Below are 115,343 nucleotides of genomic sequence, written 5' to 3'. Positions count from 1 at the left end.
TTTGCTCCACGCTCAAAAACTGATAAACGGTGGGAACAGAAGCAACTCCTTCGGAAATAAATACTTCTGTCTCGACCTTTTTTAATAAGTTATTTTTTCTGATCATCTTCATCCATTTTCAGAACTGCCATAAAGGCTTCTTGAGGAACTTCCACGGACCCAATTTGTTTCATCCGTTTCTTCCCTTCTTTTTGTTTCTCTAACAATTTACGTTTACGAGAAACATCGCCACCATAGCATTTAGCCAGTACGTTTTTGCGTAAGGCTTTAATATCTGAACGAGCCACAATTTTTTGACCAATCGCCGCTTGAACTGGGACTTCAAACTGTTGACGTGGAATTAGTTTTTTCAATTTCTCAACAATCGCTTTCCCACGCTCAAATGCGAAATCTCGGTGAACAATAAAGCTTAACGCATCCACTTTTTCAGCATTTAATAGAATATCCATTTTCACTAGACGGCTGGTGCGATAGCCAGCCATTTCGTAATCTAAGGATGCATAGCCTTTTGTACTTGATTTCAATTTATCGAAAAAGTCAAACACGATTTCAGATAACGGAATTTCATAAACTACGTTTACACGATAATCGTCTAAGTAATCCATTGTAATGAATTCGCCACGTTTACGTTGTGATAATTCCATTACTGCTCCTACATAATCGTTTGGCACCATGATTTGCGCTTTAACATAAGGTTCTTCCACAGATTCAATCGTTACTGGTTCTGGAAATTCAGCTGGGTTATCAACAACAACGGTTGTTCCGTCAGTTTTATTAACGTGATAGATTACAGACGGTGCTGTTGTAATTAACTCTAAATTAAATTCTCGTTCCAAACGTTCCTGAACAACATCCATGTGCAGCAAACCTAAGAAACCACAACGGAAACCAAACCCTAAAGCTTGCGATGTTTCTGGTTCAAATTGTAACGCCGCATCATTTAATTGTAATTTTTCTAATGCTTCCCGTAAATCATTGTAGCGCGACGTATCAATTGGATATAAGCCACAATAAACCATTGGATTCATTTTGCGGTAGCCTGGTAGTGCTTCTGCTGCTGGATTGTCAGCCAAAGTCACTGTATCCCCAACCCGTGTATCTTGAACCGTTTTAATGCTAGCGGTGATATAGCCCACATCACCAACCATTAAATAATCACGAGCAATTGGTTTCGGTGAAAAAACGCCGACTTCTGTTACATCAAACGTTTTACCGTTACTCATCATTTGGATTTTATCTCCAGGACGAACGACACCGTCAATTACACGAATGTTTAAAACAACTCCTCGATAGCTATCGTAAATAGAGTCAAAAATCAAAGCCTTTAAAGGAGCCTCAATATCGCCTGATGGAGCTGGTACATACTCCACCACTTGTTCTAAAATATCTTCAATCCCAATTCCTGCTTTTGCACTTGCTAAAACAGCTTCCGATGCATCAATTCCAATTACGTCTTCAATCTCTGTCCGAACACGCTCTGGATCAGCGGCGGGTAAATCAATTTTATTAATAACAGGTAAAATTTCTAAGTCATTATCCAATGCCAAATAGACATTTGCTAGCGTTTGCGCTTCAATTCCTTGCGCCGCATCAACAACTAGAACAGCCCCTTCACAAGCTGCCAAGCTACGAGAAACTTCATAGGTGAAATCGACGTGTCCTGGTGTGTCAATCAAATGGAAAGTATAGGTTTCACCATCTTTGGCTGTATAGTTTAATTCAATTGCGTTTAATTTGATGGTAATGCCGCGTTCTCTCTCTAAATCCATTGAATCAAGTAATTGATCTTGCATTTCTCGACTGCTAACTGTATTTGTTTTTTCCAAAATCCGGTCGGCTAAAGTTGACTTCCCATGGTCAATGTGGGCAATAATCGAGAAATTACGAATTTTCTCTTGTCTTGCTTTCATTTCTTTATTGTTCATTTTTTGCCTCATTTCTTTTAAGAAAAGCTAGCTCCCTGCTAGCTTCATTAATCAATTGTTATATTTTAGTTGCCTTTTTTATCAAATTATCATGTTTAAAGGTCTAGGATAATCAGCACTTTTCATTATACCAATTTTTGAAGAAGATTTAAAGCACTTCCCTTTTATTCTTTTGGTTTCGAAAGGCTAACAGAGTTTCGAAAAATTTGGTATACTAAAAACAGTAAATTTATTGGAGATGGAAAAATGGATGAACAAGAATTTCGAAAGCAACTGACCTTAAAGCCTGTTGAGGAAGAACACATTGATCAATTTAATGAACTTCTTTCCTATGTTTTTCAAGTGACTGAAGCAGATATTGAAGAAAGTGGTTTTGAAAACAAACGCGCATTTATCAAATCAAAACAACCGATTTTAGAACTTTCAAAAGTATTTGGCTGGTTTCACGAAAATCAATTAATTTCACAAATTGCTATCTATCCATGCGAAGTCAATATCCATGGCGCTTTGTATAAAATGGGCGGCGTTACTGGTGTCGGTACCTATCCTGAATATGCCAACCACGGTTTAATGAAAGACTTGATTCAAACAGCATTAGAAGAAATGCGCCAAGATAAACAGTGGATTTCTTATCTTTTCCCTTACAACATCCCTTATTACCGACGTAAAGGTTGGGAAATTATGTCCGACAAGTTATCTTTTAAAATTCGGGATACGCAATTACCAAAAACCGTTCCTGTTCCAGGAATGATTGAACGGTTAGCTGTCGATCACCCAGATGTCTTTGATGTCTATGCGCGATTCGCTCGTCAAAATCACGGCGCGCTCATTCGTAGTGCCTTCAACTGGGAAGAATATTGGCGTTTCGAAAACGAGGAAGAACGGACTGCTGCTGTCTATTATGGTGCCAATCAAGAACCTTTAGGAGTACTTTTCTATTGGGTGGCCGATGAGGTATTTCATATTAAGGAAATGTTTTACTTGAACCAAGAAGCCCGAAATGGCTTGTGGAATTTTATTACTGCGCATTTTTCGATGGTTTATTGGGTCAAGGGCGATATCTATAAAAACGAACCACTAGCCTTTCTTTTAGAAGACAGCCAAATTAAAGAAAGCATTGAGCCCTATTATATGGCTCGAATTGTTGATGTCAAAGCCTTTTTAGAAAACTTTCCTTTTGAAAGTACGGCTAAGCCCTTCCATTTTGTCGTTAAAGATCCTGTTGCTGAGTGGAATAATGGTATTTTTGGCTTAATTTGGGATGAAAATGATCAAGTAACCATTACGGATGAACCTCTAGGCACCGCCGTTCACTTAGATATTCAAACACTAACTTGTTTAGTCATGAATTACCGACGCCCTTCGTACTTACATCGAATTGAGCGCATTGATACAGATAAAGAAACTTTAAATTCTTTGGAACGGATTTTTCCTGACCAAGAAGCTTATTTCAGTGATTATTTCTAAACCCTTGGATTGGAGACAGACAAATGACAAAAATTTATTTTGCAGGACCTTTATTTTCGCAAGCTGACTTACGTTATAATGCCTATTTAGTCGAACAAATTCGACAATTGGATAAAACAATCGATCTTTATTTACCACAAGAAAATGCGGCGATTAACGACAAATCTGCTTATGCCGATAGTAAAATGATTGCCTTAGCAGATACAGAAAACGTCCTTGCTAGCGACTTATTGGTTGCTTTATTAGACGGTCCAACCATTGATGCGGGCGTAGCTTCCGAAATTGGTGTTGCTTATGCCAAAGGAATTCCGGTGGTTGCCCTTTACACAGACAGCCGCCAACAAGGTGCTGATAATCACCAAAAGCTTGATGCTTTGAACGAAGTCGCTGAAAATCAATTCCATTATTTAAACCTTTACACAGTTGGTTTGATTAAATTGAATGGTCGGGTTGTTTCTTCAGAAGAGGATTTGTTGGAAGAAATTAAGCAACGATTGTCATAATAAAAAAGAACGAGCGAATTCGCTCGTTCTTTTTTTATACTTCTTCTATTGGTTCATTTTCAAAAACTAATTGATTGTCTAATAGACTAATCGTGACTTTTGTTTTTGGCATTACTCGACCAGAAACAATTTCTTTTGCTAATGGTGTTTCGACTTCACGAGTAATGAAACGTTTTAACGGACGAGCTCCATAAGCTGGCTCATACCCATTTTCAGCAATCCATGTTTTAGCTTCATCAGTGATTTCCAACACAATTTCTTGTTGCTCTAAACGATGAGCAAGTTGCGCGGTCATTTTACCAATGATTCCTTTCACATTATCCAAGCTTAATGGTGTAAATAAAATAGTATCATCAATTCTGTTTAAGAACTCTGGTTTAAAGTGTCCTTTTAGAATATTCATGACTTGATTTTCAACTTCTTCTGGAATTGTTCCTTCAGGTGTCACACCTTCCAATAAAAGCTGAGAGCCGATGTTGCTTGTCATAATTAAAACCGTATTTTTAAAATCAACGACCCGACCTTTAGAATCTGTCAAACGACCATCATCTAAAACTTGTAATAAGATATTAAAGACATCTGGGTGCGCTTTTTCAATTTCGTCTAATAAGACAATTGTATAAGGGTTTCGACGAACAGCTTCTGTTAACTGGCCACCTTCTTCATAACCAATATAGCCTGGAGGGGCACCAACCAAACGAGACACGGCATGTTTTTCCATGTATTCACTCATGTCAATCCGTACCATATGATCTTCAGAATCAAACAAATCTTCAGCTAAAGCTTTAGCAAGTTCTGTTTTACCAACACCAGTTGGTCCTAGGAAAAGGAACGAACCAAGTGGGCGATTTGGATCTTGTAAGCCTGCTCTTGAACGAATCACCGCATCACTAACAGCATCGACGGCTTCATCTTGACCAATCACACGTTTGTGTAATGTTTCATTCAGTTTCATTAATTTTTCTCGTTCGCCTTCAACTAATTTTGTCACAGGAATGCCGGTTAAACGACCGACCACTTGCGCAATTTCGTTTTCAGTAACCGATTCTTGTACCATTTTGACGTTATCTTTAGCGTTCTTTTCTTCCAATTCTTTCAATTCATGTTCTAATTGCGGAATTGTTCCATGACGCAAAACAGCAGCTCGTTCTAAATCATAATTATTTTCAGCATCTTCTAATTCGTGTTTTGCTTTATCAATCTCTGCACGTTTGTTGGAAACCGCATTAACTTCTTCTTTTTCCGTTTCCCATTGCATTTTCATTGAGTTGGCTTCTTCACGCAAATCTGCTAATTCTTCTTGCAAGTTGGCTAACCGTTTTTTACTTGCATCATCTGATTCTTTTTTCAAGGCCGCTTCTTCAATTTCTAGTTGCATTAACCGACGTGTTACTTGATCGAGCTCTGTTGGCATCGAATTCATTTCCACTCGAATCGTTGCGCTTGCTTCATCGACTAAGTCAATCGCTTTATCTGGTAAGAAACGATCAGTAATATAGCGATCGGATAAAGTAGCGGCAGCAACTAAAGCATTGTCATGAATATTCACGCCGTGGTGAATTTCAAATCGTTCTTTTAAGCCACGCAAAATAGAAATTGTATCTTCTACTGTTGGTTCTTTGACTAATACTTTTTGGAAACGACGTTCTAAGGCTTTATCTTTTTCCATATATTGGCGATATTCATCAAGCGTTGTGGCACCGATTAAATGCAATTCACCACGTGCTAGCATCGGTTTTAATAAATTCCCAGCGTCCATACTGCCTTCAGTTTTACCAGCTCCGACGATATTATGAATTTCATCAATGAATAAAATGATTTTGCCATCACTTTTTTTCACTTCTTTTAAAACAGCTTTTAACCGTTCTTCAAATTCGCCACGGAATTTTGCTCCCGCAATTAAGGCACCCATATCTAAAGAAAAAATGGTTTTATCTTTTAAGTTTTCGGGAACATCTTTACGAACGATTCGTTGTGCTAATCCTTCAACAATCGCTGTTTTACCAACACCTGGTTCACCAATTAAGACTGGATTATTTTTAGTTTTTCTTGATAAAATCCGAATAACGTCACGAATTTCTTCGTCACGACCAATGATTGGATCTTGTTTTCCTGCTTTTACTTGTTGTACTAAGTCAACACCGTATTTTTCTAGTGCTTTATATTGTTCTTCCTGGTTTTGAGAAGTCACACGATCTCCTCCTCTCATCTCTTCAATATTTTTTCTTAACTCTTTTTCCGTAATGCCTTGTTGCATTAAATATTTTGTTAAACGATAATTTTTCAATTTCATTAAAGCTAAAAGTACAATTTCGGTTGATAAAAATTCATCTTGGAATTCTTCTCGAAGTGAATCAGCTTCTTGCAATAAATGGAACAAATTTTGACTTAAATTTTGACCATATTGCACATTACCGCCCGCCACACTTGGATATTCATCTAACGCGTTATCTACTTCTCGTTCAAATGCGTCAACATCTAAACCAGCATCTGTGTAAAAATTACGTCCAAAATGGTTTGGTTGAAGAAAAATTTTCCATAAATGTGCGATATCAATTTCTTGATGTTGCCGTGTCACCGCAACTTTTTGAGCTTCAGCAATCGCCTCTTGAAGCGTGGTTGTCATTTTTTCAATATTCATAAACGATCCCTCCCGTTTATTATTTTGTCTTTTTTATTTTAACATTCTTTACAATTATTATTATCCGACTTTTGATGGATTTCTTCAAAAGTTAAGGTATTCGTAAACCTTATAAATTTATTATACCCCATTGGTCAGTAAAGGTCAATAAATAAATTGACCTTTTTTGACCTTTTTTGATAAAAAAAACCTAAAACAACTAAATATCACTGTTTTAGGGCTTTTTTCGCAATCACAACTAGTTTGACCAACTCTTTATTGCTTTGATTTATTAAAAATAAAGTTTTAACGTAAGATACTTTTTATCGGCATAGCTAACCAAAATAGCCAAACTGGTTATCGCTAAAAATAATTCGTACTCATAACCACTAAAACCACTTGCCAAACCAAAAGAAAAAATAGCTCCGACTAAAACTGCTATGAATCCTACTGATACCAAAGGAATTAAAAAGCCAATAATCATAAATAATCCACCAATTAATTCAATTGCTGCTACACCATAAACAAAAAGACTTGGCAAACCAATACTACCAAAAAACGCTAAAGTATCTTCCAATGACGTTACTTTCATCACTCCATGAATTAGCATCGTCACCCCTAGCCAAATTCTAATCACTTGAATGCCTCGCTGTTGTTTATCCATACTTCTCCTCCTTTGTTTGCATTAAATAGTTAATGTAACTATTTAAGTTACATCATAAAGGATAAATCGAAAAAAGTATAGAAAAAAACAAACGTATTTAACAATACGTTTGTTTTTTAATGTTACTGTAAAACTTATATTTTTTCTTCGGAAACATTTTTTCTTAATACAATTAACTTTCCTTTCAAGTGAAACATACTAAGATTAGACTACATCGTCCAATGACCAGGTTACTGTAGATTGATATACTTTTGATATTTCTCCTACATTTGCAGGCACAGTTAATTTTATCTCTTCAAAAGGAAAATATAGTTGCCAAGTTCCACTTCCTTGCGTTCCAGTTGCTGTTATTATTGATTGGGCTGTTGCACCCGATCGAAAAGCTTGAGAACCTAACGTCGGTCCATTGGTAAAACTATTAGTTACTGATTCCACAGCTGTATTAGCATATTGAACTTTTTGAAGTTGAGTGTTCGCAAAGTTCAAGGTAATCCCTTCTCCTTGTGGTAAAGATGTACCAGTACTATCTTTAAATTCAGATAAACTAACGTTTAATTTCCAACCTGTGCTGATTGGTCGATTATCTTCTAGACGTAACTTAAAACCAGCTTGTTGTAATTCGGGACTTCCTACATAGTTTGCTGAATTTAATCCGTAATTTTTTGCCATTGGCGAAATAGTTTGTTTGCCAAAATCAAACGTACTTGGTGTCCCCATCAATACGGGTCGTTGCCCACTCCATTTCGCATATAACGTTACAGTCCCATTGTTAGTAGCAGTTAATGTCGAAATTATTTGTTTATCCGTATATACAACTGCACTTGTCCGTGTCTTCGACCACCCAAGGAACGTATTACTCTCTTTTGTAAAGGTGTTGGCTGGTAATGGTTTGCCTGTTCCATAAATAAAGCTAGCGTTAGGCATGGTACCCGTTCCCCCATTCGCATCAAACTTTACGGTATACGCATTCCCCTTCCAAACAGCATAATAGGTCTTAGCTGAGGCATAATTAACAAGAGGGTTTGTTGTAATATTTGGGGTTGCGGCGTTGGCTGTTGCAGCCCAACCTTGGAAAGTGTAACCCGTCCTTGTTGGCTTCGCAACAGTACTTAAATTAATCACTGTACCAAAAGTATATGCTTTAGCTGCTGTACCACCCGAGCCCCCATTGGCATTAAAAGTCACATTCACTGAGATAGGTTTCCAAATAGCTTTCAGTGTTATTTTTGTAGTAGTTGAAGTAGACGTAAAGCTGATCGTTGCACCAGGTTGATATTTTTTGGTTGCCGTTGCAACATCTTGCCATTCTACAAAAGTATAACCACTAAGCGTTGGTTTTGTTGTTGGAATGACAATTTTTCCTGCATCATTCACATCTAACTGAATCGTTTGCGGAGAAGGTAGACCTTTCACACCACTTCCTGGCACGATAACGTTTGGTAAATTTTGTTCATATGCTACTTGAGCAAACTCCGTACTAAAGGTAATTTTGTTACTGACTGCCGTTAAAGTTGCTCCCGCTTTGGCTTCTTTGGCAGAATATTGAAATTGGTTAATCGCTTTTTGATTTTCCGCTTCCGGCACTAAAAAGTTCATAATCGCATCTAATGTCTCACCTGGTTTGATTGTAGTGGCTCCAAAATCGACATAGATTGCTGTGATTAAAGCAGAGTTAGCGGGTTTGGTTGTTGTGAAACCTAAACTAGTTAATTTAGTGGCATTCCATGCTTGTAAATCATTGTTAGTATAACTAGGTAATTGTGAGACAGGCTTAGTTGTATAGTAAATTTTGGCTGTTCCACTATTATTGGTCAAATTTGTAAAACCGATACTTCCTGTTGAACCACGACCATCACTAGCAGAAGGTAATATGTTATATAATCGAACGCTTGTGAAATTGGTATTTCCTGAATTTTTAATCACTGTTTGCATTTGCGGTGTTCCTTTACTTTCCACCGCAAAAATATTACTACTAGACCAAGATTGCGTTGCTGATCCACGAGCGTTTGTTGCGCTATCCAGTTTTGAAGCGTCAACAACGGAGAAGCCGGTGTTACTAGTAGCAGATGAATTCATTACGTAGCTATTTTCATTCGTGTTGTCTAAACCGATTTTCTTAGCCTCTGTAGCATCTAACTGAGTAGGTACACGATTAAAGAAATCCGTTGTCTTAGGGCTGCTATAAGCGACATAAGGAATCTGATAGCTTCCGGAAGCGGTTGAACTATCCACGACAAATTCTAAAGGAATCCTGAATATACTACTCTCTCTTGCTACTTTAGATTTATAAGCCGTGCTGGATGTCTTAAAACGATAATAATTGTAAGTTGTATCATTTATAGGTAACGTTTCAACAGTCACCGAAGCTGGATAGGTAACTTGATTACTCTCATCAATAAAATCTTTTTTCGTAGTAGCTTTTAATCGTAACTGTTTGGGCACTTTAATTGTAATAATTGGATTCTCCCAATCCCCTGAAGAAGTGTTTGTATAGTAGCTATTATTTTTCCCAATTATTTCATAGTTAATCGTGTCCCCAGGCAGTTTATTTTGACTATTGGCACTGGTCAAATTGGCAGAAACATTTAGCGACACGCCTTTATTATAATACGCTTTTTTATCGCTTAATTTAAACTCTGTGGGAGTACCAGTTGCATCTTGGTACTGCATGGTGGCTCCAAAGGTAATTGGATTCGACTTCTTAGAAAGCGCGGTTCCATCTGGCCACTTTCCATTAGGCCAACTTTTGATCTGATATCTGAATCCCATCCCATTACCTGGAGGTAGTGAATTGGCGGTTTTGCCATCGGTTCCCATGGGAATAATATTAATGGTGGCAATATACTCATTGGTTGCTAAAGTCGGCAAAGCGGGACTAAAGCTACTAGCCTTAGCTGGCGTACTACTCCAAACAGAACGACTCGTTCCAGTTACAGCATTTTTTATCTGAAACCAAGGTCGGTAATAGGCTGGTGCGTTCACTCCATCAGTAAAACAAAAAATATAGAAATTAGCAAAGTTTCCTTTAGCTGAACCTGCAGTTAATTCTTGTAATTTGTATGTTAGCCCTTCAATTGCTTTAGCTCCAGTATTCTTAATAGTACTAGATCGATTAAATGAAGAATAGCCAAAAGCGTAAAAATATCCAGCTGTCGCTAAATTGTCTAAGTTATTAACTGTGTCAGTCGAACCTACAATAGTTGAATGGATACCATCTCCTGACAATTGAAAATCTGGTCTAGAACGCTTTATATAACTTTTCGTAGTTGTGAGAGTATTTATTTTCCCATTCATAAATTTTACCTTCATTCCAAAATTTATGGAAAAAGCACTACCTTCTGCATAAGTTTTATTCAAAGTAACCCTTGTATCAAGATAGACTAAATCAACAAGCGTTGCTGGGTTTTCTAAAACATTTGGTGAGAGAGTTACTAATTTCTGATAGTACCGAGTAAAACCTACTGGCACACTAGGATCTTGTGCATTTGTGACCCCTGTTTTTAATAATCGATTGGCTAAAGTTCCCTTTAATGTAGCTCCTGTTGGAATTTCAACATACACTTGATGATCATAACTAGGATCTAAATTCGCTCTAGCTAAATAATAAAACCGATAAGAATGTGCCAAAACAATATCACCATCAAAATAATTGTTGTTACTAGGAACTGCGTAACTAGAACTGATATATGCAGCAAGAGAACCCACATCAGCTTTTACGGTTTTATTCGCCGCTGAGCTTGCGATTTGTGTACCTGTATTATCAAATACCTTCGCTTGGAGATTATTCCACACGATTTGTCCAGATGGAATTTTGGCATTATAGACGTTATTAAATTTAAAACGTAAATTAATCGTCTCTAATGTTGTCTTGGTTTGTTTCAAACGAATAATCAACTTTTTATTGGTCGTGTCATTTACATACGACGCCACAATTGAATTAGCGCTAGGCGTACTAGGTGTTACCAACGAAAAAATGGGTGCTGTATTATCAAAGTTTTTAAAAACGGGGTCGCTTTTACTTGGATAAAAGCCATAAGGAAGCTCAATCGAAGTACCAATGAGTCCCGCTTGACTGATGGAAACTGGCATAGAAATCGTTAAGTAATCTGGTGCTGTTCCTGTCGTAGAGTCGGTATACGTGCGATAAGTGGCAGGAGCAGTCAAACCGACCGTAATCCCATTCGCTTTGGCGTCAATGTTTTTAGACTTATCGTCGGGGTTGCTTTTTTTATTTTCCTTCGTTTGCTTCTGCTCACTATGCTCCTGTGGCTTTTGAGGCTCTGGTATTGGTTCTTTAGCAACCGTCACTTCTAAATTATTAGCCAATTCTTTTTGATTTTTGTCTTTGACTGACAAGCTGAAAGTTCCTGCTTTTGTTGTCGTTAACAGCAAGTAGCTCTCCCCCAACTGAGCTAAGTCTCTTAAAACCAAGCTGTGTTGTTCTTGATTATAGGAACTATGCTCCTTCAATTGTTGATTTTTTTGGGGATTATATTGAATTTCCTGAGGTAATTGTATTTCCGCCCAGGTTACATTGCTAGTTATTTTTAGATAAAAATCCGATCCGGCAGCTACTTGCCGTTCTGATTCTTGTTGTGACCAAGTAAAAGAAACAGTTTCTACTTTTTTCGTTGCTTCAGTAGCTTGTGTTTTTTCAGATGAAGAATCTGTTGTTTCTGTCGTTTTTTTTGGTGGCTCTGATAGCTTAGGTAATGACTCTTCAACAATTTGTTGCATTTCACTCGTTACTGTTGTCGACTTAGATCCCTCAGCTAAGCCATTAATTGGTAAAATCATCGTGCCTAACAATATAACTATGACACAAATAAGAGAAATCATTTTCTTATTCATAACCAACACCTTCTTTTCCTTTTTATTCCTTTATTTTGTTCTACCCTTTCTAAAATAAAAATAAACGCTAATTGTAACAAGACACAATGCGCTAAGACCTATTAACAAAAGCGGTTGCTTTTTTGCTGAAGCTGTACTAGCCGACCATTGTTTTATTTGCGTTTGTGTGAGCATAAAATCTTTTCGCCACTGCCATTCTTGATTACCAACACTTACTTGGCTGTGAACAGTATAAGTTCCCGCTGGCAGGACAACTTCATTCAAAGGTAGATCCATAGCTAATAATGAATTAGGTGCCACTGACACATCTGCTTGTACTTTTTTTAGTAACTCTTTTGGCTGATCTTTTTTGGTTAACCAGTTGGTAATTGTCGCTCCTTTCATAACTTTTGGTTGTCGATTTTGGAATGTTGCTTGAACAACAGGTAGGCCACCGCTGATCGTTGTATCAACTTTTTTTAGTTTCAATTCTGCTCCTTCATCAAATGGCTGTTTATCTTCTGTCAGCATGATTGAAATAGTATAAGCATAGGTTGATGTAAATTGATTAGTTGTTAATGATTCATCCTCTAGTTGTTTGACAAATCGTAATGCACCTAATTTAACTCCCGAAAATGGCTCTTTAGGCGTTCTAATTTCATAATTTACTATTTTTTCTTCAAAGTTTTTTACAGTGACCGTAGCTTCCTTATTTTGCAAATGAACAATTTGTGTGATGGAATTCGTCAAACTAGAATCTAGTTTGGGGCTCGTCTGCGTATAATCAATCTGTCCATCCGTTCCGTTCACTGCATCATGAATACTTAAAGCGACAGTTACGGACTCTTTTTGCAAACTTCTGATTTTCACTTGAACAATCTGCTGACTACTTGGCTGAACACCTAAATAAAAATAAGTTTGATTCTTATCTAGCTGATTATCTGGTATCACACTTTCAACCGTGAAACCCGCTAGCGGCTTTGACTCAGGTTGTTGAGCTAAAGCAACTTCGAAATGCAAAAAGATTAAATAATAGCTAATTATAAAACAGAGATAACTAAACACTTTTATTCCATTCCCTGTCGTTTTGTTTGGAACTTGTGACAAATTCATTTCAACCACCTTTTTCTCCTTGCCTTAATAATTATCGTTAATGAATTCAGTATAGCCGAAGATACAAAAAAAATAATTTTAAATTTTTAAACCAATTAATTGAAAAATAACTTTTTCTTCCCCTGTAAAGGTTTAATAGTGCTTTTTGCCTATGAAAATGCTTAAATTTCATTATTTTATGAAAATAACTCCTTTAAAATTCAAAGTACAACTAGTAAAATAGCAAACAAACATCAAAAGGTAAGTGAATGTCACTTACCTTTTGATGTTTGTTTGCTAAAATTTAATGATTTTTTTACTATTTTCTACTGAATAATTTTCAATTATTTTTCTGAAAATAACTAAGAGAAAAGCGAGAAGAAGCACTCTTCTTCTCGCTTTCTTTTTATCCTAAACCAACACGTTCAAAAATCGTGTCAACATTTTTTAAATGATAATGGTAATCAAAGGCATCATCTAGCTCTTCTTTTGATAAGACAGATGTAATTTTTTCATCCGCATCTAGCAACGGACGGAACGCCGTTTGATGATCCCATGCGTAAGCTGTTTTTGGTTGGACCAGATCATACGCTTCTTCACGTGTCATGCCATGGTCAATCAATTTTAACAAGACACGTTGGCTATAAATTAGTCCATAGGTCGCATCCATGTTACGCTTCATATTTTCTGGGAAGACCGTTAAGTTTTTGACAATATTACCAAAACGATTCAACATGTAATTTAGCAAAATCGTCGTATCGGGAATAATAATCCGTTCAGCAGACGAGTGAGAAATATCTCGTTCATGCCATAAACTCACATTTTCAAAGGCAGTAATGACATGACCACGAATCACACGTGCCAAACCAGTCATATTTTCAGAACCAATTGGATTCCGTTTATGCGGCATTGCCGAAGATCCTTTTTGTCCTTTTGCAAAAAATTCTTCTACTTCACGTGTTTCTGATTTTTGTAGACCACGAATTTCTGTCGCAAATTTTTCAATACTTGTCGCAATTAATGCCATGGCAGAAACATATTCTGCATGTAAATCACGTGGTAAAACTTGTGTCGAAATCTCTTGAGCACGGATCCCCAAATGTTCGCAAACATATTCTTCAACAAATGGTGAAATATTGGCAAAGGTACCTACGGCTCCACTGATTTTACCCGCTTCGACACCTTTGGCTGCATGTTCAAAACGTTCAATGTTGCGTTTCATTTCAGAATACCACAACGCTAATTTCAAACCAAATGTAGTCGGTTCTGCATGAACACCATGCGTTCTTCCCATCATGACCGTATGTTTATACTCTTTGGCTTTGGCTCCGACAATCTCCGTAAATGTTTGTAAATCTTTCCGTAAAATATCATTCGCCTGTTTCAATAGATAACCATAGGCAGTATCCACAACATCTGTGCTGGTTAACCCATAGTGTACCCATTTTCGCTCTTCACCAAGCGTTTCTGAAACGGCACGAGTAAAAGCGACAACATCATGACGTGTTTCTGCTTCAATTTCTAAAATACGTGCAACATCAAATGATGCATTTTCTCGGATTTTTTGTACATCTTCTTTAGGAATCTCGCCAAGTTCTGCCCAAGCTTCATCCGCCAAAATTTCAACTTCTAGCCATGCCTTGTAGCGGTTCTCATCTGTCCAAATTGCGCCCATTTCGGGTCTTGTATAACGATCAATCATTGTACCTTATCCCCTCTTTACTCCTCAATTTTTGAAAAATAATTACGACCAAATCTTTGTTTCTTTAATTTCTTCCAGTGTTTCATCGATTTCTTTGGTTAATATAGTAATATGCCCCATCGCTCGTTGCGCTTTTGCTTCACTGTGGCCATAATAGTGGAAATGCCAATCTGGATGTTCATTAATAATGTCCATCGTTTCATAGGCCTCATTTCCAAGCACATTGACCGTGACTGCTTCAGACAACAGTTGAATCGTTGGCATTGGCCAATTACATAAACCACGAATATGCGTATCATATTGGCTAAAAGAACAAGCATCTATAGAAAAATTCCCAGCATCTTCTGGACGAGGTAAAATTTTATTTACATAAATCCCGCCTGTTTCTGTATAAAACATTTCAATTGAAAGGGTGCCGACTAAACCAACTGCTTTAGCAATCACCTTAGCAATTCGTTGCAACTCACCACTGACTTCGTCATCAATTCGGGCTGGTGCAATCGTTTCATGTAGCTTACGCTCTTTTTTAATTGTTTCCACAACTGGAAATGTCGCAAATTCGCCACGACCATTACCAGAAATAAGAACAGATAATTCTTTTTCGTAAGGAATCCAAGCTTCCAAAACACAGGTTCCTTCTCTTAGAAGATTCATGGATGGCGCTAAGTCTGAAGTACTATGTAGTACATAACGACCTTCCCCTCGCGTATTCTTCAAGATACACGGATAACCAATGCCATCAATTGCTTCTTGAATATCAGTCGGACTAACAATCGTTGCATAAGGGGCAATCACAATATTATTATCTTCCAAGAAACTTTTTTCCATTAAGCGATCTTGCGTAATCGCTAAAATGTCTGTTCCTTGCGGTATATTCGCCAAATGTTGAATCGCTGTTAACGCATCAACATCTGCATGTTCAAATTCATACGTAATCACTTGGGCACGTTTTGCCAATTTCTCTAACGCTTCAGGATCATTATATGCTCCTAATAATTGCCAATCGGCAACTTGTGCAGCAGGACAATCAATTTGTGGATCTAGCACACCCACTCGAAACCCCATTTCTCTTGCACTAAGGGCCATCATTTTTGCTAAATGTCCGCCACCAATGATACCAATCACTTGACCAGGTAATAGTGGTTTATCCAAGTTCATCACAACTTTCCATCACAGTTTTATCCTTAAAATCCTTCTGCGGTTTCTCGTCGCAGTCTAGCCTTTAAGAGTGCTCTTTTTACATGATACAAGGAAAAAGGCTCAACTTCAAGTGCCAGCAGTGTTTCCATTAGGTTTTCTCATCAGAATTTATTAACATACTTTAGGATAAAACAGCGGTAACTTACTACTCGTCTCTTTGTAACCAAGCTTTTTTCTCTTTTTCTCTTCAGATTGATGAAAACATTAAATTTTTCTAAACGATGATTAGGTCAAAAAAGTATGAAAGAAAAGCCACCTGACCTTATCTATCATACTTTTTTGAAACTATTCGTTACTTTCTGAGGTTTCTTTTAAACCATTGAATAAAAGATTTAAAATAATTGCGGTAATGCTGCTCATGACAATTCCATTACCAGTAAACATGCTAACAGTTTCTGGTACTTTATTAAAGAGCGTCGGCATAATATTAAAGCCTAAACCAAAGCCAATCGAGATGGCAATAATTAATAAATTTTTGTCATTTGAGTAGTCAACTTTTGACAACATGCGCATTCCTTGGACAGCCACCATTCCAAACATAACCAGCATTCCGCCGCCTAAAACTGGCTCTGGGATAATTTGGGCCATCGCACCAATTTTTGGTAATAAGCCTAAAATAATTAAGAAAAAAGCAGAAAAATAAATTGGTCGACGTGTTTTGATCCCAGATAATTGAACTAACCCGACATTTTGAGAGAAACCTGTATAAGGAAACGTATTAAAAATCCCCCCTAAAATGACGGCTAAACCTTCTGCATGATACCCACGACGTAAATCATCTTCGCCAATTTTCTTCCCTGTAATATCTCCTAAGGCAAAATAAACACCTGTTGATTCAACCATACTAACAATTGAAATAATAATCATCAACACAATAGAAGAAAGATCAAACGTTGGTTTGCCAAAATAAAATGGCTGTGGAAAATGAAACCACGTAGCTTGACCAACAGGAGATAAGTCCACTAATCCCAGAAACGCAGCTAAAATTGTGCCGCCGACTAGGCCGATTAACACGGCAATTGACTTGATAAAGCCACGTCCCCAAACTTGCACAACAATGATTAAGGCAATTGTTACAAATGCGAGGAGCAAGTTTTTAGGATCACCAAAACTTTTGTCCGTTGCTAAGCCGCCACCCATTTTTTCAACAGCAACAGGAATTAAGGTCAAACCAATAACTGTAATGACTGTGCCGGTGACTAAAGGCGGAAATAGACGTTTAATTTTTGAGAAAAATCCTGCAATAAGAACGACAAAAATGCCCGAAGCAATAATTGAACCGTAAATTGCACCAACCCCTTTGTTCGTACCAATCATGATTAAAGGTGCAACTGCTTGAATGGCACAACCTAAAACGACTGGCAAGCCAATCCCAAAAAACTTATTCACCGTTAATTGTAAAAGTGTCGCAACGCCGCACATAAAAATATCGATTGAAATCAAATACGTCATTTGTTGCGAATCAAAATTCAAGCCGGTTCCGATTAATAAAGGTACGGCAACTGCTCCAGCATACATCGCTAATAAATGTTGCAATCCTAAAACGGCGGCTTTCCCATTTGGTGTTTCCGTCTGTTGTGGTGTATTCAATTGTTTTGTTTCCAAGATTATGCATCCTCCTCTAAAAACGTCACCGTTCCTTCACTTAATGAAGCAATACGTGCTAAAGAGACTACATTTAAGCCCATGTCTTCTAATAACTGACGACCATCTTGGAATGATTTTTCAATTACGATACCAATTCCTTCAACCTTTGCACCAGCCTGTTGGCATAATTCTACCAATCCTTTGGCAGCTTGTCCGTTAGCTAAAAAGTCATCAATAATCAACACTTTATCAGCATCAGATAAAAATTTTCTTGAAATGGAAATTTGACTTGTCACTTGTTTTGTAAATGAATAAACTGAAGCCGTTAAAAGCTCTTCATCCATGGTTAAACTTTTTGCCTTACGAGCGAAGATCATTGGCACGCCTAATTTTTGCGCTGCGTATAAGGCAGGAGCGATTCCTGATGCTTCAATTGTAATTACTTTGGTAATGCCTGCTTCTGCGAAAACCTCAGCAAAACGATTACCCATAGCCTCCATTAATTCTGGATCCACTTGGTGCGTAATAAAACTATCTACTTTTAAAACACCTTCACCTAATACACGGCCATCATTTTTAATACGTTCGACTAATTCCTTCACAATATGAACTCCTTTACTTATTTTTCGATAGATGCTTTGTTCTCATCCTGAGGAAAGGACGGTTCGTTAAAAACGAACGAAATAAAACAAAGTGCTATTTATATTCGTGTTCTAACAAAAGAAAAAAGCCCATTTTGCCAAAGCAAAAAAGGGCTATCCGCTCTTCTTCACTTATAGACCAGCATTTACGGTGCTGGGTAGAGACGGTCAACCGTATTTTGACCTTATACAAGCTTCTATGTTTCTCTAGGATAGTACAAAAATCTCTAACTTTCAATGGTTTAACAACTTTTTTTCATTAGAATTTTCAAATAATTGGTTCATTCTTCCATTGTTCCGTAAAAGCGAACATTAAATAGCCAAAAACGCTTTGGCAGGATAGACTGCCAAAGCGTTTTTTATTCTTCATCGGTTGCTTTTTCTTGTTCACGATATTTTTTCATTTTTTTGCTGAATAATTCACCGTTACTAGGGGGCGTATATGTAATAGCATTCGCTCCGGCGATAATGGTTTCATGAATACTCGATTCAGTTGGTCCTCCTGTTGCAATAATCGGTAATTCTGGATACTTGCCACGGAAATAGCGTACGGTGGCTGCAGTGTCTTTTCCTGCACTGATATTAATCATATCCACGCCAGCCGCAAGTTTTTCATCAATTGGCGTATGAATAGAAGTTACTGTACTGATAATAGGAATATCGATTGCTTCATCCACCATTTTAATTGTTTCAATTGGTGTAGGACCATTCAAAACGACACCCATTGAGCCTTGTGCTTCTGCAAATAAACTCATATAAGCAGAACGCATGCCTTGCGTTAAACCGCCGCCGACTCCTGAAAAGACAGGAATATCCGCTGCTTCAATAATGCCTTTTGTAATCGCTGGATGCGGTGTAAAAGGGTATACAGCAATCACTGCCTGTGCATCCGTATTGCGGATAATCGCAATATCTGTCGTAAAAATAATTGATTTTATTTTACGGCCAAAAATTTTAATGCCACTGGCTTGCCGAATAATCTCTGGCATTTTTACAATATCTTGTTTCAGCGGCGTCATAATTTCTGGAATCCACTTTTCGCTCATTGTCATCGTTCCTCCATGCTTAACGGTCGTATTTATTTAAATTGTATTCTTCAATTACATGAATGATCTTATCAGCGTATGTAGGATCCGTTGCGTATCCAGCATCTTGAAGCGCTTGTGCAGCCTCTTTATAATTTTTGGCTAACAAGACTTTTTCATATAAATTTGGATCCCAATCGACCCCATCAACAAATAACTTGGTATGATCTCGCATGGATTCTTCCCAATTGTCATAAACTCGAAAATCACCCTGAATCGTAATCCAGACCTCATTGACATACTCTTTTGTTTCTAAATTGACTTTTGGTTGATTGCCATATGCTTTAATCCCAAAAAGATTGTTATATTTCGATGCTAATTGACTTTGTCCAAAATTAGATTCTAAAACTGCTTGCCCCATAATAATACTTGGTAATACCCCGTAAGATTCTTGTAATTCACGTGCATACGGTGTGATTTCAGCAACAAATTCTTCTTTTGAGATGTTTTCATTTTGGCGATTGACTGACTCGCTTTGTCCCTTATCTGAATCAGAAAGGACAGATAACGAAAAGACAAAGGCCAAACCGACGACAACTACGCCTAAGAATAACTTTGGCAAATTCAGCTGCTTTTTTCTTTTTTTCTGATAGTTGCTCACTTCATTAATTCCCCACTTCATCTTTTATTTTCCGATAAAATGTTTCACTATCTTTCACTTTCGTGATTGATTTCATTTGTTACTATAACCGAATAATTGTATCATTTTCACAGAAAATTATCAACTTTCATCACTGCTTACGCTCGTGATTTCAGTACTTGATTCAGTGGTAGCAGTTGAAGAAACTGTACTACTTTCAGAAATTTTAGTGGATGATTTCACTGTTGTTTCAGTTGATGTGTGAACAGATTCTTCAACTGGCTTTTTGCCAAAAAAGACAAAAATTACCGCACCAAACATAATAATCACAGATAAAATCCCAGCAATTGTGTATTTCAAAAGACCATCCTTCCTATTCGTTATTCACCTACGTAAGTATCCATCAGATTTTCATTGACCCAATCTAATAATTCAACTTTTGAACCTTCCAATTGTCGTTGAATCGTAGCTGGTAACCGGAATGTAATAATATCATCAAAACCCCATTCGCCATAGGCCAGCGTCACTTTCAAATCAATATAACCAGCAGCAATTTCTTGTTCCTGTTTATTATTAGGAATCAATTCTACAACGCCCAAATCAGATTGTAACCATTTTTTGGCAATTGTTGTTTTTAACCGTTTATATTCCGAAACAGCTAGGTTACGTTTTTCCGGAAATAAGATGGTTTGGCGGAGTATTTTTTGAGTCAGCATCCACTCATAATCCGTAAATAAATTCTTAATTTTTTGCATGACTTCATTGTCCAAACCAAATTGGCCTTCTTTCCAAGCTTGCCAATCGGCTGCTTGAATTTGATAAGCGGAGTAAAAATTTTCTTCTGTTTGGTACTGTTCAATAATTGCGTCAACAATAATATCTACATAAACTTGATGCATAATCATTCGCCTCCATTTTCTATTTTACTGAAATTCTCTAAAAAAAGCATCTTTTTATCTCTGGATTTTATCATATTTACAAAATTGTCCTTGTTTTCTAATTTCTCTTGTTTACAGTATAATAAATAATGAAGAAGATTTGAAGAAATTGCATAGATTAGGAGGACTTCTTTTGACAAAAAAATTATATCAATGGGGCATCGTAGGATTAGGTGGGATTGCCCACGAATTTGCTTCAACGTTTAAACAAGAAACTAGCCAACTTGCAGCTGTTGCTTCACGGACATTGACTAAAGCAGAACAATTTGCCGCTGATTATTCAATCCCTAAAGCCTATGGTTCTTATGAAGAATTGCTAGCAGATGAAACGATCGATGTTGTCTATATAGCAGTGCCAAATAAACAACATGCTGAACACATTTTAAAAGCGCTCCAGGCCGGAAAACATGTGTTGTGTGAAAAAGCTATTACGATGAACGCGGCAGAATTAAAACAAGCCTTGGCAGTTGCAGAAAAAAATGACCTTATTTTAGCAGAGGCCATGACTATTTTTAACATGCCACTATACGACGAATTACGTCGCTTGATGGATGCTGGCAAATTTGGTCAGTTAAAAATGATTCAAGCACCATTTGGAAGTTACAAAGAACCCGATCCTAAAAATCGCTTTTTTAATCCTGACTTAGCAGGCGGCGCATTGTTAGATATTGGTACTTATGCGGTTTCGTTTGCTCGTTGGTTTCTCAGCTCACAGCCAGACGTTTTAGCTTCTAGCATGGTTCCCTTCTCTACTGGTGTTGATGAACAATCGGTGACATTGCTTCGGAATAAAGAAAATGAGTTGGCTACTATTTCATTAACATTCCAAGCAAAAATGCCAAAGCAAGGAATTGTTGCTTTTGAAGATGCCTATATTACCATTACAGATTATCCACGCGCAGATGAAGCGATTGTTCACTACAACGACGGTACGGTTGAGACCATCGTTTCTGGGTACTCAGCTGAAGCCATGAATTACGAAATCTACAATATGGTTGAAGCAATCAAAGGTACACAACCCAACCGCTCCTTATTTTTCACGACAGAAGTCATTGATATTTTGGACCAGATGCAAAAATTATGGCAGAATTAAAAAAAAGAACTTCGGCTTTTGCTGAAGTTCTTTTTTTATTTGTTCTCTATGGATAAATACGGTTTAACATACGTGGGAACGGAATCGCTTCACGAATGTGTTCATTACCAGTAATGAACGTAACAGCACGTTCTAAACCTAATCCGAAGCCAGAATGTGGCACTGAACCGTATTTACGTAAATCTAAATACCAGCTGTATTCTTCTTCAGATAAGCCAAACTCAGCTACTTTTTCTTTCAAATAATCATAATCAGTTGCACGCTCTGAACCACCGATAATTTCACCATAACCTTCTGGCGCAATTAAATCGGCACAAATTACAACATCTTCACGTGTTGGATGTGGTTTCATATAGAAGGCTTTAATTGCTTTTGGATAATTTAAAATGAATGTTGGAACGCCATAGTAATTTGAAATAAAGGTTTCATGTGGGCTACCAAAGTCTTCGCCCCATTCAATGTGATCATAATCATTGTTTGCTTCTTCTTTTTGTAATAACTCAATCGCATCATCGTAAGTAATACGTTTGAATGGTTCCGAAACATATTTTTCCAGTAACGCTGTATCACGTTCTAAAACATCCAATGGATATTGTTGATTTTTCAATACTGATTTAATTAAATGTTTTACGTAGGCTTCTTGAATATCTAGTGATTCTTCATGAGTTGTGTATGCCATTTCTGGTTCAATCATCCAGAATTCCGTTAAGTGACGACGAGTTTTGGATTTTTCCGCACGGAAGGTTGGTCCAAAAGTAAAGACTTTTCCAAATGCCATCGCACCAGCTTCTGCATATAATTGACCTGTTTGTGATAAGAATGCTGGTTGTCCGAAGTAATCTGTTTCAAATAATTCTGTTGTGCCTTCTGGTGCTGAGCCTGTTAAAATTGGGCTATCAATTTTAATGAATCCTTGTTCGTTAAAGAACTCGTAAGTAGCACGAATAATTTCGTTACGAACTAACATGATTGCATGTTGTTTGCTTGAACGTAACCATAAATGACGATGATCCATTAAGAAATCTGTGCCGTGTTCTTTCGGCGTGATTGGGTAATCTTCTGAAGCGCCAACGACTTCTAAATCAGTGATATCCATTTCATAGCCGAATTTAGAACGGCTATCTTCTTTGATAACACCAGTAACCATGACTGCTGTTTCTTGTGATAAATGTTTAATTTCTTGGAATTTTTCTGTACCAGCTTCTTCACCAAAAGCTTCAATGAAGTTTGGTTTGAACACGACACCTTGGAAAAAGGCTGTCCCGTCACGTAATTGTAAAAAGGCAATTTTTCCGCTTGAGCGTTTGTTAGCAATCCAAGCGCCAATTTTTACTGTTTCTCCAACATGTTTGTTTGAATCAATAATTTGAATTTGTTCCACGTTTGTCTCTCCGTTCATTTCTTAGTTTATTCTTTTAGGCGTTGTGCTGAATCCGTTTCTTTTCTATAAAGTCGTTCATTCGCTCAATCGCTTTTTCTAACGTCATTAAATCTGTCGCATAGCTCATCCGCACATGTTCTGGTGCACCAAAGCCCTCTCCCGTTACCAGAGCAACATGCGCTTCTTGTAATAAATCTTCCACCCAATTAGTCACGTTATCATACCCACAAATTTCTAATGTTTTTTTGACATTCGGGAATAGATAAAAGGCGCCTTCAGGTTTTATTAGCGAAACACCTGGCAAAGCTGCTACTTTTGGATAGATATGATTCAGGCGTTTTTCAAAGGCCTGACGCATGTCTTCAACTGTCGTCTGTTCACCTGTTAAAGCCTCAATTGCCGCATATTGGCTAACTGCGACTGGATTACTGGTGGATTGTGAAGCGAGTTGTGTCATTGCTTGAATAATTTTTTCATCACCGACTGCAAAACCAATGCGCCAGCCTGTCATTGCATATGTTTTGGAAACACCATTAATAATGATTGTCTGTTGACGAATTGCTTCTGAGATGGTTGCAATTGGTGTGAACCGATGTCCATTGTACACCAAACGACCATAAATATCATCTGCAATAATGAGGATATTATGAGCAACTGCCCATTCACCAATTTGGCGTAATTCTTCTTCCGTATAAATAACACCAGTTGGGTTAGATGGTGAATTTAAAATGATTGCTTTCGTTTTGTCTGTTCGTACAGCTTCTAATTGTGCGACTGATACTTTAAATGATTGCTCTTGCGTGCTTGATACAAACACTGGCTTGCCTTCTGCTAACTTGACTTGTTCACCATAACTTACCCAATAAGGGACAGGGATAATCACTTCGTCCCCAACGTTCAAAATGGCTTGAAATAATAGATATAGCGCATATTTGGCACCATCTGTCACAATAACTTGCTTGGGTTGATAACAAAGTTGATATTCTCGTTCCACATAAGAAACAATCGCTTGCTTTAATTCAGGAATACCGCCAGAAGGTGTGTAATAACTTGCTCTTCCATCCTCAATTGAAGCAATTGCTGCTTTTTGAATATTTTTCGGGGTTACAAAATCTGGTTCCCCGACCGTTAAGCTTAAAACATCTACACCTTTTGCTTTTAATGCTTTCGCTTTGGCGGCAGCTGCTAATGTAACAGAAGGAGTCAATTGCTGTGCTCGATTTGATACGTTCATACACCTTTCACTCCCACTTTCATCAAAACCTATCTAAATTAAATATCTTTGACAACGTTGATCTCTTCGCCTTTATCAAAGCTCATCAGATAATACGTTAGTACTCCTTGATCATTTTCGGTGACCACTTCCCATGCAGGGCGCTTATCATAAAGCCCTAACGTAGCTTTCATCACCGATTCATCGGGATGGGCTTTAGCAACCATGTCTGTTATTTGTTGTTCTGTTTGACCATCTTTTTGATTTAAGACCGTGACTTTTTCTCCCGATTTAGGGACAATCACGACAATCTCTGTGCCTTTATCGTTTTTGCCGGTTAAAGTAAAATACGTATTTTTGCGTGTAAACCAGTAAAATTTATCAACTGTTTCTAAATTAGCAGAAGTTTTGGCAATTGCGGTTGCTTCTTTTTTGGCTTGAGCCATTGGTTGATTGGTTCGTACAAAAAAGATAATTATTGTTACAAGAATTGCTAAAAGGATTGCCAATAGGGTTAAAAGGACAGTAATCCGTTTCTTCTCTTTCTTTTCTTCTAATTCCTCCAAAAATCCTTCCATCCTCTCTAAACTTACTGGGTCTTATTATAGCAGAAAAATAGTGGCCTTTCACAAATATGACCTAAAAATAATCGATTATTTGTTTAAAAATTCCTTTAATTCTTCTAAAATTTCAGGCATGGGCGCTTCTTTTACTGAGAGTCCCTTGGGAAACGCTTTGATTAATCGTTTGCCATATTTTGCAGTGACTAAACGACGATCCAGAATCAGCAATGCCCCTCTGTCTTCTTCAGAACGGATTAAACGGCCCAGTGCTTGTCGCAAACGTAAGGCTGCTTTCGGTACCGCTTCTTGAGCAAATGGTTGTATCCCTTCTGCTTCTAAATATGCATATTTTGCTTGCACAAGTGGTCGTTTCGGATTTTCAAAAGGTAAACGCGTGACTATCAATAACTGTAAAGCTGTTCCTGGTAAGTCCACACCTTCCCAAAAGCTATCGGCTCCTAGCAAGACATTCGGTTTTCCATTAGAGAACCGTTTAAGAATTTTTTCACGACTGCCGCTAATCCCTTGGGCGAGGACCTCTTGTCCTTTTTCCAATAATCTTGGCTGGACTTGATGATACACGGTGGACAATAATTCATGCGAAGTAAAAAGAACTAACATCGAACGTTCCTCTTGCGCCATCAATTTTTCAATGGTATCTGAAATGTATTGACCCATCTCATAGGAAGAGGCATTTTGAATGGCTACTGCTTCTTCCGGTACATAGACTCGCGCATTTTCTGCATAGTTATATGGCGTTGGCAGGGTTTTGAACGTCACCTCTGTTAAACCTAACCGTTGCGGTAAATACTTTTTATTGTTGCCAAACTTCAATGTGCCGCTTGTATAAATAATTCGTTCATACCGCGGATACCACTTTGTTTCAGGAAGCAAACTAGCTTCTAAGTCATGAATTTCAATCAAGCCATGGTCTTCATTTTGTGGTAAATATTCTTTTACCCAACGTGGACGCCAATCATCAAGATAAATGGTAAAACAGTGGTGAATACGTTCAATTTCATCAAAAAATTGAAACAAGCGAACAAAAACGATGCGATCAGCCAAACTAAAGGTTTCCAACTGACTCATAATTGTTTGCTGTAACTTACTTTGAATAGTTAACAACTCCTGCAGTAAAAGCTGGAGCGTTTGACTATGTTTTTCTCCCGCAGCAGATAAATAATCAATACGTTCTTTGGTTAAAAGCAACTCCTGATGGTCTATTCGCTTCTGCGTTTTACTAAATAAACGATGCAATTCAAAAAGAAAATCTTGCCATTCATCCACAAAATCCAGTAAACCTTGCTGATAAATTTTTACAAGCCGCTGCTCTTCAGAAAACTGTTGAAAAATTTGCTGTAAAGCAACAAAAAGTTGCTCTTTTTCAATAAAATGCGTGACTTGTTTTTTTAGTATCACACTGTTTACTCGTTCGCTCGCCATCCGACTAGCGATGTCTGGTAAATGATGTGCTTCATCAATAATTAGCCACGGACTTTCAGGTAATAACGGTTGTTTTCTTAGCGACTCTTGCGCCAAAAATGCATGATTAACAATCAACACGTTACTTTGAGCGACTTTTTTATACAGATGTCTTAAAAAGTCAACTTCATAAAGTTCATCTTTTTTTGAAAGAAAATCCAATCCGCGATGTGTAACTTCTTTCCAGAATAAATGATTTAAATTCGTCAATTGTAGTTCATCTAAATCGCCCGTTTCTGTTTCTAGCAACCAGACGAGAACGCCCATTTGATAAAGAGCGTATTGTTTTTGCGGAGTTGGCTGATTCAACGTTGCCTTAAAGCGTTGTAAATCAAGATAGTGTCGATGGCTTTTAATAACAATGCCTCGTAATTTCCCTTGGCAGATTTGATTGGCTAATGGTAAATCTTTTTCCACTAATTGATTTTGTAAAACAATCGAAACTGTTGAAATGATGACTGGTTTTTCTGGCGTTGCTAAATAGCTCATCGGCAACAGATAGCCTAATGTTTTTCCCGTTCCAGTCGCTGCTTCAATAAATAAATCTTTTGTCGTTCCTTCTGTAAAATGATCATAGACTAAATTCATCATCCGACTCTGTTCCGCACGATAAGCGAAACGTTCGCCAAACAGTTTTTCTTTGGCTTTTTTAGTTTTGGGATACGTGCTAGTCTGATAGAACGTTTCTTCAAAAAGAGGAACTTCTTTTTTGCGTAAAGCAATGCCACTGACCACTTGATAAGCTGGATTTAATGGTGTGACTTGTTTTTTCATTTGTTCATACGTTTGTTGAATAAAAGTACTGGTTTCCCGCGCTGTCTGTTGACTTAATTCCGCAATTTTTTCCATAGTGACTAATGGTAAAGATTTCATTTTTTCTTGAATTAATAACAAAAGTTCGGCTGTAACCTGCGCATCACTATCTGCTTGATGGGGATTCTCATGAGACAAACCTAAGCTTTCCGACAAATCACTTAAACGGAAACTTTTTTCTGTCGGTAAAAAAATCTGTGCCAATTCCACTGTATCAATGGCTGGAATGGTAAGTGGCGGCGTGCCACACCGTACCAGTTCACGAGCTAAAAAATTATAATCAAAGTGGACGTTATGCGCCACAAAAATAGTATCTTCCAGATAATGATAAATTGTATGTGCTACATCTTCAAAATAAGGCGCTTTTTGAACTTGCGTATTACTAATCCCCGTTAAACTTTGAATTTGTTTTGGTACTGCTTGATTGGGATTCACATCTGTCGCAAAGTTCGCAATAATCTTTCCATCTTGAACGAGAACGCATCCAAACTGAATGATCCGATCACTTGTAGGATCTGTTCCAGTCGTTTCAAGGTCAACTACTGCATACACTTGTTTGTCTTTCAATGACTTCACGCCTTTCATTCATCTTTGAAAATTATACTACAATTTATAGGATTTTCACTAGTATTTCAAAAATTCTCTTGAAATCTTTTCCAGAGATAATAAGAAAGAGCCTGAAACAAAAATCTAAAGTGATTTTTGTTTCAGGCTTAAAAGCTGATAAACTGAACGGTTTTGTCTTACCTTCTCCTAAATAAACGATTAATAACAGTCAAGGATTTTCTGCATATACTGGTTTAATTGCCCATAGCCTTCCAATTCTCTGATTACTGGGAGCGGACAACGAACCTTTTTATTAAATAGGGTCCGCTTTTCAACATATTCTGTAACTTCATCTAAAAATTTATCTAATCCTTTTTCTAATTTCATACAACTTAACTGATTGCAAATTCGCACGTCTCCTGCTTTTTTCTTTTGAACTTGTTTAAATGATTGTGAGAATGCTTTTGCTTCAAACATTTGTGCTTCTAACTGTCTTTTTTCAATCGTTATTTTTGGTACTGCTTGATTTCCATCAGTATCCTCTAACTGGCGACTCATAAAGCGACGATAAATTTCCTCTTCTAATTCGTCCAATTGTCGTTGAAAGTCTGCAGGAATTGTCCGACTTGATGAACTTTCTTCTTCACTTTCCATAGAGGCAGCTTCTTTTTCTGGCTTCTGCTCCTCTTCTTTTTCGGCAGACTTATCCACTGAATTTAGCGAGCTTTTTTCTGTTTCTTGTGGAAAAGTAAATAAAGGTTTTGCCGCGGTACTATGCTGGTTTTCTTGTTTTTTTTCTGGCAGCGCTTCTTTAATTGGCACTGCTTCACTTGTTGCTACAGTTGTTTTACCTTCTTGATTTTCCAGATTATCAGGCGAGAGATTGACGTCTGGTTGTTCCGGATTAGTATCCTCTGATATTTTCAGCGATGCCTGTTCTGCGGCTATCACAGGAGAAGCTCTTTTCAAATGGATCGTTTTTATTTGTCTAGAAATGACGGGATTTCTCGTTTGATTAACGGCTTCATTTAAGGAAACTAAATTTTCTTTTAAAAGTGTCAACATTTCACGTAAGACAGCAATTTCACCAGCTAATTCCGTTAATTGATTTTCTTGCGGCACTACTTGCACATTGGTTTCATTCATACGGACTGTTTTTTTATTTTTAGTTGTCGGTATTTCATACATCCATTGTTTCAATGCGAATCGTAAGTCACGAGTGGTCGGCTCAAAGCTTCCAAAATAAACAGTGTAGTACATTAACTCCGTTTCAACATAGACATAAATCTTTTTAACAATTAACTCTTCAAACTGTTCTGATTCATCCCAACTTTCACATAAAGCCTCAAAAAATTGTTCCCCTTCTGCTAAATTTTGGTACTCTTTCGCTAAATAAAGCTTGCGAATTAAGTAAAAATTATACGGTGTTTCAACATTATCCGCATAAATTTCTCGTCCTAAAAAATCTGGATTCGTTTCTTTACAAAGAAAGACCGTTTTCTCTTCTGGTTGTGTTTCAAGTGTTTTAGTCATGAGGTTCACTTCCTTTTCTCCGTTAATAACCATTTTTTAATGATAGATACCTTTAGTATACAGGAGAAATTCTTCTGATTTTCTCATATTTTTAAGAGACAATAGAAATTTTAGAGAAAAATCGACAGAAAAAAACGTGAGATAAACAGTCCTATTGACCATTTATCTCACGCAAAATACTTAAACTGACTATTTTATCCTTGAAACATGCAACCAATTATTCTGCTGAATCAATTGGCAAAATCGTGTCTTTTTTCTCGCGACGTGCAATTGCTGGTAAAATCATTCCTAATAGAATTAAGACGATTGGTGTCACAATGTTAGAAGCTAATTGGAACAACCAGCCTTGAGGGTCTGAGGCATACTCGAATTTAGGCACCATTCCTAGGATACAAGCAAAGGCTGTAAATAGGAAACACCAAAGACCAAACACAAAACCAATTTTAGGATTTTTAACAAATTTATATTCTGAATTAAATTGTTTGTATGCTTTGTTTAGAAGCATATAGGCAAAGAAGACCCACAAGTAACGCATTGGCATAACTACAGAATTTAAGTTAGTTAGCCATTTAACCACTTCGTTCATGTCCTTCAACCCAAACATCGGTAAAGCGATAATAATACTTACTAAAATACCTGTTAATAGGTAACCATTAATTAACGTACCTTTTTTCGTACGTTTACGTAACCAACTTGGAACAAATTCTGGATCTGCTTCAGCTAAAAGAATTTTCAGTGGAGCATCAATTGAAAAGGCTAACGCAGCCACTTGACCCACTGTATTCGTCAAAGCATAAACAATCATTAAGAGATTACCGACACCATAATATGCGCCTAATTTTTGGAAGGCACTGTAGGCACCATTTGCCATTAAATCTTTAGGAATATTGTCACTTGAGAATAACATGCCCATTGCAAATGAACCTAAAACAGCCGATAAACCAACCATTGCTGCTAGGAAAATCATTCCTTTAGGGAACTCTTTGGCTGGATTTTTAGTTGCATTTACGTAAGGAGAAATTTTTTCAGCGCCACCTACCGCAAAAACTAACATCGATACGGTTGTAAAATAACTAAAGTCAAATTTAGGAATATAGGTGCTGACTTGCGACATGTTTGGCGTCGCAAATTCAACCGTTGAATTAATAAATGGAGCGCCTACCGCTAATAAAATGAATAAAATAGACATCACAAACATGGCGGTTCCAGCTAAACCACCAATAACTTTTAAGGTGGTTAACCCTTTTGTTGATAATAACAAGAAAACCAAGAAAATTATTAATGAAATAAATGATACCGTTACAATTGGCATCGTATTGACTAAGTTTCCATTCCCTTGAACTGCCCAACCTAAGGCAATTAAAATTGCTTGTGGTTTTTGTGCCAAGTAAGGAATGTGCACTACCCAATAAGTCCATGCTGCATAATAGGCTAGACGTTTAGTACTGGTGTTTTGCACCCACGAACTAACTCCACCATTGCTGTCTTTAAATGTTGAACCTAACTGTCCTACGATTAACGCATAGGGAATAAAATATAAAACTAAAATCAAAAGCCATGAAGTGACCACTGAAATCCCTTGTTGTGCATAATTATTCACAACATTTCCAAGACCCCAGACCATGTTAAAGGCAATTAACCCGACGGTGAACCATCGTAATTGCTTTTTGTCCATATAACCAATTCCTTTCTTATTAAAAAAAATAAAGCTCTTCATTTATCATAAGCATTTTACTTTTTATGCACAAGCTCAACATAATTAAATAAAGATGGCTTTTTAATAAGTAATTAAAACGCTTCTAGCAATGATTTTCTAATTTATTTGATGACTAAAAAAGGCCGGTGAATAAGTTGCTTCACCAGCCTTTTTCTAAGAGATTTTTCTTTTATAACATATCAAATAATGATAATTGGTTTTCATCTGGCAAGTCTTTTAAGACACCATTTTCATTCATGTATTCAATTAACGTTTTAGAAACTTTGCCTCGTGTTGCCAAATCTTCTTTCGATAAGAACGGTTGCTCTTCTCGCGCAGCAACAATGGCTTTCGCTACGTTGAGTCCTAAACTTGGCACTGCTCGGAAAGGTGCAATCAAGGTATCCCCTTCAATCACAAAATTTTCAGCATCCGATTTGTACAAATCAATCATGCCAAATTTATAGCCCCGTTCCAGCATTTCATTACATAATTCTAAAACCGTTAATAAGTTTTTCTCTTTAGTGGAGGCATCCATCCCTTTGTCCGTAATTTCTTTCATTCGTGCTTTCACAGCTTCTTTTCCTTGTGACATTGCCACTAAGTCAAAGTCATCCGCCCGAACGGAGAAAAATGCACAGTAATATAAGATTGGGAAATAAACTTTAAAGTAAGCGACCCGCAATGCCATTAATACGTATGCTGCCGCATGGGCTTTCGGGAACATATATTTAATCTTAGAACAAGAATCAATATACCAGTCAGGGACGTTGTTTTCCTTCATCGCATTTAAATACGTATCCCGTAGTTCATCAGGAATCTTATTCCATTGTCCTTTACGTACCGTTTCCATAATCTTAAAGGCCATCCCACTGTCCAAACCAGCATGAATTAAATAAACCATGATATCATCCCGACAACCAATTACTTCAGCAAGATTGGCTTCGCCACGACGAATCAATTCTTCTGCATTCCCTAGCCACACATCGGTTCCGTGAGACAGTCCAGAAATTTGAAGTAATTCTGCAAAAGTTGATGGATGGGTCTGTTCTAACATACCTCGAACGAAACGTGTCCCAAATTCAGGAATTCCTAAAGTTCCTGTTTTAGAATAAATTTGCTCTGCATCCACACCTAGAACATCAGGTCCTTCAAAAATACGCATCACTTCTGGATCGTCTGTTGGGATTGTTTTTGGCTCAATCCCAGATAAATCTTGTAACATCCGAATCACGGTTGGATCATCATGTCCCAGAATATCAAGTTTTAAAATATTATCGTGAATAGAATGGAAATCAAAGTGCGTCGTTTTCCATTCTGCCTCTTGATCATCTGCAGGGTATTGGATTGGCGTAAAATCATAAACATCCATGTAATCAGGAATTACAATAATACCGCCGGGATGCTGCCCAGTCGTCCGTTTAACCCCTGTTGAACCTTTAGCTAAGCGATCAATTTCAGCGCCGCGCAAATGTAAATTATGATCTCTTTCATATCCTTTAACAAAGCCATACGCTGTTTTGTCGGCTACTGTACCAATGGTTCCTGCCCGGTAGACATATTCTTCACCAAAAAGAACTTTCGTGTAGTTATGGGCTTCGGCTTGATAATCGCCAGAAAAGTTCAAATCGATATCGGGAACTTTGTCGCCATGGAACCCTAAGAACGTTTCAAAAGGAATGTCGTGACCATCTTTAAACAATCGAGCACCACATTTTGGACAGGCTTTTTCAGGCATATCAAACCCTGAACCATAGGAACCATCTTCATAGAACTCAGAATATTGACACTCAGGACAATAATAATGTGGCGCTAAAGGATTTACTTCAGTAATCCCTGTCATTGTCGCAACAAAACTCGAACCGACAGAGCCCCGTGAACCGACTAAATAGCCGTCTTCATTACTTTTATGCACCAGTTTTTGAGAAATTAAATAAATGACCGAGAAACCATTCCCGTTAATCGAATTCAGTTCCTTTTCTAACCGTTTTTCGACAATTTCTGGTAAAGGATCGCCATACAATTCGCGCGCACGATTGTAGCTTAAATCAGTGATCTCTTGTTCAGACCCAGGAATTTTTGGCGTATACAAATCGTCTTTTACTGGAATAACTTCTTCACATAAATCAGCGACTTTGTTGGGATTTTCTACTACAATTCGCTTAGCGACGTCTTGTCCTAAAAATTGAAATTCCGTTAACATTTCATCGGTGGTTCTGAAATGAACCTTTGGTAAACTATGGCGATTTAACGGATTAGAGCCACCCATAGACCCGACTAAAATTTTCCGATAGATGGCATCTTCTTCATTTAAATAATGAACATTTCCAGTGGCGACAACCAGCTTGCCAAGTTCGTCACCGATTTTCACTAGATTACTAATAATTTCTTCCAAATCTGCTTCATTTTTCACCAATTCTTGTTCAATTAATGGCGCGTAAACTGGTTTGGGCATAACTTCAATATAATCGTAGAATTTGGCACGATTTTTTGCTTCTTCGACACCTTTTTGCATCATTGCTTCAAAAATTTCGCCGTTTGAACATGCGGAACCGATTAAAAGTCCTTCTCTTAACTTCGATAATTGCGAACGAGGAATCCGTGGTACTCGGAAAAAATAATCTACATTGGACATGGAAATTAATTTAAAAAGATTTTTTAATCCTGCTTGAGTTGTTGCTAAAATCGTTGCATGGAAAGGTCGAGCTCGTTTGTATGAGTCTCCTTCGCCAATATGACGATTCAAATCATCATGGAAATGCATATCATGATTCTCTTTCGCTTCTTTTAAGAAAATCCAGCACAAATGACCTGTTGATTCCGAGTCATAGATGGCGCGGTGATGTTGTTCTAAGTTGACGCCAAATTTTTTCGATAAGGTATTTAGACGATGGCTTTTGAAATGTGGATACAAGAATCTGGATAATTCTAATGTATCGATGACGGGATTAGCCGCTTCAGGTATTCCATGTTTGCCATAACTTGTATTTAAGAACCCCATATCAAAAGAAGCGTTGTGGGCCACTAAAATAGTTCCTTCTGAAAACTCTTTAAACATGCGTAAAACTTCTTCTTCGGATTTTGAACCGCGCACCATTTCATCTGTAATCCCAGTTAAATTGATTGTCGTTTGAGATAATGGATGGCCAGGATCAATAAACTGCTCAAAAGTCTCAATGACATTTCCTTTGTGCATTTTGACTGCGGCCAATTCAATAATTGTATCATAAACAGCGGAAAGCCCCGTTGTTTCCACGTCAAAGACCACATAGGTAGCATCTGTTAATTCAATATGTTCTTCGTTGTAAGCAATGGGTACACCATCATCAACAATATTGGCTTCCACGCCGTATAAAATTTTAACGCCTGCTTTTTTACCTGCAGCATGGGCATCAGGAAACGCTTGGGCGCCGCCATGATCCGTAATTGCGATGGCCTTATGACCCCATTTCCCCGCTTGCGCCACCAAGTCACCGACTTTATTGGTCGCATCCATTGTACTCATATTACTATGCATGTGTAATTCTACACGTTTTTCACCTTCTGGCGCGTAGTCTTTTCTTGGCGCATGGGCGACTTCCATCAAATCTTGAGCATTCATGACTAAATCACGCATGAAGGTATCTTCTTGTACACTACCACGAACACGAATCCAACTTTGCGGTTGAATCGCATCAAAAACTTGTTCATCTTTTTCCCCATTCGAAAATTTCTTCACCACGAAAGAGGAAGTATAATCAGTTATTTTCAAAATTAAAATTTTTCGTTTAGAACGCAATTCACGCACTTCTTTATCAAAAATAAAGCCTTCAATCGTTATCCGACGTTCTTCTTCCAGTATATTTCCCATTGGCATAACGGGTTCATCATTGGGAATATTCCGACCTAAACGAATTGGACCATCAAACGCAGGCGCTTGTTGTTGTTTTTCTTTTTTCATTTGTTCATGTTTAACAAGCGATTCAGCAGCTTGTTGTTGAAAGGCTGCGGCTTGTTCTAATTTTTGCTCTTCAAACTTTTTCAGCACTTCTGCAGCTTGCTGTTGATCCATTTTTGGTTCAATATGAAATTTAGGAAACCCGTAAGAGAAATAAAGTTCCTCAATAATTGGTAAATATTGTTGCTTCAAATAAGGAATAACTGCTTCATTATCAACAGGTAAGATAATTTTCCGATCTTCAAATTGTGGTGTCTGTGTTTTTAAGACTTTCTGAACTAACGGTGTATTGCATTGACTATTTAACAAGGCCAATTGCCAATAATCCGTTAATTGTTCCTCAGTAAATGTTGTCTGATTTGTGGTTATTTGAACGGAAACCTGCGCAATTTGTTGAAAAGCTAGTTCCAATTGTTGCATAAATGTTTGATATAGCATCACTGGCATCAATTCATCAAAACTTAAATGAAATTCCCATAAGCGACTTTGTTGGTGAACAATGACCTTGTCAATCCGGCCATTTTGAATTAAGGGATGTTCTTTCGCTGTGTCATCTAACTGAATTTGCGTCATCAGTTTATCAAATAAATCGCGTGCTTTTTCTGTCACAAAATGAACCTCCTTCTATCATTGAAAAAAGGCCCTCAGACAAATCTGTCAAGTGCCTTTTTTCGGTTTCTCTGCATTCGCTTCTCTATTAAGTATACTCGTTTTTTGTAAAAAAACAATCTTGTTTCTTTTCTAAAAAGAGCTAAGAAGAGCTTGAAGCAAAAATCACTTTAGATTTTTGCTTCAAGCTTAAACGCTGATAAGTGGCGGAAACAGTTTATCCTAATCATTCTGTCCGCCCTTTTCATTATTATTCCGCTTCTGATGTTGTGTTCATCAAAATAGAAAGTGTACTTTCTAATTCTTCTTTGCGTACTTCCAACATTTCACCAGTACGTTTGATTTTGACTTCTACCACACCATCGACTGCTTTTTTCCCGACTGTGATACGGATTGGACAACCAATTAAATCAGCATCAGCAAATTTTACGCCTGCGCGCTCGTTGCGGTCATCAACTAATACTTCGTAGCCCGCTTCGGTCATCATTGCTTCAACTTCTTGTGATAGTTTTGTTTGATACTCATCTTTCACATTCATTTGGACCACGTGTAAATCAAATGGCGCAATTCCTGTTGGCCAATTAATACCACGCTCGTCTGCATTTTGTTCAACGATTGCTGAAAGTAAACGACTAACGCCGATGCCATAGCAACCCATGATCACTGATTTTTCACGACCGTTTTCATCTAAAACTGTTGCGCCCATAGCATCACTGTAACGCGTTCCTAATTTAAAGATATGACCAATTTCGATTCCTTTAGTAAAGGCTAAGACACCATTGCCATCAGGAGAAGGATCGCCTTCTTGAACAAAGCGTAAATCTTCGTAACTAATTGGTTGGAAGTCACGATCTGGATTTACATTTGTCAAATGATAGCCATCTTCGTTAGCTCCAACAATGGCGTTGGCTAAATCTTGAACAGCTAAATCTGCATAAATTTTAACATCTTCGGAAACATTGACTGGACCAATTGAACCAAAGCCCGCTCCTAAGACACGGCGAGCATCTTCTTCTGTTGCTTCATCTAAGAAATCAGCGCCTAAGAAGTTTTTCAATTTGACATCATTGACATCATGATCGCCACGAACCAAGACCATTACTGGCTCTTCATCGGCAATAAATAGTACTGATTTAATAATTCGTTGTGGCTCAACTTCAAAGAAGTTTGCCACTTCGGCAATTGTACCCACTTCTGGTGTTGCAATTTTTTCTAAATCTAATTGTGTTTCATGTGATTTTTTCGGCGTATAAAGACTTGTTGCCATTTCTAAATTGGCAGCATAATCACTTTCTGTTGAATAACAAATAGTATCTTCCCCAATTTCAGAAATCGCCATAAATTCTTTAGAATCTTTACCACCCATGGCACCACCGTCCCCAATAATGGCACGGAATTCTAGTCCACAGCGTTCAAAAATGCGTGAGTAAGCTTTTTCGTAATCACGGTATGATTGATCTAAACTAGCTTCATCGGCATGGAAAGAATAGCCATCTTTCATGATAAATTCACGGCCTCTTAATAAGCCAGAACGTGGGCGTTTTTCATCACGATATTTTGTTTGAATTTGGTATAAATTCAAAGGTAATCGTTTGTAAGAATTGATTTCATCACGAATTAATTCTGTGAAGGTTTCTTCATGCGTTGGGCCTAAGATATAGTCACGGTCATTGCGATCTTTTAAGCGATACAAGTTAGGTCCATAAGTTTCATAACGGCCTGATTCTTTCCAAAGTTCTGCGGGTAATAACGCAGGCATTAACATTTCAACTGCATCAATTTTCTCAAATTCTTCTCGCATAATCGTTTTTAATTTTTCTAAAACACGATTGGCTAAAGGTAAATAAGAATAGATCCCTGCAGCGACTTGACGAATATAGCCTGCGCGCAACAGAATTTGATGACTTAAGACTTCTGCATCATTTGGTACTTCTCTTAACGTTGGAATTAACATTTTTGACTGTTTCATTAAAACTCTCCTCTATTTTAAAATCAACTATTTTTGATTTCTTTACACACTTTTTTACTTAAGCTTTCTCCTTAAAAGAAAAAGCGTTGAATATCGTTCCAAGTAACTAACACCATTAACACCATGACAAACCCAAAGCCAATTAACGTAATGATGCCTTCTTTTTCAGGACTAATTGGTTTTCCACGTACACCTTCAATAATGTTTAAGACAATTTTCCCGCCATCTAAAGCTGGGATTGGCAACAAATTAATAATCCCTAAGTTCATTGACAACATGGCCATTAAGAATACAACTGTACTTACTCCAGCATTGGATGCTTCTTCCGATAATTTAAACATCATGACTGGCCCACCTAGTTTGTTTAAACTAAAGCCTGTGAATAGTGAGCCGAGTGCTTTAAAAATCTGTGTCGTACTATTCAAAGTATCCTGAATACCACCCATCAATTTTGACGGTAAATCGGTTTTCATATAAGGATAAACGCCGACTTTACCAATCGTTTGTTTTTCCACTTTTTGTTTTTCTGGTGTCACTGTTAGTTGCTCTTCTTTGCCGTTACGCTCAACTATGAACGTCAACGGCTTTTCGGGGTTCTTCTGCACAATGGTTGTAAAATCTTCGTATTTTTTGATTTTTTGATTATTAATCGATAAGACTTTATCGTTTTCTTTCAACCCAGCTTCTGCCGCCGGGCCATTAGGAATCACTTGTCCAATTTGGTTCGTGTTTAAATCAGTGACGCCTCCTTGTAGAAAGACCGCTAACGTAAACAGAATAAACCCTAAGATAAAGTTATTCATGGGTCCCGCAAAGTTCGTTAAAATGCGTTGCGATAATTTCGCTGATTGAAATTGAACGTCAAGTGGCGCAATCCGCACCTCGGTTCCATCACTTTCAATAATCGTTGCATCATGGTCAACTTTATAAACGGTTTCTTCTTCCTCGTTTCCATTGACATAGCCCTTGATGAATAATTCTTTTTCAAGATCAAAATCAACGACTTCCATCGGAATACTATGAGGTAATTGTACTTTTTTACTTGTATTAATTTTAACCACATTACCCACGGCATTTAACTCAACAGATAGAGGCATACCTGGTGTGATTTCTGTCATGTCTTCGCCCATCCCAGCCATTCGCACATAGCCACCAATTGGCAATAAGCGAATCGTATAAGTGGTGCCATCTTTTCCACGATGCGCAAAAATCTTTGGTCCCATTCCGATTGCAAACTCACGAACTAAAATACCCGCTCGTTTTGCAAAATAAAAGTGGCCAAATTCATGTACGAGGACAAGAATACCGAAGACAATAATGAATGTGATAATTGTTTTCATAGATGTCCTTCTTCCTTCATTCACTGACGTTCAGTGCTTTTTATTATTACATGGGAAAGTCTCGTAAAACTTGCTCTGTTCCCTTCCCGATAAACCAGTGCAACTGTTTACTGAGAACAGTCGCCACTGTTAGTGAACAAATCTTTCCTTATGTAAGACAAGTTTTATTTTAGCATATTCACTCATAAATAACCATTGGACTTGACCACTTCGCCTAGATATTTTGTGTTTTTTTAGAAAACTCTATAAATGAGAGGAATTGATTACTACGACCAGTATTTTTTTAAAGACCTTCAACAATAGTAGCTAACTTTAGACCATAAACTTTTCCGACAGTTTGTCGTATTTTATCAACACGCTGATTGACATGTGCTACCATGAAAGTATTAATAGTAATTTTAGGGGGAATGAATCAATGTATGGAGAATTACATGGTAAAGTGGCCGTTGTCACTGGTGCAGCTACGGGTTTAGGATTATTTATTACTCTGCGTTATATCTTAGAAGGTATGAATGTTGTTGCTGACTATGTCGGTGAGCTGCCTAAAGAATTTGAAGATGTTCAAGCCAAGCACGCAGACCGCGTAAAATTCGTGAAGGCTGATGTCTCTAATGAAGAAGATATTAAAGCGTTAGCTGAAACCGCTTTAAAAGAGTTTGGTCATGTTGACATTTGGGTAAATAACGCCGGTGTGGAGGCTTCTTTTCCGACAATTGATATGCCATTAAAAGAATGGCAACGTGTCATTGATGTCAATTTAAGCGGTGTCTTTTTGGGTTCTAGAGAGGCACTCCGAATATTTAGAGATCAAAAAATCAAAGGGTCAATCATTAATATGTCCTCCGTTCACCAAAGAATTCCTTGGCCAACGTTCGCCCACTATGCGGCAAGTAAAGGCGCAACCGAAATGTTCACGAAAACAATCGCTTTGGAATATGCGGAATATGGTATTCGTGCCAACTGTATTGCACCTGGAGCGATTAACACACCTATTAATGCTGAAAAATTTTCCGATCCCGAACAGTTAAAACAAACAACGAGCATGGTTCCTATGGGCATTATTGGTAAACCAAATCAAGTAGCTGCTGCGGCCGCTTGGTTAGCTTCTGATGAATCCTCATACGTAACCGGAACAACACTCTTTGTAGATGGTGGGATGTCTCTATACCCTTCGTTCCAACACGGAGCTGGTTAAAAAGTAGTCTGCAACAAAAATTCTCTATGAATTTTTGTTGCAGACTTTGTACTATCACACACAAAATCTATTCAGGAGGCTTATCATGAAACTAGTCAAAAATGTTCTTTTAATTTTAATTGGTTTAGTTATTATCGGGATTGGCGCATCCACTTTAAGAGTGGCAGGTTTAGGAGTTGATCCTTTCACTGCTATGAATATCGGACTTTCTTCAATGTTTGGTATGCAATTAGGCATTTTTCAAATTATTGTCAATGCGTTTATTCTATTCTATGTCTATTTAAAAAACAAAAAAGCCATTGGTCTAGGAACTATTTTAAATATGCTTTTAGTAGGGATTTTGATTCAACAGATTTCTACTTGGCTTCAACCTTACGCCAATAGTTTAGGAGGCTCAACAATTGGCAAACTACTTTCTTTATTCGTCGGAGTCCTGATTTTTACATTTGGCTGCGCCTTATACATGGCTACAGATCAAGGTGAATCCCCCTATGATGCGATTGCGCCAACCATCTGTCAACAAACCAACAAACCTTACGCTTCTGTTCGAAAAGCACAAGATTTGTTGGTCCTATTAATTGGCTTTATTGCTGGTGGTCCAATTGGGATTGGGACAATCATTTGTGCATTTGGTGCTGGCCCACTCATTAGTTTCTGGAACAAGTTACTTCAACCTTTAGTAAAATGATTTTTTAACTAAAATATAAGAAAAAGCGATGACTCGAGAAGAAAATCTCTATGGAGTCATCGCTTTTTCTATTTGTGCTTTCTTTGAAGAAGCATGATTAGTATGTTTCTTGTCTGGCTTTCCGTTGTTATTTTGGTTGATTATTTGTTGGTAGAGTGAAAAACTATCCTACTGACCCTTCCATCTCATAACTAATCAAGCGATTCAACTCAACCGCATATTCCATCGGTAATTCTTTCGTAAATGGTTCAACAAAGCCCATAACAATCATTTCTGTCGCTTCGGCTTCAGATAAGCCGCGACTCATTAGATAATATAATTGTTCTTCAGAAATTTTTGAAACTTTGGCTTCATGTTCCAAGGACACTTGGCTGTTATGGATTTCGTTAAATGGAATTGTATCTGATTTTGATTTTTCGTCCATGATAATCGTGTCGCATTCGATGTGGGAAATCGAACCTGCGCTGTCTTTTCCAAAAGTCACTTGGCCACGGTAGTTAACTTCGCCGCCGTCTTTAGCAATTGATTTTGAAACAATTGAGCTAGAGGTATTCGGCGCATTGTGAATCATTTTGGCCCCAGTATCTTGGATTTGGTTAGCACCAGCAAAGGCAATCGATAACATCGTGCCACGGGCACCTTTGCCATCTAAGTAAACGCTTGGGTATTTCATGGTTGTTTTAGCTCCTAGGTTCCCATCAATCCATTCGACAGTGGCACCTTCGTAAGCTTTAGCACGTTTGGTTACTAGGTTGTAGACGTTATCTGACCAGTTTTGAATAGTGGTATAACGACAATAAGCATCTTTTCTAGTGAAAATTTCTACGATGGCCGCATGCAAGCTGTTACTTGAATACGTGGGTGCCGTACAACCTTCAACATAGTGAACGCTGGCCCCTTCATCGACAATAATCAAGGTCCGTTCAAATTGGCCGGTATTTTCAGCGTTGATTCGGAAATATGTTTGTAATGGTACATCAACTCGAACGCCTTTTGGTACATAAATAAAGGTTCCGCCTGACCAAACAGCTGAGTTTAAAGCGGCCAATTTATTATCTGTTGGCGGCACAAGTTTTGAAAAATACTCTTTGAATAGGTCAGGATATTCTTTTAAAGCAGAGTCAGTATCTGTAAAAATGATGCCTAATTTTTCAAATTCTTCTTTCATGTTGTGGTAAACAACTTCTGATTCATATTGAGCAGAAGCCCCAGCTAGATAAGCACGCTCAGCTTCGGGAATCCCAATTTTTTCAAAGGTTTCTTTGATTTTATCAGGTACATCATCCCAATCGCGTGCGGGTTTGTCACTCGGTTTTTGGTAATATTTAATTTTACTAAAGTCAATATCTGACAGGTCTGGACCCCATTCTTGCATGGGCATTTTATTGAATTGTTCTAACGATTTTAAACGGAAGTCAAGCATCCATTCTGGTTCGCCTTTCACGCGAGAAATTTCGCGAACGACGTCTTCTGTTAGACCGTCTCCGGTACTAAAGACTGGTTCCACATCGTCGTGAAAGCCAAATTTATATTCTTCTAATTCAGGTACTGTACTCAATTCGTCGTCACCCTTTCTTTATTTTTCACAATGTAAATGACCGGCTTCGCCTTGGCCGTTATTAGCAACAGCCTGCTCTAAGGCTTTCCAAGCCAAGGTTGCACATTTAATCCGAGCTGGAAATTTAGCTACGCCGCTTAACATTGCTGCATCGCCTAATTTTTCATCTTCGGCCACTTCATTTCCTTGAACAAGTTGAGAGAAATCCTCTGCTAAGGCCGTTGCTTCGGCGATTGTTTTTCCTAAGACTGCATCAGTCATCATACTAGCACTTGCTGTACTGATGGAACAGCCACTTCCTTGAAAGGCGATATCTTTAATCACACCGTCTTCAATGACCACATCCAGTTCAATCACGTCTCCACAAGTAGGATTATTCAGTTCAATTGTTTGGCTAGACGCATCTAGCGTTCCGTGGTGATGTGGGTGGCTAGAATGGTCCAAAATGACTTGGCGATATAAGTTATCTAATTTAGAAAGTGCCATGCTGGAAAAACTCCTTTGTCGCTTTAATCGCTTCAACTAAGCGATCTGCGTCTTCTTTGGTATTGTATAAATAAAAACTTGCCCGTGCGGTTGCTGGCACGCTCAAATAGTTTAATAACGGTTGCGCGCAATGGTGACCCGCTCTGACAGCGACCCCTTCCATATCTAACGCCGTAGCCACATCATGTGGATGTAAACCTTCAATATTAAAAGCAATCACACCTGTGTGGTCTTTTGGATTCTGTGGACCATAAATCGTCAAGCCCTCGATAGCTTGCAACTTCGGCAAAACATAGTGAACAAGGGCTGCTTCATGTTGATGAATGGCCTCCAAACCAATTTCTGTTAAATAATCAATGGCGGCACCTAAGGCAATTGCCCCAGCAATATTAGGTGTGCCAGCTTCAAATTTCCATGGAAGCTCTTTCCAAGTACTTTCTTGAAGATGAACAAAGTCAATCATTTCGCCACCAAATTCCACAGGTTCCATTTGTTCCAATAAATGACGTTTGCCATAAAGGACACCAATTCCAGTTGGTCCACACATTTTGTGACCACTAAATGCATAAAAATCAGCATCGATGGCTTGAACGTCCACAGGCATATGAGGAACTGCTTGCGCGCCGTCTACCACCATCACAGCGCCATTTTGATGAGCTAATTGTGTTAATTCTTCGATTGGATTAATGACCCCTAACACATTTGAAACATGAGCAATCGAAACAATTTTCGTTTTTTCTGTAATTTGTTGACGTGCACTTGCCATGTCTAAAAAGCCGTCTTCAGTGACGTCTATATACTTCAAAATGGCTCCTGTACGTTGGGCTAATTGTTGCCAGGGAATAATGTTTGAATGATGTTCCATGTAAGATATGACGATTTCATCCCCGGCTGTAACTGCCAAGTCACCATAACTTTTGGCAATCCAATTCAAACTGGTTGTTGTTCCTCGTGTAAATAAAACTTCCGCTGTTTCTTTGGCATGGATAAATTGGCGAACCTTTTCGCGGGAGGCCTCATGGTCCTTCGTTGCTCGTTCGGCTAACGTGTGCACCCCACGATGAACATTGGCATTATCGGTTTCATAATAATGTCGTAAAACATCTAACACTGCCGTTGGTTTTTGGGTTGTTGCAGCATTGTCTAAATAAACTAGCGGTTCATCATTAACTTCTTGAAATAAAATAGGAAACGATTGACGAATGGTTGCTGCATCCATCATGCGTTTAACTTCCCTTCGATTACTTCTACAAATTCATTTTGTACTTCTTTAACTGGAATTGCTGTAATGACAGAACCTAGGAAGCCACGAATCACCAAACGTTCCGCTTCTTCTTTACGCAAGCCGCGGCTCATTAAATAATACATTTCTTCTGGATCTACTCGACCAACGCTGGCTGCGTGTCCGGCAGTCACTTCATTTTCATCAATTAAAAGAATTGGATTGGCATCACCACGAGCTTTATCAGACAACATTAAAACACGACTTTCTTGCTGTGCGTCGGCTCCTTTTGCTCCTTTTAAAATGTGGCCAATTCCGTTAAACGTTAAAGTACCACGTTCACGAATAACTCCATGTTGTAAAATATGACCAATTGAATGTGGCGCTTTGTTTGTCACTCGTGTGTCGATGCCTTGTGTTTGTTTACCTGCACTAATTGCAACGACTTTAACTTCTGAATGAGCGCCTTCGCCAACTAAATCAGAATCAAAATCAGCCACAACATCGCCATCATTCATGACGCCTAGAGCCCAATCAACAGAGGCATCCCGCATAATATAGCCACGACGATTCATATAAGTCGTTACAGTTTGCCCTAATTGATCCACGGCTGAGTATTTAACTTTTGCGCCATCTTTCGCAATCACTTCCACAACGATATTTCCAGAAGCTTTCTCTGCGTGATGACCAGTTGATTGAAAACGTTCTAAATAACTGAATTCACTATGATTATCTGCAACGATTAAAACATGTTTAAAGAAAGGTTGGTTGCTATCTGAATCCTGAATAAACAAAGATTCAATGGGCTCTTCAATCACTACGTTTTTAGGAACGTATAAGAAAACGCCACTATTCATGAAAGCTGCATGAGCTGCTGTCAGCTTATCTTCTTCTGGTAATACAGCTTTAGTCATATAGTATTCTTTAACTAATTCTGGGTGCTCTTGTAAAGCAGTAAAAATGTCTGTAAAAATTACCCCTTGTTCCGCTAATGAGGCTGGCAATTGCTCAAAAGCATGGAAAGATCCTTGTTGAACAATTAAAGGATTGTCTTTCATTTGATCAAAACTTGCGACATTTCCTTCAGAAGGCACATAACTTTCCATGTGAACATTTAATAAAGGCCAACGATGAAATTTCACACGATCAATATGTGGTAACTCACTTTCGTCAGCGTTTTTTAAAGCCGTTGTTCGCAATTCAGTCATCCAAGCTGGTTCTTCATGTTCTAGTGAAAAAGCGGTGACTTCGTCAAGATAATCCATTAGATTTACTTTTTTCATTTATCTTGTCCTCCTTACGCTTCTTCTTTGTAATCAATACCTAATTCTTGGCTGATACCAGCATAGCCTTCTGTTTCTAAACGTTTTGCCAAGTCAGCCCCACCGGTTTTCACAACGCGGCCTTCCATCATGATATGAACAACATCTGGCGTGATATAGTTCAATAAGCGTTGATAATGGGTAATAATTAACGCACCAAAGTTCTCGCCGCGCATTTCATTAACCCCTTTAGAAACTACTTTTAACGCATCGATATCTAAGCCTGAATCAATTTCATCTAAAATGGCAAACGTAGGCTCTAACATCAATAATTGTAAAATTTCATTTCGTTTTTTCTCGCCGCCAGAAAACCCTTCGTTTAAGTAACGCTCAGCCATTTCTTCAGGCATATTTAATAATTCCATTTTGCTATCTAATTTTTTTAAGAACTGCATGACTGACATTTTGTTGTCTTCGTCACGTTTTGCATTGATTGCTGCACGCATGAATTCAGCATTGGTAATCCCTGGAATTTCACTTGGGTATTGCATTGCTAAGAATAAACCTAAGCGAGCACGTTCGTCTACCTCTAAATCTAAAACGTTGACGCCGTCAAATAGAATTTCTCCTTCTGTGACTTCATAGTTAGGATTTCCCATAATTGCTGCTGATAAAGTAGATTTACCAGTTCCATTAGGTCCCATAATTGCATGGATTTCTCCAGTATTAATTGTTAAATCGACCCCTTTTAGAATCTTTTTATCTTCAATTGATACGTGTAAATTTTTGATTTCTAACACAGACATGTACAATTCCCTCCAACTTGTTTTAATCGTTTTTCCGTTCTCACTCATTTTAGCCTAATTGAGAATGAATCGCAAATTACAATTGCTAAAAATAACAACTCTTATCATCAAATTTTAGGATTCAATTTGTGAAGGAAAATTTTAAAAGACTGATATTTCAAAGTTTCTCTATATTTTTAAGTGATCGTCCCTACACAAAGAAAAAAATTCTGGTAGAATAAAAAAATTTATTCAAGAAAGCGTTTTCTTAAATAATTACTTTAGAATGACTTTCGCAAAGAGAGCTTTGAGATACGCCTTCCTCATCTATACAAAAAAATCCAGAGCATTTGCTTCTCTGGATTCAATAATTTTTATTAGTGATTGATTTTATACTTCTAAAAGTTCTTGTTCTTTTTCAGCAGTAATCGCATCGATATTTTTGATGCTATCATCTGTTAATTTTTGAACATCTTTTTCAAATGAACGTAATTCATCTTCAGTGATATCGCCATTTTTTTGAGCTTTTTTTAATTCATCCATTGCATCACGACGAACGTTACGGACAGCAACTTTTGAGTTCTCCGCTTCTTTTTTCACGTCTTTGGCTAATTCTTTCCGACGTTCTTCCGTTAATTGTGGAATCACTAAACGGATGACATTTCCATCATTGGTTGGGCTAATGCCGATATCACTCATTTGAATAGCTTTTTCAATGTCAGCGATAGAATTTTTGTCAAACGGTGTAATCATTAATACACGAGCTTCTGGGATATTGATACTTGCTAATTGGTTAACTGGTGTTGGTGCACCATAATATTCTACTTGAATACGGTCTAATAGACTTGCGTTCGCACGACCAGCACGAATTTGACCTAATTCACGGCGTAAGCTTTCTTCCGCTTTTGTCATTTTTTCTTTGGCTGTTGCTAAAACTTCTTTAGACATTCTTTATTTCCCCCTTACAGTTGTTCCGATATTTTCACCAAGGATGGCACGACGGATATTTCCTGCTTCATTTAGGTTAAAGACAACTAAAGGAATATCGTTATCCATACTTAATGAGCTTGCTGTTGAATCCATTACTTGCAGCCCTTTAGAAATAACATCTAAATGTGTTAGTTCTTCAAATTTTGTCGCTGTTTCATCCACACGTGGATCCGCAGAATAAACACCATCAACATTGTTCTTCGCCATTAAGATGACGTCCGCATCTACTTCTGCAGCTCGTAACGCAGCCGTTGTATCTGTCGAGAAGTAAGGATTTCCTGTTCCTCCGGCAAAAATAACAACGCGGCCTTTTTCTAAATGACGTTCTGCACGACGACGAATGTATGGTTCTGCAATTTGACGCATTTCAATTGATGTTTGAACACGTGTAGGCACACCAAGATTTTCTAATGTATCTTGCAATGCTAAGGCATTCATCACAGTAGCTAACATGCCCATATAATCTGCTTGTGCACGTTCCATGCCCATTTGAGCACCAATTTGTCCACGCCAGATGTTTCCACCGCCGACTACGATGGCCATTTCGATACCTAATTCATGGACCTCTTTAATTTCTTGGACGATTTCTTTAATGACTGGTGGTTTAATGCCAAAACCGTCTTCTCCGGCTAGCGCTTCTCCACTTAACTTTAATACGACACGTTGATACTTAGGTTTAACCATCATAATTCCCTCCAAGATTCTCTAAAAATCATTCAATTCCTCATTTAGATGATTTTTCACCAAAATGATTTTTTAGACCAAGCAGTGCGATCCACTGGTTTTGCCTAAAAAAAGGGAGCGCATATCAAAGTTATGCGTTCCCAAATGGCTGAAAGACTGCCTTGAATCAAGCAGTAATCAATTTATGCAGCTTCCTTTGGGGATCGCTGTCTGTTTAGATACTTATGATTCACGGCTTTTCAACCGAGCGTTTGATGCTCTTAGTTTTTCATTTGGCTCATTACTTCATCCGCAAAGTTATCTTCACGTTTTTCGATACCTTCGCCAACTTCAAAACGTACGAATGATTTCACTTCGCCGCCTTTAGAAGCAACAAATTTTTCGACAGTCATATCTGGATCTTTAACAAATGGTTGGTCAACCAAAGCGATTTCTGCTTTGAATTTTTGTAGACGACCAACAACCATTTTTTCAACGATATTTGCTGGTTTACCTTCGTTTAATGCTTGTTCAGTTAACACAGCTTTTTCGTGTTCTAATTCTTCTTGAGGAATTTGAGATTCGTTGACATAGCGAGGGTTGATTGCCGCGATGTGCATAGCAACATCTTTCGCTACTTCTTCGTCAGTTGTGCCATCGATAACTGTTAATACAGCAATACGGCCACCCATGTGTAAGTAAGCGCCAAATGCAGCATTGTCAGCTTTTTCGACAACTTCAAAACGACGGAAGCTGATTTTTTCACCGATAACAGTTGTTGCTTCGATTAAATCAGATTCGATTGTGCCTTTTTCAGTTTTAATAGCCATTGCTTCTTCCATCGTAGCTGGTTTGTTTTCAGCAACTTTAGTCGCAATATCTTTTACTAAATCTTGGAACATTTCGTTTTTAGAAACGAAGTCAGTTTCTGAGTTTACTTCAACGATTGCTGCAACGTTACCTACAGTTGCTACGTTTGCTAAACCTTCAGCCGCAATGCGGTCATTTTTCTTCGCTGCTTTAGCCATACCATTTTCACGTAAAAAGTCTACGGCTTTTTCCATGTCGCCTTCTACTTTTACTAATGCTTTTTTAGCGTCCATCATTCCAACGCCAGTCATATCGCGTAATTCTTTTACCATTTTAGCTGTAACGTCTGCCATTATTTGTGTCCTCCTCGGATATTATCAATTCTTTTTAAAAAAGCTATCTCAAAGGAGAATCAGGCTTTTTGTCGCCTAGCCTTTGAGACAGCTCCGTAATCATTATTATTCAGCTGATTCGTTGTTTCCTTCAACAACATCAACGATTTCTTCGATTGAAGTTGCTTCTGGTGTTTCTTCAACGAATAACTCTTCAGTTGCTTGGTCTTCCCCTTGGTTACCTTCGATGAAAGCATCAGCCATTTTAGCAGTGATTAATTTCACGGCGCGGATTGCATCATCATTTGAAGGGATTACAACATCAATCTCATCAGGATCACAGTTTGTATCAACCATTGCAACGATTGGAATGTTTAATTTGTGTGCTTCTTGAACAGCAATGCGTTCTTTACGTGGGTCAACGATGTACATTACATCTGGAATTCTTGGCATATCAGCGATACCACCTAAGAATTTTTCTAAACGTTCACGTTCTTTGTTTAAGCCAGCAACTTCTTTCTTAGGTAAAACTTCGAAAGTGCCGTCTTCTTCCATTGCATTGATTTTTTTCAAGCGAGCAATACGTTTTTGGATTGTATCCCAGTTAGTTAACGTACCACCTAACCAACGATGGTTTACATAGTATTGACCAGCGCGGATTGCTTCATCTTTGATTGCTTCTTGTGCTTGTTTTTTAGTTCCTACGAATAAAGCAACGCCGCCTTCTTCTGCAACGTTTTTCATGTAATCGTAAGCTGCATCTACTAATTTCACTGTTTTTTGTAAGTCAATGATGTAGATACCGTTTCTTTCTGTGAAGATATATTTCTTCATTTTTGGGTTCCAGCGACGAGTTTGGTGACCAAAGTGTACGCCGGCTTCTAGTAATTGTTTCATAGAAATTACTGCCATGTTATGTTTCCTCCAGTTTGGTTTTTATTTTCCTCTTCTTTTCGTCAACTCCTTGAAGAACTACCGTAGTAGCACCACTTCGCAGATGGAAAAGAATGTGGATTTCGTGTGTAAAAATCACACCTTTAACAGTATAAGATATTTTCAGAAAAATAGCAAGCCTTAAAACTAGAAATGTCGCTCCTACTGCGCTTGCCAAACAAGATGACATTCTTCGTTTCCCGTTTCATCGATGGTTCGCTTTTGTTGGACAAAGCCTTGTTTTTGATAAAAGGCATAAGCTGCTTGATTTTCCCTGTAAACAGCCAAAGATAAGATGTCCTGTTCTTCTTTTGCTACTTGCAGTAATTTCTGACCGATGCCCTTCCCTTGAAACGCTTTTTTTATAAAAATTCCTGCGATATAGTTATCCATTAAGCCTAAAAACCCAATTATCTGACCCTCTTCTTCCGCTAAGATCAGTGTTGCTTTTGGTAACGCAGCACGGACAAATGCCTTATTTTCTTGCCAATAAGTTGGTGCGACAAATGGATGAGCTTCTAGATTCGTTTGCAGCCAAATAGCCATAATGGTTTCTAATTCTTTTTCTGTTAACTGGGTTGTCTTTTTGATAGTCAGCATTTTTTGACACTCGTTTCTGTTATTGATTATTTTCAAAATAAAACATTAACACGCCCGCTGCGATAGCGACATTCAATGATTCTGCTTGACCTTTCATTGGAATATAAAGATTTTTCGTGGTTTCTGCTAACAATTCTGGCGAAACCCCGCTACCTTCATTGCCTAAAATCAACGCATAATTTTCCACTGCCTCTTGTTCATAATAAGCAATCGCAGCTTCATTTAGTTCTGTACCGAAAACTGGTAGACCTTGCTTCTTGAATGCCTGAACCACTTCAGTCAACTCTCGTTGGAGAACTGGTAAATGATAGTGGCTTCCCTGCATTGAGCGCAACACTTTTGTATTGTAAATATCTGCTGTGCCCTTACCTAAAATCACGCCTGCTAAACCTGCTGCATCAGCTGTGCGAATCATCGTACCAACATTGCCAGGGTCTTGGATATTATCTAAAAGTAACCAACCACCTTTAAAAGAAAGCGACTGCTCTTGTTGCGTTTCCAAGGTGACAATTGCCAAAATTCCTTGTGAAGTTGGCAGCTCCGACAAGCTATTTAAAACCTCATCACTTACAAAAATTAATTTTTCTGTTTCTTGTTCAGCTAACCAAGTTCCCCATTCTTGTTGACCTCTTTGATTAAACAAAATCCACTGGACATCGGCATTGGCCTTCACCGCTTCTTCAACTAAATGAAATCCTTCTATTATATATTGGTTCAGTTCTTCTCGGTACTTCTTTTTGTGTAATTTTTTCCATTCTTTTAATTGGTTATTTTTCGTTGATGTAATTTCTTTCATAAGTCACCTCGCCTTTGTATTATAGCATGCTTCTAGCTTGCTTGGATACTTGCTAGAACCAAGAAAAATCGCTATCATAAAGAAAAAAGCAAAGGAAGTGTCTCTCATGGAAAAACTAAGAATGAATGTACAAGGACGTGTCCAAGGTGTTGGCTTCCGCTACATGACCAAAATGGTGGCAGATCAATTAGGTGTCACTGGTTCAGTGAGGAACGAAGACGACGGGTCCGTTTCAATTACAGCAATTGCACCTGAAGACATAATGGAAACATTTATCAAAAAAATCAAAGATTCCCCCAGTCCAGCGGGACGTGTAACGTATGTTGATATTCAAGAAGACCCTTTGTTAGAAGAAACGGAACAATTTAAAGTGATTCAATAAACTTACTTTCTAACGATTGATTTCTTTGGGAAGAAGCCTTGAACAGCAAGTAGTTCCTGCTTTTTATTGATTTTTGTAAGAGCTTCTTTTCGATTTTGATTGAAAAAGAGCGCTGTTTCAAGTATAGTTAACCATGTAAAAATTTTTTAGAAAAGGACCGAATTACATGCGTAAATTAAACCGATGGCTTTACGGCTCTGGCTTACTATTTTTAGTAATGTTTTTATCAGGCTGTGTGAAAACAGGAGCAGATGGACAACCAACTGGTGAAGGTTTTGTCTATAACTTCCTTGTTTTACCGATGAGTAATGCAATTACTTATCTTGTCGATAACTTTAATTGGAACTATGGTTGGGCGATTATTTTTATCACCATTATTGTACGGATCATTATTTTACCGTTAGGCTTACATCAATCGAAAAAAAGCTTTATCCAAACGGAAAAAATGCAAGCAATCAAACCCCAAGTGGATGTTGCACAAGCAAAAATGAAACAAGCAAGTACGCGTGAAGAGCAAATGGCCGCACAAGCAGAACTACAAAAGATTTATAAAGAAAACAATGTGAGTATGGTTGGCGGAATTGGTTGTTTGCCTTTATTAATTCAAATGCCTATTTTCTCTTCTCTGTTCTTTGCTGCTCGTTATACAAAAGGTATTGCCACGGCAAGCTTCTTAGGAATGAATTTAGGGCAACCAAATATGATTTTAGTGGCATTAGCTGGTTTAGCCTATTTAGCTCAAGGTTATATTTCAATGATTGGTATTCCTGAAGAACAAAAGAAAACAATGAAATCAATGCTGATTGTTTCACCATTAATGATTGTTTTCATGTCCTTTAGCTCACCTGCAGGCGTAGCGCTTTACTGGGTAGTTGGTGGTATTTTCACATGTATTCAATCTGCCATCACAAATATCCTCTTACGTCCAAGAATTAAAAAACAAGTACAAGAAGAATTGAAAAATAACCCACCAAAACAAGTGGTTACTCCTATTAAGGATGTGACACCAAAAGAAACAAACAAAGTAACGCAAAAAACGAACCAACCAAAAGCAAACGGCAATAAAGGTCGCAATGCTGGAAAACAAAAACGTAAATAAAAAAAGGATCGCCTCTAAACGGCGATCCTTTTTTTACTTCAATTCTTTCCCAGTCATCTCTTCAATAGTTCGAATAGACTTTGGACCAAAGCCATGCAACGAAAGTAACGCTTTTCGGCCTCGTGCGTAGAGTTCATCCACACTGTCGATTTTTTCATTCGTTAGCGCACGAACAGCTGGCTTTGATAATTGTGTTAAAATTTGTTCAAACGTTGTTTCTAGCATGCTGTCGGTTCCTCCTTAGCGGTCGAAAAGCAGCGCTTTTTATTTTACAATTAATAAGTCTAAGCTAGCAATTGATAACGCCATTTTAGCAATTTGCATTAATTGTTTTAATCGGTTTTGTTTGACTTTTTCATCCTCAACCATAACCATCGTTTCATTGAAGTACGCATCAATTAACGGACGTAGATTTACTAGTGCTTCATAGTTTTCTGCAATCGTGCGTGTCGCAAATGCTTCAGATAAATCGTTAACTGCTTGATACAGTTCTTTTTCTGCCTTATTTTCAAACAGACTTGGATCAATCCCTTCTTCAGTATCACCTAAAAGTTCTTGACCTTTTTTCGCTAAATTAATAACACGCGTTAAGGCTTCCATTGATGGTTTAAAATCTTGATCTTCAAAACGGCTTTTTAAAATATTCGCTGAAGCAAATAATTTCGATAAATCGGCTTGCTCAGCAGACACCACTGCATCGATAATGTCATGGCGAACATTTTTCGTCATTAATAATTGACGTAAGCGAGCTTTCACAAATTCAACGACTTCTGCTTGTCCTTCGTTTAGTAAAACGCCATATTTCTCAACATCTTGATTCACTGCTTCATCAACTTCTGTTTGTAATTGAACTAATGGGAAGGTCCAGCCTTTATCTTCAATAATTCGTATAACGCCATAGGTTTGACGACGAAGTGCATAAGGATCGTTAGAACCTGTTGGAATCATACCAACTGAGAAGAATGAAAAGACGCTGTCAAGCTTATCGGCTAAGGCTAAAACAGCCCCGATTGCTGTTTCTGGCAATTCACCTTCACTGGAAGTTGGTAGATAATGTTCTCGAATCGCCGTTGCTACGGCTGGTTTTTCGCCTTGCAATAAGGCATATTTTTCTCCCATAATTCCTTGTAATTCTGGGAATTCACCAACCATATTTGTTACTAAGTCAAATTTATAAATTTCAGAGGCACGTTTTAAATCTTCCAATTCCTCCTCAGATAAACCAACTTTTCTACCAATGATTTGTGCAATTAAAGCAACCCGTTGCATTTTTTCATAAATTGAACCAATCTTTTCATGGAAAGTCACATTTTTTAGTTTTTCAACACATGCTTCAATCGTTAATTTTTTATCTTCATTGTAAAAGAATTCTGCATCTTCTAAACGAGCAATTAACACTTTTTCATTTCCTTTAATCACGTTTTCAAGGTGAACATTATCCCCATTGCGAACAGCGATAAAATGCGGCATTAATAAGCCTTGGTCGTTACGAACGTCAAAATAACGTTGGTGTTCTTTCATAGAAGTCACTAATACTTCATCTGGAACAGATAAATATTTTTCATCAAAACTGCCTACAAATGCAGTTGGATATTCCACTAAATTCGTAACTTCTTCCAATAACTCTTCATCTAAAGCTAACTGCCAATTTTTTTCTGCAGCGAGTGCGTTCGCTTGATCAACAATCATTTGTTTCCGTTCATTCGGTTGAACCACTACAAATTGTTCTTTTAATTTTGTTTCATATTCATTAGCATGTTGGAACGTCACATCGTCTCCCAAGAAACGGTGGCCACGAGAAGTTTGCCCTGCCGTCACGTCTAACACTTTGAAAGGAATTACTTCATCATCAAGTAGTGCCACAATCCAATGAATTGGACGAATATATTCGAAATCATAGTTTGCCCAGTGCATTGTTACCGGGAAAGTTAGACTTGTAATCACGTCATTTAATTTTGTTAATACCTCTTTGGCACTTTGGCCTTTGGTAAACTTCGTCACATAGACATATTCGACACCATTTAATTCTTTGAAAACAATGTCCTCAGTTGTAACTCCTTGGCCGCGTACAAAACCTTGTGCAGCTTTTGACCAATTTCCTTCAGCATCTAAAGCAATTTTTTTCGCTGGACCTTTTACTTCTTCTTCAACATCCGCTTGTTTTTCAGGAATCGCAGTTACTTTCACGGCTAAACGACGAGGTGTGGCAAAGGATTGCACTGTTTCATAGTCTAAATGATGTTCATCTAAAAATTTGATTACTTTTTCTTCAAGTTGGATACGGCTTGGTGTGACAACATGTGCGGGCATTTCTTCTAAGCCAATTTCTAATAATAAATCTTTTGCCATGTTATTCTGCCTCCTTGGATACACTTTGATCTTTATTTAATAATGGGAACCCTAATTTTTCACGTTCAGCCACAAAAATTTTCGCTACGGAACGAGCCATATTCCGAATGCGGGCTAAATATCCTGCACGTTCTGTTACAGAGACAGCGCCGCGAGCATCTAATAAATTGAATGTATGGCTACATTTTAAAATATAATCATAGGCTGGATGAACTAAGCTTTCTTCAATACAGCGTTTAGCTTCTTTTTCAAATTTGTCAAAGTTTTCTAAAAGCATTTCTTGATTACTAATTTCAAAGGAATATTTTGAATGTTCATATTCAGGTTGCACAAAAATTTCACCATATTTAACGCCTTGTGTCCATTCTAAATCATAGACACTTTCGACTTCTTGGATATATGATGCTAAGCGTTCTAACCCGTAAGTAATTTCAGAAGTGACAGGATGACATTGTAAGCCGCCAACTTGTTGGAAATACGTAAATTGGGTAATTTCCATGCCATCTAACCAAACTTCCCAACCTAAACCAGCACAGCCCATTGAAGGATTTTCCCAGTTATCTTCTACAAAACGAATGTCATGTTCTAATGGATCAATTCCTAATAATTTCAAACTTTCTAGATAAAGTTCTTGGATATTTTCAGGAGAAGGCTTCATTACAACTTGGAATTGATGATGTTGGTATAGACGGTTCGGATTTTCGCCATAGCGTCCATCAGCTGGACGACGAGAAGGTTCTACGTAGGCAGCATTCCATGGTTCAGGTCCAATGGCACGTAAAAACGTGTAAGGACTCATGGTGCCGGCTCCCTTTTCTGTATCATAGGCTTGCATTAACATACAGCCATTAGATGACCAAAATTTTTGCAAGGTTAAAATCATTTCTTGTACGGTTAACTTGTTTTTCATTGTTTTCCTCCTTGGAATATTTTTTATAGACATAGGGATTGGCTTTGCTTCGGGAATGTAAATTTAAAAAGGGCTACAGAGAAACAATTTTGTAGAATGGGATAATTTTTATGCTGTTCATCATCTACTCTGTCGCCTTTGCGCCAATTGAGCTTTTTTGAATAAACGTTACTATTTTTTCTTTTGGTGTTAACTGTTTGCTTTTTTTATTCGGTTACAACGTTCCCTTTGGTCACCTTGTGCTGTTCCACATCTGCTCTGACACTTTGTGTCAGTCGCAGTGAGGAACATGCAAAAAGTCCCCATGCCTATTAATAGACATAGGGACGAATAATTATCGCGGTTCCACCCTACTTCCGATGTGTTCATCGGCAGCTTCGTTTGTCGTACTCCAAAGTGCCTTTCAAAAGTTCCGTGTTTCTGGCTCCCACTCTCCCAGATTCGCTTAACAGAGGGTTCTTTTTACTTCTCTTTTTCTTCGTACGTATTTAACTTCTCTATCATAATACGGTGTCTGAGGGAAGTTGTCAAATTTTTTTTAGAAAAACGTCTGCTTGTTTATGTTTCTTTTTCTTCCTTCTTTCGTGGCGGAATTTTTAACGTATTTTCCCACGTTTTCATTTGATCAATAAATTTTTTACTTTTTAAGTGCAAACCAACATATTCATCGTATAACATATCAATCGTTTCTCGAATACTCTTCTTAGTTTCTTCTTTTACTTGAATGTTTTGGACTTTTTCATAGGAGACTTGCGAAAATAAGCGAATAAAATGAATTGCTCTAGGATCTGCATGGTAGCGCTGTTCATCTAAATGCCAATGTTTTTCACAAAGCACACCGCTATACTTTGAAGAGTAATCAAATTTCCCTTGTGTTTCGCCACAAGCCACACAATGATGCCATTCTGGTCGTACACCAAACCGTTCTAACAATTGAATTTCAAAAATATTTGTAATGATTTCCGGATCTTTTTGCTCATTTAAAGCGGATAATGCCATGTGGGTAAATTGAAATAAATTTGGGTCATAGTGCTGATCTTCAATTGCTGCATCGACTAAGTTTAAAATATATGTTCCGTATGCGTTAATAAATATGTCTTGTTGAATGTTTCGAAAAGGTTGAACTTCTTTGCTGCTATTGAGAAAAGATAAGCCTTCTTCTCTAAAATTTCCGATGTAGACGGCTTCTGTAAATGGCAGAATCGCTGGCAAAAGAGGATTATTTTTTCGATGCGCGCCTTTCACAAAAAACATCAATTTCCCATAGGATTCTGTAAAAATTTTGACGAGTTTATCCTTCTCTTTAAAATCCTTCGTAAATAAAATAATGCCTTTGGTCTCCCCTAATGCCATTCAATTCACTTCCATTTCTTATGTAAATTAGTGTAGTGTTTGGAAAGTTCGTTTATACACTCGCTTCCCAAACACTACTTTCTTAATATTCTTCTTTGCGATAACCAAAATCTTGTAAATAGATTTTTTTGTCACGCCAGTCTTTTTGGACTTTTACCCACAGCTCCAAATACACTTTGTCATCTAATAAATATTCAATATCTTGACGCGCCTTGGTACCAATTTGTTTCAGCATTTTTCCGCCTTTGCCAATAATGATACCTTTTTGACTGTCCCGTTCCACAATAATGGTTGCTTGGACATGGACTTTATCGTTTTCATCCCGTTTCATTGAGTCCACAACGACAGCGACAGAATGAGGAATCTCATCTCTTGTTAAAAGTAACACTTTTTCACGAATTAATTCAGAAACGATAAAATATTCTGGATGATCCGTAATTTGGTCATCAGGGAAATATTGTGGTCCTTCTGGCATTTGCTCAACGAGAACATCCATTAAATGCTCAAAATTATTTCCTTCAGTGGCAGAAATGGGAATAATTTCTTTAAAGTTCATTTGTTTCGAATAGTCTTCAATAATACTCAATAAATCATCTGGATGGACTTTGTCAATTTTATTAATAATCAAGTAGACTGGACTATTATTATTTTTCAATCGTTCAATAATAAAGTCGTCACCTTTCCCGCGTTTTTGATCAGCACTTACCATAAATAAAGTAGCATCTACTTCACGCATCGCATTGTAGGCACTTTCCACCATGAAATCGCCTAAGCGGTGTTTAGGTTTGTGAATCCCTGGAGTATCGATAAAAACAATTTGTGCTTCAGGAATTGTATAAATTCCTTGAATCTTATTACGAGTTGTTTGTGCTTTGTCACTCATAATTGCAATTTTTTGGCCGACAATTCGATTTAACAATGTTGATTTTCCAACATTTGGTCTGCCGACAATGGCTACGAAACCAGATTTATGTTCAGTTGTCATTGTATTTCTCCTCTTATTTCCACATTTGAATGATTTGTAAAATTTTTGGTACAAATAGAATTAGTCCTACTAGCACTGCGAAACCGGCTGTTAATAAAACAGCTCCTGCGGCCATGTCTTTAACCTTTTTTCCGATTGGATGAAAGTGAAAATCCGTAAACATATCTACGACATTTTCAAAAATTGTGTTGATAATTTCTGCCAACCAGACAAGAAAAACAGCCAATAACAACCACAGCCATTCAGCAAGTGTTAAGGAAAACAAGAAACCAAACACAATGGCCGTGGCACCAAACGCCACATGTTTGCGCATATTACGTTCTTCTCGAAAAACTGTTTTGATTCCTTGCCAGGCAAATTCTAATGAATTAATAAAATGTTTATTCTTTCCTGTTTGCTCATCTTTTAAGGCCATACGCATCTAAAATCTCTTTCTGTAAACCAAACATTTCTTTTTCATCTTCAGGTTCCATATGATCGTACCCATTCAAATGTAAAAAGCCATGTACTGCCAAAAAGCCCATTTCTCGTTCCAATGTGTGCCCATATTCAACTGCTTGTTCTGCTGCTCGCTCTGTTGAAATAATTAAATCACCTAGATTACGTGGTAGCTCTGCCAACTCTTCATCATCAAAAATAATTGGCAATTCGTCTTCCCCTTCATCCTCTAAAGCAAAACTGATGACATCTGTAGGCATATCTTTGCCCCGATAGTCACGATTAATCACTTGGATACCTGCGTTATCTGTAAAAGTCACCGACATCTCCGTATCTTCGGCAATTTCTAGAAAACCCGCTGCAAATTGCAGCAAGTTTTCGATTTCTTTGATTTCTTCTGTTGGTACTTTCTCGGTTTCATCAATGAAAGTAATATCCATTAGTCATCTCTCTTTTCTTGTTCATCTTTCATTTCTTCTGCTTCAGCTTTCATTTTTGGATACTTAATCCGTGAATGGAAGGTACTGCATAATCCATTAATTAATGATTTTTCAATGATGCGAATCTCTTTCATCGTTAACCCACATTCATCTAATTGGCCATCTGAAATTCTGTCTTGAATCACATTATGCACAAAGGCTTGAATTTTTTCGTTGGTCGGATGATCCATCGCCCGCACAGCAGCCTCACAAGTATCAGCAATACTCACAATCCCTGCTTCTCGTGTTTGTGGACGTGGCCCAGGATAACGGAAGTCTGATTCTTTAATTTCAGGATTGCGTTCTTTTGCTTTCACATAGAAAAATTTCATCAATGTTGTGCCATGATGTTGACGACAAATGTCAATCACCATTTGCGGCATATTGTACTCTTCTAAAATTTTGGCGCCATCAATTACGTGGCCAAAAATAATTTGTTTACTATCTTCTGGCAATAAAAAGTTATGTGGATTTTCTGCGCCAGCAGGTAAGTTTTCCACAAAGAAATTGGCGTGTTTAATTTTGCCAATGTCATGGTAATAACAAGCAACTCGTGTTAATAGCGACCGTCCACCAATCTCAGCAACAGCGTTAGCGCTCAAACTAGCCACCATCATGCTATGATGATAGGTACCTGGCGCTTCTTCTAACAGTTGTTTTAACAACGGATGGTTCGGATTACTTAATTCATTCAAGACAATCATACTATCATCAGTCACTAATAATTCGATATATGGATGCAAGCCCATTGTTGCTAAAAATGAAAGTACCGTTCCTGCACCTGCACAAATTAAAGCTGTCCACGTTTTACCATCTGTTAAACTCATTCCTTGATAAATCATTAAGACAACCGCCATGAAAACAGGAAAGACCACTACCCACATTAAAGCTGGGAAAACTTGCTCACTCATCCGTTTCCGTTTAACAACTGTTGCTAGAAATCCTGAGAATAAGTACATAATCAGAATAACCGTCAACGAGTTTGTGCCAATAGAATTATAAAAGATAAATAACGCAAAAACGACTTGGAAAATGGCAGCGATTATCCCTGAACGACGATTTACAAAATGATTTAGAATCAGCGGCGCAAAGGCTGCCGGATAGAACAAGGGAATATACATCAACTGCTCTGTTTGGAAAATCTGGAAGAATTTCATTAAAATAACACTGATTAGCATAGCACCCGTGTAAAAGATAATAAACGAGCGTTGTCGCGAAGGCTCAGTCACTTGTTTTGTAAAGAAAATTAACACTTCAACTTGAAGTAAAATAGCTAATGCTAATGCCACCATCGGAAAAATAGAGGTATTTTGACTAGTCATTCCTAGTAACTCAAGTTTTTCGACCGCTTTTGCATCAATTTGAGTACCTTCACGAACAATAATTTCGCCTTGATAAATCATTGCGGGTTGAACAGCATTCATCGCTTTTTGGCGTAGCTCTTCTGTTCGTTTTTCATTGGCAATATCGTTTACCACAATCCCTTGGTTAACAATGTAACGAATGACTTGTTGCATGGTACTCGTAATGTCTAAGTATTGAATTTTACCGTTAGCTTCTTGGCGAATTTTATCCAAATCAGATTCTCGAACGTGATTTTGCATCGCATCATCCACCAACATCAAACTTTCTGAACGAACCTTATCTAATTGCTCAGAGGTTAATGTAAAGATTGTTTGATAAAAAACATTAGGAAAACTTTGATAAAACGTAACTTCATCTTGCGGTAAAGATTCAAACAATGATTTTAAGCTAGCTACTCGTTCTTCCACGGTCGGCGCAGGAATCGTTTCTTCCTTTTTGGCCTTCGCTTGCTTGTTGCTGTACTCTTTGTCTACTTTTTCATTCGCAGAATCAATCAATTTAAATAATTTATCAATACGATTATGTTGGACAGATGCCGTATCTTCTTGATAAATATATTCGGGTGTGACAGCTTCTGCTGCCAATTTTTTTCTTTGTTCTGTTTCGTAGGTATTCTCGATATTTTTATTTGCACGAATGGTTTTCTCGGCCAGTTGACCTTCTTTAATTTCTACTCTTTTCTGATGGACGCTGCCAAACATAATCATAAATAAAAGAAGAGAAAAAACGGCTAATAAAATAGGCAAATAGGCTTTACCTAAACGATCCCCTAACTTTGTAAGTACTTTTTTCAAAAGGTACTTTCACTCCTTCCCTAACTGCTTAGGAATGCTTTTGTTGTTCTTTTTCATAGGCTTGAATAATTTGTGCTACAACCGGATGACGCACAACGTCACTGGCTTCAAAATTTACAAAGGCAATTTTTTCAATGTCTTTTAACGTACGCTCGGCGTTAACTAAACCACTTGTTACACCACGTGGCAAGTCAATCTGACTAGTATCTCCATTAACAATCATTTTTGAACTAAACCCTAAACGAGTTAAAAACATTTTCATTTGGGCAACCGTGGTATTTTGTGCTTCATCTAGAATGACAAAAGCATCATCCAATGTACGACCACGCATATAAGCAAGCGGGGCAATTTCAATAACGCCGCGTTCCATTAAACGATTTGTATGATCCATACCAAAAATTTGATACAAGGCATCGTAAACTGGACGTAAATAAGGATCGACTTTTTCTTTTAAGTCACCTGGTAAAAAGCCCAAGCTTTCGCCAGCTTCCACCGCTGGACGAGTTAAAATAATTTTTTGTACTTCGCCTTTTTTTAAAGCTGCTACTGCCATCACCACGGCTAAAAAGGTTTTTCCTGTCCCCGCAGGTCCCACCCCGAAAATGACGTCATGAGTTTTAACTGCATCGATATATTTTTTTTGACCAACATTCTTAATTCGGATGGCCCGACCATGATGGTCCTTCATAATTTCTTCTTCATACATGGCAATAAACGCCTCTAAATTTCCAGCTTTGGCCATTTTTAAAGCAGAAACGACATCTGGCGTATGCACTTTGATGCCTCGTTGAATTAATGTTTGTAGCGCTCTTAACACGGAAGCGACTAACTCTACCTCTGATGATTCGCCAATTAACTGAATAACTTCGCCACGACTATTAATCGTTACGTGGGTATTCTCTTCTAAAAATTTGATATGTTTATCATGTGTTCCTAAAAGCATGTGTGCATCATCAGAATCAGTAAGTATTAATTCCAAAGATTTTGACTGATTATCTGTCAAAAAACGTCCATCTCCTTTATTATATAGTCCTTTACAATGATACCACATTCTTATCTGTTTAAAAAGAAGTCGTACCTGATTTGACTTTGAAAGTCAAAAAAGAGAAAACCGTAAAAAGCTACCGGTTTTCTCTTTGCATAAAAAAACTAGGACAGTATCCTGTCCTAGTTTCGATAACGCTCTTAGTTTTCTTGTAATAATTCTTTCACAATTGCGTTAACTTGGTTGCCATCGGCTTTGCCTTTGACTTTCGGCATCATAGCGCCCATCACTTTACCAAAATCTTTTGGTGAAGTGGCGCCAGTTTGCGTCATTACCTCTTGAACTAGTTGACGAATTTCTTCCTCCGTTAGTTGTTGAGGCATATATTTTTCAACAATTGCTATTTCAACTTTTACTTTTTCAACAAGATCGTCGCGTCCCGCCTTTTCAAACTCTGATAAAGAATCTTTTCTCTGTTTCATCTCACGAGACAATACAGTGAGTTCTTCTTCTCCGTTCAATTCACGGCCCGCTTTAATCTGATCATTTTGAATGGCAGTCTTTAACATACGAAGTACGGCTAAAGTTTCTTTGTCTTTAGCTTTCATCGCTGTTTTAATGTCGTCATTCAATGTGGTTAGCAATGACATACCACCAACTCCAATTCATTCAAAACTAGAATTTTTTACGTTTTCTAGCTGCTTCAGATTTTTTCTTACGCTTTACACTTGGTTTTTCGTAGAATTCACGTTTACGTGATTCTTGTAAAGTACCCGCTTTTGAAACGGAACGTTTGAAGCGACGAAGAGCATCATCAAGAGATTCGTTTTTACGAACGACTGTTTTTGACATGTTATTCCCTCCCTCCGAGCTTAAAAAGTAACCGTTTTTCTTATTTGTGGGAAAAACCCACAAATTAAAATACTGTCCTTGTTATATTATAGCTAAAGCATAAATAACCGTCAACCACTCTACTGATAAAATACGAAATTTTTGTTTGATTTTTCGTCTTATTCGCTATTTTTCGCAACAATCGGCACAACGACCAAGTATTTCAAAGCGATGTCCTTCAATTGAACAACCTTTTAACTGTTCTTCAAAAAAATTCATCGGACACATGTGAATTTCTTCCGTTTTGCCACAAACCGTACAAATAAAGTGATGATGATGTTCCACCTCTTGGCAACAACGGAAGCGAAACTTTTGCTCGCCATTTAATTCTGTTTTTTCTAGCAATTCTAAGCGCTCAAAGTCATGCAAGTTACGATAAACCGTATCATAACTGACTCCTTTAAAGGTTTCATTCATAAATTCATACACTTCACGTGCAGAAACATACCGATTTCGCTTAATCAAATAGCTCATCAGTAATTCTCGTTTTTTAGTATATTTTAATCCACTGGCTTTCATGGTTTCTAAGGCTTGTTCAATATTGGTTTTTACTGGTGCCATCGCCATTTCCTCCCTCACCAACCTAAATCAGAATCATTACGAAATAGATTCTGGACTTATGGTATAATAAAATTATTAAAAATGCAAGAAAGGACTTACCCTCTATGACTATTTCTGAAGAAAAAAAATGTGTGACGATTTTTGTCATCTCAGATTCTGCTGGCGAGACCGCTTCAAAATTGGCGGCTGCTTCAATGGCCCAGTACCCCACTGTTGATTTTACTTTGATTAGACGAACATTCGTTAAAGACGAAGATAAACTGGTGCAAGCGTTAGAAGATGCCAAAAAAGCAGAGGCCATGGTACTGCATACTATCATTAATGATCATCTCGTGGCGATTGCTAATCAATTTTTCAATGAGCATCAATTGTTCCATTTTGACATTTTGACACCACCAGTTGCGGAAATCGAACGATTAACAGGTGTCGCGCCCATGCGGGAACCAGGTGCCTTACATCATCTGAATGAAAATTATTTTAAACGAATTGAAGCAATGGAATTTGCTGTCAAATATGACGATGGCAAGGACCCACGAGGCTTTTTAGAAGCGGATGTGTTACTTCTTGGCGTTTCCCGAACTTCTAAAACACCGCTAAGTCTCTTTTTAGCCAACAAGAACTTAAAAGTTGCTAATTTGCCACTAATTCCTGAAGCACATTTACCGAAACAATTATTCGAAATGGACCCTAAAAAAATTGTTGGCTTAACCAATGATCCCAATGTTTTAAACGGGATTCGTAAAGAACGAATGCGCGCATATGGATTACCTGAAAATACTTCTTATTCAGATATTGAAAAAATTCGGCGAGAACTGGCTTTTGCTAATGATCTTTATCAAAAATTAGGTTGTATCGTTATTGATGTCGCTTCTCTTTCAATTGAAGAAACTGCCTCAATGATTCTTAATGCTTTGAACTTAGAAGATCATAGCTATTATTCCACAGAAACAGCCGAGGATTAAAAAAAAACGAGAAAAAATCACTAGTGATTTTTTCTCGTTTTTTTAAAAGACTTGAACGCCTTCTTGATCAATATTGAAAATTTGGATGCTCGCTTTGGTAGACAATTTTTCCAAACTTTGAACAATTTCGTTGGTTCGTTCTTCTGGCGACAAGATTAGCACAGTTGGACCAGCACCGCTTAAGAAAGAGCCATAAGCACCTCTTTGCTGAGTTAAACGACGAATTTCTTTTAAGTGAGGAACCAATGAACGACGATACATTTCGTGCCATTTATCTTGTTCCATCATTTTGCCTGCTAAAGGTAAATCCCCGTTTAAAATTGCGGCAATCATAACATTGGCAATTGAGCTGGCCGCAACTGCTTCTTTATAAGCCAATTTTTCGGGCAAAACAGCGCGACTTTTTTCGGTAAATAACGGTTCCTCTGGAATAAATGCAATGACATCACACATTGGAAAGTGATGTTTGACATGGTAGACTTGGTTTTCTACATGGCTAGCCACCACGAAATCTCCTAAAATAGCAGGGGCAACATTATCCGGATGTCCTTCCATCTCTGTGGCCAAACGAACTTTTTCTTTAGGGGACAAATTTAAATGTGCTAGTCGGTTAGCTAATTCAATGCCTGCTACAATCACACTTGAGCTACTTCCTAGTCCTCTTGCAAGGGGAATGTCAGAAACCATCCGAATAACTTTTGGTGTTAATTCTGGTGCAATTTTCAATGCCGTTTGAATTAATAAATTCTCTTCATTAGTAGGAATCTCTTCTCCCAAAGTATGTTGAATTTCCCAAAATTCACTTTCACCTAAAACGTTGATTGTTAAATAAGCGGATAATGCAATGCCACATGAATCAAAGCCAGGTCCTAAGTTGGCACTAGTGGCAGGTACTCTTATTTTCATAGTGTTGCGACTCCTTTTCGTAAGTGCAGACGCATTTCTTCCACGTCACTCATTTTTGAAATAGCTACTTCTGTCTCCATTGCTGTATCAGGATCTTTCAATCCGTTACCAGTAAAGACTGCCACGACGGTTTCACCTGCTTTGATTTTACCGCTTTTAACATGTTGAATAACTCCAGCTAATGAGGCAGCCGAACCAGGTTCAATGAAAACCCCATCTTGAGCAGCAATTTTTCGGTAAGCCGTTAAAATTTCTTGATCTGTCACGGCATCAATGAAACCACCCGATTCATCCCGTGCCTGTTCTGCTAGTTCCCAACTAGCAGGATTTCCAATCCGGATCGCTGTTGCCACGGTTTCAGGTTGCTCAATCACTTGGCCTTTCACGATTGCTGCGGCACCTTCTGCTTCAAAACCATGCATTCTTGGTAAAGTTGTTCCTTGTTTTTCATGCCATTCTTTAAAACCTTTCCAGTAAGCGGAAATATTGCCGGCATTTCCAACTGGAATCGCTAAGACATCGGGCGCTTGACCTAATTGTTCACAAACTTCAAAAGCTGCTGTCTTTTGCCCTTCTAAGCGATAAGGATTCACTGAATTAACTAGCGCAACTGCCTCAGTTTTCGCAATCTCTCGCACCGCTTTTAATGCTTCATCAAAGTTACCTGGAATCGAAATAATGTCCGCCCCATACATAATAGCTTGCGCCAATTTTCCCAGTGCGATTTTTCCTTCTGGAATCACTACATACGCTTTAATGCCTGCTCTTGTGGCATACGCAGCAGCTGCGGCACTAGTATTTCCTGTAGAAGCACAAACAATCGCTTTGGCACCTTCTTCTACCGCTTTTGCTACAGCCATCACCATCCCGCGATCTTTGAATGAGCCAGTGGGATTTAAGCCCTCGTATTTTCCATATAATTGAATACCTAATTCTTTGGATAAATTAGGTAAAGGAATCAGTGGCGTATTTCCTTCGGCTAAAGAAATCATTGGTGTTTTTTCTGTTACGGGCAAATACGCTTGATACTGTTTTAACAAACCTTCATACATGTTTACTCATCTCCTATAACCTTCATTACATTCAATAACTGAAAGGCTTCCGTATTTTGAATAGCTGTCACAACTTGTTGCATTTGTGCTTTTGATATCTGGTGTGTAATGGCAACAATTCTTGCTCGCTGTCCATCTGATTTCTGTTGAACTAATTGATCAAAGCTGACTTCTGCTTTAGTCATTAATTGCGTCAACTGCAAAAATTGTCCTGGTGTATCTGGAACATCTAAAGAAAAATAGTACTGCCCAAATACATTTTCGGAACGCGTCAATTGGGTTTTATGTTGATACGAATTGAACATATGGCCAGTCGTTGCCAAGCGAATGTTTTTAGCAATCGTAATTAAATCACTGACCACACTGGTTGCTGTCGGTTTAGCGCCAGCTCCTGGACCGTAATACATTGATTCGCCCACACCTGCACTTTTAATAAATACTGCATTGTACTCATTCCGAACAGATGCAATAGGATGCTTTTGATTGACTAGCATAGGCGCCACTTCTACCGAGATGCTATTCTCATTTTGTTCAGCAGAGCCAATCAATTTGATTTCATACCCCAGTTGTTTAGCCATGGCGACATCATCTAAAGACAATCCGCGAATTCCACGAATATCAACTTGTGGTAATGAAACATTCATCCCAAAAGCAAATTGACTTAAAATAACCATTTTATAGGCTGCGTCAATTCCATCGACATCATTTGTCGGATCCGCTTCAGCAAATCCCAACGCTTGCGCTTCTGCTAAAGCTTCTTCATAACTTTTATCAGCAGAAACCATTTGCGTAAGCATATAATTCGTCGTACCATTCACAATCCCTAAAACTTGTTGAATATTGTCTGCCGCTAAGCTATTAGCAATTGTTCTTAAAATAGGAATCCCGCCAGCAACACTTGCTTCATAATATAAATCACAATGATGTTTTTGGGCTAACGCTACTAATTCACTCCCATGTTGCGCCAGTAAATCTTTATTGGCAGTCACAATATGTTTGCCCTTTTCTAAAGCTTTCATGATATACGTTTTGGCTGGTTCAATGGTTCCCATTAATTCCACAACGATTTGAATCTCTTTATCTTCTAAAATATCATCAATTGAAGTTGTTAAAGACAGACCGTATTCTTCCGCTTGCGCTTGTTTCGTTTCAAGATTTCGAACAAATGCTTTTTCAATGACTACATTCATTCCTGTCACTTGTGAAATTTTCTCTTGATGTTCTTTCAAGAGAGTTAAAACGCCAGTGCCTACAGTCCCTAATCCTAGTAACCCGATCTTTAAGGTATCCTTCATTTTTACCTCCATCAACAGCGCTATTCTAGTTACGCTATTTTTTCCTACTTTTTATCGATGTTCAATATGCTCAAAGGTCTGATTTAAAATATCTATTACATGATGATCATCCAATGTATAAAAAATCGTTTTTCCTTCGCGACGTGCCTTGACAACCCGGCTATCTCTTAATAATTTTAGTTGATGAGAAACGGCGGACTGTTCCATTCCCAATTGTTCACTAATCGCCGTTACGTTATGCTCGCCTTCTTTTAAAAGTAGCAAAATTCTTAAACGTGTTGGATCACTTAATACTTTATATAATTGACTTACTTGTTTGATTTCTTCCATTTGTTTCATTATAGTCGCCTCACTTTGCACTCATTATAACACAGAGTTTTTTAAAATAAGAACTGCGATTGTTCTTTCCTACGAAAAATATGGCACAAAGAAAGTTGGAAAAATGACAAACTTGTCGATTTTCCAACTTTCTTCATCTATTCGTGGTTGGCTTGCTGAACTGCATCCATCACGGCATAACGGAAGCCATTTTTTTCTAAAGCTACGACACCGCGAATCGTACTTCCTCCTGGAGAAGTCACTTCATCTTTCAATGCTCCTGGGTGTTTTTTCGTGTCTAAGGCTAAGGTCGCCGTTCCTTTTATCATTTGGGCGACAATTTCATAAGATAAGTCTCTTGGTAACCCTTCTAAGACTGCTGCATCTCCCAATGCTTCCATAAAGATATCAACAAAAGCTGGACTGCAACCAGCCACAGTACCAAAAGTTTCCAGTTGTGCTTCACGAATTTCTTTGACTAACCCTAAAGTAGCAAGGAGTTCCATTACCAGGTCCTTCGTTTGGCCTTCAATTGTTGGTGCCAAGGCTACGCCAATCACGCCCTGATTCACGCTAACTGGTGTATTAGGAATGGCATGAACAACTTTGGCTTCTTTATTGTCAAGAGCCATTTGTGCTTCTTGTATGGTATGACCTGTTGCAACAGAAATCAATAGACTTTCGTTGGAAAAATGAGGAGCTAATTCCTGAAGGACAGGTAACACGACCTTTGCTCCTGTCGCAATAAAAATAACTTTACACTCTTGAAAAAGCGCATAATCTGTGACAAGTTGAAAGCCCCACTCTTTTTGAAGTGCTTCTGCTGTTCCACTTGAGCCGCCTTTCACATATAAATGTTCCTTCTTGACTGCCTCAGCTTTCAGTAACCCTTTAATCATGGCACCGCCCATACTGCCAGCACCGATAAAGCCAATTTTCATAGCATTCCCTCCTTAGTTAAATAAAGTGTTTGTGTCAAAAGTCAATTAGCTTTTGACACAAACACTAACATTCGTACTTTTTTCCGTACAGCCTGTTTTGTTTATTTTATTTTGTTAATTCATTAACGACTGCTTCAAACGCAGCAATTTTTTCAGAAGCTTCTGAACTACTTGTTGCTTTTGTCGCTAGATAGAATTTAATTTTTGGTTCTGTTCCTGATGGTCGGATAGCAATCCAACTGCCATCTTCTAAATGATATTTCAGCACATCAGAAGGAGGCGTTTGTAATTGTTCTGTTTGACCATCTGCAAAAGTGCGTGTTAATTCTTTAAAATCTTCCGTTTGAGCAACTTGAATCCCGGCAAACTCAGTTGGCGCTTGTTCACGACATTTTGCCATTAAAGCTTTGATTTTACCGCTGCCTTCAATTCCGCTCATTGTTACGGAAATAGTTTTTTCTTCAAAGTAACCAAATTCTTCAAAGATATCTTGTAAGCCATCGTATAATGTTTTTCCTTGTTTTTTATAGAAAGCCGCTACTTCTGCTAATAAAACTAACGCTTGAATTGCATCTTTATCACGAACAAAAGGTTTCACTAAGTAACCATAACTTTCTTCAAAACCAAACATAAACGTTTGACTGTGGTCTTCTTCGTATTGTTGAATTTTTTCAGCAATAAATTTGAAACCTGTTAAAACATTAAACATCTTCGTATTATATTTCTCAGCAATCGCTGTAGCAAGTTCACTAGAAACGATTGATTTTAGAACCGCAGCATTTTGAGGCAACGTGCCTGCTTGTTGATGGGCTTCTAAAATATAATGAATCATAATTGAACCTAATTGATTTCCTGTTAATACTTGGTAGTCTCCGTTTGGCATCCGCACAGCGGCACCTAAACGATCAGCATCTGGATCTGTTGCAATCAATAAATCAGCGCCTTCTTTTTCCCCTAAACGAATCGCGTATTCGAAAGCTGAATGTTCTTCAGGGTTTGGTGACTTAACTGTAGTAAAGTCAGGATCAGCAACAGCTTGCTCAGGTACTAAAACAAATTTTTCAAAACCGGCTTGTTTTAATGCTTTTTCTCCTAACATTTTCCCAGTTCCATGTAAGGGAGTGTAAACTAATTTTAATTCTTTACCCATTTCGTTAATTAATTCTTGATTAATCGTAACTGTTTTAATTTCTTTCAAATACGCGTTATCGACTTCTTCACCAACAATGTTAATTAAACCGCTGTGGGCAACTTCTTCATCTGATAAGACATCAATTTTCAAAGGATTTTCGATACTACGAACATATTTAGTTAATGCATCTGCATCAGCTGGCGGCATTTGACCACCGTCTTCACCATAGACTTTGTAGCCATTATAGGCAGCTGGATTGTGAGAAGCTGTAATCATGATTCCCGCAAAAGCTTTAAAGTAACGAACCGCAAAAGATAATTCTGGTGTTGGTCGTAAGCTTTCAAACACAAAAGAAGGAATATCATGTTTAGCTAATGTTTTAGCTGCTTCCATTGCAAATTCTGGAGACATATGACGTGAATCATAGGCAATGGCTACACCGCGACGTTTTGTTTCAGGATCTTGCGTATCCATAAAACGTGCAAGTCCTTCTGTTGCTTGACGAACCGTAAAGATATTCATCCGATTAATACCGGCGCCTAAAATTCCGCGCATCCCGGCAGTCCCAAATTCTAATGGTGCGTAAAATGCATCTTCACATTTTTCAGGGTCTGTATTTAAGTCCTTTAATTCATTTTTTAAATTTTCTGGAATATTTTCTTCATTTAACCATTGTTGGTAAACTTGTTCCCAAGACATGGAAAACACCTCATTTGTTTTTTTGTTTTTACTTTTTAAGTATAGCATTGGATATTCGTTTAGAAAAGGGAAGTTGTAGCGTTTTCTCTCAGCAAATGATTTTTATAAGAAAAATCTTACTTAGTGTTCTATTTTTGTTTGTCTATTTTCAGAAAGCTGTCGTGTAATCCGTACCATTCGCTCACAAAAAAGAGGCATTTCTTCTGGTGAAATTCGGGAACAGTTCAAGCGAATACTTCCACGTTTTTCACTAAAAGCGACACTTGGTGCTACCAAAACACCTTCTCGTAAAAACACTTGCCACTCTTCTAGCTTAAGTGCCCCTTGACGCCAATGTGCCCATAAATAAAAGCCGCCTTTTACTGGCGAAACTTCCCATTCTGGCAACGATTTAAATACTTGATATACAGCTGTTGCTCGTTGTTCCACTTGTTTATTTAATAACGTAATTTTTTCAAAAAAAGAAGGATCTTCAATCGCCATTTTAGCGAGCATCTGCGGAAAAATACTCAACGAAACATCCATCATTTTTCTGGCTTCTGCAATTTGTTTCGTCACAGAGGCGGGCGCACTTAACCAACCAATTTTCGTGGTTGAACCTAAAATTTTTGACAACGAACCGATATACAAGACATTATCTGGATCTAATTTTTTTAAAGGAGGAATTTCTGTTTTTGGGATAAAACTTAGCTGCCCAAAAACATCATCTTCTAAAATTGGAACTTGATACGTTTGACAGACTTTCACAAGCTGTTCTCTTTTTCTTAAAGGCATTACTGTCCCAGTCGGATTTTGAAAGGAAGGATTAACCATAACCATTTTGATGCGATGTTGTCGAATTGTTTGTTCTAGCGCTTCAAGATCAATCCCTTCCTCTGTCATGGGCACACCAAATAAGCGCACACCAGCAGCTTGGAAAATTGGTAAGGCATAGAAGAAAGATGGATCTTCTACGGCAACACTATCTCCTTGTCTCAATAAAACTTGCAAAACTAAAAAAAGTGCTTGTTGTGCACCTGAAGTGAGCAATAAACTTTCACTTGGTAAATGAAGCTGATATTCCGTTGCTGTAATGGCTTGGATTTCTTTTCTTAACGGCAAATAACCTAATTCATCTTGTGCTTCCTCTTTTAAAAATTGTTTCCAATTTAATGCTGGAAAATCGAAACTGGGAATTAAGTCTAACGGCAACTCGCCTGTATACATATCTAAGTCAGTCGGCAAATTTTGTTTAGCACGTAGCTCAATCTCTGTCACCAAGGGATGAACTTGTTTGAACACATTTTGTTCTAAATAACGATGCCAATCCGTTCGTGGCGTCATCATTACCCCCCATTTTCCTTCGTTGACAATCGTTCCGCTCCCTCTTTTTCGCACAATCCAGCCTAAGTCCACCAGTTCATCTAATGCATGAACAACGGTTGAACGATTGACAGACAAGTACTCTGCCAGTTTACGTTCCGAAGGGATTTTTTCGCCTGGTAATAATTCGCCTGTTTGAATCTTTTGAACAATCATTTCCATAATACTGCGATAAATGGGAACATTTTGTTCTTTTTTAAGTTGCCACATAGCAATCACCTCAACAATTGGATGAGTTAAAAGTAATCCAGTTTAATGCTTTTGTCAATCGAAAATACAAGAAAAGTGAGACAGCCGTTTTGACGAATGTCCCACTTTTCTGTTTTACTATTAACAGGTTTGTCTCAATGTTTGTGTAAAAATGCTTGGATGGTGTTATAAAAGATTCCTGCGAACATAAAGATTAACCAACTAAACCGCCAATCCCCTAAAACAAAACTAATAAATAGATAGAGTGCAACAACTAAGGGCCAATAAACGGATGCAATAATTGCACCGACAGGATTTCCCACAGGTCCTTCCTCTGTTTTTGTTTGTTGAGGGGCAAAATCAGGATGACCAACATGTTCTGAATAAAAATAAGTTTCATTCAACAATTTATTAAAACTTCCTTTAATTACTCCACCAAATATAAACAAGAAGACGCCAATCGATACTAAAAAGAAGAGCCAACTAATTCCCATCGTTCCATTATAATATTGTCCCCCCATCATTTGATGCATGGAACGGCGCATCATCAGATGAAGGCCACTACTAAAGACAACAACTGGGATTAAACCCAAAATACAAAAAACGACGCCCGCTGCCATACAAAAAATAAATGATCGTTGAAAACTTTGTTCTCTTTGTGCAACTTCTTTTTTTAACTTAATCGGAATCAATCGTTGCCCCAGTTGTTTGTCCATTGCAACAAACCGATTACCAGCAACAATAAATAATGGAACGCCGATTGCCACACCTATGAAAAGACCAACTAAACCAAGACCGTTAGAAAGAACACCACGCATACCAACCAGCAAGCCAACACCCACCATGATTGCAACAACACCAAGACCAATTTGAATCGCACCTTTACGTTGGACAGCTAAATAGTCAAGTCCTTCCTCCACTGAAATTTCTGGCAAACCGTTCATTGAATCGTTTGTTTCATCCACTTGTTTATTTTCTAAATTCAATTCTTCCATTAATTCATCAATAGTACCAAATTCAGAAATAATTGTACCAATTGCTTCATTTTCCGATTTTCCTTGGCTGAGCAAATCTTCATAACGATCCTCAGCATTTGCTAATAAGTCCGCCTTTAATTGTTTTGTTTCAGGTGTTTCAACAACGCCTGAAAATAAGCTATCAATAAATTCTTCTATAATTTTCATTTTCCCATCTCCTTTACAAATGCTTCGACGACGTCTTTTGTTACTTCCCATTCTAGTAACTTTTCCTCTAAATAACACTCTCCTGCATGGGTTATTTGATAATAGGTCCGCTTTTTGCCATGCGTTACTTCTCCTGGAAATGATTCAATGTAGCCATTTTTCTCTAAACGTGTAAAAGCAGAATAAAGTGTCGTTTCTTTAATCGAATATTGTTCTTTAGAAATTTCACGAATGCGTTTAGAAATCGCATAACCATATGAAGCGCCGGATTGTAAGATTGAGAGAATAAAGGTATCGTTGTATCCTCGAATTGCATCACTACCAATCACATAAATTCCTCCCTCAAGTACTTCAACTATCGTACTACGTCTGTCGTTGTAATTATCTTAACACGATTACTACGATAGGTAAAGTAAAAAAAAGCACGTAATGCAGAAATCATTTTAATTTCTGCACTACGTGCTGTCTTCTTTTCAGTCTATAGTTGAATGTTAAATGGTATCACCATTAAAAATAGAATTTTTTACAATCACATAATCAACTTTACGAATCGCTTCTAAATCGCGACCTCCCGCGTATGAAATGGAAGATTGTAAATCTTGTTGCATTTCGACTAAAGTATCTGCCAACTTCCCTTTATGGCGTAACCAGATTTTTTTGCCTTCAACGTTTTTCTTTTCGCCTTTTTGGAATTCAGAGGCGCTACCAAAGTATTCTTTGTAAACAACGCCATCTTCCACTTTTGTTTCACCTGGTGATTCTTCATGTCCCGCAAATAATGAACCAATCATGACCATAGTTGCCCCAAAACGCACAGATTTTGCAATGTCTCCATGGGTCCGAATCCCACCATCTGCAATAATTGGTTTCCGAGCAGCTTTGGCACACCAACGTAAAGCCGCTAGCTGCCAGCCACCTGTTCCAAAGCCAGTCTTAATTTTAGTAATACAAACTTTTCCTGGTCCAATCCCCACTTTGGTGGCATCGGCTCCAGCGTTTTCTAATTCGCGAACGGCTTCTGGTGTTCCAACATTGCCCGCAATAACGAACGTTTCTGGTAAAAATTTTTTTAAGTGTTGAATCATATTAATCACCGCATTTGAATGACCATGGGCGATATCAATTGTCACGTAGTCAGGAACTAAACCTTCTCGGGCTAGCGTTTCAACAAAAGCGTATTCCCCTTCTTTCACACCCACACTAATTGACGTGATCAAGCCCTTTTGTTGCATTTTTTTAATAAATGGCACTCGCGCCTCTTCATCAAACCGATGCATGATATAAAAATAACCATTTTCAGCAAGGGTTTCCGCAATCGTTTCATCAATAATTGTTTGCATGTTCGCTGGAACGACAGGCATTTTAAACGAATGTTTTCCTAAAGTTACTGTAGTATCACATTCAGAACGACTATTCACGATACATTTATTGGGAATTAATTGGACATCTTCATAATCAAAAACTTTCATACTTACTGCCTCCTAGTTATTTACAAAAATAACGTAAAAACCGAACATTCGGTCATTTAACGTTCGTGTTTACAAACACCATTGTTAATTTACACTATTTACCGCCACTTGTCAAAGGCGTTTTAACGAAAATTAATCTTTTTACCCTTCTTGAACGTTTGGTAAAATGGCCTGCAATAAAATAGCAACAATTGAGGCAGCTGCCACGGGTGAACTAAATAAATATTGTAAAAATTGTGGTAAAGTTTCCAAAAATTCTTTTGGTAACAATGTCAACGCTAATGTCATAATAATCGGAACGGCAATTACATACATCTCTTTTTCATGAATTGTTACATCACTCATGACTTTCATTCCACTTACAGAAATGATGCCACAAACAACCACAAAAACACCGCCGATAACTGGTGCCGGAATGGCCGAAATCAAGGTGGAAAGTTTTCCAGATAAGCCAAATAAGACAAACCACGCACCTGCAGCCACAAAAACCTTGCGACTAGCAACTCCAGTGATTGAAATAATCCCAGCATTTGTAGAGTAACTAGTTACTGGCGTGCCGCCAATGAATGAAGAAACTAAGCAACCTAAGCCTTCACCAATTACGCCGCGATTAATTTTTTCTTCGGTCAAAGGTTCAGCGACAACATGACTCACAGCAAACCAAGTGCCTGTTGTTTCCGCCATTAAAACCAGATAAATAACTAACATCGTGGCAATAGCTGACCAATCAAATTGGAAAGAAAAGTTAACTAATGGTAACTGAGGCAAACTAAACCAAGCCGCTTCATTAACGGCCGATAAATCAAGTACCCCTAACAATTGTGCCGCGATGCTCCCAAATAATAATGCCAAAATGACAGAAGAAACGCGGAAAATCCGCCCTTTTTTCAAAGCAGAACCTAAGAGTGCAAAGAAAATCAACGTACCCGCTGCTATAAATGCTAATAAAATATTTTGTCCTAATTCCCCTTTTGCGTGGTAAATATTATCCGATAAAGCGACTGGCATTAACGAAAGCCCCACCACAAAAATAATTGTTCCTCCCACAATTGGTGGAACAAATTTAGTGATTAAACGATTAAAAATACCAGTAAATCCTAATATAATAACAACAATTGCCCCCACTAAACTAGCACCTAAAACTGCGCCCCAGCCATTTCCTTGTTGGTTATTGGCAAAATAAATTCCTGCAATTGCCCCGATTGGAATAAATGAAGGGCCTTGCGCAACTGGTAATCTCATACAAAAATGAGATTGAATAATCGTGGCAAGTCCTGCTGCTATGAATGTTGCTTGGATTAAAGAAGACGTTTGTGCTGTGCTAATCCCAATAATTGAAGCAATGATCACAGGTACGACGTACACGTCCATTGCTAAGACATGCTGAATCCCTAACATAGTGGCCTGCCCAAAAGATACTGAATCTTCTGGCCCCACTGTTAAATGAAGATTATTTTGTTTCTTTTCACTCATTTTTTATACTCCTTTAGTTGCTGACATTAAATTTTTATCATGTACTTTTTCACCTTGTACCCAGACTTCTCGAATATTTTCTGGTCGTGCTAAATATAAGATTTTTTGGAAAATATCAAGCAATGATTCCCCTGGATTTTTAGGGATTCGTGCTTGTGACAAGCTTGTATTAATAATTTGAACATCCCAAGCATACCCTTTTTCTAATTTTCCAATTGGCAAACTTAGCGCTTGACCACCACCAGCAGTAGCTAAATAAAACGCTTCATTTACTGTAATCCGTGCTGTTTTAACACCTCGTACTTCTGGTTTTTTTGTAGCATCGACGCCATCTTCTAACATTCTAGAAGAAATAACCGCTTGCTTTAAATTGTCAAAAAGACTTGGTGAAAAACCACCTGAAATATCACTGCCTAAACCAACTTCTACTTGATGTTGATGTACTAATTTTGCAATCGGTGTTACTGCATTACCAAAATAAGCATTAGAGATTGGGCAGTGCGCCACAGCCGTCCCTGTTTCATGGAATAAATTCATATCTGCTTCTTCTAAAAAGCCTGCATGTGCCATCACTGCTTTTTCTGTCAATAAACCAAAATCATTCAATGCTTGCGCATCATTTTTTCCAAAACGTTCTTGAACAAATTGATGTTCCCAATCACTCTCACTACAATGACTTTGAACATGGACTTGATATTTCGCTGCTAATTCTCCTAATCCTTTAAGTGCTTCCTCTGTACAACTAGGAATGAAACGCGGAGTTACAACGGGATATACGCCTTGTTTTGTTTGCTGCGCTAATGTTTGAATTTCTTGAATAAACCGTTCCGTTTCTTCTAATGCTTGTTGCGTTGTTTGATCACGATAGTACTCTGGATTCTCATTAAGATCATCCATTACAACTTTACCAATTAAGCCACGCTGCCCTTTTTCCGCACAAATCTCTGCCAAACGACGGCTAGCTTCATAATGAATGGTTGCAAAATAAAGGGCTGTTGTTGTCCCATTAGCTAACAATTGGGTTACCAATTCATCATAGACTTGTTGGGCAAATGTTAAATCTGCAAATTTGGACTCCAAAGGAAACGTGTACGTATTCAGCCATTCATACAATGGAATATCCAAGGCGGTCCCAGATTGTGCCCACTGAGGTGCATGGACATGTAAATCAACAAAGCCGGGTAAAAGATAAGAATCTTGGGGCAATTCTTGAAAACGTTGTGCCTCTTTTTGTTCTGCTAGCACAGTTTCATACGCTTCAGCATCTGGTTCAATTATTTCCTGAATTACTCCGGCCTCATCTATACAAAAAAGTGTCTCTTCATAAACTTTAATCTCTTGCAAATTTTTACTAGAAAAACCTGTTCCTTTTATTACAAAATGAAACATTTAATACTCCTCCTTACTATCACATGAAGATTATACATAAACTTTCGCTTAATAACTATAAAAATGTGATTTTTTTTAAAAAAATACGTGTTTAAACAAGCAAAAACCGAACATTCTAAGAATGATTTATTTTTTCTTTGGATAAACAAGAAAACTTTCTATTCTTAAGATTCTTCGGTATACTTGAAGAGAATCGTTAGAACTTTAGGAGGTCCTGAGATGATACAGATCGAACAAATTAGAACAGGTGTTATTCAAGAAAACTGTTATCTTGTTTATAATGAAGAAGCATTATTAATTATTGATCCAGGTGCAGAAGGAGCAAAACTAATTCAAGAAATTACCCGTTTAGGGAAGAAACCAGCCGCTATTTTATTAACACATACTCACTATGATCATATTGGTGCGGTAGAAGAATTGCGCCATCATTATCAAATCCCTGTTTATGTTAGTCCATTAGAACAAGCGTGGCTTTCCAATCCTATTTTGAATCTTTCAGGATTAGGCAGACATGATGATATAGCAAATATTATTGTTCAACCCGCCGAACATGAATTTAAACTAACCGATTATGAAATTGGCGGCATGAAATTTTCCGTAGTCCCAACACCTGGTCATTCAATTGGTAGCGTCAGCTTTGTCTTTGATGATTTTGTTGTTGTTGGGGATGCATTGTTTAAAGGTAGTATTGGTCGTACTGATTTACACACTGGTGATATGCAACAATTATTACACAGCATTACGACCTATCTATTCACTTTACCAGAAGAATTTCCTGTTTATCCAGGCCATGGTGATGCCACGACCATTCAACATGAAAAAGCCACAAACCCATTTTTTAATTAGAGATTTATTCACTATTTAAAGAAACTTAGGAGGAGTAGCAATGACTGAAGCAACGACACTTTATATTATTCGTCACGGAAAAACGATGTTTAATACGATTGGCCGTACCCAAGGCTGGTCAGATACCCCCTTAACCAAACAAGGAGAAGAAGGCATTTATCATTTAGGCTTAGGTCTTAGGGACATAGACTTTAAGGAAGCCTATAGTAGTGATAGTGGTCGTGCCATGCAAACCGCTCAGATTATTTTACAAGAACATCAAAACCACCAAAAGATTCCTTACCTAACCGATAAACGAATTCGTGAGTGGTGTTTTGGTTCTTTAGATGGTGGCTATGATGGTGAACTTTGGGGTGTGGTGCCACGCATTTTAGCTTTTAAAAGTTATGAGGACATGATGACCACGAAGATTACCTATCGTGACCTAGCAAATGCTATTATTGAAGCCGATACCGCTGACTGGGCGGAGCCTTATGAAGTTATCCGTGATCGTGTTTGGTCTGGTTTCGAAGATATCGCTCATCATCGAGAAAAAAATGGTGGCGGCAAAGTCATGGTGGTTTCCCATGGACTAACAATTTCCTTTTTACTTTCCTTAATTGATGCAAGTTTGCCTATGCAGATGGCGCTGGAGAATGGTAGCGTGACGACCTTAACTTACGAAAAAGGAACATTTACCATTCAAGGAATTAATGATATTTCTTATATTGAAAAGGGAAAAAAGATCGCTGAAAAGCGCCGTTTATTGTAAAAAAAGAGAAGGCTATCTGTCAAAATGACAGATAGCCTTCTCTTTTTGTTTATTCTTTTAAACGTTCTACATTCTTTCTTGAGATTTGAATTTTTTCTAAGGTTTCCTTATAGTTTTTTGCTGCATAAGCAAAAAATAAAACATCGACTACATACAATTGTGCCACCAAGGAAACAGTAGCCGCACTTCTCAATGGCACGTCTTCCCCACTAGAGGTTTGAAGGACGATATCACTTTTTTCACCAATCACTGATTTTTCATCTTGTGTGATACTAACAATAGGAATCCCTTGCTGCTTCGCTAAATCAGCTAAAGTACTTGCTTCTTTATTCGTTCCAGAATTAGAAATAACAATAAAAACACTAGGCTTTTCTGTTGAGCCTAACATGGAAGCAAATAAATGATGATCCAATGTTGTAAATACCGTTCGGCCTAATCGCGTAAACTTTTGATAAATATCTTGAGCAACCAACGAAGAGGCGCCCAACCCATAGACAAAAATTACTTCTGTTTTTTCCAACAAATCAACGGCTTCATTCACTGCGACATCCTCTAATGTCTGACCGCTTCGCTCAACCACATGAACAAAGCGCGCCTGTAACTTTTGTTTAATATCAGCTGTTGATTCCCCTTTAGTAACTTCAGTGTACATTTGCTGCTTCATTTGGCCAAGATTTGCAGATAATAAAAGTTTCAACTCTGTGAAGCCATTCACATCCATAGAATGACAAAAGCGAATAATTGCCGCTGGACTTGATCCTGCTTGTTTCGCTAGCTCTTGCGCATTCATTGAAATAACTGTTTCTGTATTTTTTAAAATATATTCTGCGATTTTTCGTTCTGATTTTGGTAATTGTTGTAGACGATCTTGGATAGATAAAACAATATTTTGTTGCATAAACATCCCTCCTGATACACCATTTCCTACGCAATTAAATTTTAACAAAGAAAAAGGGAGAAGCCAAGTTCTCCTTTTTCTATTTATTATTTAGTTGTTTGCATATCTTTAGGAATCCCAAAGAATAACGTTGCTACAAACCCACCTGCGTAAGCGGCCAATAAACCTAATACATAAGCAAGCCATTGGTTGTTGGCAATTAATGGAATTAAAGCCACCCCACTTGGTCCAATAGCAATCGCACCAACATTACCGAAGGCACCGATTACTGCACCACCAATACCACCGCCGATACAAGCAGTAATGAATGGACGTCCTAATGGTAAAGTAACTCCGTAGATTAATGGTTCACCAATACCTAAAATTCCAACTGGCAAGGCACCTTTAATCATTTCAACTAATTTTTTATCTGATTTACAACGAATCCATAATGCTAAAGCTGCACCAACTTGTCCCGCACCAGCCATGGCCAGAATTGGTAATAACAAAGTCATCCCTGTTTGATTAATCATTTCAATGTGGATTGGCGTCAAAATTTGGTGTAAACCAAACATTACCATTGGCAAGAAGGTTAAACCAAGAGTAAAGCCAGCAACCATGCCACCTTTTTCTAAGACAACATTGATAATACCAACTAAGCCATTAGAAATAGCTCCGGCTACAGGCATGATTAAGAAAATAGTTGCTAAGCCAATCACTAAAAGTGAAATGGTTGGCGTTACGATAATATCAATTGATTCTGGGACAATTTTATGCAATTGTTTTTCTAACAATGATAATAACCATACGGCAAAAATAACACCGATAATTCCGCCTTGTCCTGCAGATAATGTTCCCCCAGTGAAAATATTACTGATTGGAGCATCCGGATTCATTCCTGTCAACATTGTGACTGCCCCAATAACACCACCCAACGCTGGCGTTGCACCAAAAACGCTGGCACTGTTAATCCCAGTGTAAAGAGCTAAATAAGCAAAAATCCCATTTTTAATGATATTTAAGACATCAATATATTGTTGCCATGAAGCTGAAATATCACCAGCAACAACTAAGTTAGACATAACAGCTGCAATCCCGCCAATAATACCAGCCCCAACAAAGGCAGGAATCATCGGAACAAAGATACTAGAAATGGCTTTTAACACTTTTTTAAATGGTGAAGTGTTATTTTGTTTCGCTTTTTGTTGTGCTTTCATTTGAGCGGCTTTTTCTTCTACTAAATCTTTTCCAGATTTGCCTACTGAAGCATCAGTTGCGGTGTCATGATTAAATGGTTCTCCCAATTTGACACCTGCTTGATCTACCATTTCTTGTGCAACCTTGTTAACAGTACCTGGACCAACAACTACTTGTAACGTATCATCTTCTACGACGCCCATAACGCCATCAATTTTTTTCAATCCTTCAATATCCACTTTGTCATAATCGCGGATATCCATACGAACACGAGTCATACAATGAATGACTTTGTCCACGTTTTCTTGACCACCAACTTCTTTATAAATCCCATCAGCAATGCGTTTAATTCTTTCTTCTGCCATGTTAAAACACCCTCCTAATTCCTTAATTTAATGTATTCTTGATAAATTGATTCCCGTCAATTAATTTTTGTGTTGCTTCTTCTTTAGTACTATCAGTTAAAATCATTACAATTGCTAACTTCACATTTTCTTCTGCCTCTACAAATTTTAGTTCGGCAACTTCATAACTACAACCCGTTGCTTCCATAATAATCCGTTTGGAACGCTCCACTAATTTTTCATTGGTTGGTTTTACATCAACCATTAAGTTATTGTAGACTTTCCCAATACCAATCATGGAAATAGTTGATAACATATTTAAAATCAATTTTTGAGCTGTCCCAGATTTCAAGCGAGTCGAACCTGTTAAAAATTCAGGTCCTGCATCTACTTCAATCGGCATTTGCGCATATTTACTAATTTCGGCATTTTTATTACATGCCACAGTTGCGGTAGCTGCTCCCACCGTTGTAGCATATTCTAAACCGCCAATTACATAAGGCGTCCGACCACTGGCTGCAATCCCAACAACAATGTCATTTGCTGATAATTTTAGATCAACTAAATCTTGACGACCTAGTTCTTTTGAATCTTCGGCACCTTCTACTGCGACAGTCATTGCTTTTTGACCACCAGCGATGAGGCCTTGAACCATCTCTGGCTCGACGCCAAAAGTTGGTACGCATTCGGCTGCATCTAAGACACCTAACCGACCACTCGTACCAGCGCCCATGTAGATCAAGCGGCCGCCTTGATTGAAGCTTTTGATGATGGCTTCTACCACTGGTTCAATGGCTGCTAATTCTTGACCCACTGCAATTGCAACTTTTTGGTCTTCTTGATTCATTTTTTGTAAAGCTTCTTTGACACTCATCTCATCTAAGCCCATTGTATTTTCATTTCTACGTTCAGTTGTTAAGTTTTCTAAATTCATTTTCTATCGTTCCTTCCGTGACTAGCGTAAATTGATTGCCTGCCTTGATTAACGGCAATATCGTTTGATCTTTTTCAATAATTCGTGTAATCGTATTGACTTTTTCATCTTTCGGCAAGTCCACAAGTGTGACTTGAATTTCTCCCATATAGCGACCATATTTTTCATTATCAATCGTTACGGTTCCCACTGGACGTGCTTCAGTCTGCTCTGACTCAATCGTTGCAATTTCATCTTTTCTGAACATTTCACTCGTTCTTGATAATTCACTCCGCAAAACATCTCTTGCAGCATCTAAACGATTGGTATGAGTCCCAAGTATTCGCTTCAAATAGCGGCTCTTGTTAGGTGCTACTTCTAACAGAAATTGATTGGTTTGGTAATAATAACCAAATTGAGCCATGGTTCGCTCACTAATTGTGGGATCACCAATATAAACAGCATCGACATAAGGATCAGCCATCAAACCAACGGCAGCGGCGAAAGGATTTTGCCCCCGATGTTTTTCTAATGTTGGTAAACCAGCAAAAATTGGGCCTCTTGTTTGCCCATCTCCTGGCACAAAAGTAAAAACTTGTAAGCCTAATTCTTTAAGCCAGCGGTTCTTTTCATTAAAAAATGTTGTTCCAATGCCTGTTTCAGGTCTTGGATAATAATTATGCCAAGCTTCTAAGCGAGAAAAGTCCGCTTGGTGAGCCTTTAACTCAGCCACTTCTTCCAGTGTAATGGTACTAGCATTCAATCCTATATCAATCTTATGTGAAGCATGAGCCATTTGTTCTATCGTAATGCCATAGTCCATCCGAAGGCCAGTTACGCCCAACTCGATTAAAGGCTCTAATTCATCGAAAGAAAAACCCGCTCTTTTTAACGCTTCACCTGAAATATCTACCATAATTTTCATTTTTTCTGCCTTAGCAATTGCCCCTAAATCAGTCAAGCGTTGGCGATAACGGGAAGTATCATCTTCTGGAATGTGTAAAGAAGTGAAAATACCATCAAATCCAAGCGCTTTCATCTTTTTGATATAAATAATTGTATCGTTTGTAATCTCTTCACCAAGAAAAACTGAAATACCATACATCTTTTTAGCTCCTCTCTAATACGCTTTCATTATAACTTGTTTGAAATAAAATTTCAACTATTTTTCTAAATATTTTTTAATTCCAAAATAAAATTTTATTCATGTTCAAAAAAAAACGAGCGTGGAACAAAAATCACTTTGGATTTTTGCTCCACGCTCAAAAACTGATAAACGGCGGGAACAGAACCAACTCCTTCGGAAATAAGCCGAAATTCTCCAAAAATCAAAGATCAATTTTCGGAAATTTCTTCTTATTTCTCGGAGCTAAACGGTTATGTCCCGACCTCGTCTAATGCATTAATTGGCTGTGGCAGAGCCAACTGGTGTACCAGCTGTAACCATGCCAGTTTTCTCTAACGAAAATTGTGCTACTTTATCCATGTTGGTAATAATGACAACCATTTCAGTTCCTTTACCAGCTGCTTTAATTGCTTCTAAATCAGCAATTGCGACCACCGTATCTGCAGTCACTTGGTCGCCTTCTTTCACTTTAATAGTGAACGGTGCCCCATTTAACTCCACCGTATCGATACCCATGTGTAATAAAATTTCAAGGCCGTTTGTCATTTTTAAACCAATGGCATGTTTTGTTTGGAAAACGCTTAAAACTTCTCCTTCAATAGGTGCATAAATTTCACCATTTTCTGGAACTACTGCATAGCCATCTCCCATCATTTTTTGTGAAAAAACAGGATCATTCACTTCACTAATTGGGATAACGGTTCCATTGGCAACGGCATACATTGTATTATTTTCGACAACTTCATTCTTTTTCTTCAAAAATCCAAACATTTCTCTTCCCCCATTTTTTAAAGTATCACTAGTATAGAAAAAAGTTTCATGAATTACAAGTGGCACCTTTGTATAATTCTAAAATTTATTTTAAAATAAGAATTTGCATTGGCATTTACTTTGTCAGCGGGTATACTTATACTTGATGTATTTTGCATTTATTTCAGAAAGGAATGGTGACATGCTTTTTGCTAACCTATGGAAAGCAATTATTCTTGGTATTATCGAAGGAATTACCGAGTGGCTTCCAATTAGTAGTACCGGACATTTAATTTTAGTGGATGAGTTTATTAAACTCGATCTAAGTAAAGATTTTATGGAAATGTTCAACGTCGTTATCCAATTGGGAGCGATTATGGCGGTTGTTATTTTATACTTCCACAAATTGAATCCTTTCTCACCAAAGAAAAATGGCGAAGAGAAAAAAGATACTTGGATTCTTTGGTCTAAAGTCTTAGTCGCTTGTTTACCAGCGGCAGTTATTGGTCTAAAATTTGATGATTATTTAGATGCACATTTTTATAACTTTTTAACAGTATCGATTATGTTAATTGTTTATGGGATTGCTTTTATTATCATTGAAAAACGAAATAAAAATGTTGCACCGAAGTGTACTAATCTAAAAGACTTCACTTATAAAGCCGCTTTAATCGTTGGTGCTTTCCAAGTACTGGCATTAATTCCAGGAACTTCACGTTCAGGAGCGACCATTTTAGGGGCAATCTTAATTGGGGCCTCACGTTTTGTTGCAACAGAGTTTTCATTTTTCTTAGGAATTCCAGTAATGTTTGGAGCAAGTTTTTTAAAAATCTTTAAATTCTTGGCCAAAGGAAATACGTTTGGGTCAGAAGAAATCATTATTTTATTAACTGGCTCTATTGTTGCCTTCGTTGTTTCCATCATTGCGATTAAATTCTTATTGAATTACTTGAAGAAAAACGATTTTACAGTTTTCGGTTGGTATCGTGTAATTTTAGGTGCGATTTTAATTGGCTACTGGTTATTCTCATAAAAATAAAACCGTTGCTTTCACTGTTGAAAGCAACGGTTTTATTTTTTTAAATCACCAAACGTTATTCGCTCAATCCCCTGTTCTTCAAACCACTGACGAACACGAGGATCACAAATCGTTGCTAATTCTTTGCAGCGTAAAGTGGTATAAGAAGAATTGTCTAACACAAATTGATCCAAATACCCAACATCAAAATGCATCTCAGCAATTGCCGATTCCGGCATCCGTAATAAACCAAAGTCGTCTTCTAAAAAATTCTCCACTGATACGCCTTCGTGAATATAAGATAACGCTCCAGACTCTAACAAATATGTCACCTGGAAATAACCTTGTTGCGGTGGATATTCTTTTTCCCCACTATATTTTAGGGTTGTATGAAGTCCGTACTCTTCTGCTAATTCTAAAAATACTTGATCAACCACTTCATCACCAATCGAATGGCAATCAAAATGTTCAGGATAATGTCCAGTTAGTTCCTTAAAGCGCGTCAATTGCGCAATCGTTTCAAGTCGTACTTCTTCATATACGAAGGTTACTTGCTTTTGTTGACGATAATAAGAAGAGCGATGAAAATTGCCTTGTTCATCTACCAGTGAAGGAATCACACATGGGTCCGCGCAAGGTTTCCCTAGTAAAAAATTCGTATGCTGGCCTACAAATAAACCCGGATAATTTTTTGCTAACGCAACGGCGTGTTCTGCTGTTGGTAAATTGGGCATTAAAAGTGTCGACGTCGTTAAACCATCGACATAACTTTTGATAATGCCATGATTAATCGCTTCTGACATCCCAAAATCATCAGCATCAACAATTACTTTAACCAACAGCTCCCCCTCTTTTCTTTACGTATTTTTGATGACAATTCCGACAATAATATTAACAGCTGATTCACAATCATTAATTGTGCGCTCAAGCTGATCGTAAACATCTTTCCACTTGATAACTTTTAATAAATCTTTTTCGTTAGTCATCAAATCTTTCATGGCGCTACTGTATAATTTATCGCCTTGAGATTCAATCGTATTCACTTCATCAATCAATGAAACTAACGTTTTAGAATTCTTAAATTTTGCAAATTCCTTCGTTGCTGATTTAACGCCTTCTGTCGCTTTAACAATATAAGCAGTTAATTCTAGCGCAGGCGCAATCATTTCTTCGACAACTAAATGATCAAGTAAATAAGACAAACTATTAATGCTATCGATAATGTTATCTAAGTGATCCGTAATATCGACAATATCTTCTCGATCAATCGGCGTAATAAAGGAAATATAGAGTTCATTTAAAATTTTGCGAACAATTTCATCATTCTCTTTTTCCAATTGATGAATCACTTCTGATTTTTTTACTAAGTTTTCTAATGAATAATTGTTTACAATTTCTTGCAAAACCTTTGCCGCTTCATAAGCATTTGTTGCTAACTGGTTTAATTCTCCAAAATAATCAAATTGTTTTTTACGTGCCATGTTTTTCTCTCCTTAAAAAATTGCAATAAATAATTTTGACATCACATAAGCGATGAGTCCACATCCTGGGAAAGTTAAAATCCATGCTATCAGCATTTCTTTCACGATACGCCAGTCAACACTTGAGATTCGCTTAGAAGCACCTACTCCCATAATCGCTGTCGTTTTTGTATGAGTAGTTGAAACTGGAATCCCAAAAGCCGATGCTAAAAATAAACAAATAGCCGTGCTTAAATCTGCAGTGAAGCCTTGATAGCGTTCGAGTTTTACCATATCCATCCCGACTGATTTAATGATTCTCATGCCGCCCACAGAAGTTCCAATGCCCATTGTAATGGAACACAGAACCATAACCCATAACGGAATCACAAAACCGCCACCTGTTTTTTCGACTAAATTATTATAAAAAAGCACTAACATGAACACGCCCATAAATTTTTGCCCATCTTGCGCACCATGTAAAAAAGCATTAGCTCCCGCACCAAAGGCTTGCCCAACTGTAAAAAATTTGTTGGCTTTTCTTCTAGGCACAGCCGAGAAAGCTTTCACAACAAGTTTGGCAATCAAATAACCGCCGCCAAAGCCCATAACGGTAGAAACAACTAGACCAACAAGCACTTTGATCCATTCCGAGCCATTGACTGCACCCAAACCACCTAATGCCATTGCCGAACCAGTCAAGCCAGCAATTAACGCATGGCTTTCACTTGTGGGAATACCAAAATACCACGCAGCAACTGCCCAAACCACAATTGAAAAAAGCGAAGCAGCCAAAGCCACCTGTGAAGCGTTTCCATTTGCGTCAAAACTAACAATGTTACTAATCGTTTCAGCTACTTGAGCATTAAAAAAGGTCATGACTAATGCACCTAAAAAGTTCATCACAACAGCCATCCAAATTGCGACATTCGGTTTTAACACCCGAGTCGAGACAGCGGTTGCAATTGCGTTCGGCGCATCCGTCCAACCGTTAACAAAAATCACACCCATTACCAAAGTAATCGTTACCAATAATGCAATACTCACAAAGACACCACCATTTTTCATTTATCTATTTTATCATAGCATGTTTTAAAAAAAATGTATGCTTTTTTCTTAAGGCTCTGGCAAATTTTCTTATTTTTTTCTTGAAATTGTCTGTTAAGGAAAAAAACTTGTCGTCTTTTATTGCAATGGAACAATGGATTAGGTATAATGATTACTGTTGAATTACATTGGCTGACCAGTGTAAAACCTAAATCATCGGAGGTGAAACAAATGCCAAATATCGAATCTGCAATCAAACGCGTACGTACAAGTGCTAACGCGAATGCGAAAAATTCATCTCAAACAAACGCAATGCGTACAGCAATCAAGAAATTTGAAGAAGCTGTAGCTGCTGGAGCTGATAACGTCGATGCTTTATACAACGAAGCTGTTAAAGCTGTTGATATGGCTGCAACTAAAGGTTTAATCCATAAAAACAAAGCTAACCGCGATAAAATTCGTTTAAGCAAATTAGCTAAATAATGTGAGATAGAAGTTAGCATTCATGTTAGCTTCTTTTTTCATCAAAAAATGTCCAAGTCTGTTTTCACAAAGACTCGGACATTTTTTTATAAAGGTGAATCAATCCACGGTAAATCCGTTGTGAGATGTTGACTAAATAATTTAGTCTCTTCTCGCAAAGCTAAACGTTGTTGTCGTCTCGTTTCGTAATTGGAACAAATCAACTTTTCTTCTGCAGTTTCTGGGACGACTGCCGCTAATTGGAAGTCACTTTCAGGATTCATATGAGACGGAATGGCTACAAAAGTTGTAAAACAAGTCGCCGCTAAATAACGCTCTCCAGTTGTTAAATCTTCTCCTACAACTTTAACAAATACTTCCATCGATTTATGATGCACGCCAGAAACAAACGTTTCAACACACACTGAGTGATTTTCTTTTAAAGGTTTTAAAAAATTCAAGTTATCTAAAGATGCTGTAACTGCCCCTCTCCGACAATGTCGTGAAACGGAAATGGATGCGGCATCATCAATTAAAGACATTAATTTCCCACCAAATAGTGCACCAAAGGGATTTAAATCAAAGGGAAATACACGATGTGTTTGAATCACTCGTGATTCTCGACAAAATTTTTCTTTCGTCATTAACGATTCCTCTACTTTCATTTATAAACTTTTCCACGCTTTACTTTAGCTTACTTTACCATTTGATGCAATCCTTACTTTTTAGGAAACATTTAAAAAATAACAAATTTGCAAGTCCCATTTATTCATTTTTAAGAAAGTTGCTGTATAATAATAACGGTTAAAGAACTTTTAAGGAGATGGATACACATGAAAATTGCAATTGCTGGTGCCGGCGCTATGGGCAGCCGTTTAGGAATTATGTTGCATCAAGGCGGAAATGATGTAACTTTAATCGATCAATGGCCCGCGCACATTGAAGCCATTCGTGAAAATGGTTTAATCGCTGATTTTAATGGAGAAGAAGTTGTCGCAAAACTACCAATCTTCTCACCAGAAGAAATTGACCATCAAAATGAACAAGTTGATTTAATTATTGCTTTAACCAAAGCACAACAATTAGATGCAATGTTTAAAGCGATTCAACCAATGATTACTGAAAAAACGTATGTACTATGTTTATTAAATGGCTTAGGTCATGAAGATGTACTAGAAAAATATGTGCCAAAAGAAAACATCTTGGTTGGCATTACCATGTGGACAGCTGGTTTAGAAGGACCGGGACGTGTTAAACTTTTAGGTGATGGCGAAATTGAATTAGAAAATATTGATCTTTCTGGTAAAGAATTTGCTTTAGAAGTCGTTGATGTCTTCCAAAAAGCTGGTTTAAATCCAAGCTATAGTAGCAATGTTCGCTACTCTATTTGGCGGAAAGCCTGTGTCAATGGCACGCTAAATGGTTTGTGTACAATCCTTGATTGTAATATTGCCGAATTTGGTGCACTACCTGTTAGTGAATCCCTTGTTAAAACATTAATCAGTGAATTTGCAGCAGTCGCAGAAAAAGAAGCCATTCATTTAGATCAAGCAGAAGTCTATACACATATTGCTCAAACTTATGATCCAAACGGTATTGGCTTGCACTATCCATCTATGTATCAAGATTTAATTAAAAATCATCGTCTCACAGAAATTGATTACATTAATGGTGCTGTTTGGCGCAAAGGACAAAAATACAACGTAGCAACACCTTTCTGTGCCATGTTGACACAGCTTGTTCACGGAAAAGAAGAACTATTAGGAGCTAAATAAAAAGAAAGTGCCAGAGACAATCGTCATACAACGATTGCCTCTGGCACTTTCTTATTTTGCTTGTGCAGTCAATTTTAAAATAAATAATTGGAATAGTAATTCTTTATCCATTTGGCCTGTTTTCATGCGGTAATCATTTTCAACTAATTCATCATAAAGTCTTTCTAATCGAGACAATTCAAATCGTCGGACTTGTTGTAACGCTAACTTGACTCGATAAGGGTGAACCTTTAATGTATCAGCGATATTCGCTTGTTGATAGCCCATCTTAGCCAAAATTTTTGTTTGCAGAAAAAGGCGAATCTGATTCAATAAGATTGCATTTAACTTAATGGTTTCTTCTCCTTGTAAAAGTAAATCTTCATACAATTGAACAGCTTTTTCACTGTTTCCAGAAAGTACTTCGTTGGTTAAATCAAAAACATTATGTTCCAAAGACTTAGGGACTAATTCTTGAACCGCACCTCGTGTAATTGTCTTCGTTTCAAGGGCATATAAATACAGCTTCTGTAATTCTCCCATAATTTTTGATAAGTTCAAGTCTGTCAATTGAAGTAATAAATCAAAAGCATCGGAGCGAATAGTGTACCCTTCGCTCTCAATCGTTTGAGAAATGTACTGACGAATAGCCTTTTCATCCATTGGATTGACGTCAACTACTGTGGCATTTTTTTTCAATGCTTTGGTAACTTTTTTGCGTTCATCTAATTTTTCATAAGAGGCCATAAAAACAAGAACAGTTGTTGGTGATGGACTTTCCAAATAATTCAATAAAAGATTGACATCATGTTCCACACCGTTTGTTTTTCTTTCGGCAGTTAAAAAGTAAGGATTTTCCACAAAGACAAGGCGATAATCACCAAAAAACGGAATTGTTTCCGCTTCAGCAATCGCTGCACTTAAAGGTGTTTCCTCCATATCAAATGAGAAAAAGTTAAATTGATCATCCTCTTCCGTCAACAATTCTTTCATCAATGTTGTTTTAAATAATTCAGTTAAATAAAGTTCTGTTCCTATTAATAAATACACTGGAGCGATTTTTTGCTCTCGCACTTCTTTCAAAGCTTTTTGTAACTCCATTGGCTCGCTCCTTTTCTCGTTTCTCTTGTTTATCCTATCATGTTACTTCTGGAAATACTAGTCTTGTTCTTTAACAAATTTGGCTTTAGAAAGCCCTTGCCAAGGTAACCATTGATAATAAATCATTCCTTGAAGATCGGTCCGATAATAATTTATTTTTTGCTCCTCCAGCGTCGCTAATGTCTCCTGATGAGGATGTTTAAAACGATTATTCAGTCCAGCTGAAATCAATGCTTCTCGCGGATTAAGCTGTTTGATAAATCTTTTAGTAGACGACGTTTTACTACCATGATGACCGACTTTCAAGATGTCGATTTTCAACTGGGGATAGCGAGCCAACACTTGTTCTTCTCCTTCGGCTTCCAAGTCACCAGTAAATAAAAAATGCCGTCCGCCTAATTGTGTGGAAAACACTATCGAGTCATTATTGCCCCCAATACTGCTCTTATTTGGCGATAAAATTTGAAAAGAAACGGGCCCATTAATTCGCTTGGGCGCTAAAATTGGCCGACAGTCTGTTCCGCTTTTTTGGAGTTGTTTCAAGACTTGGCGAAACGAAAAATTGGCTTCAGCTGCTCCTTTAGGAAAATAAATAACAGAAATTGGAACCTTCTGCGCAATGGCTAATAAATCACCAAAATGGTCTTCATGTGCGTGTGTGATGATCACTTCATCTAAACGTTTGACCCCTTGACTTTTGAGAAAAGGAATCACTGAATATTCCGCTCCTGATCGACTATTTTTCCGTTGCCGCCAAGCTTCTTTGTCAAAAGACAACCGACCACCTGTATCGATCAGTGTATTTTTTCTGTGAAAAGGCGCTTGGATAAACAAACTATCCCCTTGGCCTACATCGATCATTGCAACAATGCCAATTGGCGAAAGGTATTTACTATTTATCAAAACAATTAGTAGTCCGATTGAGAAAAAAATTTTTTTAGACTTGTCTGCTAAATAAATCATCGAAAGACCGATTAGTAATAACAAACTAATTTGTATCCAAGCATTTAAATAGCCGATGGTCAGCTTCGGATTTAAGTGAACTAGCACCCACTCAAATAAGCCATTCATTGTTAAAAATAGTGGTTCGAGCAAGGCTGCTAAATAACGTGCTGGCATAATAATCACTAGAAAAAAGCTCAACGTCAAAAGCGGTAACAAGAACCGTTCAAAAATTGGTAACAAGAGAAATGTTAAGAAACTTCCTAACAAGGGCCATTCATAAAATGATTGGACTAAAATAGGTAAGGAAGCCACAGCCAATAGGAAAGAGCCTAAACAATTTTTAATGAAAGGCGAAGAATAATCAACCAATGTTTGCTCTAAAAACAGCAGAACAAAGGAAAGTAAGTAACTAAATTGACCGCCGACTGAAAAAAAGAGGGTTGGCTGAACAATCAAGTGCACTAAGAGAGTTAAACTCCAACAATCGAGGGCCGGAACCTGCCAATTAAACCGTCGATTGAACGTATTGAGGTTTGTTTGTAAAAGCGCCCGCATGACACTGACTGAGAATCCTGTTAAACCAGCATATATTAGAGAAAAACCGCATTGCCACAAAAAATAACTTTCTTGCGTTCGGCGAGCGATTCTTAGCATCAGCAAGCGAAATAAACGAAGGAAAAAAGAAACATGCATCCCTGACAAACTAAAAAGATGCACAATGCCTAATGCTGAAAATTTATCGCTTATTTCAGCAAATTCTTCATTACGAAAACCTAAAAGCAACGCATTCATGTACATTGCACTAGTCTCAGCAAAATTTTTCTGAATATGTACCATCGCCCACTTCCGCCAGCCGCTAATGATTTCTTTAAACCGCCAAGAAAAAAAAGGACGCGGTTGTCCTATCTCCTCAATGAATAAAATAGCTTCGATTCCTTGATTCTTTAAAAATAGTTGATAATTGAAGCCATTTTTGTTGGTTTGACCTTGGGGCGAGTCTAAAATACCTACAGCGGTTGCCTGAATGGTTGTGGTTAGTTGTTGCCATTGCTGTTTTTCTTTCACACTTTTTAATTGATAAAATGCCATCACTTTCTGCCTTTTGCCTTTTACGATCCAATTGGCAGGAAATTTCACTTGATCGCCATCTACTTGTATTTCATCTGGTAATATCGTTAGCTGTCCTGATAAGCGGACTTCTTTAGGCAACAAAGAGACTGGCTTTAACCACTGGAAAATCAATACGCCTCCTACTATTAAAAAACTGCACAAAAAACCTCCCAATATAACAGGAAAACTTTTTGTACAGACAATACGGATAACAGTGATAGAAAGAAGAAGAGCTCCTAATAAACTAGGTGCGAAAAGACACCACAGCCCACAACTAATCAGCAGAGCTATGAAGAACCAATTATTCCTCAGCTGAGGAAGGATTGTCCTCAAGCGTGGCAAATTCTTCTCCCCATTGTAATTCGGCAAAATATTTTGGTACTAAAGTCACTTTTTCAACCGTGGCTCCTACTTGTTCAATTAAATTTAGGGCGTACGCATCATTACGGTAATCCTTTAAATAATAAATCTTTTTAATCCCTGCTTGTAAAATCATCTTTGTACATTGCAGGCAAGGGAAATGTGTCACATAAATTTCTGCCCCTTCTGTAGGGACGCCAAACTTCGCACATTGTAAAATTGCATTCATTTCTGCGTGGATTGTTCGAACGCAATGATTATCAACAACATAGCATCCTTCATCAATACAATGCGTTCCGCCACTGACTGAACCATTGTAACCTCCTGCAATAATTCGTTTGTCGCGAACAATGGTTGCTCCGACAGTTAACCGTGTGCAAGTACTTCTTAATGATAATAAGACGCTTTGTCCCATAAAATATTGGTCCCATGGAATTCGTTCCATAATAAACCTCCTTTATTTTTAATGACTCCTGTGTTCGATTTGCCAAATCATTTAATCTTATTACAAATAGTATGTTATCCGCATCCCATAGTCAAGAATTCTCAGGAATTTTCTGTTAAAAGTTAGCCAGTCACTGTCAACATGTCTTTTAAACGTTCTACTGTTTTCTCTCCAATACCTGGAACATTTTTCAGTTCCTCGACGGTTTTAAACGGTCCTTGTTCGTCACGAAAACGAATAATCTCTTGTGCTTTTTTCGCACCGATTCCTGAAATCGTTTGTAGCTCTGCTTCTGTTGCCGTATTAAGGTTGATTTTTTCCTCCTGATTTTGCTGAGCAGGTGCCGATTCCTGCAGCGTTTCTAATGACTGTGCCACTGCTTCTCCTTTTTTGGGCACGTAAATAATCATTTGATCTTTTACTTTTTGAGCGTAATTGACCTGGGCAGTATCAGCTTCCTCGCTCACGCCTCCAGCTAAAGCTAAAGCATCCCAAATCCGCTGCTGATTTTTTAGTTGATAGATTCCTGGTACTTTCACTGCGCCTTTAATATCAACATAGATCATTGTTTCTGCCCTTTCTTTTGTGGTATCTGTGGCGACCTCTGCCATAGTGGTCAGACTTGTCTCCTCCCAGATTGTGGTGTCTACTCGTGGCTCCTTATTAGCCATCAAATAAATGCCCACTAATAGAGTTATCAAAATAACTATAGACGCGCCACTACCTAGCAATAGCCACTTTTTAGGTAACTGTTTCAACCAATCCATCGTTTGTCCTCCCTTCAAAATATAATTACGCATTTTTTAACAAAAAAATGCACCTGGACCAAAAATCACTAGTAATTTTTGGTCCAGGCGTACTTTTATTTTAATTTCTCTAGATAGTTCAAGGCATCTTGAACCGTTTTTACTGGGACAATTTTCATTTTTGTCCCAATTTTTTTCGCAGCTTCTTGTGCTTCTTGATAATTCGATTTGATTTTTGGCTCAACTTTTTTCATTTCTGAAGTTATTTCATCATCAGGTGCAAAGAAAATTTCTGCGCCGTTCTCACTGGCAGTTACAACTTTTTTGTCAATGCCTCCGATTCTACCAACGATTCCTTGACTGTTCATCGTACCTGTTCCAGCAATTTCATGACCTTTACGTAAATCTTTATGACTTAATTGTTCATAGGTCTGCAAAGTAAACATTAAACCAGCCGATGGCCCACCAATATCACCCGCTTCAATAGATACTGGGATAGAAGAATCAATTTCTGTATGGTCAGTCAAACCAATACCAATCCCCGCTTTTTTATCTGTTGGCAATTCAATTAATTTGCCGGTCGCTTCTTTTGCTTTGCCATCTTGAATAAATTGAACAGTGACTTTTTGATTCACTTTTTGTGCTTTAATGTAATTCATTAATTCTTCACTGCTTTTAAATGATTTACCATCCACGCCTGTCACGGTATCGCCAACTTCAATTTTTCCTTTAAAACTTGAGTTGTCTTCCATCGCTAACACATAGACGCCTTTAAATTTCATCTCATATGGAACCTTCGCTAATTTTAAGGCTTGCTCAATTGCAGCGTTTTTTGAGGAATCCATATAATATTGTTGAATTCGATTATATTCGCTATTACTACTATCCCCCATTAATTCTTTTTTGGACATGACTTCTTGAAAATCCGAAAAGTTTGCTTTTATGGCAGAAAAAACAGTGGCCGAACGAATGCCCACCGTTGTTAAATAAAAAGCACCGGACTGCGTATCTTTTTTCCCATCAACAGTTACAAACTCTTTTAAATTTTCTGTCGTTCCTGGTCCTTCAATATAATAAGGAATTGGGACGATAAACAAACCAATTAGCAGCAATGCCAATACCATTGGAATGAGTGATTTAAACGAAAATTTTTCTGTTTTTTTATTCATTATTTTAGCTCCAGTCATTCTTCTTTTGTTTTAACGCATGATAAATATTGGGAGGAAGATAGTCAGACACATCGCCCCCAAAACGTAAAACTTCTTTTAGTAAACTGGAGCTTACATGTGCATATGGTTCTTCTGCTAATAGAAAAACCGTTTCAATTTTTGGCGCCAGATGTTGATTCATTTTAGCAATGTCTTTCTCGTACTCGTAGTCTTTGACGTTTCTAATGCCACGAATCAAAAAATTAGCCCCTAATGATTTTGCACTTTCCACAGTTAACTGGGTTTCTTGCATGATAACACGCACATTTGGCATTTCTTTAGTTGCTTCTTCAATTAAATATTTTTTCTCTTCTGGCGTAAATAATGTTTGCTTACTTGTATTTATAAAAACGCCAATAATGACTTCGTCAAATAACTTCGCACTGCGTTCAATCAAATTTAAATGACCATTTGTCATCGGATCAAAACTTCCGGGAAATAGAGCAATTTTACGCATCCTACGCCTCCTGACGATAAATCGTTACTTGAGTGATTCCGTAAACGGTTTCTCTTGTTTTTTCTAGTGTACCAATCGTTTCTGGTAACTTGACAGTTTTATCTGTTTCACAAACGATAACGGCTTCGTTTGTTAATAACTGCCGTTCTAACATCTTTTCTAATTGTGAAACAATTTCTTGTTTGGCATAGGGCGGATCCAATAAGACCAAATCAAATTGTAGCTTCTCTTCATAAAACTGTTCTAAGGCACGATTAGCATCCATTTTTCTAACTTCAAATTTTTCTGGTTCTTTTGTAATCGCAATATTTTCTTTAATTACTTTTAGTGCAGCAAAATTCTTTTCAATACAAACACTTTTATCCATTCCACGAGAAACGGCTTCAATCGCTAACCCGCCACTTCCTGAATATAAATCCAGCGCCATTCCACCATCGAAATATGGACCAATCATATTAAAAATAGATTCTTTTACTTTATCTGTTGTGGGCCTAGTATTGTCGCCATCTAACGCTTTCAAGCGCCGGCCACCATATTCTCCAGAAATAACACGCATTGTTTTGACTCCTTTATCAATCATTCTTTTATAATTCATTATAACAAAAAGAGTGAAAAATGTTTGAAATTTCTCATAACATTTCTCACTCTTTTGCATTAGACATTCTCTGCTAAGCGAATCTCTGTAGATAATTCCTCTACTACATAGCCATCGTCTTCTTGTTCTTGATAAGCCGCTTTGGTACCAATTTTTTCAGCAAAATTCATTTCGACATCTGGTCGATACGATTTATCGACACTACGAACAAAATGTAACTGATTAATTTTTTCCATGTTACTTTCAATATTTTCTTCATTCATGTAAATCACTACATATTTCATTTTTCGTGAAACATAGTGAATCAGTCCATATCGGCGTAACTGTTTTAACGGTTTTAATGTGTATACCCAAACAATTAGGCAACGACGCTCTTGAAGCGTAAATTCTTTTTCTTCTTTAGCTTGCATGGCAGCTTCCTCCACAACCTGAATGTTTCTTTCCTCGTTCAAAGAAAGGATTTCCAGCATCTACTTTAATATCTTCAGAAATTAGTTGGGCAATCTTTAAACCAATTGTATCTAGCAACGTTTGAACGTTTGTCTCAGCAAAACGATAGTTTGCAACGATTTCATTTAAATCAAGCGCCCGCTTTGCTTTACGTAGGGCTCGTTGTTTCTCCCGAAAATCGGGTGCATGAATTCCATAAGCTTCTACTCGTTCAAAAGCTGACTTAGCTTCTAAAAATGCTTTTTGTAACTGAGCAACTTCCGCCGAAGCATACATGGCTTTTTTTGTTTCTTTATAGTTTTGAACAGCATCACTTTCTAAAAGTGTTGAAATTAAGCATTCTGTTTGATCTTCAATTGCAAATAAATGTTCTGTCACAATCATAACTTTTCACTACTCTCCGTGATTTGCCTATTTTCTGGTCGTTTCTCTAATAAGACTAACACACCTTCATTGGAAAAGGCAACGCCCAATTCTGTCGTTTCTGACTCAGCAAAATAGCTATCATATTGCGGGTCCGAAAACCATGACAAAATAGTAAAGGTACTATCATAAACAGGTTCTTGGAAAATACCTGTCGGTTCTCTCAACGAAAGTTTGCTCGTTTTAACTAATAAAGAAAATTCATCCTTAGTCAACTGAAAGGGATGAATAGCCGTATGTTCCTCTCTTGTTTGTAACAATTCCGCTTGTCGATTTGCCGACAAAATTGTTGATGTATGGTTAGCCAGCGTTTGATACAATGTTTGGGCATCTTTTTGACTTTGTGTGGAAACTGAAAAAGCAGCTTGCTTCTCTTGCTGTTTAACCAGATTCATGACATAAATCGCTTGGTTACTTTGAACAGGATCGAAGGTCATTGACTGCGTTATATCAACTGGCAAAGGAGAACCTTCATTTAATTGATACGGCATTTCCGTAAGCAACGTTTCTTTATTGACATAATTAACTGCCATCAAACCACCTGTCCGCTGATTAAAAAATAACACTGCAAAACTGCCATTATCAAAAGCAACCAGTGGTCGATAGTTCATATCTTCTTCCATCAGCTCGACATCGTAAGCTTCATGATGAAAATTAAATGCAAAATTCGAATAAATCGTCATTAAATCAGACAAGTCAGCAAGCTTCATATCTATCTTAAACGGTTCTATCATTTTGTCATTGTTAAAGGCCTTAATTGCGATGACTTTATTTTCTCGAACGTTGACTTCTAAGTAATCATTCATCGTCAAACCGAACGTCCATAATTCATACGTACGACCTGTTTTAATTTTTTCTTTAGGATTGCCAAACTGGCGGATAAAGGTTTCCACATCTTTCCCTATGTATGCTGCGTAGCCAGAAGCTGGCAATTCTTCATGAGGAACAGCGGTGTGAGCGCTGGATAAGCGCCCACTTTGAGCTGTTTCGGTTGGTTTTTCAGCAGGGAAAAAAACTGGCTCTAAATATCCGATGAGTAGAACTGTTAAAAAAACAGCAGTAAAGGCCCAAAATCGCTTCATTTTTTCCCCTCTCATCTTATTTTTCTTTTACTTCTAATAACAAATCACCTGAGCTGATTGCTTCGCCTTCTTCAACATAAATGTGATCTACCGTGCCCGCAAAACGTGCTTCGATAGTCGTTTCCATTTTCATGGCTTCTGTAATCAGCAACGGCTGACCTTTTTCTACTTTATCGCCACGTTTGACCAATACTTGTAGAACAGAACCAGACATCGTTGCGCCGATTTGTTCTTTATTAGTTGGTTCCGCCTTTTGTTTTACTTGAACAGCTGACTTAATAGAGGCATCTTTAACTAAAACCTCACGACGTTGCCCATTCAAATTGAAGAACAAGACACGGTTTCCGTCAATATCAGGTTCGCCAATTTCATCTAAACGAATAATTAACGTTTTTCCTCGTTCAATTTGAACTTCCAATGTCTCTCCTTGACGAATACCATTAAAGAATGTTGGCGTATCTAATAAGGTTATATCTCCAAAGGTTTCGTATTTTTGACGATACTCTAAAAATACTTGTGGATACATTAAATAACTTAAAACTTCTTCCAATTTAGGTTGATACCCAATTTTTTCGGCTAATTCTTCTTGTACTTTCGCAAAATCAACTGGTGCTGCTAAGTCACCTGGCCGCTCTGTGAAGGCTGGTCGACCTTTTAGAATAATTCGTTGGAGCTCTTTCGGGAACCCACCAACTGGTTGACCTAAATCACCTTGGAAAAAAGTCACAACTGATTCAGGAAAACTTAGTTCTTCACCACGCGCATAAACATCTTGTTCTGTCAGATTATTTTGAACCATGAAGAGTGCCATGTCTCCCACGACTTTTGAAGATGGCGTCACTTTTACAATATCGCCAAACATCAAATTCACTGTGTGATACATTTTTTTGATTTCATCCCAACGGTGTCCTAAGCCTACCGCTTTTGCTTGCTGCTGTAGATTAGAGTATTGACCACCAGGCATTTCATGCATATAGACTTCTGTTTGCGGGGCATTTAACCCATTTTCAAATGGTTGATAATACATGCGCACATCTTCCCAATAATGATTGATTTTCTGTGCATTATCAATGTTAATAGTTGGCGTCCGTTCACCATTGACTAAAGCATAATATAGACTGTTCATACTTGGCTGGCTAGTTGCGCCACTCATCGCACTCATTGCGACGTCAACAATATCAACGCCTGCTTTAGTAGCCGCTGAATAAGTGATGATCCCATTGCCACTAGTGTCGTGAGTGTGGAGATGAATTGGTAAATCCGTGGCTGCCTTTAATTCACTAATTAAACGATAAGCAGCTTGTGGTTTCAATAAGCCAGCCATATCTTTAATCGCAATGATTTGTGCACCTAAATTTTCCAATTCTTTAGCCATATCAAGGTAATATTGAACATTATATTTTGCTCGGGCTGGATCATTGATGTCCCCAGTATAACAAATTGCTGCTTCCGCAATTTTTCCGGCATCCCGAACGACTTGAATACTTTTTTCCATTTGAGGAATCCAGTTTAAGCTATCAAAAATTCGGAAGACATCGACTCCTTGGCGAGCGGATTCTTTAATAAATTCTTCAATAACATTATCAGGATAATTTTGATAGCCTACCGCATTAGAACCTCTGAACAGCATTTGTAAAAGTGTGTTTGGCATCAACTGACGAATTTTTCTTAAACGTTGCCATGGGTCTTCGGTTAAGAAGCGATAGGCAACATCGAACGTAGCGCCACCCCACATTTCACTAGAAAACAGCTCAGGCAGGGCTGCATCAGTTAGACCAGCAATTGCTTTAAAATCTTGTGTTCTCACACGAGTAGCTAATAAACTTTGGTGCGCATCACGGAACGTGGTATCTGTCATTAACACACTTTCTTGATTCTTAACCCAATCGATGACGGCGGTTGCTCCTTGAGCGTCTAGAATATTTTTAGCTGTGATCACTTTTTCTGGAACTTCAATATCTGTCGGCACGCGCGGAGCTTCAAAATATTTTTTCTCCGTTCGTTCAATGCCAGGGAACCCATTGACCGTTACTTCTCCAATGTATTTCATCGTTTTATTGCCACGATCGCGCATACGAGGAAATTCAAATAATTCAGGTGTATTATCAATAAAGGTTGTTTTGGCTTCGCCAGATTGAAACGCTGGATAGCTCACAACATTTTGTAAAAACGGAATATTTGTTTTCACGCCACGAATCCGAAATTCTTTTAAGCAGCGTTGCATTTTACTGATTGCCTGTTCAAAAGAGAAACCATGCGTACAGACTTTAACCAATAAAGAATCAAAGTAGGGCGTCACAGCGTAGCCAGAATAAGCATTCCCTACATCTAAACGCACACCAAAACCACCTGGTGAACGATACGTATCAATTTTCCCTGTGTCTGGCATAAACTGGTTCAGTGGATCTTCAGTCGTAATCCGACATTGAATAGCTGCGCCTTTTAATGTCAATTCGTTTTGTTTTGGCAAATGCATATCTTTATGCAAATCAAGCCCTTGCGCAATTTGTAATTGAGAGATCACAATATCAATATCTGTAATCATTTCTGTGATAGTATGTTCTACCTGAACACGAGGATTCACTTCAATAAAATAAAACTGATCCCCTTCTACTAAAAACTCAACCGTTCCCGCATTCACGTAGCCGACATGCGCCATTAACTGCACAGCAGCCGAACAAATGGCTGCTCGTTGTTCTTCATTCATTGATACACATGGTGCGACTTCTACCACTTTTTGGTGGCGCCGTTGAACGGAACAATCACGTTCAAATAAATGCAAGACATTCCCATGATGATCGCCTAAAATTTGTACTTCGATATGTTTAGGATTAGAAATATACTTTTCAACATAAACCTCGTCAGAACCAAAGGCTGCTTTCGCTTCACTTTTTGCTCTTTCGTAACCTTCTCGTGCTTCTTTGGCATCGTGGGCAACGCGCATCCCGCGACCGCCGCCACCTAAAGCAGCTTTAATCATGATAGGAAAGCCATGCGTTTCACCAAAAGCTACGACCTCTTCCACCGTTGCTACTGGCCCATCTGAGCCTGGAATCGAAGCAATCCCCGCAGCTACAGCTGCTTCTTTCGCTTTAATTTTATCGCCAAAAATATCTAAATGATGTGTTTTAGGTCCAACAAAAATGATTCCTTCTTCTTCACAACGTTCGGCGAAGCGTAAGTTCTCAGATAAAAAGCCATAACCAGGATGAATGGCATCTGCTCCCGATTTTTTGGCAATTTGGATAATATTTTCAATGTCTAAATAGGCTTCAATTGGTTTTTTCCCTTTACCAACTAAATACGCTTCATCTGCTTTGAAACGATGAACAGAATACTCATCTTCTGCAGCATAAATCGCTACTGTACGGATATCTAATTCTGTACAAGCTCTAAAAATTCGAATCGCAATTTCGCCACGATTGGCAACTAATACCTTTTTCATAACGTCACTCCTACCATCAATTTCCTTCAAATTTATTGGTTCTGTTCTAAAGATAAATAGTACTCATTTTCTAATTTCTGACGTGTTTCATCTGCACTGATATTCAGGACAAAGGCCACAGCAATCGAAATAATCAGCAAACTATTCCCACCTTGACTCAAGAACGGGAAAGTAATTCCTGTTAATGGAATAATCCCAGTAATCCCACCAACATTAATAAAGACTTGAATCAATAACATTGTACCAATTCCAATACACATTAGTGAATTAAAAGGTTTCTTCGAGCGTACACCGACTAAAATAATTCGCGCAATCATAAACATCAACAATCCTAAAATCGCTAGACCGCCGATAATGCCTAACTCTTCTAAAGTAATCGCAAAGATAAAATCCGTATGTGCTTCAGGTAAAAAGCCTTTTTTCTGAACACTATTTCCTAGACCTTTACCAAACCAGCCGCCATTACTGATTGCATAATAAGAATTAGCTAACTGATGGCCTAAGTTCCGTTCATCTAAAAATGGATTTTTAAAAACAGCAAAACGATTATAAATATATTGGTAACGCGCTGGGAAAATTTTTCCTTTCGACATAATTAATAACTGAATAGCCGTGATACTACCTAAAATGCCCAAGCCACCGACCAAGTAGGTATACATATAATTAATTCCACTTGCTAAAACCATCACGATGGTAATCAATGTTAGAATGGCCGCATTCCCGAAGTCAGGCTGGATTGCAACTAGAGCAATTAATACAAAAACGAGCATCAACGGTCGTCCGGCAGCTTGTTTAAATTGATCCATGCCTCCATTAATTGTCTTTTGTCGCCGTGCTAAAATATAAGACAAGTACCAGACAACCATAATTTTTAAATACTCAGCTGGTTGCATCGAAAATCCACCAATCTCAATCCAACCACGCGCGCCGTTAATTTCTTTCCCGATACCAGGAATCCGAACGGCTAAAACCATAACCGTAATTACTGCAATGGCAAACATGATAAAACTTCGATTCTGGAAAACGGATGTTTTCATCTTATAAATAAAAAACATTGCAACTAACCCTACTACCCAAAAGGCAACCTGGTTAATAACGAATGACGTAGGTGAAAAACCTTTCATTACTTGTAATGCGGATGTGGAACTATATACCATAATCAATCCCACGATGCTTAAAATTAAATATGGAATAAAAATACTATAGTCTAGCAAATGCCGTTTCTTTACTTTGTTTGGCAAAGCTTAACCCTCCTTGCCAATCTCGTTTTTTTCTTGTGTTTCTTCATAAACATCTGTATATAATTGATTCAATTCGCGTTCTAAATCACTTAGTAAGCGATGTCCTTCATCATTAGTTAAAATCCCCAAACGGGTCGCATAGGTCACTTGTCTTGAAAAACCATACATTTGTGTATCCACCACTTCTTCAAATGCTTTACATTGAGAAATGCACAAACTGTTTTTTTGATTACGAATAAGCATTTTAATGCGTTCTGCATCGTCTTCTAATAATTGAATGGCAAATTTCTTTGAAATTCCTTCGTCCATTTGTACAGAACCTCCCTATCTTAATTAAATAATTATAACATAATTCTCAGTTAGATACATGATGATTTCAGAAAATTTCCTTTAAGAAATTTTCTAAAACCAAGCGATATATTAAGTAAGAAATCTCTTTATATAACAAGCTTATTTTATCAATACAACAACAAATACATTAAAAGACTTTTTTCTTATTTTCTGCTTTTAATTTTAAATAAAATAACAAACTATATCATTTTTTTGTCTCTTGATATTCTTTAATTACTTCTAAAAAGACGGTACCATATTTATCTAATTTATTTTGGCCGACCCCTTTTATTTGCAATAATTGAATCGTTGTTTGCGGTAATTTTTCACACATTTCTTTAAGTGTACTATCGGAAAAGACTACATATGGCGGCACGCCTGCCTCTTGAGCCATGTCCATACGTAATTCGCGCAATCGTTCAAACAAGGCATCATCCACTGCTACTTTTCGAACTTTTTGGTCTTCTTTTCGGAAGACTTTCCGTTCCCCTAAAAGCACCTGAACACCTTCTGTCGAGACTGATAACAACGGAAATTGCCCATCAGAAGGAATTAAATAACGTTCTGCTGTCAAATAATCAATCAGCTGTGTGACTTCTTTTTGGGTGCGACCTTTCATTAGTCCGTATGTTGGCAAACGATCAAAATGCCATTGATCTATTTTTTGATCTTTTGAGCCAGTCAAGACTTTACCAACTAAGCCCTTACCGAAACGTTCTCCCATACGTTTTACACAAGACAAGACTTTTTGGGCATCGACCGTAATATCGACTAATTCTCGATTATCCAGACAATTCGAGCAGCGACCGCAGTCCGTCCCTTCTTCACCAAAATAGCGTAAAATATATTTTTGTAAACACATTTGTGCATTCGCATATTGTGACATTTCCCGTAATTTCAAGTATTCTTTCTGCTTATAATCAATGGTCATTTCAGATTGTTCAATAAAGTATTGTTGAATTTGCAAGTCTTGTGGAGCAAACATTAACACAGCATCACTAGGCAGACCGTCACGACCAGCTCGGCCGGCTTCTTGGTAATAAGATTCAATATTCCCTGGTACTTGTGCATGAATGACAAAACGAACATTACTCTTATTAATCCCCATACCAAAGGCATTTGTTGCTACCATCACTTGCACTTGATCATACAAGAACGCTTCTTGATTTTCACTACGTAACTGTTCACTCATGCCCCCATGATACATCCCAGCTGCAATTTTTTTACTTTCTAATAAATGATAAATTCGTTCAACTTCCTTCCGCGTGCTTGCATAGATAATACCTGATTGCCCAGTATTCATCTTTAAATATTCCAAAAGAAAAACGTCTCTGTTTTGATCTTTCACGACTTGAAAAGATAAGTTTTCTCGAGCGAACCCTGTTTTGATTTCATTTTCTGATGGAATTCTTAATTGTTTAACAATATCCTCCGCTACTTGTGGCGTTGCTGTAGCTGTTAGTGCAATCACAGTTGGTTGCTGTTGAAATTGATCAATAATCTCTGCTAAACGCAAATAGCTTGGACGAAAATCATGCCCCCATTGTGAAATACAGTGTGCCTCATCTACTGCCAATAAATCAATTGGTACATGTGTCAGCATCTGTTGAAAATCATAAGATTCTAATCGCTCTGGCGCAACATACAATAGCTTGACTTCTTTGTTAACCGCTAATTGAATACGATGATTCATTTCTTGATAGGAAATGGTACTATTGATATATGTAGCTGGAATCCCCATTAAATTCAGGGCATCTACTTGATCTTTCATTAAAGAAATTAATGGTGAAATCACCAATGTTAAATTATCCAAAAGTAAGGCTGGCAACTGATAACAAATTGATTTGCCTCCACCTGTTGGCATAATGCCTAAGACATTTTCTTGTCGCAATACATGGCGAATAATCGTTTCTTGTCCTGGCCGAAAATCATCATAGCCAAATGTATCTTTTAATAATTCTTGTAATGCACTCATTTATTGCGCTCCAATCTTTGTTCTACAAGTCATTTTAACACGCTAATCTAACAGGAACAAGGTGTGTTAAAACAAGACACAATCGTGAAACACCAGTTAACGTGAAACATCAAAAAAAATGAAAAATTGTGAAAGCTTGCTATCAAAAGCTTTCAAAAATAGCGACATTTGCTTGTTGTGGATAACGAGTAGTTATCCACACATAAAAAATATCCTTATCTTAAAATACGCATTAATTCGTTTTTGCCATCAAAAAAACCAACTATTTTCGTAGTAAAACGAGCATAGTTGGTTTAAATGTTTATTTGTCGAAAAATTATTCAGCTTTTTTCTTTTTCTTGCTTGCTTTTTCGCGTTCGTTTTTGTTAAGAATTTGTTTTCTTAAACGGATGCTTTCTGGTGTTACTTCACAGTATTCATCTTCATTCAAGAATTCTAATGATTCTTCTAACGTTAATTTTTTCGGTTTTTTGATGACTGATGTTTGGTCTTTCGTTGCCGAACGAACGTTAGTCATTTGTTTAGCTTTTGTGATGTTCACAGTTAAATCGTTGTCGCGGTTGTTCTCCCCAACAATCATTCCTTCGTAAACTTCTGTCGTTGGTTCAACGAAAACTGTACCACGTTCTTCAATACTCATAATTGAGTAAGTCGTTGCCTTACCAGTATCGATTGAAACTAATGCACCTTGATGACGGCCGCCAATCGTTCCTTGAATCATTGGTAAGTATTGATCGAAGGTGTGGTTCATAATACCATAACCACGAGTCATTGATAAGAATTCTGTTGAATAACCAATTAAGCCACGAGCTGGTGCTAAGAAGATTAAACGCATTTGTCCGTTACCGGCATTAATCATATCTTGCATTTCGCCTTTACGTAAACTTAGTGATTCAATCACGCTACCCATGTATTCTTCAGGTGTGTCAATTTGAACACGTTCAAATGGTTCACATTTAACCCCGTCAATTTCACGCTCAATAACTTCTGGACGAGAAACTTGTAATTCATAGCCTTCACGACGCATGTTTTCAATTAAAATTGATAAATGCAATTCGCCGCGGCCTGATACAGTCCAAGAATCTGGGCCAATTGGATCAACACGTAAAGATACGTCTGTTTGTAATTCAGCCATTAAACGTTCTTCGATTTTACGAGCGGTAATGTATTTTCCTTCACGTCCCGCAAATGGAGAATTGTTAACTAAGAAAGTCATTTGTAAGGTTGGCTCATCAATGTGTAGAATTGGTAAAGCTTCTTGATTGTGAACATCTACAACTGTTTCCCCAACGAAAATGTCTTCCATTCCTGAAACGGCAATTAAATCGCCCGCTTTTGCTTCATCAATTTCCACACGTTGTAAGCCAAAGAAACCTAAAATTTTCGTTACACGGAAATTTTTCACGCTGCCATCTAATTTCATCAACGCAACTTGGTCGCCGACTTTCATTGTGCCACGGAACACACGGCCAATCCCAATACGTCCAACGTAATCGTTGTAGTCTAGTAATGATACTTGGAATTGAAGTGGTTCGTCTGAATTATCAACTGGAGCTGGCACATGTTCAATAATTTTATCAAAAATTGGGGCCATTGTTGGCTCTTGATCTGCTGGATCATCTGATTCACTTGAAGTTCCGTTTAAAGCAGAGGCATAAACAACTGGGAAATCTAATTGATCGTCGTCTGCGCCTAATTCGATGAATAACTCTAAAACTTCATCTACTACGTGTTCAGGACGAGCAGAAGGTTTGTCAATTTTGTTAACAACCACGATTGGTGTTACTTTTTGTTCTAATGCTTTTTTCAATACGAAACGTGTTTGAGGCATTGTTCCTTCATACGCATCGACAACTAAAACAACACCGTCTACCATTTTCATGATACGTTCTACTTCACCACCGAAGTCCGCGTGTCCTGGTGTATCTAGAATGTTGATACGTGTACCGTTATAATCTACGGCTGTATTTTTTGCTAAGATAGTAATTCCACGTTCACTTTCAAGTGCATTGGAATCCATTGCACGTTCTTGTAATTGTGTGTGTCCATCTAAAGTGTCAGATTGTTTTAAAAGTTCATCTACTAAGGTTGTTTTACCATGGTCAACGTGGGCGATAATTGCCACGTTACGAATATCATCTCTGTATTTCAATTTAATTGCTCCTTATCTATATACGCTTATGTTACTTAAGTCCATAAAAGCCGACTGCTTATTATAGCAAACTTTTTTCATTAAAAAAAGGCTTTCGCCTGCAAAAATAATGAAAGTTTTAGAAATTATTCGGCTTTTTCTGAAAACAAGGACATTTTTTTACAAATTTTTCTCTTTTAAAAGAGGAAGAGCCTTACCTTTCAGCAACGCTCTTCTTTGATTATTCCGATTCATTTAAATACTGGGTAAATACTTCATCATAGGTTTCAGGAGTTGCTGCAATAAAGTATTCACGGCCAGCAAAAGTTAATGGTTTTCCTGTAATACCAGAGTATTTAAATCCAAATTCTTCCAAAAGTACTAAGCCTGCTGCATAATCCCAAGGACTTAGATTAGATAAATAGCCATGATGGTTGCCTTTTAACATAGCAATAATTTCCAAACCTGCACAACCGCTAATACGCACGCCCATGCTTGCTTGTCCGATTTCCGTTGCGTGATGAATATTTTTTCCATGCATGTAAGCATTCATGCCCCATAATCCATCTGCCAAGGCTTTCATAGTAGGCGCTTTTAATAATTGATTATTCCGATAAACGCCAAGCCCTTTGCCACCCCAATAAAGTTCTTCTCGCATCACATCATAGATAAAACCTAATTTACCAATGCCGTCTTCATAAACAGCTAACATAATACAAAAATTTTCTCTTTCCATCACGAAATTCATTGTGCCATCAATCGGATCGATGATCCACACGCGACCAGCAAAACTTTTTAAAGTATTGTAGCCTTTTTCTTCCCCTAAAATTTGATCTTCGGGAAAATTTGTTTGAATTTTATTCATTAAAAATTCTTGGGTTTGTTCATCCATATTTGTCACTAAATCGGTGCGGCCATTTTTCTGTTGAACGGTTAACTCTGATTCCAAGTTCATTCGAATCACATCGGCTGCTTCAAAAAGCCAACTTTGAATTGTTTGAACAAATTTTTGCGTTTCAGTCATCTAATCATCCCCCAGCTTTAATTTACCGCTTCCCTGTTTTTTAGCTTGTTGAAGCGTACGATATAACGAATATCCTGAAGCATTTTCAAATTCACGACCTAAGCGTTTTTCTTCGCCGATACTTTTAACGACCGTTTTAAATTGTTGATAAGTTGTTAAAAATTTGTCAACAGGCAAGCCTGTTTCGTTGGCTTGCTCAACTGCTGTCCACATATTAGTGACAATCACCATTTCCTCTGTCGTCCAATCTAAATCTAATGGATATTGATAGTCTTTCATGTCTTCACCTCATCTTCTCTAGTTTAGCATATTTTCATAAAAAAACATCTTATTTACGTCGATTTTTTAATGCGTTAAAGAGAGGATATTCTGCTGTTCCTTTGCGATACAAACTTTGTTGCGAAGCATAAATACCGCTATTTCCTGAACACATAAAACTGATTAAGCAGACCATGAAAAAATAGACCGCCGCTTCACTACCAAATAGTTCAATGCCCATAATGAAGCAAGCAATCGGCGTATTCGTGGCGCCAGAAAAAACACCAATAAATCCTAAACCTGCTAAAAAAGGAATTGACAGATGTAACAAAGGGGCCAAAGAACTACCTAACGTAGCCCCAATTTCAAACAATGGCGTTACTTCCCCTCCTTGGAACCCAGCACCCAGGGATAACACCGTAAAGAATAATTTCCCAACAAAATCAAAAGGCTGCGCATTGCCTGCAAACGCATCTTCTAGTAAAGGTAAACTCAAGCCTAAATAACGTTGGTTGTTTAAGACGAGCACAAACAGAACGACAATGGACGCCCCAAGAAACGCACGAAGGTAGACATTAGCAAACCAATTTGCGTAGGTCTTTTTTAAAAAGACAATGGAACGACTAAAAACCCAACCTGCCAAGCCAAAACAAATCGATGCCAAAAATAATTTTACAAATAGATCAACTGACCAAGTCGGAATTTTGCCCATCGGATAATGCGTATGTGTTACACCAAAACTTTCAGTTACAAAATTAGCAAATAAGCCTGCAAAAAAACTTGGGAAAAGTGCCTCTGCACGAACTTTTCCAATCGCCAAAACTTCTAATCCGAAAACCGTTCCCGCTAATGGTGTGCCAAAAACAGAACTAAAACCTGCACTAATTCCGCTAATAATAATTACTTGTCGTTCCAAAGCGGACAGTTTAAAGACTTTTCCTACAGCATTTGCGATTGCGCCCCCCATTTGCACCGCCGTCCCTTCACGACCAACAGAACCACCAAATAAGTGCGTAGTGATCGTGCCAAACAACGTTAAAGGAATTAAGCGCAAGGGAATATCTTCTTCCCCGCCATTGCCTTGTTCAATCACTAAGTTATTTCCTCGGCTAGCATTTTTCCCAAAACGCGTATAGAAATACGTAAAAACGACACCGCTAATGGGGAGGATAAAGAGTAACCAAGGATTTGCTAAACGAACATCTGTTACATAGGTGAGACTCTTTAAGAAAAAGGCGGATAACGCCCCCATAAATAAACCAATAATTGCGGTAATGAGCAACCATTTTGCCATATACCCGCCAATTGATAGTAGTTGCTTTGTTTCTTTTTTCACTTTACATGCTCCTTTACAATTTTCTTATCGCCAATCCTAGCGTACAGAAAAAGCCTACCAAAGGGTACACTTCTCCCGTTTGGTAGGCGTCATTAATTTATTCGTCCAATAAATAGTTCGTGGTGAACACCATCACCATGTTGCTATTAAACTATTAAAAATAATACCACGCAACTCTGGAAAGTGCAATAAAAAATCAATTGCGTTCCGTTTTTATCCACGTGCTATTACCTTTGATAAACCGATAATAAGCCATTACCACACTAACGAATAAAATTAAGTACATGTAGGAAATAGTAAAAGGTAAACTAATTAGCCCCAGTTTTGCAGGTACTTTTAGTTGAAACTTTTTCAACTCGCGATAATAGTTGATTGTAAAAAAAATGCCGAAAACTAACGAAATACTGACGGCCAAAACAAAACTAATGACGAGTGATAACGAAAAACCTAACCTATACAAGTGTTGCAGTTGAAGCCCAGTTAAGATAAAAACGAGCATTCCTGCGACGAGATTAATAAAGGGTTGCGCTAAAAAATAATAGATGCCGCACTTCTGCCTTAGCGTTAATGACTTTGATTTAATCACCCTGGGTAAATACGCTAGACAATCTAAATTACCTTGAACCCAACGGCTTCGTTGCCGAATAAACCGCTTCACATCCTTTAGCGCTTCTTGAGCCATAAAGGCCTCGTCAATATAAGCAATCGATAACTCTTTCAGCATTAATTTAATGGTTAACTCATAGTCATCCAACAAAGCATTTCCCCAAGGTTGATAGCCTAAGTGTTCGGTAATCATGGATAACCGAAAAAACTGACCGTTGCCACCAAGTCCGATGGTTTTTGTTGCTCGACGCGCCTTTTGAATAAAATTATTAATCGTAAAAAACTCAACATCTTGTGCAATAAACATAAAATTTGTGACATCTTTCATTTTGATTCTTGTTTGTGCAGCACAGATTGTCGTATCCTTAAAAACAGCAGTTAGCTCATTAACAATATTTTCACTAAAAAAACCATCTGCATCCACTACTCCCACCAATATTTGATTTCGTGAGTAGTCTTTTTTTTCTGCATCTGCTAATACAATTTGGAAAGCATGGTTCAAAGCGGCGCCTTTGCCTTGTTGCGCATTGGGAAATTGACGAGACAGAACTTGGATTGGACCAGCAATACTGTCCATCATTGCTTTGGTTTGGTCCGTTGATCCATCATCAATCGCAATTATTTTTTTCTTAATTGGTAAAGCAACCAGTTTTTTTAATGTTTCTCCGATGACTTTCTCCTCGTTTACACACGGTACAAGAAAGTAGCAGAAAAATTCTTCTGCTACTTCGACTTCTCTTCTTGTTTTTTTTCTTGTTCGAAAACTGAGAAATAAACTTGTAAATAAATAGGTTAAGAAAATGAACATAATTACTTTGTATAACTGATACAAATAAATCATGTAATTTGTCCTCTTTTCAAAAAATAACGGTATAAAATGTAGGCAGTGACAATTGAAACTAGAATAACACCAATTAAATCAGTCACAAAAAAGGCGCCTGTTGAAATTACCCCAAGTTTCGGTAAAGCTGATTGGCTCATTAGATACTCCTTTCTCTCTATTTGTTCTTTACCAACACACCACCACGATGACTATCACACATCCCCCATAATAATATCTTGGCGGATTATAGTACACAGGTGGATTATAGTTAGTGACTGGCGGCACATACTCAGGCCAATATGTTGGTGGCGGCGGATTATAAACTGGTATTCTGCGATTTTCTCGAACAATTGCAATTGTTTGACCCGCATGATTTTGCGTCAGACTGACACGTGTTGGTGTCGTGTTCCTCGAATAACCTGCTGGTGCCTGAATTTCTCTAATTTCATACACGCGATTAACGGACAGTCCGCTAATCGTGACTGTGCCGTCCCACCCGGTTGTCACTCTTTGTGTATAGCCATTTGTCGTATCTCGCCATTCAAAAACTGCCCCTGAGAGGCGTACTTTTGTTTCAACGTCTTGTTTAATAATTTTGATAGCACCATAATTCGCTTTGTTATTTAACACTAACGTATGCGTCTTTGTTCCTTGACCTCTTAGATCAATCCGATGAACTCTACTATCTAACGAGTAACCAGTTGGTGCTTGAATCTCAGTGATTTCGTAAATACGATTTGACGATAATCCTGGAATCAGAACCTCTCCATTACCATTTGCTGTGAATGTCGCAGTGTAATTATTGGTGGTATCGCGGAACCTAAATTTCGCTCCTGCTAAACGTTGTCTTGTATCCGTATCTTGCTTAACAATTTTGATGGCACCCTGTTGCGGTGTATTATTTAAGACCAAGGTATAAGTTTTTCCACCTTGTCCACGTAAATCAACTTTGTGAACACGCCTATCTATGATATAGCCATTCGGCGCTTTGATTTCTGTGATTTCATAGATACGATTCCCCGCTAGTCCTGGAATCAGAACCTCACCATTTCTATTCGCTGTAAATGTCGCAGTATAGTTATTGGTGGTATCTCGGAATTTAAATTGTGCACCTGCTAAACGTTGTCTTGTATATCCATCTTGCTTAACAATTTTGATGGCACCCTGTTGTGGTGTGTTATTTAAGACCAAGGTATAAGTTTTTCCACCTTGTCCACGTAAATCAACTTTATGAACACGTCTATCTATGACATAGCCATTCGGCGCTTTGATTTCTGTGATTTCATAGATACGATTCCCCGCTAGTCCTGGAATCAGAACCTCACCATTTCTATTCGCTATAAATGTCGCAGTATAGTTATTGGTGGTATCTCGGAATTTAAATTGTGCACCTGCTAAACGTTGTCTTGTATATCCATCTTGTTTAACAATTTTGATGGCACCCTGTTGTGGTGTATTATTTAAGACCAAGGTATAAGTTTTTCCACCTTGTCCACGTAAATCAACTTTGTGAACACGCCTATCTATGATATAGCCATTCGGCGCTTTGATTTCTGTGATTTCATAGACACGATCACCTGCTAATCCAGTAATCAGTACTTCACCGTTTCTATTCGCTGTAAATGTCGCTGTGTGATTGTTGGTGGTATCTCGGAATTTAAATTGTGCACCTGCTAAACGTTGTTTTGTATATCCATCTTGCTTAATAATTTTGATGGCACCTTTTTGAGCTTGATTATTTTTGGTGAACGTGTAGGTTTTGCCAGCATAATTCGAGGGTAAAAGAACTCTATGCACCGTTTTGTCAAGTATATAACCATTTGGTGCTTTGATTTCTGTAATTTCATAAATCCGGTTGACGGAAAAATTATACAAAGTTGCTTCACCATTAGCATTAGCAGTTACTACGCCTGTATTCCCATTCACTGTGTCACGCCATCTAAATTGTGCGCCTGCTAAACGTTGTTTTGAGTAACCATCTTGTTTTACCAATTTTAAATTGCCACGTAGTGCTACATTTTCAATTGTATAATAACCAATCTTATCAGCATAATTAGTCGTTAGTGTAACTCGGTAAGTCTTGTTATTTAGGATATATCCGTTTGGTGCTTTAACTTCTGTAATTTCGTATACACGATTGACTGGTAAATTCGTTATCAGGGCTTGTCCGTTTTTGTCGGCTACGGCTGTTCCTACTTTTCCTGTCACCGTATCACGCCATTTGAACTCCGCACCTGCAAGGCGTTTTCCTGAATCTTTGTCTACTTTGATTATTGCTAAACTACCTTTTTTCGCAATATTATCAATGGTTACTGTCACTACTTTATTGGCTTGTGCAGTTGTTAGAGTGACTTTATGCACGGTTTTGTCTAGTACATAGCCTGCGGGTGCTTTTGTTTCCGTAAGTTCATACGTG

100 protein-coding genes and 2 riboswitches are annotated in these 115,343 nt (G+C 37.8%); of the genes, 13 read left to right on the top strand and 87 right to left on the bottom strand.

Going from position 1 to position 115,343, the window contains the following annotated elements; all coding sequences use genetic code 11:
• Positions 1-89: 89 nt before the first annotated feature.
• Positions 90-1,925 carry a translation elongation factor 4 gene (gene lepA / locus AB3I34_RS12870; protein WP_002362155.1) on the bottom strand — a complete coding sequence of 612 codons (1,836 nt, stop codon included), beginning with the start codon at positions 1,923-1,925 and terminating at the stop codon, positions 90-92.
• Between the two features lie 246 nt (positions 1,926-2,171).
• On the opposite strand from lepA, the gene AB3I34_RS12865 reads away from it, so the two are divergent.
• Positions 2,172-3,392: an enhanced intracellular survival protein Eis gene (locus AB3I34_RS12865; protein WP_002356813.1), complete on the top strand. Its 1,221-nt coding sequence runs from the start codon at positions 2,172-2,174 to the stop codon at positions 3,390-3,392.
• 23 nt (positions 3,393-3,415) lie between these two features.
• The gene (locus AB3I34_RS12860) at positions 3,416-3,895 is read left to right on the top strand and encodes a nucleoside 2-deoxyribosyltransferase (RefSeq protein WP_002362157.1); all 480 of its coding nucleotides are present in this window, start codon (positions 3,416-3,418) and stop codon (positions 3,893-3,895) included.
• 34 nt (positions 3,896-3,929) lie between these two features.
• On the opposite strand, the gene clpB is transcribed toward AB3I34_RS12860, so the two are convergent.
• The 12 genes from clpB to AB3I34_RS12800 all read right to left on the bottom strand — a co-directional run bounded on the left by clpB (position 3,930) and on the right by AB3I34_RS12800 (position 20,795).
• A complete protein-coding gene (gene clpB, locus AB3I34_RS12855; RefSeq protein WP_002362158.1) occupies positions 3,930-6,536 on the bottom strand; it encodes an ATP-dependent chaperone ClpB in 2,607 nt (868 codons plus the stop codon).
• A gap of 271 nt (positions 6,537-6,807) precedes the next feature.
• Positions 6,808-7,179 carry a DoxX family protein gene (locus AB3I34_RS12850; protein ID WP_002362881.1) on the bottom strand — a complete coding sequence of 124 codons (372 nt, stop codon included), beginning with the start codon at positions 7,177-7,179 and terminating at the stop codon, positions 6,808-6,810.
• A gap of 204 nt (positions 7,180-7,383) precedes the next feature.
• Entirely contained in the window at positions 7,384-12,030 is a 4,647-nt protein-coding gene (locus AB3I34_RS12845) for an InlB B-repeat-containing protein (RefSeq protein WP_010777831.1), read from the bottom strand.
• Positions 12,031-12,060: 30 nt separating this feature from the next.
• Positions 12,061-13,122, bottom strand: a complete 1,062-nt coding sequence (locus AB3I34_RS12840; RefSeq protein WP_085444106.1) for a DUF916 and DUF3324 domain-containing protein — start codon at positions 13,120-13,122, stop codon at positions 12,061-12,063.
• Between the two features lie 385 nt (positions 13,123-13,507).
• The gene (gene purB / locus AB3I34_RS12835; RefSeq protein ID WP_002356808.1) at positions 13,508-14,803 is read right to left on the bottom strand and encodes an adenylosuccinate lyase; all 1,296 of its coding nucleotides are present in this window, start codon (positions 14,801-14,803) and stop codon (positions 13,508-13,510) included.
• A 42-nt stretch (positions 14,804-14,845) separates the two neighbouring features.
• Positions 14,846-15,961: a 5-(carboxyamino)imidazole ribonucleotide synthase gene (purK, locus tag AB3I34_RS12830; protein ID WP_002382795.1), complete on the bottom strand. Its 1,116-nt coding sequence runs from the start codon at positions 15,959-15,961 to the stop codon at positions 14,846-14,848.
• 327 nt (positions 15,962-16,288) lie between these two features.
• Complete coding sequence (locus tag AB3I34_RS12825; RefSeq protein ID WP_002382793.1) at positions 16,289-17,608, bottom strand: nucleobase:cation symporter-2 family protein; 1,320 nt, start codon at positions 17,606-17,608, stop codon at positions 16,289-16,291.
• A 2-nt stretch (positions 17,609-17,610) separates the two neighbouring features.
• A complete protein-coding gene (locus AB3I34_RS12820; RefSeq protein ID WP_002356804.1) occupies positions 17,611-18,192 on the bottom strand; it encodes a xanthine phosphoribosyltransferase in 582 nt (193 codons plus the stop codon).
• 154 nt (positions 18,193-18,346) lie between these two features.
• A riboswitch (purine riboswitch) is annotated at positions 18,347-18,444 on the bottom strand.
• Between the two features lie 146 nt (positions 18,445-18,590).
• Positions 18,591-19,277 (bottom strand): hydrolase, encoded by a 687-nt coding sequence (locus AB3I34_RS12815; RefSeq protein WP_002356802.1) that lies wholly within the window; start codon positions 19,275-19,277, stop codon positions 18,591-18,593.
• A gap of 19 nt (positions 19,278-19,296) precedes the next feature.
• A complete protein-coding gene (locus AB3I34_RS12810) occupies positions 19,297-19,938 on the bottom strand; it encodes a glycoside hydrolase family 73 protein (protein WP_002366997.1) in 642 nt (213 codons plus the stop codon).
• Positions 19,939-20,037: 99 nt separating this feature from the next.
• A complete protein-coding gene (locus AB3I34_RS12805) occupies positions 20,038-20,217 on the bottom strand; it encodes a hypothetical protein (protein WP_002384259.1) in 180 nt (59 codons plus the stop codon).
• Between the two features lie 59 nt (positions 20,218-20,276).
• Positions 20,277-20,795 carry a hypothetical protein gene (locus tag AB3I34_RS12800; protein ID WP_002356797.1) on the bottom strand — a complete coding sequence of 173 codons (519 nt, stop codon included), beginning with the start codon at positions 20,793-20,795 and terminating at the stop codon, positions 20,277-20,279.
• A 172-nt stretch (positions 20,796-20,967) separates the two neighbouring features.
• Between AB3I34_RS12800 and AB3I34_RS12795 the strand changes: the two genes are divergently transcribed.
• Positions 20,968-21,927, top strand: a complete 960-nt coding sequence (locus tag AB3I34_RS12795; protein ID WP_002389307.1) for a Gfo/Idh/MocA family protein — start codon at positions 20,968-20,970, stop codon at positions 21,925-21,927.
• Between the two features lie 46 nt (positions 21,928-21,973).
• On the opposite strand, the gene asnS is transcribed toward AB3I34_RS12795, so the two are convergent.
• The 9 genes from asnS to rseP form a co-directional block, all read right to left on the bottom strand.
• Entirely contained in the window at positions 21,974-23,326 is a 1,353-nt protein-coding gene (gene asnS / locus AB3I34_RS12790; protein WP_002376912.1) for an asparagine--tRNA ligase, read from the bottom strand.
• Between the two features lie 16 nt (positions 23,327-23,342).
• Positions 23,343-24,542, bottom strand: coding sequence for a pyridoxal phosphate-dependent aminotransferase (locus tag AB3I34_RS12785; RefSeq protein ID WP_002376910.1), 1,200 nt, complete (start codon positions 24,540-24,542; stop codon positions 23,343-23,345).
• 38 nt (positions 24,543-24,580) lie between these two features.
• Positions 24,581-25,099 carry a DUF5590 domain-containing protein gene (locus AB3I34_RS12780; protein ID WP_025189406.1) on the bottom strand — a complete coding sequence of 173 codons (519 nt, stop codon included), beginning with the start codon at positions 25,097-25,099 and terminating at the stop codon, positions 24,581-24,583.
• A gap of 75 nt (positions 25,100-25,174) precedes the next feature.
• Positions 25,175-27,964, bottom strand: coding sequence for an ATP-dependent DNA helicase DinG (locus AB3I34_RS12775; protein WP_085444233.1), 2,790 nt, complete (start codon positions 27,962-27,964; stop codon positions 25,175-25,177).
• A 180-nt stretch (positions 27,965-28,144) separates the two neighbouring features.
• Positions 28,145-29,458 carry a hypothetical protein gene (locus AB3I34_RS12770; RefSeq protein ID WP_085444234.1) on the bottom strand — a complete coding sequence of 438 codons (1,314 nt, stop codon included), beginning with the start codon at positions 29,456-29,458 and terminating at the stop codon, positions 28,145-28,147.
• A 217-nt stretch (positions 29,459-29,675) separates the two neighbouring features.
• Positions 29,676-31,133, bottom strand: coding sequence for an amino acid permease (locus AB3I34_RS12765; protein WP_002356790.1), 1,458 nt, complete (start codon positions 31,131-31,133; stop codon positions 29,676-29,678).
• 211 nt (positions 31,134-31,344) lie between these two features.
• Positions 31,345-35,700 carry a PolC-type DNA polymerase III gene (locus tag AB3I34_RS12760; RefSeq protein ID WP_113817328.1) on the bottom strand — a complete coding sequence of 1,452 codons (4,356 nt, stop codon included), beginning with the start codon at positions 35,698-35,700 and terminating at the stop codon, positions 31,345-31,347.
• A gap of 250 nt (positions 35,701-35,950) precedes the next feature.
• Positions 35,951-37,669, bottom strand: coding sequence for a proline--tRNA ligase (locus AB3I34_RS12755; protein ID WP_002356780.1), 1,719 nt, complete (start codon positions 37,667-37,669; stop codon positions 35,951-35,953).
• A 71-nt stretch (positions 37,670-37,740) separates the two neighbouring features.
• Positions 37,741-39,009: an RIP metalloprotease RseP gene (rseP, locus tag AB3I34_RS12750; RefSeq protein WP_002408800.1), complete on the bottom strand. Its 1,269-nt coding sequence runs from the start codon at positions 39,007-39,009 to the stop codon at positions 37,741-37,743.
• Positions 39,010-39,424: 415 nt separating this feature from the next.
• Between rseP and AB3I34_RS12745 the strand changes: the two genes are divergently transcribed.
• Together AB3I34_RS12745 and AB3I34_RS12740 are read left to right on the top strand one after the other, a co-directional pair.
• A complete protein-coding gene (locus tag AB3I34_RS12745; protein ID WP_262231401.1) occupies positions 39,425-40,204 on the top strand; it encodes an SDR family oxidoreductase in 780 nt (259 codons plus the stop codon).
• A gap of 85 nt (positions 40,205-40,289) precedes the next feature.
• Positions 40,290-40,892, top strand: coding sequence for a YitT family protein (locus AB3I34_RS12740; protein WP_002382778.1), 603 nt, complete (start codon positions 40,290-40,292; stop codon positions 40,890-40,892).
• Between the two features lie 163 nt (positions 40,893-41,055).
• Here AB3I34_RS12740 and sufB read toward each other — a convergent pair whose 3' ends face one another.
• The 11 genes from sufB to AB3I34_RS12685 form a co-directional block, all read right to left on the bottom strand.
• Positions 41,056-42,450 (bottom strand): Fe-S cluster assembly protein SufB, encoded by a 1,395-nt coding sequence (gene sufB / locus AB3I34_RS12735; protein ID WP_002356769.1) that lies wholly within the window; start codon positions 42,448-42,450, stop codon positions 41,056-41,058.
• Between the two features lie 18 nt (positions 42,451-42,468).
• Entirely contained in the window at positions 42,469-42,936 is a 468-nt protein-coding gene (gene sufU / locus AB3I34_RS12730) for a Fe-S cluster assembly sulfur transfer protein SufU (protein WP_010823040.1), read from the bottom strand.
• The gene (locus AB3I34_RS12725) at positions 42,923-44,158 is read right to left on the bottom strand and encodes a cysteine desulfurase (RefSeq protein WP_085444236.1); all 1,236 of its coding nucleotides are present in this window, start codon (positions 44,156-44,158) and stop codon (positions 42,923-42,925) included. The genes sufU and AB3I34_RS12725 overlap by 14 nt, the downstream gene beginning before the upstream one ends.
• Complete coding sequence (gene sufD / locus AB3I34_RS12720; RefSeq protein ID WP_002368983.1) at positions 44,155-45,441, bottom strand: Fe-S cluster assembly protein SufD; 1,287 nt, start codon at positions 45,439-45,441, stop codon at positions 44,155-44,157. The genes AB3I34_RS12725 and sufD overlap by 4 nt, the downstream gene beginning before the upstream one ends.
• 14 nt (positions 45,442-45,455) lie before the next feature.
• On the bottom strand, positions 45,456-46,226 hold the full coding sequence (sufC, locus tag AB3I34_RS12715) for a Fe-S cluster assembly ATPase SufC (protein ID WP_002356763.1): 771 nt from the start codon (positions 46,224-46,226) through the stop codon (positions 45,456-45,458).
• A 369-nt stretch (positions 46,227-46,595) separates the two neighbouring features.
• Positions 46,596-47,153, bottom strand: coding sequence for a ribosome recycling factor (gene frr / locus AB3I34_RS12710; protein WP_002356762.1), 558 nt, complete (start codon positions 47,151-47,153; stop codon positions 46,596-46,598).
• Positions 47,154-47,156: 3 nt separating this feature from the next.
• Positions 47,157-47,879, bottom strand: coding sequence for a UMP kinase (gene pyrH, locus AB3I34_RS12705; RefSeq protein ID WP_002356761.1), 723 nt, complete (start codon positions 47,877-47,879; stop codon positions 47,157-47,159).
• 260 nt (positions 47,880-48,139) lie between these two features.
• Positions 48,140-49,021, bottom strand: coding sequence for a translation elongation factor Ts (tsf, locus tag AB3I34_RS12700; protein ID WP_002356760.1), 882 nt, complete (start codon positions 49,019-49,021; stop codon positions 48,140-48,142).
• Positions 49,022-49,126: 105 nt separating this feature from the next.
• Complete coding sequence (gene rpsB / locus AB3I34_RS12695; protein WP_002356759.1) at positions 49,127-49,912, bottom strand: 30S ribosomal protein S2; 786 nt, start codon at positions 49,910-49,912, stop codon at positions 49,127-49,129.
• 183 nt (positions 49,913-50,095) lie between these two features.
• Positions 50,096-50,533 (bottom strand): GNAT family N-acetyltransferase, encoded by a 438-nt coding sequence (locus tag AB3I34_RS12690; protein WP_010712668.1) that lies wholly within the window; start codon positions 50,531-50,533, stop codon positions 50,096-50,098.
• 19 nt (positions 50,534-50,552) lie between these two features.
• Positions 50,553-51,329: an RNA methyltransferase gene (locus AB3I34_RS12685; RefSeq protein WP_002356757.1), complete on the bottom strand. Its 777-nt coding sequence runs from the start codon at positions 51,327-51,329 to the stop codon at positions 50,553-50,555.
• 106 nt (positions 51,330-51,435) lie between these two features.
• Here AB3I34_RS12685 and AB3I34_RS12680 point away from each other — a divergent pair, with 106 nt between their 5' ends.
• Entirely contained in the window at positions 51,436-51,711 is a 276-nt protein-coding gene (locus AB3I34_RS12680; RefSeq protein WP_010706543.1) for an acylphosphatase, read from the top strand.
• 166 nt (positions 51,712-51,877) lie between these two features.
• On the top strand, positions 51,878-52,810 hold the full coding sequence (gene yidC / locus AB3I34_RS12675) for a membrane protein insertase YidC (protein ID WP_002356755.1): 933 nt from the start codon (positions 51,878-51,880) through the stop codon (positions 52,808-52,810).
• Between the two features lie 33 nt (positions 52,811-52,843).
• Here yidC and AB3I34_RS12670 read toward each other — a convergent pair whose 3' ends face one another.
• From AB3I34_RS12670 to AB3I34_RS12615, 12 genes are all read right to left on the bottom strand, one after another.
• Positions 52,844-53,035 (bottom strand): DNA-directed RNA polymerase subunit alpha C-terminal domain-containing protein, encoded by a 192-nt coding sequence (locus AB3I34_RS12670; protein WP_002356753.1) that lies wholly within the window; start codon positions 53,033-53,035, stop codon positions 52,844-52,846.
• Between the two features lie 39 nt (positions 53,036-53,074).
• The gene (gene glyS, locus AB3I34_RS12665) at positions 53,075-55,159 is read right to left on the bottom strand and encodes a glycine--tRNA ligase subunit beta (RefSeq protein WP_010712669.1); all 2,085 of its coding nucleotides are present in this window, start codon (positions 55,157-55,159) and stop codon (positions 53,075-53,077) included.
• 1 nt (position 55,160) lies between these two features.
• Positions 55,161-56,069, bottom strand: coding sequence for a glycine--tRNA ligase subunit alpha (gene glyQ, locus AB3I34_RS12660; protein ID WP_002379669.1), 909 nt, complete (start codon positions 56,067-56,069; stop codon positions 55,161-55,163).
• A 558-nt stretch (positions 56,070-56,627) separates the two neighbouring features.
• Entirely contained in the window at positions 56,628-57,422 is a 795-nt protein-coding gene (gene recO / locus AB3I34_RS12655) for a DNA repair protein RecO (protein ID WP_002374343.1), read from the bottom strand.
• Between the two features lie 82 nt (positions 57,423-57,504).
• Complete coding sequence (gene era / locus AB3I34_RS12650) at positions 57,505-58,407, bottom strand: GTPase Era (protein ID WP_085444237.1); 903 nt, start codon at positions 58,405-58,407, stop codon at positions 57,505-57,507.
• 13 nt (positions 58,408-58,420) lie between these two features.
• The gene (locus AB3I34_RS12645) at positions 58,421-58,822 is read right to left on the bottom strand and encodes a diacylglycerol kinase family protein (RefSeq protein WP_031323828.1); all 402 of its coding nucleotides are present in this window, start codon (positions 58,820-58,822) and stop codon (positions 58,421-58,423) included.
• Positions 58,806-59,285 carry an rRNA maturation RNase YbeY gene (gene ybeY, locus AB3I34_RS12640; protein WP_002356745.1) on the bottom strand — a complete coding sequence of 160 codons (480 nt, stop codon included), beginning with the start codon at positions 59,283-59,285 and terminating at the stop codon, positions 58,806-58,808. The genes AB3I34_RS12645 and ybeY overlap by 17 nt, the downstream gene beginning before the upstream one ends.
• Positions 59,285-61,483, bottom strand: coding sequence for an HD family phosphohydrolase (locus tag AB3I34_RS12635; protein WP_002382763.1), 2,199 nt, complete (start codon positions 61,481-61,483; stop codon positions 59,285-59,287). The genes ybeY and AB3I34_RS12635 overlap by 1 nt, the downstream gene beginning before the upstream one ends.
• Before the next feature lie 28 nt (positions 61,484-61,511).
• Complete coding sequence (locus AB3I34_RS12630; protein WP_002356743.1) at positions 61,512-62,534, bottom strand: PhoH family protein; 1,023 nt, start codon at positions 62,532-62,534, stop codon at positions 61,512-61,514.
• Between the two features lie 134 nt (positions 62,535-62,668).
• Complete coding sequence (locus tag AB3I34_RS12625) at positions 62,669-63,118, bottom strand: GatB/YqeY domain-containing protein (protein ID WP_002356741.1); 450 nt, start codon at positions 63,116-63,118, stop codon at positions 62,669-62,671.
• A gap of 25 nt (positions 63,119-63,143) precedes the next feature.
• Positions 63,144-63,320: a 30S ribosomal protein S21 gene (gene rpsU, locus AB3I34_RS12620; protein ID WP_002356740.1), complete on the bottom strand. Its 177-nt coding sequence runs from the start codon at positions 63,318-63,320 to the stop codon at positions 63,144-63,146.
• A gap of 165 nt (positions 63,321-63,485) precedes the next feature.
• Complete coding sequence (locus AB3I34_RS12615) at positions 63,486-63,926, bottom strand: Fur family transcriptional regulator (RefSeq protein WP_002387080.1); 441 nt, start codon at positions 63,924-63,926, stop codon at positions 63,486-63,488.
• A 98-nt stretch (positions 63,927-64,024) separates the two neighbouring features.
• Between AB3I34_RS12615 and AB3I34_RS12610 the strand changes: the two genes are divergently transcribed.
• Positions 64,025-64,882 (top strand): pyruvate, water dikinase regulatory protein, encoded by an 858-nt coding sequence (locus AB3I34_RS12610; protein ID WP_002389973.1) that lies wholly within the window; start codon positions 64,025-64,027, stop codon positions 64,880-64,882.
• Between the two features lie 42 nt (positions 64,883-64,924).
• Here the strand turns inward: AB3I34_RS12610 and thrB are convergent, their stop codons facing one another.
• From thrB to guaD, 12 genes are all read right to left on the bottom strand, one after another.
• Positions 64,925-65,788 carry a homoserine kinase gene (gene thrB / locus AB3I34_RS12605; protein ID WP_002376729.1) on the bottom strand — a complete coding sequence of 288 codons (864 nt, stop codon included), beginning with the start codon at positions 65,786-65,788 and terminating at the stop codon, positions 64,925-64,927.
• Positions 65,785-66,840, bottom strand: coding sequence for a threonine synthase (thrC, locus tag AB3I34_RS12600; protein ID WP_010712670.1), 1,056 nt, complete (start codon positions 66,838-66,840; stop codon positions 65,785-65,787). Before thrC ends, thrB begins: the two co-directional genes overlap by 4 nt.
• A gap of 2 nt (positions 66,841-66,842) precedes the next feature.
• Entirely contained in the window at positions 66,843-68,135 is a 1,293-nt protein-coding gene (locus AB3I34_RS12595) for a homoserine dehydrogenase (protein ID WP_002376723.1), read from the bottom strand.
• 51 nt (positions 68,136-68,186) lie between these two features.
• The gene (locus tag AB3I34_RS12590; protein WP_002356730.1) at positions 68,187-68,495 is read right to left on the bottom strand and encodes a helix-turn-helix transcriptional regulator; all 309 of its coding nucleotides are present in this window, start codon (positions 68,493-68,495) and stop codon (positions 68,187-68,189) included.
• A gap of 116 nt (positions 68,496-68,611) precedes the next feature.
• Positions 68,612-69,394 (bottom strand): pyrroline-5-carboxylate reductase, encoded by a 783-nt coding sequence (gene proC / locus AB3I34_RS12585; protein ID WP_010712671.1) that lies wholly within the window; start codon positions 69,392-69,394, stop codon positions 68,612-68,614.
• Between the two features lie 106 nt (positions 69,395-69,500).
• Complete coding sequence (locus tag AB3I34_RS12580) at positions 69,501-71,225, bottom strand: phospho-sugar mutase (protein ID WP_002356727.1); 1,725 nt, start codon at positions 71,223-71,225, stop codon at positions 69,501-69,503.
• A 120-nt stretch (positions 71,226-71,345) separates the two neighbouring features.
• Positions 71,346-72,797, bottom strand: a complete 1,452-nt coding sequence (locus tag AB3I34_RS12575) for a PLP-dependent aminotransferase family protein (protein WP_010712672.1) — start codon at positions 72,795-72,797, stop codon at positions 71,346-71,348.
• Positions 72,798-72,931: 134 nt separating this feature from the next.
• Complete coding sequence (locus AB3I34_RS12570) at positions 72,932-73,960, bottom strand: permease prefix domain 1-containing protein (protein ID WP_010712673.1); 1,029 nt, start codon at positions 73,958-73,960, stop codon at positions 72,932-72,934.
• Complete coding sequence (locus AB3I34_RS12565; protein ID WP_002367058.1) at positions 73,957-74,289, bottom strand: PadR family transcriptional regulator; 333 nt, start codon at positions 74,287-74,289, stop codon at positions 73,957-73,959. Before AB3I34_RS12565 ends, AB3I34_RS12570 begins: the two co-directional genes overlap by 4 nt.
• Positions 74,290-74,451: 162 nt before the next feature.
• The gene (guaC, locus tag AB3I34_RS12560) at positions 74,452-75,429 is read right to left on the bottom strand and encodes a GMP reductase (RefSeq protein WP_002362677.1); all 978 of its coding nucleotides are present in this window, start codon (positions 75,427-75,429) and stop codon (positions 74,452-74,454) included.
• 141 nt (positions 75,430-75,570) lie between these two features.
• On the bottom strand, positions 75,571-76,902 hold the full coding sequence (locus AB3I34_RS12555; protein ID WP_085444238.1) for a nucleobase:cation symporter-2 family protein: 1,332 nt from the start codon (positions 76,900-76,902) through the stop codon (positions 75,571-75,573).
• A gap of 3 nt (positions 76,903-76,905) precedes the next feature.
• Positions 76,906-78,291 carry a guanine deaminase gene (gene guaD / locus AB3I34_RS12550; protein WP_085444239.1) on the bottom strand — a complete coding sequence of 462 codons (1,386 nt, stop codon included), beginning with the start codon at positions 78,289-78,291 and terminating at the stop codon, positions 76,906-76,908.
• A gap of 219 nt (positions 78,292-78,510) precedes the next feature.
• Between guaD and AB3I34_RS12545 the strand changes: the two genes are divergently transcribed.
• Together AB3I34_RS12545 and AB3I34_RS12540 are read left to right on the top strand one after the other, a co-directional pair.
• Positions 78,511-79,137 carry an MBL fold metallo-hydrolase gene (locus AB3I34_RS12545; protein ID WP_002356716.1) on the top strand — a complete coding sequence of 209 codons (627 nt, stop codon included), beginning with the start codon at positions 78,511-78,513 and terminating at the stop codon, positions 79,135-79,137.
• A gap of 40 nt (positions 79,138-79,177) precedes the next feature.
• Positions 79,178-79,888 carry a histidine phosphatase family protein gene (locus AB3I34_RS12540; protein ID WP_010712674.1) on the top strand — a complete coding sequence of 237 codons (711 nt, stop codon included), beginning with the start codon at positions 79,178-79,180 and terminating at the stop codon, positions 79,886-79,888.
• 49 nt (positions 79,889-79,937) lie between these two features.
• Here AB3I34_RS12540 and AB3I34_RS12535 read toward each other — a convergent pair whose 3' ends face one another.
• The 5 genes from AB3I34_RS12535 to AB3I34_RS12515 all read right to left on the bottom strand — a co-directional run bounded on the left by AB3I34_RS12535 (position 79,938) and on the right by AB3I34_RS12515 (position 85,182).
• Complete coding sequence (locus tag AB3I34_RS12535) at positions 79,938-80,786, bottom strand: MurR/RpiR family transcriptional regulator (protein ID WP_002385762.1); 849 nt, start codon at positions 80,784-80,786, stop codon at positions 79,938-79,940.
• Between the two features lie 86 nt (positions 80,787-80,872).
• Entirely contained in the window at positions 80,873-82,327 is a 1,455-nt protein-coding gene (locus tag AB3I34_RS12530; RefSeq protein ID WP_002384222.1) for a PTS transporter subunit EIIC, read from the bottom strand.
• 22 nt (positions 82,328-82,349) lie between these two features.
• Entirely contained in the window at positions 82,350-83,240 is an 891-nt protein-coding gene (murQ, locus tag AB3I34_RS12525) for an N-acetylmuramic acid 6-phosphate etherase (RefSeq protein ID WP_002381571.1), read from the bottom strand.
• Positions 83,215-84,324 (bottom strand): DUF871 domain-containing protein, encoded by a 1,110-nt coding sequence (locus AB3I34_RS12520; protein WP_010712675.1) that lies wholly within the window; start codon positions 84,322-84,324, stop codon positions 83,215-83,217. Before AB3I34_RS12520 ends, murQ begins: the two co-directional genes overlap by 26 nt.
• 297 nt (positions 84,325-84,621) lie before the next feature.
• On the bottom strand, positions 84,622-85,182 hold the full coding sequence (locus AB3I34_RS12515; protein ID WP_025189410.1) for a PTS glucose transporter subunit IIA: 561 nt from the start codon (positions 85,180-85,182) through the stop codon (positions 84,622-84,624).
• A gap of 115 nt (positions 85,183-85,297) precedes the next feature.
• Here AB3I34_RS12515 and AB3I34_RS12510 point away from each other — a divergent pair, with 115 nt between their 5' ends.
• Positions 85,298-86,128, top strand: a complete 831-nt coding sequence (locus AB3I34_RS12510) for an undecaprenyl-diphosphate phosphatase (RefSeq protein ID WP_002356708.1) — start codon at positions 85,298-85,300, stop codon at positions 86,126-86,128.
• A gap of 38 nt (positions 86,129-86,166) precedes the next feature.
• On the opposite strand, the gene AB3I34_RS12505 is transcribed toward AB3I34_RS12510, so the two are convergent.
• From AB3I34_RS12505 to AB3I34_RS12495, 3 genes are read right to left on the bottom strand one after another with little or no spacing between them, the layout of a single operon-like run.
• A complete protein-coding gene (locus AB3I34_RS12505; protein ID WP_010712677.1) occupies positions 86,167-86,952 on the bottom strand; it encodes a ChbG/HpnK family deacetylase in 786 nt (261 codons plus the stop codon).
• Positions 86,953-86,970: 18 nt separating this feature from the next.
• On the bottom strand, positions 86,971-87,594 hold the full coding sequence (locus tag AB3I34_RS12500) for a DUF47 domain-containing protein (protein WP_010712678.1): 624 nt from the start codon (positions 87,592-87,594) through the stop codon (positions 86,971-86,973).
• Positions 87,595-87,606: 12 nt separating this feature from the next.
• Complete coding sequence (locus tag AB3I34_RS12495) at positions 87,607-88,641, bottom strand: inorganic phosphate transporter (protein WP_002356704.1); 1,035 nt, start codon at positions 88,639-88,641, stop codon at positions 87,607-87,609.
• 210 nt (positions 88,642-88,851) lie between these two features.
• On the opposite strand from AB3I34_RS12495, the gene rpsT reads away from it, so the two are divergent.
• Positions 88,852-89,103: a 30S ribosomal protein S20 gene (rpsT, locus tag AB3I34_RS12490; protein ID WP_002356703.1), complete on the top strand. Its 252-nt coding sequence runs from the start codon at positions 88,852-88,854 to the stop codon at positions 89,101-89,103.
• An 86-nt stretch (positions 89,104-89,189) separates the two neighbouring features.
• Here the strand turns inward: rpsT and AB3I34_RS12485 are convergent, their stop codons facing one another.
• Positions 89,190-89,747, bottom strand: coding sequence for an acyl-CoA thioesterase (locus AB3I34_RS12485; RefSeq protein ID WP_002382741.1), 558 nt, complete (start codon positions 89,745-89,747; stop codon positions 89,190-89,192).
• Between the two features lie 168 nt (positions 89,748-89,915).
• Between AB3I34_RS12485 and AB3I34_RS12480 the strand changes: the two genes are divergently transcribed.
• Positions 89,916-90,857 carry a ketopantoate reductase family protein gene (locus tag AB3I34_RS12480; RefSeq protein ID WP_010712679.1) on the top strand — a complete coding sequence of 314 codons (942 nt, stop codon included), beginning with the start codon at positions 89,916-89,918 and terminating at the stop codon, positions 90,855-90,857.
• Between the two features lie 51 nt (positions 90,858-90,908).
• On the opposite strand, the gene holA is transcribed toward AB3I34_RS12480, so the two are convergent.
• The 21 genes from holA to AB3I34_RS12375 all read right to left on the bottom strand — a co-directional run.
• Entirely contained in the window at positions 90,909-91,937 is a 1,029-nt protein-coding gene (gene holA, locus AB3I34_RS12475; protein WP_002364451.1) for a DNA polymerase III subunit delta, read from the bottom strand.
• Positions 91,938-91,994: 57 nt separating this feature from the next.
• Positions 91,995-94,259, bottom strand: a complete 2,265-nt coding sequence (locus tag AB3I34_RS12470; protein ID WP_313909132.1) for a DNA internalization-related competence protein ComEC/Rec2 — start codon at positions 94,257-94,259, stop codon at positions 91,995-91,997.
• A gap of 34 nt (positions 94,260-94,293) precedes the next feature.
• On the bottom strand, positions 94,294-94,797 hold the full coding sequence (locus tag AB3I34_RS12465; protein WP_002356697.1) for a ComE operon protein 2: 504 nt from the start codon (positions 94,795-94,797) through the stop codon (positions 94,294-94,296).
• Positions 94,798-94,919: 122 nt separating this feature from the next.
• Positions 94,920-95,597 carry a helix-hairpin-helix domain-containing protein gene (locus tag AB3I34_RS12460; protein ID WP_025189411.1) on the bottom strand — a complete coding sequence of 226 codons (678 nt, stop codon included), beginning with the start codon at positions 95,595-95,597 and terminating at the stop codon, positions 94,920-94,922.
• A gap of 62 nt (positions 95,598-95,659) precedes the next feature.
• Positions 95,660-96,730 (bottom strand): SepM family pheromone-processing serine protease, encoded by a 1,071-nt coding sequence (locus tag AB3I34_RS12455; RefSeq protein WP_025189412.1) that lies wholly within the window; start codon positions 96,728-96,730, stop codon positions 95,660-95,662.
• Complete coding sequence (coaD, locus tag AB3I34_RS12450; RefSeq protein ID WP_010712683.1) at positions 96,717-97,208, bottom strand: pantetheine-phosphate adenylyltransferase; 492 nt, start codon at positions 97,206-97,208, stop codon at positions 96,717-96,719. The genes AB3I34_RS12455 and coaD overlap by 14 nt, the downstream gene beginning before the upstream one ends.
• 1 nt (position 97,209) lies before the next feature.
• A complete protein-coding gene (gene rsmD / locus AB3I34_RS12445) occupies positions 97,210-97,788 on the bottom strand; it encodes a 16S rRNA (guanine(966)-N(2))-methyltransferase RsmD (RefSeq protein ID WP_320338128.1) in 579 nt (192 codons plus the stop codon).
• A gap of 74 nt (positions 97,789-97,862) precedes the next feature.
• Complete coding sequence (locus AB3I34_RS12440) at positions 97,863-98,213, bottom strand: YlbG family protein (protein WP_002359714.1); 351 nt, start codon at positions 98,211-98,213, stop codon at positions 97,863-97,865.
• Positions 98,203-98,637, bottom strand: a complete 435-nt coding sequence (locus tag AB3I34_RS12435) for a YlbF family regulator (protein WP_010712685.1) — start codon at positions 98,635-98,637, stop codon at positions 98,203-98,205. The genes AB3I34_RS12440 and AB3I34_RS12435 overlap by 11 nt, the downstream gene beginning before the upstream one ends.
• Entirely contained in the window at positions 98,634-99,758 is a 1,125-nt protein-coding gene (locus AB3I34_RS12430; protein WP_010712686.1) for a CAP-associated domain-containing protein, read from the bottom strand. Before AB3I34_RS12430 ends, AB3I34_RS12435 begins: the two co-directional genes overlap by 4 nt.
• A 16-nt stretch (positions 99,759-99,774) precedes the next feature.
• Positions 99,775-103,203 (bottom strand): pyruvate carboxylase, encoded by a 3,429-nt coding sequence (locus AB3I34_RS12425; RefSeq protein WP_010712687.1) that lies wholly within the window; start codon positions 103,201-103,203, stop codon positions 99,775-99,777.
• Between the two features lie 32 nt (positions 103,204-103,235).
• Entirely contained in the window at positions 103,236-104,444 is a 1,209-nt protein-coding gene (locus tag AB3I34_RS12420; protein ID WP_002356686.1) for an FtsW/RodA/SpoVE family cell cycle protein, read from the bottom strand.
• Positions 104,445-104,447: 3 nt separating this feature from the next.
• Positions 104,448-104,753, bottom strand: a complete 306-nt coding sequence (locus AB3I34_RS12415) for a YlaN family protein (protein ID WP_002356684.1) — start codon at positions 104,751-104,753, stop codon at positions 104,448-104,450.
• Positions 104,754-104,979: 226 nt separating this feature from the next.
• Positions 104,980-106,749, bottom strand: coding sequence for a DNA helicase RecQ (gene recQ, locus AB3I34_RS12410; protein WP_002376699.1), 1,770 nt, complete (start codon positions 106,747-106,749; stop codon positions 104,980-104,982).
• Positions 106,750-107,065: 316 nt separating this feature from the next.
• A complete protein-coding gene (gene typA / locus AB3I34_RS12405) occupies positions 107,066-108,901 on the bottom strand; it encodes a translational GTPase TypA (RefSeq protein WP_002356682.1) in 1,836 nt (611 codons plus the stop codon).
• 220 nt (positions 108,902-109,121) lie between these two features.
• Positions 109,122-109,904, bottom strand: a complete 783-nt coding sequence (locus AB3I34_RS12400) for an inositol monophosphatase family protein (protein WP_010712689.1) — start codon at positions 109,902-109,904, stop codon at positions 109,122-109,124.
• A complete protein-coding gene (locus tag AB3I34_RS12395) occupies positions 109,905-110,183 on the bottom strand; it encodes a UPF0223 family protein (protein ID WP_002356679.1) in 279 nt (92 codons plus the stop codon).
• Between the two features lie 49 nt (positions 110,184-110,232).
• A complete protein-coding gene (locus AB3I34_RS12390) occupies positions 110,233-111,498 on the bottom strand; it encodes a voltage-gated chloride channel family protein (RefSeq protein ID WP_002384204.1) in 1,266 nt (421 codons plus the stop codon).
• A 76-nt stretch (positions 111,499-111,574) separates the two neighbouring features.
• Positions 111,575-111,644: riboswitch (Fluoride riboswitch) on the bottom strand.
• Between the two features lie 50 nt (positions 111,645-111,694).
• A complete protein-coding gene (locus tag AB3I34_RS12385; RefSeq protein WP_010712690.1) occupies positions 111,695-112,945 on the bottom strand; it encodes a glycosyltransferase family 2 protein in 1,251 nt (416 codons plus the stop codon).
• Positions 112,942-113,085, bottom strand: a complete 144-nt coding sequence (locus tag AB3I34_RS12380) for a hypothetical protein (protein WP_002376693.1) — start codon at positions 113,083-113,085, stop codon at positions 112,942-112,944. Before AB3I34_RS12380 ends, AB3I34_RS12385 begins: the two co-directional genes overlap by 4 nt.
• A gap of 28 nt (positions 113,086-113,113) precedes the next feature.
• A partial coding sequence (locus AB3I34_RS12375; protein ID WP_368027853.1) for a SpaA isopeptide-forming pilin-related protein occupies positions 113,114-115,343 on the bottom strand: 2,230 nt, incomplete at its 5' end.

The organism is Enterococcus sp. C102(2024) (assembly GCF_040888205.1).
Lineage (GTDB): Bacteria > Bacillota > Bacilli > Lactobacillales > Enterococcaceae > Enterococcus > Enterococcus faecalis.
This window is presented reverse-complemented; position numbering and strand designations above follow the sequence as displayed.

Coding starts and splice junctions, on each gene's coding strand:
- lepA (WP_002362155.1), bottom strand. CDS start 1,925: ATGAACAATAAAGAAATGAAAGCAAGACAAGAGAAAATTCGTAATTTC.
- AB3I34_RS12865 (WP_002356813.1), top strand. CDS start 2,172: ATGGATGAACAAGAATTTCGAAAGCAACTGACCTTAAAGCCTGTTGAG.
- AB3I34_RS12860 (WP_002362157.1), top strand. CDS start 3,416: ATGACAAAAATTTATTTTGCAGGACCTTTATTTTCGCAAGCTGACTTA.
- clpB (WP_002362158.1), bottom strand. CDS start 6,536: ATGAATATTGAAAAAATGACAACCACGCTTCAAGAGGCGATTGCTGAA.
- AB3I34_RS12850 (WP_002362881.1), bottom strand. CDS start 7,179: ATGGATAAACAACAGCGAGGCATTCAAGTGATTAGAATTTGGCTAGGG.
- AB3I34_RS12845 (WP_010777831.1), bottom strand. CDS start 12,030: ATGAATAAGAAAATGATTTCTCTTATTTGTGTCATAGTTATATTGTTA.
- AB3I34_RS12840 (WP_085444106.1), bottom strand. CDS start 13,122: ATGAATTTGTCACAAGTTCCAAACAAAACGACAGGGAATGGAATAAAA.
- purB (WP_002356808.1), bottom strand. CDS start 14,803: ATGATTGATCGTTATACAAGACCCGAAATGGGCGCAATTTGGACAGAT.
- purK (WP_002382795.1), bottom strand. CDS start 15,961: ATGAACTTGGATAAACCACTATTACCTGGTCAAGTGATTGGTATCATT.
- AB3I34_RS12815 (WP_002356802.1), bottom strand. CDS start 19,277: ATGAGCGAAAAGTGGATTCCAGAAATTATGACGCCGCTGAAACAAGAT.
- AB3I34_RS12810 (WP_002366997.1), bottom strand. CDS start 19,938: ATGAAGTGGGGAATTAATGAAGTGAGCAACTATCAGAAAAAAAGAAAA.
- AB3I34_RS12805 (WP_002384259.1), bottom strand. CDS start 20,217: ATGTTTGGTGCGGTAATTTTTGTCTTTTTTGGCAAAAAGCCAGTTGAA.
- AB3I34_RS12800 (WP_002356797.1), bottom strand. CDS start 20,795: ATGCATCAAGTTTATGTAGATATTATTGTTGACGCAATTATTGAACAG.
- asnS (WP_002376912.1), bottom strand. CDS start 23,326: ATGAACGGAGAGACAAACGTGGAACAAATTCAAATTATTGATTCAAAC.
- AB3I34_RS12785 (WP_002376910.1), bottom strand. CDS start 24,542: ATGAACGTATCAAATCGAGCACAGCAATTGACTCCTTCTGTTACATTA.
- AB3I34_RS12780 (WP_025189406.1), bottom strand. CDS start 25,099: ATGGAAGGATTTTTGGAGGAATTAGAAGAAAAGAAAGAGAAGAAACGG.
- AB3I34_RS12775 (WP_085444233.1), bottom strand. CDS start 27,964: ATGAAAGGCGTGAAGTCATTGAAAGACAAACAAGTGTATGCAGTAGTT.
- AB3I34_RS12770 (WP_085444234.1), bottom strand. CDS start 29,458: ATGACTAAAACACTTGAAACACAACCAGAAGAGAAAACGGTCTTTCTT.
- AB3I34_RS12765 (WP_002356790.1), bottom strand. CDS start 31,133: ATGGACAAAAAGCAATTACGATGGTTCACCGTCGGGTTAATTGCCTTT.
- AB3I34_RS12755 (WP_002356780.1), bottom strand. CDS start 37,669: ATGAAACAGTCAAAAATGTTAATTCCAACGTTAAGAGAAGTACCAAAT.
- rseP (WP_002408800.1), bottom strand. CDS start 39,009: ATGAAAACAATTATCACATTCATTATTGTCTTCGGTATTCTTGTCCTC.
- AB3I34_RS12745 (WP_262231401.1), top strand. CDS start 39,425: ATGTATGGAGAATTACATGGTAAAGTGGCCGTTGTCACTGGTGCAGCT.
- AB3I34_RS12740 (WP_002382778.1), top strand. CDS start 40,290: ATGAAACTAGTCAAAAATGTTCTTTTAATTTTAATTGGTTTAGTTATT.
- sufU (WP_010823040.1), bottom strand. CDS start 42,936: ATGGCACTTTCTAAATTAGATAACTTATATCGCCAAGTCATTTTGGAC.
- AB3I34_RS12725 (WP_085444236.1), bottom strand. CDS start 44,158: ATGATGGATGCAGCAACCATTCGTCAATCGTTTCCTATTTTATTTCAA.
- sufD (WP_002368983.1), bottom strand. CDS start 45,441: ATGAAAAAAGTAAATCTAATGGATTATCTTGACGAAGTCACCGCTTTT.
- sufC (WP_002356763.1), bottom strand. CDS start 46,226: ATGTCTGTGTTAGAAATCAAAAATTTACACGTATCAATTGAAGATAAA.
- frr (WP_002356762.1), bottom strand. CDS start 47,153: ATGTCTAAAGAAGTTTTAGCAACAGCCAAAGAAAAAATGACAAAAGCG.
- pyrH (WP_002356761.1), bottom strand. CDS start 47,879: ATGGTTAAACCTAAGTATCAACGTGTCGTATTAAAGTTAAGTGGAGAA.
- tsf (WP_002356760.1), bottom strand. CDS start 49,021: ATGGCAGACGTTACAGCTAAAATGGTAAAAGAATTACGCGATATGACT.
- rpsB (WP_002356759.1), bottom strand. CDS start 49,912: ATGGCAGTAATTTCTATGAAACAATTACTAGAAGCCGGCGTACACTTT.
- AB3I34_RS12690 (WP_010712668.1), bottom strand. CDS start 50,533: ATGCTGACTATCAAAAAGACAACCCAGTTAACAGAAAAAGAATTAGAA.
- AB3I34_RS12685 (WP_002356757.1), bottom strand. CDS start 51,329: ATGAAAGAAATTACATCAACGAAAAATAACCAATTAAAAGAATGGAAA.
- AB3I34_RS12680 (WP_010706543.1), top strand. CDS start 51,436: ATGGAAAAACTAAGAATGAATGTACAAGGACGTGTCCAAGGTGTTGGC.
- yidC (WP_002356755.1), top strand. CDS start 51,878: ATGCGTAAATTAAACCGATGGCTTTACGGCTCTGGCTTACTATTTTTA.
- AB3I34_RS12670 (WP_002356753.1), bottom strand. CDS start 53,035: ATGCTAGAAACAACGTTTGAACAAATTTTAACACAATTATCAAAGCCA.
- glyS (WP_010712669.1), bottom strand. CDS start 55,159: ATGGCAAAAGATTTATTATTAGAAATTGGCTTAGAAGAAATGCCCGCA.
- glyQ (WP_002379669.1), bottom strand. CDS start 56,069: ATGAAAAACAAGTTAACCGTACAAGAAATGATTTTAACCTTGCAAAAA.
- recO (WP_002374343.1), bottom strand. CDS start 57,422: ATGGCATTAGGGGAGACCAAAGGCATTATTTTATTTACGAAGGATTTT.
- era (WP_085444237.1), bottom strand. CDS start 58,407: ATGACAACTGAACATAAATCTGGTTTCGTAGCCATTGTCGGCAGACCA.
- AB3I34_RS12645 (WP_031323828.1), bottom strand. CDS start 58,822: ATGGCCTTAAAAGATGAGCAAACAGGAAAGAATAAACATTTTATTAAT.
- ybeY (WP_002356745.1), bottom strand. CDS start 59,285: ATGGATATTACTTTCATTGATGAAACCGAGAAAGTACCAACAGAAGAA.
- AB3I34_RS12630 (WP_002356743.1), bottom strand. CDS start 62,534: ATGTGGTATCATTGTAAAGGACTATATAATAAAGGAGATGGACGTTTT.
- AB3I34_RS12625 (WP_002356741.1), bottom strand. CDS start 63,118: ATGTCATTGCTAACCACATTGAATGACGACATTAAAACAGCGATGAAA.
- rpsU (WP_002356740.1), bottom strand. CDS start 63,320: ATGTCAAAAACAGTCGTTCGTAAAAACGAATCTCTTGATGATGCTCTT.
- AB3I34_RS12615 (WP_002387080.1), bottom strand. CDS start 63,926: ATGGCGATGGCACCAGTAAAAACCAATATTGAACAAGCCTTAGAAACC.
- AB3I34_RS12610 (WP_002389973.1), top strand. CDS start 64,025: ATGACTATTTCTGAAGAAAAAAAATGTGTGACGATTTTTGTCATCTCA.
- thrB (WP_002376729.1), bottom strand. CDS start 65,788: ATGAAAATAAGAGTACCTGCCACTAGTGCCAACTTAGGACCTGGCTTT.
- thrC (WP_010712670.1), bottom strand. CDS start 66,840: ATGTATGAAGGTTTGTTAAAACAGTATCAAGCGTATTTGCCCGTAACA.
- AB3I34_RS12595 (WP_002376723.1), bottom strand. CDS start 68,135: ATGAAGGATACCTTAAAGATCGGGTTACTAGGATTAGGGACTGTAGGC.
- proC (WP_010712671.1), bottom strand. CDS start 69,394: ATGAAAATTGGCTTTATCGGTGCTGGCAGTATGGGCGGTGCCATGATT.
- AB3I34_RS12580 (WP_002356727.1), bottom strand. CDS start 71,225: ATGTCTTGGGAACAAGTTTACCAACAATGGTTAAATGAAGAAAATATT.
- AB3I34_RS12575 (WP_010712672.1), bottom strand. CDS start 72,797: ATGTGGCAACTTAAAAAAGAACAAAATGTTCCCATTTATCGCAGTATT.
- AB3I34_RS12570 (WP_010712673.1), bottom strand. CDS start 73,960: ATGAAAATTATAGAAGAATTTATTGATAGCTTATTTTCAGGCGTTGTT.
- guaC (WP_002362677.1), bottom strand. CDS start 75,429: ATGAAAGTTTTTGATTATGAAGATGTCCAATTAATTCCCAATAAATGT.
- AB3I34_RS12555 (WP_085444238.1), bottom strand. CDS start 76,902: ATGAGTGAAAAGAAACAAAATAATCTTCATTTAACAGTGGGGCCAGAA.
- guaD (WP_085444239.1), bottom strand. CDS start 78,291: ATGTTTCATTTTGTAATAAAAGGAACAGGTTTTTCTAGTAAAAATTTG.
- AB3I34_RS12545 (WP_002356716.1), top strand. CDS start 78,511: ATGATACAGATCGAACAAATTAGAACAGGTGTTATTCAAGAAAACTGT.
- AB3I34_RS12540 (WP_010712674.1), top strand. CDS start 79,178: ATGACTGAAGCAACGACACTTTATATTATTCGTCACGGAAAAACGATG.
- AB3I34_RS12535 (WP_002385762.1), bottom strand. CDS start 80,786: ATGCAACAAAATATTGTTTTATCTATCCAAGATCGTCTACAACAATTA.
- AB3I34_RS12530 (WP_002384222.1), bottom strand. CDS start 82,327: ATGGCAGAAGAAAGAATTAAACGCATTGCTGATGGGATTTATAAAGAA.
- murQ (WP_002381571.1), bottom strand. CDS start 83,240: ATGAATTTAGAAAACTTAACAACTGAACGTAGAAATGAAAATACAATG.
- AB3I34_RS12520 (WP_010712675.1), bottom strand. CDS start 84,324: ATGTATGGTATTTCAGTTTTTCTTGGTGAAGAGATTACAAACGATACA.
- AB3I34_RS12510 (WP_002356708.1), top strand. CDS start 85,298: ATGCTTTTTGCTAACCTATGGAAAGCAATTATTCTTGGTATTATCGAA.
- AB3I34_RS12500 (WP_010712678.1), bottom strand. CDS start 87,594: ATGGCACGTAAAAAACAATTTGATTATTTTGGAGAATTAAACCAGTTA.
- AB3I34_RS12495 (WP_002356704.1), bottom strand. CDS start 88,641: ATGAAAAATGGTGGTGTCTTTGTGAGTATTGCATTATTGGTAACGATT.
- rpsT (WP_002356703.1), top strand. CDS start 88,852: ATGCCAAATATCGAATCTGCAATCAAACGCGTACGTACAAGTGCTAAC.
- AB3I34_RS12485 (WP_002382741.1), bottom strand. CDS start 89,747: ATGAAAGTAGAGGAATCGTTAATGACGAAAGAAAAATTTTGTCGAGAA.
- AB3I34_RS12480 (WP_010712679.1), top strand. CDS start 89,916: ATGAAAATTGCAATTGCTGGTGCCGGCGCTATGGGCAGCCGTTTAGGA.
- holA (WP_002364451.1), bottom strand. CDS start 91,937: ATGGAGTTACAAAAAGCTTTGAAAGAAGTGCGAGAGCAAAAAATCGCT.
- AB3I34_RS12465 (WP_002356697.1), bottom strand. CDS start 94,797: ATGGAACGAATTCCATGGGACCAATATTTTATGGGACAAAGCGTCTTA.
- AB3I34_RS12460 (WP_025189411.1), bottom strand. CDS start 95,597: ATGCGTAATTATATTTTGAAGGGAGGACAAACGATGGATTGGTTGAAA.
- AB3I34_RS12455 (WP_025189412.1), bottom strand. CDS start 96,730: ATGACTGGAGCTAAAATAATGAATAAAAAAACAGAAAAATTTTCGTTT.
- coaD (WP_010712683.1), bottom strand. CDS start 97,208: ATGCGTAAAATTGCTCTATTTCCCGGAAGTTTTGATCCGATGACAAAT.
- rsmD (WP_320338128.1), bottom strand. CDS start 97,788: ATGATTGATAAAGGAGTCAAAACAATGCGTGTTATTTCTGGAGAATAT.
- AB3I34_RS12440 (WP_002359714.1), bottom strand. CDS start 98,213: ATGCAAGCTAAAGAAGAAAAAGAATTTACGCTTCAAGAGCGTCGTTGC.
- AB3I34_RS12435 (WP_010712685.1), bottom strand. CDS start 98,637: ATGATTGTGACAGAACATTTATTTGCAATTGAAGATCAAACAGAATGC.
- AB3I34_RS12430 (WP_010712686.1), bottom strand. CDS start 99,758: ATGAAGCGATTTTGGGCCTTTACTGCTGTTTTTTTAACAGTTCTACTC.
- AB3I34_RS12425 (WP_010712687.1), bottom strand. CDS start 103,203: ATGAAAAAGGTATTAGTTGCCAATCGTGGCGAAATTGCGATTCGAATT.
- AB3I34_RS12415 (WP_002356684.1), bottom strand. CDS start 104,753: ATGGACGAAGGAATTTCAAAGAAATTTGCCATTCAATTATTAGAAGAC.
- recQ (WP_002376699.1), bottom strand. CDS start 106,749: ATGAGTGCATTACAAGAATTATTAAAAGATACATTTGGCTATGATGAT.
- AB3I34_RS12400 (WP_010712689.1), bottom strand. CDS start 109,904: ATGACTGAAACGCAAAAATTTGTTCAAACAATTCAAAGTTGGCTTTTT.
- AB3I34_RS12395 (WP_002356679.1), bottom strand. CDS start 110,183: ATGAAAGACTATCAATATCCATTAGATTTAGATTGGACGACAGAGGAA.
- AB3I34_RS12385 (WP_010712690.1), bottom strand. CDS start 112,945: ATGATTTATTTGTATCAGTTATACAAAGTAATTATGTTCATTTTCTTA.
- AB3I34_RS12380 (WP_002376693.1), bottom strand. CDS start 113,085: ATGAGCCAATCAGCTTTACCGAAACTTGGGGTAATTTCAACAGGCGCC.